The 115,343-nt window shown below is 43.6% G+C and carries 89 protein-coding genes (1 of these 89 running past the window's edge); 48 read left to right on the top strand and 41 right to left on the bottom strand.

Features of this window, described 5'->3' with window-relative positions; genetic code table 11:
* Positions 1-9: 9 nt before the first annotated feature.
* Positions 10-11,232, top strand: a complete 11,223-nt coding sequence (locus tag AB4161_RS00945; protein ID WP_372082574.1) for a tandem-95 repeat protein — start codon at positions 10-12, stop codon at positions 11,230-11,232.
* Positions 11,233-11,316: 84 nt separating this feature from the next.
* On the opposite strand, the gene AB4161_RS00950 is transcribed toward AB4161_RS00945, so the two are convergent.
* Together AB4161_RS00950 and AB4161_RS00955 are read right to left on the bottom strand one after the other, a co-directional pair.
* Positions 11,317-12,510: a class I SAM-dependent methyltransferase gene (locus AB4161_RS00950; protein ID WP_017066319.1), complete on the bottom strand. Its 1,194-nt coding sequence runs from the start codon at positions 12,508-12,510 to the stop codon at positions 11,317-11,319.
* A gap of 129 nt (positions 12,511-12,639) precedes the next feature.
* Positions 12,640-14,043, bottom strand: a complete 1,404-nt coding sequence (locus AB4161_RS00955; RefSeq protein ID WP_372082576.1) for a methyl-accepting chemotaxis protein — start codon at positions 14,041-14,043, stop codon at positions 12,640-12,642.
* A gap of 88 nt (positions 14,044-14,131) precedes the next feature.
* Between AB4161_RS00955 and yccX the strand changes: the two genes are divergently transcribed.
* Positions 14,132-14,419 carry an acylphosphatase gene (gene yccX / locus AB4161_RS00960; protein WP_017059706.1) on the top strand — a complete coding sequence of 96 codons (288 nt, stop codon included), beginning with the start codon at positions 14,132-14,134 and terminating at the stop codon, positions 14,417-14,419.
* A 59-nt stretch (positions 14,420-14,478) separates the two neighbouring features.
* On the opposite strand, the gene AB4161_RS00965 is transcribed toward yccX, so the two are convergent.
* From AB4161_RS00965 to AB4161_RS00990, 6 genes are all read right to left on the bottom strand, one after another.
* Positions 14,479-14,808, bottom strand: a complete 330-nt coding sequence (locus AB4161_RS00965; RefSeq protein ID WP_017057205.1) for a TusE/DsrC/DsvC family sulfur relay protein — start codon at positions 14,806-14,808, stop codon at positions 14,479-14,481.
* Positions 14,809-14,968: 160 nt separating this feature from the next.
* Positions 14,969-15,634 (bottom strand): Bax inhibitor-1/YccA family protein, encoded by a 666-nt coding sequence (locus tag AB4161_RS00970; protein WP_017057206.1) that lies wholly within the window; start codon positions 15,632-15,634, stop codon positions 14,969-14,971.
* Positions 15,635-15,916: 282 nt separating this feature from the next.
* Complete coding sequence (locus AB4161_RS00975; RefSeq protein WP_017059704.1) at positions 15,917-16,681, bottom strand: amino acid ABC transporter ATP-binding protein; 765 nt, start codon at positions 16,679-16,681, stop codon at positions 15,917-15,919.
* A 22-nt stretch (positions 16,682-16,703) separates the two neighbouring features.
* Positions 16,704-17,801: an amino acid ABC transporter permease gene (locus tag AB4161_RS00980; RefSeq protein WP_017066317.1), complete on the bottom strand. Its 1,098-nt coding sequence runs from the start codon at positions 17,799-17,801 to the stop codon at positions 16,704-16,706.
* 1 nt (position 17,802) lies between these two features.
* Positions 17,803-19,008: an amino acid ABC transporter permease gene (locus tag AB4161_RS00985; protein WP_017063829.1), complete on the bottom strand. Its 1,206-nt coding sequence runs from the start codon at positions 19,006-19,008 to the stop codon at positions 17,803-17,805.
* A gap of 71 nt (positions 19,009-19,079) precedes the next feature.
* Positions 19,080-20,108, bottom strand: coding sequence for an amino acid ABC transporter substrate-binding protein (locus tag AB4161_RS00990; protein WP_017059701.1), 1,029 nt, complete (start codon positions 20,106-20,108; stop codon positions 19,080-19,082).
* A gap of 480 nt (positions 20,109-20,588) precedes the next feature.
* On the opposite strand from AB4161_RS00990, the gene AB4161_RS00995 reads away from it, so the two are divergent.
* The gene (locus AB4161_RS00995) at positions 20,589-21,530 is read left to right on the top strand and encodes an NAD(P)-dependent oxidoreductase (RefSeq protein ID WP_372082577.1); all 942 of its coding nucleotides are present in this window, start codon (positions 20,589-20,591) and stop codon (positions 21,528-21,530) included.
* 187 nt (positions 21,531-21,717) lie between these two features.
* Here the strand turns inward: AB4161_RS00995 and AB4161_RS01000 are convergent, their stop codons facing one another.
* Positions 21,718-22,200, bottom strand: a complete 483-nt coding sequence (locus tag AB4161_RS01000; protein ID WP_017063832.1) for a YajQ family cyclic di-GMP-binding protein — start codon at positions 22,198-22,200, stop codon at positions 21,718-21,720.
* A gap of 12 nt (positions 22,201-22,212) precedes the next feature.
* The gene (locus AB4161_RS01005) at positions 22,213-23,271 is read right to left on the bottom strand and encodes a 3-deoxy-7-phosphoheptulonate synthase (RefSeq protein ID WP_102394015.1); all 1,059 of its coding nucleotides are present in this window, start codon (positions 23,269-23,271) and stop codon (positions 22,213-22,215) included.
* Between the two features lie 207 nt (positions 23,272-23,478).
* Between AB4161_RS01005 and AB4161_RS01010 the strand changes: the two genes are divergently transcribed.
* Both AB4161_RS01010 and AB4161_RS01015 read left to right on the top strand, forming a co-directional pair.
* Positions 23,479-24,366, top strand: coding sequence for a putative PEP-binding protein (locus tag AB4161_RS01010; RefSeq protein ID WP_017066315.1), 888 nt, complete (start codon positions 23,479-23,481; stop codon positions 24,364-24,366).
* Between the two features lie 159 nt (positions 24,367-24,525).
* Positions 24,526-25,011 carry a PaaI family thioesterase gene (locus tag AB4161_RS01015; protein ID WP_017059696.1) on the top strand — a complete coding sequence of 162 codons (486 nt, stop codon included), beginning with the start codon at positions 24,526-24,528 and terminating at the stop codon, positions 25,009-25,011.
* Between the two features lie 108 nt (positions 25,012-25,119).
* Here the strand turns inward: AB4161_RS01015 and AB4161_RS01020 are convergent, their stop codons facing one another.
* Positions 25,120-26,475 carry a hypothetical protein gene (locus tag AB4161_RS01020; protein WP_017063834.1) on the bottom strand — a complete coding sequence of 452 codons (1,356 nt, stop codon included), beginning with the start codon at positions 26,473-26,475 and terminating at the stop codon, positions 25,120-25,122.
* A gap of 28 nt (positions 26,476-26,503) precedes the next feature.
* On the opposite strand from AB4161_RS01020, the gene AB4161_RS01025 reads away from it, so the two are divergent.
* Entirely contained in the window at positions 26,504-27,412 is a 909-nt protein-coding gene (locus AB4161_RS01025) for a S1 RNA-binding domain-containing protein (RefSeq protein WP_372082579.1), read from the top strand.
* Positions 27,413-27,707: 295 nt separating this feature from the next.
* Here the strand turns inward: AB4161_RS01025 and rsmF are convergent, their stop codons facing one another.
* The 4 genes from rsmF to AB4161_RS01045 all read right to left on the bottom strand — a co-directional run bounded on the left by rsmF (position 27,708) and on the right by AB4161_RS01045 (position 35,057).
* A complete protein-coding gene (gene rsmF, locus AB4161_RS01030; RefSeq protein WP_372082581.1) occupies positions 27,708-29,129 on the bottom strand; it encodes a 16S rRNA (cytosine(1407)-C(5))-methyltransferase RsmF in 1,422 nt (473 codons plus the stop codon).
* A gap of 149 nt (positions 29,130-29,278) precedes the next feature.
* Positions 29,279-31,936, bottom strand: coding sequence for an MlaD family protein (locus tag AB4161_RS01035; RefSeq protein ID WP_372082582.1), 2,658 nt, complete (start codon positions 31,934-31,936; stop codon positions 29,279-29,281).
* Complete coding sequence (locus AB4161_RS01040) at positions 31,923-33,206, bottom strand: paraquat-inducible protein A (protein WP_065585048.1); 1,284 nt, start codon at positions 33,204-33,206, stop codon at positions 31,923-31,925. Before AB4161_RS01040 ends, AB4161_RS01035 begins: the two co-directional genes overlap by 14 nt.
* A 54-nt stretch (positions 33,207-33,260) precedes the next feature.
* A complete protein-coding gene (locus AB4161_RS01045; protein WP_017059690.1) occupies positions 33,261-35,057 on the bottom strand; it encodes an ABC transporter ATP-binding protein in 1,797 nt (598 codons plus the stop codon).
* A gap of 89 nt (positions 35,058-35,146) precedes the next feature.
* On the opposite strand from AB4161_RS01045, the gene AB4161_RS01050 reads away from it, so the two are divergent.
* The 14 genes from AB4161_RS01050 to rmf all read left to right on the top strand — a co-directional run bounded on the left by AB4161_RS01050 (position 35,147) and on the right by rmf (position 56,665).
* Entirely contained in the window at positions 35,147-35,638 is a 492-nt protein-coding gene (locus tag AB4161_RS01050; RefSeq protein ID WP_017059689.1) for a GAF domain-containing protein, read from the top strand.
* A gap of 97 nt (positions 35,639-35,735) precedes the next feature.
* Positions 35,736-36,359 carry an RNA chaperone ProQ gene (gene proQ / locus AB4161_RS01055; protein ID WP_017057223.1) on the top strand — a complete coding sequence of 208 codons (624 nt, stop codon included), beginning with the start codon at positions 35,736-35,738 and terminating at the stop codon, positions 36,357-36,359.
* A 17-nt stretch (positions 36,360-36,376) separates the two neighbouring features.
* Positions 36,377-38,371: a carboxy terminal-processing peptidase gene (prc, locus tag AB4161_RS01060; RefSeq protein WP_372082584.1), complete on the top strand. Its 1,995-nt coding sequence runs from the start codon at positions 36,377-36,379 to the stop codon at positions 38,369-38,371.
* A gap of 321 nt (positions 38,372-38,692) precedes the next feature.
* On the top strand, positions 38,693-39,376 hold the full coding sequence (locus AB4161_RS01065; RefSeq protein WP_372082585.1) for a hypothetical protein: 684 nt from the start codon (positions 38,693-38,695) through the stop codon (positions 39,374-39,376).
* A gap of 218 nt (positions 39,377-39,594) precedes the next feature.
* The gene (gene pepN, locus AB4161_RS01070; RefSeq protein WP_372082586.1) at positions 39,595-42,201 is read left to right on the top strand and encodes an aminopeptidase N; all 2,607 of its coding nucleotides are present in this window, start codon (positions 39,595-39,597) and stop codon (positions 42,199-42,201) included.
* A gap of 189 nt (positions 42,202-42,390) precedes the next feature.
* Positions 42,391-42,609 (top strand): DUF2835 domain-containing protein, encoded by a 219-nt coding sequence (locus AB4161_RS01075; RefSeq protein ID WP_081325156.1) that lies wholly within the window; start codon positions 42,391-42,393, stop codon positions 42,607-42,609.
* A gap of 228 nt (positions 42,610-42,837) precedes the next feature.
* Entirely contained in the window at positions 42,838-47,679 is a 4,842-nt protein-coding gene (locus tag AB4161_RS01080; protein WP_372082588.1) for an NAD-glutamate dehydrogenase, read from the top strand.
* A 330-nt stretch (positions 47,680-48,009) separates the two neighbouring features.
* Entirely contained in the window at positions 48,010-49,020 is a 1,011-nt protein-coding gene (pyrD, locus tag AB4161_RS01085) for a quinone-dependent dihydroorotate dehydrogenase (RefSeq protein WP_136974293.1), read from the top strand.
* 206 nt (positions 49,021-49,226) lie between these two features.
* Positions 49,227-49,775, top strand: coding sequence for a cell division protein ZapC (locus AB4161_RS01090; RefSeq protein ID WP_372082590.1), 549 nt, complete (start codon positions 49,227-49,229; stop codon positions 49,773-49,775).
* Positions 49,776-50,283: 508 nt separating this feature from the next.
* Positions 50,284-52,404 carry a bifunctional 23S rRNA (guanine(2069)-N(7))-methyltransferase RlmK/23S rRNA (guanine(2445)-N(2))-methyltransferase RlmL gene (rlmKL, locus tag AB4161_RS01095; RefSeq protein ID WP_372082591.1) on the top strand — a complete coding sequence of 707 codons (2,121 nt, stop codon included), beginning with the start codon at positions 50,284-50,286 and terminating at the stop codon, positions 52,402-52,404.
* A gap of 25 nt (positions 52,405-52,429) precedes the next feature.
* The gene (locus tag AB4161_RS01100) at positions 52,430-52,690 is read left to right on the top strand and encodes a glutaredoxin family protein (RefSeq protein ID WP_019823251.1); all 261 of its coding nucleotides are present in this window, start codon (positions 52,430-52,432) and stop codon (positions 52,688-52,690) included.
* Positions 52,668-54,584: an ABC transporter ATP-binding protein gene (locus AB4161_RS01105; RefSeq protein WP_017068914.1), complete on the top strand. Its 1,917-nt coding sequence runs from the start codon at positions 52,668-52,670 to the stop codon at positions 54,582-54,584. The genes AB4161_RS01100 and AB4161_RS01105 overlap by 23 nt, the downstream gene beginning before the upstream one ends.
* 9 nt (positions 54,585-54,593) lie before the next feature.
* Positions 54,594-56,330, top strand: a complete 1,737-nt coding sequence (locus AB4161_RS01110; RefSeq protein ID WP_372082593.1) for a DUF3466 family protein — start codon at positions 54,594-54,596, stop codon at positions 56,328-56,330.
* 161 nt (positions 56,331-56,491) lie between these two features.
* Positions 56,492-56,665: a ribosome modulation factor gene (rmf, locus tag AB4161_RS01115; protein ID WP_017059676.1), complete on the top strand. Its 174-nt coding sequence runs from the start codon at positions 56,492-56,494 to the stop codon at positions 56,663-56,665.
* A gap of 252 nt (positions 56,666-56,917) precedes the next feature.
* On the opposite strand, the gene fabA is transcribed toward rmf, so the two are convergent.
* Complete coding sequence (gene fabA, locus AB4161_RS01120) at positions 56,918-57,433, bottom strand: bifunctional 3-hydroxydecanoyl-ACP dehydratase/trans-2-decenoyl-ACP isomerase (RefSeq protein WP_017059675.1); 516 nt, start codon at positions 57,431-57,433, stop codon at positions 56,918-56,920.
* 70 nt (positions 57,434-57,503) lie between these two features.
* A complete protein-coding gene (locus AB4161_RS01125) occupies positions 57,504-59,156 on the bottom strand; it encodes a Lon protease family protein (protein ID WP_017066880.1) in 1,653 nt (550 codons plus the stop codon).
* Positions 59,157-59,345: 189 nt separating this feature from the next.
* Here AB4161_RS01125 and matP point away from each other — a divergent pair, with 189 nt between their 5' ends.
* The 4 genes from matP (at position 59,346) to AB4161_RS01145 (ending at position 61,915) form a co-directional block, all read left to right on the top strand.
* Complete coding sequence (gene matP / locus AB4161_RS01130) at positions 59,346-59,801, top strand: macrodomain Ter protein MatP (protein WP_017068911.1); 456 nt, start codon at positions 59,346-59,348, stop codon at positions 59,799-59,801.
* A 23-nt stretch (positions 59,802-59,824) separates the two neighbouring features.
* The gene (locus AB4161_RS01135) at positions 59,825-60,133 is read left to right on the top strand and encodes a DUF3634 family protein (RefSeq protein ID WP_017059672.1); all 309 of its coding nucleotides are present in this window, start codon (positions 59,825-59,827) and stop codon (positions 60,131-60,133) included.
* Positions 60,134-60,238: 105 nt separating this feature from the next.
* On the top strand, positions 60,239-60,550 hold the full coding sequence (locus AB4161_RS01140; protein WP_136982179.1) for a hypothetical protein: 312 nt from the start codon (positions 60,239-60,241) through the stop codon (positions 60,548-60,550).
* A gap of 144 nt (positions 60,551-60,694) precedes the next feature.
* Positions 60,695-61,915: a hypothetical protein gene (locus AB4161_RS01145; protein ID WP_065585053.1), complete on the top strand. Its 1,221-nt coding sequence runs from the start codon at positions 60,695-60,697 to the stop codon at positions 61,913-61,915.
* Positions 61,916-62,015: 100 nt separating this feature from the next.
* On the opposite strand, the gene AB4161_RS01150 is transcribed toward AB4161_RS01145, so the two are convergent.
* From AB4161_RS01150 to AB4161_RS01170, 5 genes are all read right to left on the bottom strand, one after another.
* Positions 62,016-62,618, bottom strand: coding sequence for a DUF2971 domain-containing protein (locus AB4161_RS01150; protein ID WP_372082594.1), 603 nt, complete (start codon positions 62,616-62,618; stop codon positions 62,016-62,018).
* Positions 62,619-62,956: 338 nt separating this feature from the next.
* Entirely contained in the window at positions 62,957-63,559 is a 603-nt protein-coding gene (locus AB4161_RS01155) for a porin family protein (protein WP_017059668.1), read from the bottom strand.
* 938 nt (positions 63,560-64,497) lie between these two features.
* Positions 64,498-66,222, bottom strand: a complete 1,725-nt coding sequence (locus tag AB4161_RS01160) for an ATP-binding protein (RefSeq protein WP_372082596.1) — start codon at positions 66,220-66,222, stop codon at positions 64,498-64,500.
* Positions 66,222-67,406, bottom strand: a complete 1,185-nt coding sequence (locus AB4161_RS01165; RefSeq protein ID WP_372082597.1) for an FIST signal transduction protein — start codon at positions 67,404-67,406, stop codon at positions 66,222-66,224. Before AB4161_RS01165 ends, AB4161_RS01160 begins: the two co-directional genes overlap by 1 nt.
* Before the next feature lie 114 nt (positions 67,407-67,520).
* The gene (locus AB4161_RS01170; protein ID WP_372082599.1) at positions 67,521-67,886 is read right to left on the bottom strand and encodes a hypothetical protein; all 366 of its coding nucleotides are present in this window, start codon (positions 67,884-67,886) and stop codon (positions 67,521-67,523) included.
* A 252-nt stretch (positions 67,887-68,138) separates the two neighbouring features.
* Between AB4161_RS01170 and ccoN the strand changes: the two genes are divergently transcribed.
* From ccoN to uspE, 10 genes are all read left to right on the top strand, one after another.
* Positions 68,139-69,572 (top strand): cytochrome-c oxidase, cbb3-type subunit I, encoded by a 1,434-nt coding sequence (ccoN, locus tag AB4161_RS01175; RefSeq protein ID WP_009846707.1) that lies wholly within the window; start codon positions 68,139-68,141, stop codon positions 69,570-69,572.
* An 11-nt stretch (positions 69,573-69,583) separates the two neighbouring features.
* On the top strand, positions 69,584-70,204 hold the full coding sequence (gene ccoO / locus AB4161_RS01180; RefSeq protein ID WP_017059643.1) for a cytochrome-c oxidase, cbb3-type subunit II: 621 nt from the start codon (positions 69,584-69,586) through the stop codon (positions 70,202-70,204).
* 9 nt (positions 70,205-70,213) lie between these two features.
* On the top strand, positions 70,214-70,387 hold the full coding sequence (locus AB4161_RS01185; RefSeq protein ID WP_372082600.1) for a cbb3-type cytochrome oxidase subunit 3: 174 nt from the start codon (positions 70,214-70,216) through the stop codon (positions 70,385-70,387).
* Positions 70,387-71,361 (top strand): cytochrome-c oxidase, cbb3-type subunit III, encoded by a 975-nt coding sequence (gene ccoP, locus AB4161_RS01190; RefSeq protein ID WP_017063857.1) that lies wholly within the window; start codon positions 70,387-70,389, stop codon positions 71,359-71,361. The genes AB4161_RS01185 and ccoP overlap by 1 nt, the downstream gene beginning before the upstream one ends.
* Before the next feature lie 108 nt (positions 71,362-71,469).
* On the top strand, positions 71,470-71,949 hold the full coding sequence (locus tag AB4161_RS01195; protein ID WP_017059641.1) for a FixH family protein: 480 nt from the start codon (positions 71,470-71,472) through the stop codon (positions 71,947-71,949).
* A gap of 5 nt (positions 71,950-71,954) precedes the next feature.
* Complete coding sequence (locus AB4161_RS01200) at positions 71,955-74,327, top strand: heavy metal translocating P-type ATPase metal-binding domain-containing protein (RefSeq protein ID WP_029235846.1); 2,373 nt, start codon at positions 71,955-71,957, stop codon at positions 74,325-74,327.
* A complete protein-coding gene (gene ccoS, locus AB4161_RS01205; protein WP_017070549.1) occupies positions 74,327-74,563 on the top strand; it encodes a cbb3-type cytochrome oxidase assembly protein CcoS in 237 nt (78 codons plus the stop codon). The genes AB4161_RS01200 and ccoS overlap by 1 nt, the downstream gene beginning before the upstream one ends.
* Entirely contained in the window at positions 74,553-75,227 is a 675-nt protein-coding gene (locus AB4161_RS01210) for a sulfite exporter TauE/SafE family protein (protein WP_017059638.1), read from the top strand. Before ccoS ends, AB4161_RS01210 begins: the two co-directional genes overlap by 11 nt.
* An 86-nt stretch (positions 75,228-75,313) precedes the next feature.
* Positions 75,314-76,060: an FNR family transcription factor gene (locus tag AB4161_RS01215; RefSeq protein ID WP_017059637.1), complete on the top strand. Its 747-nt coding sequence runs from the start codon at positions 75,314-75,316 to the stop codon at positions 76,058-76,060.
* A gap of 132 nt (positions 76,061-76,192) precedes the next feature.
* Positions 76,193-77,143 (top strand): universal stress protein UspE, encoded by a 951-nt coding sequence (gene uspE, locus AB4161_RS01220; RefSeq protein ID WP_017070547.1) that lies wholly within the window; start codon positions 76,193-76,195, stop codon positions 77,141-77,143.
* Between the two features lie 103 nt (positions 77,144-77,246).
* Here uspE and ttcA read toward each other — a convergent pair whose 3' ends face one another.
* The 4 genes from ttcA to AB4161_RS01240 form a co-directional block, all read right to left on the bottom strand.
* Entirely contained in the window at positions 77,247-78,140 is an 894-nt protein-coding gene (gene ttcA / locus AB4161_RS01225) for a tRNA 2-thiocytidine(32) synthetase TtcA (protein ID WP_017059635.1), read from the bottom strand.
* Between the two features lie 319 nt (positions 78,141-78,459).
* On the bottom strand, positions 78,460-79,110 hold the full coding sequence (locus AB4161_RS01230; RefSeq protein WP_017063862.1) for a DUF2987 domain-containing protein: 651 nt from the start codon (positions 79,108-79,110) through the stop codon (positions 78,460-78,462).
* A gap of 122 nt (positions 79,111-79,232) precedes the next feature.
* Positions 79,233-80,084: a glucosaminidase domain-containing protein gene (locus AB4161_RS01235; RefSeq protein WP_102393736.1), complete on the bottom strand. Its 852-nt coding sequence runs from the start codon at positions 80,082-80,084 to the stop codon at positions 79,233-79,235.
* Complete coding sequence (locus AB4161_RS01240) at positions 80,077-80,892, bottom strand: hypothetical protein (protein WP_102393735.1); 816 nt, start codon at positions 80,890-80,892, stop codon at positions 80,077-80,079. Before AB4161_RS01240 ends, AB4161_RS01235 begins: the two co-directional genes overlap by 8 nt.
* Before the next feature lie 330 nt (positions 80,893-81,222).
* Between AB4161_RS01240 and potA the strand changes: the two genes are divergently transcribed.
* The 5 genes from potA (at position 81,223) to AB4161_RS01265 (ending at position 86,381) form a co-directional block, all read left to right on the top strand.
* Positions 81,223-82,338, top strand: a complete 1,116-nt coding sequence (gene potA, locus AB4161_RS01245; RefSeq protein ID WP_102393734.1) for a spermidine/putrescine ABC transporter ATP-binding protein PotA — start codon at positions 81,223-81,225, stop codon at positions 82,336-82,338.
* Entirely contained in the window at positions 82,322-83,179 is an 858-nt protein-coding gene (gene potB, locus AB4161_RS01250; protein ID WP_050649907.1) for a spermidine/putrescine ABC transporter permease PotB, read from the top strand. Before potA ends, potB begins: the two co-directional genes overlap by 17 nt.
* On the top strand, positions 83,179-83,949 hold the full coding sequence (gene potC / locus AB4161_RS01255; protein ID WP_004733706.1) for a spermidine/putrescine ABC transporter permease PotC: 771 nt from the start codon (positions 83,179-83,181) through the stop codon (positions 83,947-83,949). Before potB ends, potC begins: the two co-directional genes overlap by 1 nt.
* 149 nt (positions 83,950-84,098) lie before the next feature.
* Positions 84,099-85,133, top strand: coding sequence for an extracellular solute-binding protein (locus tag AB4161_RS01260; protein WP_017059628.1), 1,035 nt, complete (start codon positions 84,099-84,101; stop codon positions 85,131-85,133).
* 210 nt (positions 85,134-85,343) lie between these two features.
* A complete protein-coding gene (locus AB4161_RS01265) occupies positions 85,344-86,381 on the top strand; it encodes an extracellular solute-binding protein (RefSeq protein WP_017059627.1) in 1,038 nt (345 codons plus the stop codon).
* Positions 86,382-86,475: 94 nt separating this feature from the next.
* Here AB4161_RS01265 and cobB read toward each other — a convergent pair whose 3' ends face one another.
* The 11 genes from cobB to AB4161_RS01320 form a co-directional block, all read right to left on the bottom strand.
* Positions 86,476-87,210: a Sir2 family NAD+-dependent deacetylase gene (gene cobB, locus AB4161_RS01270; RefSeq protein ID WP_017063867.1), complete on the bottom strand. Its 735-nt coding sequence runs from the start codon at positions 87,208-87,210 to the stop codon at positions 86,476-86,478.
* A gap of 256 nt (positions 87,211-87,466) precedes the next feature.
* A complete protein-coding gene (locus tag AB4161_RS01275) occupies positions 87,467-88,687 on the bottom strand; it encodes an ammonium transporter (protein ID WP_017059625.1) in 1,221 nt (406 codons plus the stop codon).
* Between the two features lie 377 nt (positions 88,688-89,064).
* Positions 89,065-89,481: a hypothetical protein gene (locus tag AB4161_RS01280; RefSeq protein ID WP_102393733.1), complete on the bottom strand. Its 417-nt coding sequence runs from the start codon at positions 89,479-89,481 to the stop codon at positions 89,065-89,067.
* Complete coding sequence (locus AB4161_RS01285) at positions 89,465-90,538, bottom strand: formate dehydrogenase subunit gamma (protein WP_012603931.1); 1,074 nt, start codon at positions 90,536-90,538, stop codon at positions 89,465-89,467. Before AB4161_RS01285 ends, AB4161_RS01280 begins: the two co-directional genes overlap by 17 nt.
* Positions 90,539-90,551: 13 nt before the next feature.
* Positions 90,552-91,160: a formate dehydrogenase FDH3 subunit beta gene (gene fdh3B, locus AB4161_RS01290; RefSeq protein ID WP_004742271.1), complete on the bottom strand. Its 609-nt coding sequence runs from the start codon at positions 91,158-91,160 to the stop codon at positions 90,552-90,554.
* 11 nt (positions 91,161-91,171) lie between these two features.
* Positions 91,172-94,027 (bottom strand): formate dehydrogenase subunit alpha, encoded by a 2,856-nt coding sequence (locus AB4161_RS01295; protein WP_017063869.1) that lies wholly within the window; start codon positions 94,025-94,027, stop codon positions 91,172-91,174.
* A gap of 10 nt (positions 94,028-94,037) precedes the next feature.
* Positions 94,038-94,238, bottom strand: coding sequence for a twin-arginine translocation signal domain-containing protein (locus AB4161_RS01300; RefSeq protein WP_008217926.1), 201 nt, complete (start codon positions 94,236-94,238; stop codon positions 94,038-94,040).
* Positions 94,239-94,316: 78 nt separating this feature from the next.
* Positions 94,317-94,955: a molecular chaperone gene (locus AB4161_RS01305; RefSeq protein ID WP_017059621.1), complete on the bottom strand. Its 639-nt coding sequence runs from the start codon at positions 94,953-94,955 to the stop codon at positions 94,317-94,319.
* 9 nt (positions 94,956-94,964) lie between these two features.
* Complete coding sequence (locus AB4161_RS01310) at positions 94,965-96,626, bottom strand: 4Fe-4S dicluster domain-containing protein (RefSeq protein WP_017059620.1); 1,662 nt, start codon at positions 96,624-96,626, stop codon at positions 94,965-94,967.
* 299 nt (positions 96,627-96,925) lie between these two features.
* Positions 96,926-97,639 carry a DUF3306 domain-containing protein gene (locus AB4161_RS01315; RefSeq protein ID WP_372082603.1) on the bottom strand — a complete coding sequence of 238 codons (714 nt, stop codon included), beginning with the start codon at positions 97,637-97,639 and terminating at the stop codon, positions 96,926-96,928.
* The gene (locus AB4161_RS01320; RefSeq protein WP_017059618.1) at positions 97,629-98,090 is read right to left on the bottom strand and encodes a DUF3305 domain-containing protein; all 462 of its coding nucleotides are present in this window, start codon (positions 98,088-98,090) and stop codon (positions 97,629-97,631) included. The genes AB4161_RS01315 and AB4161_RS01320 overlap by 11 nt, the downstream gene beginning before the upstream one ends.
* A gap of 397 nt (positions 98,091-98,487) precedes the next feature.
* Here AB4161_RS01320 and AB4161_RS01325 point away from each other — a divergent pair, with 397 nt between their 5' ends.
* The gene (locus AB4161_RS01325) at positions 98,488-99,309 is read left to right on the top strand and encodes a formate dehydrogenase accessory sulfurtransferase FdhD (RefSeq protein WP_017068189.1); all 822 of its coding nucleotides are present in this window, start codon (positions 98,488-98,490) and stop codon (positions 99,307-99,309) included.
* Between the two features lie 222 nt (positions 99,310-99,531).
* Here AB4161_RS01325 and AB4161_RS01330 read toward each other — a convergent pair whose 3' ends face one another.
* Entirely contained in the window at positions 99,532-101,115 is a 1,584-nt protein-coding gene (locus tag AB4161_RS01330; protein WP_009846736.1) for an ABC-F family ATPase, read from the bottom strand.
* A 462-nt stretch (positions 101,116-101,577) separates the two neighbouring features.
* Between AB4161_RS01330 and AB4161_RS01335 the strand changes: the two genes are divergently transcribed.
* Positions 101,578-103,923, top strand: coding sequence for an ATP-binding protein (locus AB4161_RS01335; protein ID WP_372082605.1), 2,346 nt, complete (start codon positions 101,578-101,580; stop codon positions 103,921-103,923).
* Between the two features lies 1 nt (position 103,924).
* Positions 103,925-104,812, top strand: a complete 888-nt coding sequence (locus AB4161_RS01340; protein ID WP_048612067.1) for a mechanosensitive ion channel family protein — start codon at positions 103,925-103,927, stop codon at positions 104,810-104,812.
* Between the two features lie 369 nt (positions 104,813-105,181).
* Here the strand turns inward: AB4161_RS01340 and AB4161_RS01345 are convergent, their stop codons facing one another.
* Both AB4161_RS01345 and AB4161_RS01350 read right to left on the bottom strand, forming a co-directional pair.
* Complete coding sequence (locus AB4161_RS01345; protein WP_372082606.1) at positions 105,182-107,209, bottom strand: cache domain-containing protein; 2,028 nt, start codon at positions 107,207-107,209, stop codon at positions 105,182-105,184.
* Positions 107,199-108,662, bottom strand: coding sequence for a sigma-54 dependent transcriptional regulator (locus AB4161_RS01350; protein ID WP_029235435.1), 1,464 nt, complete (start codon positions 108,660-108,662; stop codon positions 107,199-107,201). Before AB4161_RS01350 ends, AB4161_RS01345 begins: the two co-directional genes overlap by 11 nt.
* Positions 108,663-108,964: 302 nt before the next feature.
* Here AB4161_RS01350 and AB4161_RS01355 point away from each other — a divergent pair, with 302 nt between their 5' ends.
* The 6 genes from AB4161_RS01355 to AB4161_RS01380 all read left to right on the top strand — a co-directional run bounded on the left by AB4161_RS01355 (position 108,965) and on the right by AB4161_RS01380 (position 114,336).
* Entirely contained in the window at positions 108,965-109,771 is an 807-nt protein-coding gene (locus AB4161_RS01355) for a substrate-binding domain-containing protein (RefSeq protein ID WP_017077255.1), read from the top strand.
* 209 nt (positions 109,772-109,980) lie between these two features.
* A complete protein-coding gene (locus AB4161_RS01360; protein ID WP_017067174.1) occupies positions 109,981-110,679 on the top strand; it encodes an ABC transporter permease in 699 nt (232 codons plus the stop codon).
* A 10-nt stretch (positions 110,680-110,689) separates the two neighbouring features.
* The gene (locus tag AB4161_RS01365) at positions 110,690-111,409 is read left to right on the top strand and encodes an energy-coupling factor ABC transporter ATP-binding protein (protein WP_372082607.1); all 720 of its coding nucleotides are present in this window, start codon (positions 110,690-110,692) and stop codon (positions 111,407-111,409) included.
* Positions 111,387-111,971 carry a molybdenum cofactor guanylyltransferase MobA gene (gene mobA / locus AB4161_RS01370; RefSeq protein WP_004733776.1) on the top strand — a complete coding sequence of 195 codons (585 nt, stop codon included), beginning with the start codon at positions 111,387-111,389 and terminating at the stop codon, positions 111,969-111,971. Before AB4161_RS01365 ends, mobA begins: the two co-directional genes overlap by 23 nt.
* On the top strand, positions 111,971-113,788 hold the full coding sequence (locus AB4161_RS01375) for a bifunctional molybdopterin-guanine dinucleotide biosynthesis adaptor protein MobB/molybdopterin molybdotransferase MoeA (protein WP_372082609.1): 1,818 nt from the start codon (positions 111,971-111,973) through the stop codon (positions 113,786-113,788). The genes mobA and AB4161_RS01375 overlap by 1 nt, the downstream gene beginning before the upstream one ends.
* A gap of 281 nt (positions 113,789-114,069) precedes the next feature.
* A complete protein-coding gene (locus AB4161_RS01380; protein WP_017063882.1) occupies positions 114,070-114,336 on the top strand; it encodes a DUF2960 family protein in 267 nt (88 codons plus the stop codon).
* A gap of 186 nt (positions 114,337-114,522) precedes the next feature.
* On the opposite strand, the gene nagK is transcribed toward AB4161_RS01380, so the two are convergent.
* Positions 114,523-115,343 carry the 3' portion of an N-acetylglucosamine kinase gene (nagK, locus tag AB4161_RS01385; protein WP_004733781.1) on the bottom strand. The gene runs 88 nt beyond the window's last position, so only the last 821 of its 909 coding nucleotides appear in the window; its start codon lies beyond the right edge, outside the window — the gene reads right to left on this strand; the stop codon is at positions 114,523-114,525.

The raw sequence follows: 115,343 nt of genomic DNA on the forward strand, positions 1-115,343 counted from the left end.
ACGGGTATTTTGAACGGTACTACGGGCACCGCAACCGCCGTGGCAGACAGTGGCGACACAGTGATAAGCAATGATTACGGCACATTGACCATTCGTGGCGATGGCAGCTACAGCTTTGTGGCGGACGGCAGCGATTCTCAAGCGTTGGCCACAGGAGCGACCGCGGACGTGGTGTTCACCTACACCGCAAGCGATGGCACGGTCAATCAAACCAATACCTTAACCATTACCGTGACAGGCACCAACGACGGTCCAGTAGCGATTGATGACACATATGAAACTCATAGTGAGACGCTGCTCTTCTCTGAGTCCTTTGAAAACATGACAAACACAGGTCGTTGGACTGTAGTAACTGGCGACGAACTAGATGATTGGGAAGCAACAAATGGTCTAGAGATTCAGCGTGACGGTCTCATAGCTGAAGCGACAGACGGTGACTACCTCGCTGAGCTTGATGCTCATCAAAACACCGCGATCACAACAAATATTAATACGTCAGACCAAGATAGCGTGCGTGTTGAATTTGATTACAACCCTCGACGAGACGGTAATTCATCTTCTGACATGACGTTTAAAGTCGGTGACACGTTAGTTACTGTTCACGCAGATGGATCTCTATCGGGTGCCGACGGACTTAATGTCCAAATAGGGCAACCTGACGCAAATGGTTGGTATAAGATCACGGCTGAGTTCGAAGTCCAAGGGGACGTTACGGACCTTACATTTGCAGGCGCTGGAGCTTCAGATAGCTACGGTGCGTTGTTAGATAACATTACAGTGACAGGTATTAATCAATCTAAACTTGTTACTGCTGAAGACACGTCTATCACGATTTCTTTTGATGAATTGTTAGCGAATGATACTGACATTGATGGTGATGAGCTCTCAATTGTTGTGGGTTCAATTACCTCCGCGACTAATGGTGAGCTGTTTGTCGACTACACAAACAATACAATTATATTCACACCGGATACCGACTATAACGGGGAGGCAACTTTTAAATATAAAGTGACCGATGGGAACGGTGGGGAAGATGAAGCAGAAGTTACGCTTAATATCACTCCTGTGAACGATGCACCAGTGCTGACAGGCGATCTGTTGGGTGAAGTGGATGAAGAAGGCAGCTATACCATTACGGCTGAGGATCTGGGCTACACGGACGTTGATGATACTGTCACAGGTGTGAACTTCACTGTCGGCAACGCGAGCAACGGCACAATTTTAGTCGGCGGTGTTCCGTCGAACCATTTCACTGTGGCGCAGTTGGCGGCGGGTGAAGTGACGTTCAAACATGACGGCAGCGAAACCAAGTCGGCGTCGTTCGATGTGAATGTTGAAGACGGCAACGAAGATGGTAGCACACCGGTAGACAGCACTTTCAACTTGACGGTGACGCCAGTGAATGATGCGCCGGAGCTGACAGGCGATCTGGCGGCGGAAGTGGACGAGGCAGGCAGCTACACGATCTCGGCAGCTGACTTGGGTTATACAGACGTTGACGATACAGACACAGGCGTGACCTTCACGGTCGGCAACGCGAGCAACGGCACAATCTTAGTGAACGGCGTCGCGTCAAGCAGCTTCACGGTGGCGCAGTTGGCGGCGGGTAAAGTGACGTTTAAACATGACGGCAGCGAAACCACGTCGGCGTCTTTCGATATTAACGTTGAAGACGGCAACGAAGATGGCAGCACACCGGTAGACAGCACGTTCAACTTGACGGTGACGCCAGTCAACGATGCGCCTGTAGCCATCAGTGATTCTTACAAAAACGTTCAAGAAACCATATTGCTCACTGAGTCATTCGAAAATATGGCAAACCCAGCGGGTTGGTCGGTTGTTTCTAAAGACCCATCAGAGGTATGGGACTTTACTAATGGTATAGAGATTGAGCGAGACGGCTTAATTGTTGATGCTACCGACGGTGATTTTTACGCAGAGCTAGACCCACATAAAAACACGGTGATGACGACATCAATTGATACGTCGGATCAAGACTCTTTGAGGGTAGAGTTCGATTATAACCCTCGCCAAGACGGCAACTCGTCGTCTGATATGACTTTTACTGTTGGGAATACAACTATTACGCTGCATGCGGATGGAACAGTGACTGCTCCAGAAGGCATTTCTGTAACACTAGATGGTCCGGATAACAAAGGTTGGTATCAAGCAAATGCTGAGTTTGATGTTAGTAGTGATGCTACTTTAATCGCTTTTGCTGGTGCGGGTAAATCTGATTCGCTTGGTGCGTTCATCGATAACATTACAGTTACCGGAATAGATGCACCCAAACTCATAACGGAAGAAGATCAGGCTCTTACTATTAGTGGTAGTGAGCTGCTAGCCAATGATTTCGATGTTGATGGGGATGACATAACCATTTTTTCTGTCAACGCAACCGATGCTACAAACGGTTCTGTTCAGCTGATAGATGGCAATGTCGTGTTTGAACCTAACCAAGACTTCAATGGTGAAGCGACTTTCGAATACACCATTGTTGATACTCATGGTGAAAAAAGCACTACGACAGTGACCGTTAATGTAACACCAGTAAATGATGACCCTATCGCGAACGATGATTCAAGAGAATTAGGTGATAACCTGATCGTCAATGGTAGCTTTGAAGACTATGAATCGGTATCAAATGCCGGTTGGGGTTCTCGAATCGACCAACTAGATGGTTGGTCCTACGATGCAAGAACTGGTGCTTTAGATTCAGTTCAAGAAGGCTATGCTGTTGATGAAACAGACGGCGATCGTATGATTGATATGGAAGGTAACGGTGACAATGTAACCCTTACCCAACAAATTCAAGGTGTGGAAAGCGGTACCCTATACCAACTGTCTTTTGATACGGCAATGTACGAAAGATTGCCGAGTGCTGAGCTTGAGGTCATTTGGAACGGCGAAGTCATTGCTACGATCACCCCTGAAAGCAACATAATGCAAACTCAGTTATTGGAATTATTAGGTGGTAGTGGAGATGGTTCAAATACCCTTTCATTTAGAGAAGTTGGTACTGAAGGCGACAAGAGTGGGACTTATCTAGACAATATCAAATTTCAAGAAGTGATTAAAAGCCTTCAGACACAAGAAGATATAACTCTCGATATCCCTAGTAGCGAGTTACTTTCGAATGATTCTGACGTTGATGGTGATACGTTAATTATTTTAGATAGTTTAGTGATTGATCCAACATACGGTCAGGTTGAGTTAATTGAGCTACAAGATGGTTCTCAAACCGTTCGTTACACTCCAGCGGATGACTTCAATGGTATCGCTACGTTTACTTACACAGTTTCTGACGGTAAAGGTGGTACTGATACCGCCGTGGTTACGATTAATGTCACTCCAGAAAATGATGCCCCAATATTTGTCAAAGATGGAGTGCCGATTGGCGATACTGATCAAATAAGTGTATCGACTAAAGAGGATAACTCTGTATCTGGTAAGGTTACTGCAACTGATATTGACGACACTGACCTGACTTACACGGTGAGCCAACCTACAAACGGTAGTGTTGAGATCGACCCTGAAACTGGCGAGTGGAAGTACACTCCGAACAACGAGTTTGATGGAGATGATTCATTTGTTGTTACCGTGTCGGACGGTAACGGTGGTACAGATACGGTTGTAGTGAATGTTGATGTATTACCTGTCGCCGAGCTAACTGTTAAGGCAGGCCAACCAGTGACAGAAGCAGAAGAAGCGTTCCTATCTTTTGAAATCAACCTAGATGAGCTTGTCTCTGAGAACGTTGGTCTTGCTCTTACACTAGGGGCGGTAGGGGATTCTGCAACTAAAGGTGTCGATTACGAAGACAATATTTACGTTAAAGATGGACAAGATTATAAAGCGCTTTCAGAGCAGGAGCTTGCCGATCTAATTATTGCTAGCGGCTCGGGTAGCTTAGAAGTCTTCATCAAGGTTCTTGATGATAAATTGCTTGAGGGTGAAGAGACTGTAACCCTAAAAGCTAGCTCAACTAGCGAGTTTGTTGAAAATGACAAACAGGACTCAGATACAGCTAAGATTGTCGATGAGACAGACACAAATGATAAAGATACCGTTACAGTTGGGCTGACTGGTCCCGATTCAGTTATTGAGGGTGATAAGACAAGCCCATTTACGATTACGCTAAGTGAGCAAGTGCCTGAAGATAGTGTGGTTACTCTTCAGTACTCTTACACAAACGCGAGCAATGAAGATATTGTTGAAGTTATAACTGTAAACGTAGACGCAAATACAAATACAGCGACCTTTGAGATTCAAACTGAACAAGACAACGAATACGAAGTCGGACAAGAGTTTAACGTTAGTGTTGTATCCGTAACTCAAGATGGTACCGATGTATTTGAGAAGCTAGATACGTCTAGCGCTGATAAAAATGTAGCTATTGACGACAGCCATGATAACCCGCCAAAAGCTGAAGATTTCTCTATTTCTCTCAATGCAGATGGCTCTTCGCAAGTTATTTTCGATACCGGAATGGGAGCTATCGAAGGAGATGGTACAGACCATATTTCTGATGACGAAGATGATAACGATAATGACGCAGATACAAATCTCGGTGTGATCATCACAGAGCTACCTGATTCAGGAACTCTTTACTATGTCGATGGTAATAACAAGGTTGAAGTGGTAGTTGGGCAGACGTATGCAGATCCTAACAACATCGTTTATGAAGATGACCAAGAATCAACAGGCTTCTTCTTAGGTGTTGATGATACATCCACATTAGATAAAGGCCCTCATAACACTGCAGAGTTTCATAACTGGGGTGATGAAGTAGATGCGTATACTCGCGAACTGAAGTTTGATAATGGTGATGTCGTCACCATTACCTCGGAAGGTCGAAATAACGTTGACGCCAAGCCTTTAGTACAGAACAACAGCCAGCAAGGCCATATGGGTTTCGGTATTGCATCGACTAATCGCGGTATTCACCAAGATGAGGTAATCGACATTGATTTCTCTTCACGTCCAGCGGACTCAGTAACGGTTGGTCTAAGCGGTTTGGGTGGCTGGTTTGCCCCAAATGCTGATGATAGTGTTCAATCAAGAGCCGAGATTACAGTCACCTTTGATTATGGTAATGGTGTCACAGAAGACAAAACCTTCCTTTATGATGACACCCACAATAATCAAAATGTCACGATTGTCGCTCCTGAAGGTGCTGAGATTGTTTCGGTGGAAGCAAGCACACAAGGACCAGGTAACTGGGAGCTGACTTCTCTTGAAGCTAAGGCGTCAGATTCATTCGAATATAAAGCGGTAGACAGTGATGGTAACGAAAGTGAAGTTAAGACAGTTACTATCGATAAGTCTGGTGACCTGAATGCGAATAACGATCCGCAAGGCTTCGAAGTTAAACTGGGTGAGTTCAGTGAAGACAACGACTCTCCATGGTCGGCTGAAGGTGCTGAGCTGAGTGCCAACTTCAATGGCCAAGATAAAGACTTTGCACACAGCGGTATTAAGATTGGTGTTGCCGGCAAAGTGGGTGGATTGGGTGCTCAGATTGAATATGATCGTGCAGAACAGCAATCTGAGAAGTTTGAAATCAATTTAGATAGCCCTGCGACTCAGTTTACATTTTCAGTATCTAACTTGTTTAAAAACGAAGGTAATGACGGTGATTTCACTGATAACCATGAACAAGGCAGTTGGGTAGCGTACCTCAATGGCGTAGCGGTTGCAGGTGATACGTTTATTGCTGAAGACGGTAACAATAAAGGTACTTACGAAATAACACCGCTTACTCCTGATGGTACGCCAATCGCATTTGATACTGTGGTATTTGAAGCAACTGAGTATTCCAACCAAGCAACGCATGATAATGATGCGTCAGATTACTTCCTAACTGGTTTTAAAGCCTCTAGTGAAGGCGCATATGCAGTGAATCAAGGCGGCATTCTTGAGATTCCAACATCGAAGCTTGCTGGCATTATCGGTTCTGAGCTTCTAAATAACGATATCGATTCAGATGGCGACAATCTACGTATTACCTATGTATACGGTGAAACGGAAGGTAATGCGTATATCAAAGACGGCATCGTATACTTTGATTTAACTGGCGATGACTTTGTCGGTGAAACAACGTTTAAATATCAGATTACTGATGATAATGGCCAAATCGCGAGTGCTGAAGTTAATGTTATCGTCAACCCTCTACCGACCCCTTCTAGTGTTGCGTCTGTAGACCTGCTAGCAGACTCAGTAGTTGAAGGTGATGATCTTGGCTTTAAAGTAATTCTGGATTCAAGTGCACTTGTTGAGTCTGTATTGGACGTTACTTTTGGTAAGAACACGGATGCTGCGAATGATTCGGGTGAAGAAAAAGATCTCGACTTGAGTCAGGTTCGTTTTACTAATGGCGTCACCTATGATCAGCAAAGTGGAAAACTGATTGTCCCAATTGGAGTGAAGGACTTTGCAATCTTGATTCCGACAATTGATGACAGTCTCCATGAGATCGCTGAAACCTACACCGTGACTGTTGATGGTGAATCTGCAGTGGGCAGCATTACTGATAACGATGAAGCTCCAACTATCGATACAGTGAGCAACGCGGTTAATCCAAATAATGAACAAGTAATTGAAGGCGATGTAGCTGTCTTCACCGTGAACCTAGTTAGCACAAGCAGTCAAGAGACTCGATTCGATTGGTCGTTAAACTCCGGTTCAGCTGAGCTCGGTGATAACAAAGATTTCACCAACAACGTAGAGTTCACTGAGGGCGTGACGCTTGTTAATGGTCAGCTTGTTGTGCCTGCGGGAGTAACGTCGTTTGACATCAAGATACCAACTAACGATGACGGCATTGATGAGTTAAATGAGAGTTTCACGCTCGAAGTGGGTGGCAAGCAAGGTATTGCAACGATCATCGATAATGATGAAGCACCGCAAGCACAGGACTCACATGTCATTGGCGATGAGGCACAAGCCCAAGGTTCATCGATTACGTTTGAGTGGGCCGATTTCAACGTTTCTGATGCAGATTCTAGTGAATTGTCGATTGTTATCACTAGTGCTCCAGGCGCGGGTGATATGTATCTGTACAACGAATCTACTGATGAATGGGTTCTGTTAAATACTGAAACGATTGGCACAGGAGTATCAGTAAGCCAAGAGCAGGTTGAACAAGGTTTCTTGATATTCAACCCAGTAAGCTATGAATCTAGTACGTCAATGTCTGATGAAGAGAATGTAGTAACTGGTAATAATCAACAAGATTATGCTGAGTTTAACTACCACAGTTCGGACGGCATCAACACCAGCTCTAGCACGACGATGTCGATTGATATTCGCCCTGATACGACGCTTGCCAAGTTAGTAGTAGATACACCAAATGTAGATTTAGATGAAGGTTTTAAGTTAGAGCAATGGGAGAACCTAGACTTTGATTACAACAATGGTAGCGGTGTCGCTCCGGACGTTGTTGAACAAGCTATCGAGTCTGCAGGTGCTGCCAACACTTCAGAAGTCACACAGACGCCAGACTTTGGCACTCAGAACTCTCCAGCTATCGAAAACATTTCGAGCAAACTTACTGGTTTGGTATTCCTAGTTGCTGGTGAGTCATACGTGTTTAGTGGTCATGCAGATGATTCATTTAGACTTGAAGTCGGTGGTGAAACCATGGCCTCTCAAACTTGGGGTGGAGGTGGTACCTATGAGTCTTCAGCCTTTGTACCATCGGCATCAGGTTGGTACACAATTACTGCATTCCACGACAACGAGGCTGGTCCAGGTAATGCCACTATCAGTGTCGCAGTTGGTGGCAATGAACCCGTAGACTTTAACACGGACAACTTTGATATTGTTCCTGATGTAAGTTCGCTTGAGGATAAAGTTAATATCGGGACACAGGTTGAACATGAATCCTTAGAGGGTGGTTATTACCCAGCGTTCGATATTAATGAAGGGCTGGAAGATACCTTTATCAATGTCTCTAAGATCACTACGCAGCTTGTTGATACCGATGGTTCAGAGACATTGAGACTCGTCGTGTCCGGTTTGCCTGAAGGTTCAATTGTTAAACTTGGAGATCAGGAGCTTGTTGTTAATGCTGATGGTGAAGTTGATATATCTGCTTGGTTAACATCAAATGGTACTGCCGAAACAGTGCTCACTGATCTGATGATTCAGGTTGATGAGCCAGGCACTTATAGCGTTAAGATTGAAGCTATTTCAGACGAGATTGTCGGCGATACCAGTGAGATTTCGAGCGGGGCCTTCGAGCTAATTGTCCATCCAGTACCTGTTGGACCAGATGCTGAAAGTAAGGAAGCCTTTGGACAAGAAGATGCTATTTTAGTGCTATCGATTGATGATTTTGGGATTGAGTCTGGCAACGATGTAGTGATAACTCATCAACCACTCGATGGAGCGTTGGTGATTAACCTTGGCACTGTTCAAGAGCCAAATTGGCAGCCACTAAACTCGACTCAGATTACTTCGGCTCAATTAACTTCAGGCGTGATAGGCTTTAATCCAGATGCTAACGAATCTGGTTATGACGGCTTCAATGTTGAAGGTGTAGGCAATAAATCGAATGACTACGCTGAAATTAAGTTCAAGGCTGTAAACGAGAATGGTACGTCAGAAGAACATACGCTTACGGTAGATATTACGCCTGTGGCTGATGCTCCTGTTGTTACTATTACTATTGGTGATTTGAAAACAATTCGAGTGGAACCTAGCTTCGATACATCTGACGAACAGGCCATTAAAGATCAATTTAATAATGGCACTCTACTAGAAATGGGTAACACGGGTAATATTGTTGAGGGACTCACCTCTAGTGGAGACGTGATTAATAACGCTGATACTACTGATGATCGTACTGACAAAGATGATTTGTTTATAGCGAAAGATCAGCGCAATCCAGATGATGTAGCATTGTCTCCCGTCCACTTTGTCGGTGATGTATCGGCGGGTACACAGGGAAGTGATACATTTATAGGAAGCGCTTATAACGACCACTTTGACGGAGGTATAGGCTCGAACGATGATCCTAACCAAGTGGACAGTGTTATTTATACAGGGGACATATCAGACTACGTTTTACGTTGGTTCCCTGCTGATGATCATAGTGAAGTTCCATATTGGATTGTTGAAGACAAACGTTTCATTGATACGGCCGACCAAGTAGGTGCTAGTGATAAAGAAGCTGGTGATCACCTTTATGAGATAGAGCAGATTGTATTCAAAGATACTATCGTGAGTTTGGACAATGAATCTGGCACTTATCAAATTCTAGAAGAGCAAGTTCTACTGATTGATGTGTCAGTTGCGCTTGTTGATGTCGATGGAAGCGAGATCTTAAGCGACAAAGTTGAACTAACCGGGATTCCTTCAGGGTTGAAGCTAGAAATAGATGGAGAGGTTGTAGAGCCAGTATCATCTGAGAATGGTGTTGCAACTTATGAGTTAGATATTGATGCTGCAGGTAACGTTCTTGGAGATGTACAGATTCGAGTACCTTTTGAGTACCAAGGCGACCTAGACTTTGAACTCAAGGCTACAGCAACTTCGGTTGAAGTGGATGGTACTTCGCAGGACAGTTATGCCACATCTTCTGCATCAGTCCGCAATCACAGTATATTAATGGGTGAAAGTGGATCTGATAACATCATTACTGATGAAAACAGTAACATTGTCATCGGCGATACATCAGGCTTGCAAATTATCCCAGGGCAGGATTACAACATCGCGTTTATTTTCGACACTTCCGGTAGTATGCAGGGTACGATTGCCGAAGCTAAGCCTGAATTGCAGGCGGCATTTGATAAGTTAGTTGAAAGTGCAGGCGGTGAAAACTCAGGTACTGTGAACGTGTTGCTAACACAATTTGAAACTAATGCGTCTCATGTCATTAGTATCGATTTGAGTTCAGCTAACCCTAAAACTCAGTTTGAGAACGCCCTCAACACGATAATTGATGACAACTCAGGACGAACCAACTATGAGGCTGGCTTCGATTCTGCGATAGACTGGTTTAATTCACTACCAGATAATGACGCGACTAATCATTCGTTCTTTATCACTGATGGTGAAATTAACCAAGCAACAGAGGATGATTTGGACGATGATGAACTTGATCAGTTCTGGATGTATGCGGATAAATCTAAGGGTGACGCTCTAAGCTTACAAGATATCCTTGGTTCCGATTTTGACCTAGCATCTTTGCAGCCATCAGGAAGCATAGAAGTAAATGGTGTTAAGGTTGTTGAATATGATAATGGTCATGGCCATAACCATGCGCACGTATATTCACCTTATCTAGATAACAATGGTAGTCGCGTTAGGCTTGGTACGTTGAAAATTGATGGTAATGAGCTTGTATTTAGGGATAAATACAGCGCTTCCGATACAGGCAGCAATAAGGTGACCCCACAAGCCGTTCACATGTTTAATATTTTAGCTGGTTTGTCTGCGGTACAGGCTATTGGCCTTGGTGGTAATGTCGACAAAGACACCTTAGAAATGTTTGATACAGACAAAGTGGTTGACCACAACATCAAAGTTGAAGACCTTGCTGAAGCAATCGCTGGAGATACGGTTCAGGCTGTTCCGGGAGAAGATACGATCACCGCACAAAGTGGTGATGACATATTGTTTGGTGATCAGCCAGTGCTGTTTGCTGATGACGGTTCGACAGAGCTAACGCTCCAAGAATATGTAGCTCAAAAACTCAGTTCGGGTTTAGCTGACGTTGATGCTAAGACGATTCATGATTACGTCACTAGTCACAAAGAAGAGTTCGGCACTGCGTCAGAAAATGATGCTGATGATGAATTGTCAGGTGGTGACGGTAACGATATCTTGTATGGTCAAGGTGGAGATGACACTTTAGATGGTGGCTTGGGTGACGACTTCTTATTTGGCGGAGAAGGCAGCGATACGTTGACCGGTGGGGAAGGAGCCGATTTATTCGCCTGGTTAGACAGAGACTTAGATGGAAGCGCTGATGTCATCAAAGACTTTGATGTGAATGAAGGCGATAAAATTGACCTTTCTGAACTATTTGAAGAGTTAGACTCAAGTGAAATCGATTCTCTTTTAGGTGATATTAAGGACTCAGTCTCATCTAATGGTAATGGTGGTTCTGTTGTTACCGTTACTAAAGGTGGTGATTCAGTATCGATTGAGTTTGAGGGAGTAGCGACGGATGACCTAGCCAACTACTTGTTTGACCAAAGTGGTCTAAAGTATACCGATGGGTAAATAAAAAGACCGAAGCATAAGCTTCGGTCTCTAGCCCAAACAGAAACCACCTTTGTGTAAGGTGGTTTTTATTTTTAGTCGCTATTATAAAACCTTACAAGCAAAACCTTTTAGGTAGAAGCCTTCTGGGTAAGCAGTGTCAGTTAGATGGTCAGCTGCTTGCTCGAAGCGTTCTACGAACTTAACAGTGCGGCCTGCGTCTAATGCTGCATCAGCGATGATTTTTTGGAACAAATCAGTACCCATTAAGCCAGAGCAAGAGTAGGTGAGTAGAGTGCCACCTGGTTTCAGGATTTGCATCGCAAGCATGTTAACGTCTTTATAGCCGTTCGCGCCAGATGTCAGGTTGTTCTTACTTGAAACGAATTTTGGTGGATCCATGATCACTACGTCGAACTTCGTGCCTTGGTCTCGGTATTCGCGAAGTAGTTTGAATACGTCTGCGTTTAGGAATACTGCACGCTTTTTCGAGATGTCGAACTCATTCAGCTCAGCGTTGAACTTAGCTGTATCAAGAGCAAGTTGAGATACATCAGCGTTGATTACACGCTTAGCATCACCTTTAAGGGCATACAGACCAAAACCACCTGTGTACGAGAAACAGTTAAGGACATCTTTGCCTTTAACGTATTTCATCGATTCTTTACGGCTATCACGTTGGTCCATATAGAAGCCCGTTTTATGGCCTTCGATAATGTTTACGCTGATTTTCACACCGTTTTCTTCAATGACCACTGATTTAGGTGGTTCTTCACCGTGAAGTACGCCAACAACTTGTTCTAAGCCTTCTTTTTTACGGACTGCTACGTCAGAACGCTCATAAATATTGCAGTCAGGGAAACATTCAATTAAAGCTTCAACAAGTATGTTCTTATTAAACTCAGCTCCGGCGCTAAGTAATTGGCATACGAGGAAATCTTGATATTTGTCGATTGTGATACCGGGAAGGCCATCAGACTCTGCTGCAGTAAGGCGGTAGCCAGTTAGACCATCACGTTCAATGATATCTTCACGCAAAGATTGCGCGTCTTGAATTCGTTTTACGAAGAATGCTTTATTGATTTCTTCTTTTTCAAATGTCCAAACACGAGCTCGAATTTGAGATTCCGGTGAGTAAGCCGCTTTTGCAAGCCACTGACCATTTTGAGTGTATACGTCTACAGTTTCACCTGATTTTGGCTCGCCTTCGACTTTATCGATACCGCGTGAAAATACCCATGGGTGTTTACGGCGTAGTGATTTGTCACGGCCTTTAGCTAGATGAATTGAAGGAGTCATAATTTACTCTGTTTGTTGAATTTGAAGGAGGGGTATTGTCGAGGAAGTACAGTTGAAAAGCAAATAAGAAAGGGCTGCACAAGCAGCCCTAGTAATGATTAATCAGCACATACTGGCTAGATATAAGTATTAAGCTTTGAGACCTGTCAGCAAACCTTCCATCGTATCACTTTGTTTACGAAGTTGGTCAACATTGGAATTGCTCTTACTGATCATTTCACAGATGCTATCTGACTGATGACGAATCTCCTCAACACTTTGAGCTATGTTATCTGCAACAACACCTTGCTCTTCCGCGGCTGTAGCAATCTGAGTACTACTGTCTGAGATAGATTGATTCTTTTCTGCTAAAGAGCCGATCTCGACATTCACTTCTGACATCAGTGTCTGGCCTTCATTAGCGTTGTTTACCGTTATTTCCATCAGTTTGGTTAGTGATTGGCTGTTACGTTGTAATGATTCAATCATGCTTTGGATTTCAACAGTTGCTTGTTGAGTACGACCTGCAAGGGCACGAACTTCATCGGCAACAACAGCGAATCCACGACCCTGCTCGCCGGCACGAGCGGCTTCGATAGCCGCGTTCAATGCGAGTAGATTGGTCTGCTCTGAAATGCCATTGATGGTTGTGACTACTTCATCGATCTGCGCCGCGTTGGCATCCAGTTCTTCTACTGCTTGTGAAGCGGACTGGATCTCTTGAGATAGGCTAGAGATAGACTCCAGTGTATTTGAAACCTTGACTTGACCGCTCTGAGCAACGCCGCGAGCGTCCATCGTTTGTGAGCTAGACGCATGAGCAAGGGTAGCGACTTCGCGAATGGTAGCCGCCATTTGTTCCGTTGCACTTGCTAAGCTATTCAGGTGTTCTTGTTGGTTACCTGAGATGTCTGAACTTTGTTGTGTTGACTGGTTCAAGTCCGAGCTGATCTGCTGCATGAGAGCGACAGACTCTTGGATTGATAGAACCATGTTTTGTTCACGCTCCGCAACTTTATCGATTGTAATCGCGATTTCACTGAACTCGTCACGAACTAAGAAGTAGTTCATGCGGCAAGTTAAGTCGCCATTCGCAAGCGTGTTCAGAGCTTTGTTCATAGAGAACATCGCGCCGCCAATAAAGGTCATGATGTAGTAAACACCTAGTGCGATAAGCGTTAGGGTTACAGCGATGATAGAAACCTGAGTCGTCGATAGAGCAGACCAAAGGTTTTGGTCATGGTTAGCAACTAGGCTGAACGCTCCATTCATCACTGAAACAGAACCAGCACCGTAGCCTAAAGAGATGGTTTCAGAGCTGCTGACAAGCTGAGCTACTTGATCTTTAGTGAGTTGACCCGCTTCGATAAGCCCTTTCATCAAGAGCATTTCTTCTTGATAAAGGTGAGCAAGTAAAGAGTCCGCGGCACTATCTAAAACGAGAGTTAATATAACCAGGGCGAGAAGAGGCAATAAGAAGAGTAGATAGAACTTTTCTTGGATTTTTAGGTGAATGAGATATTTGTCAATCCAACGAAATGGGATTTCTTTCATAATCGTTATACTCGAAGTAAGTCCACCAATAAGCGGTGAATGAATAGAAACTCGACTATATCATTCATATAATTTATGAGGCAACGTTATGGAAAGTTCACAATATATTTTTGTCGTGTCAGGCGTAGTTCAATGTGTTGGGTTCCGTTACCACACCAGTAGGCAGGCGCAAGCTATGGGTCTCTCAGGTTATGCAAAGAACTTAAATGATGGTCGAGTTGAAGTGTTAGTTGTCGGAGAGAGTCAGCAAATTGAGAAGTTACATGCTTGGCTCTATATTGGCCCTTCGAGCGCAACAGTAGACAACGTTGTGATGCATCAAGTTAAAGATAGTGAGCGCCAAGACGTACGCATAGGGGCGTTTAAAATACTGTAGTTGTAGCACTACAGTATTTTATATTGAACGTAACTTAATGACCTAAAGCGGGTTAGGTTTTACAAGCACTTTGCTGGTTTAGGTAAACCGGCGAGCTTGGTCGCTTGTTTTGCAGGGCCTTTTTTGAATAACTTGAAAAGGTACTTACTATTGCCTTTTTCTGGGCCGTGAGCTTTTTCCATTGCTTTAACGAGCATGCGAACCGCTGGTGAGGTGTTGAACTCTTCGTAAAAGCTCCTTACAAAATGTACGACTTCTAAGTGTGCATCTGTAAGTTCAATCGCCTCGTCTTGAGCAAGAATTTCAATCATGCCTTCTTCCCATTGCGTGTAATCCAATAGGTAGCCTTGAGCGTCGGTTTCGATTTGCTTGCCGTTATATTCAAACATGTTTAATCCAGAATCCAATTAACTATGCGGATAGGGTACATGACCAAGTTTGTCTTTCTCAACAGAAATTGTAGCTATCCAATGAAATATCGTACTTATAGATACAAAAAAGCCCAAGAGGTAGGCTCTTGGGCTAGATATTATTCAATGATGGGAACGATTAGTCGTCGCTGCCCATGATGCCTAGGATGCTTAGTAGGCTGATGAAGATGTTGTAGATCGATACGTACAAGCTGATCGTTGCAGAGATGTAGTTTGTTTCACCGCCACGAATGATGTTTTGCGTTGTAAGCAAGATAACACCAGTCGAGAACAGGATGAACATACCGCTCATTGCCAATGATAGTAGAGGCATTTGTAGGAAGATGTTTGCAACCATACCTACAAGTAGTACTACGAAACCCGCTAATAGCATGCCATTAAGGAACGACAGGTCACGCTTAGTTGTTAGTGCGTAAGCTGATGCGCCCATAAACGCCAGTGCTGTACCGCCAAGTGCAGTTAGGATGACATCACCCATGCCTGCGCCAACGTACATGTTTAAGATTGGACCGATGGTGTAGCCTAAGAAACCTGTAAATAGGAATGTGAAGACTAGACCCATGCTGTTGTCACGGTTCTTTTCTGTTAGGAAAAGTAGGCCGTAGAAGCCAACTAGCATGATAATAAGACCCGGGCGAGGAAGGTTCATCGCCATGGATACGCCTGCTACAACAGCAGACCAAAGTAGTGTCATAGACAGTAATGCGTAGGTGTTACGCAACACTTTATTGGTTTGCAGAGCACTTTCTTGAGATGCTGTGCGTGAAAACATAGGGCTGTTCATAATCTTCCTCGTAAGGTGACTTCAATAGTTATTAGTACATTTATGGGGGTGAAAGTTCGAAAAATCAAGTCTCTCATTCCTCTTGTATACGTAAAATAATAATCAAAATAGTCGGTTAAGTGTTTCTGAAGGTGTAACAAAGTATTTCTTAAAGTGCAGTTAAGGTTCGTTGTTCAATTTTAATCGCACTGAATCGCTGTTTATAATCTTGAAAAACTAATTATAACACTGAAAACAAAGAGGCGACCTAAGCCGCCTCTGTAGTTTATGCATCATAACACATTAGTGGTGTAAGATTTGGCTTAAGAAGTTCTGCGTTCTGTCTGATTGTGGGTTTTCAAAGAAATCGACAGGGTTGTTCTCTTCTATGATTTCACCGGCATCCATGAAGATAACGCGATCCGCGACCTCTTTAGCAAAGCCCATCTCGTGCGTTACACAAAGCATCGTCATGCCTTCTTCTGCAAGCTCAACCATTACGTCTAACACCTCACGAACCATTTCTGGATCGAGCGCCGACGTTGGCTCATCAAACAGCATCACTTGAGGGTTCATACACAAAGAGCGAGCGATAGCTACACGCTGCTGTTGACCACCTGAAAGCTGACCTGGGAACTTGTCCGCTTGCTCAGGGATTTTTACGCGCTCTAGGTACTTCATTGCAATCGCTTCGGCTTCTTCTTTTGGCATCTTTTTGACCCAGATTGGAGCCAGAGTACAGTTCTCTAATACCGTCAGATGTGGAAACAGATTGAAGTGTTGGAAACACATGCCGACATCTCTACGCACGGCTTCGATGTTCTTTAGGTCTTCCGTTAATTCATTACCTGAAACGAAGATATGACCTTTTTGGTGCTCTTCTAATCGGTTGATGCAGCGGATCATCGTTGATTTACCAGAGCCTGAAGGGCCACAGATAACGATTTTCTCGCCTTTTTTAACTTCTAAATTGATGTTCTTAAGTACGTGGAATTCACCGTACCACTTGTTCATGTCTTTCAACTCGATCATAAGACCTTGAGAGTTGTTTTCTGTCTGCTGCGTCATAATACGTCCTTGATCTTGTTAATTATCGTTTGTGACCGGTGTGAAGTCTGTTTTCTAGCCATATCGAATATCTCGACATGCCAAAACAAAACACCCAGAACACTAACGCGACAAATACATAACTTTCTGTTGAATACCCAAGCCATTCAGGGTCGGTATTCGCGGCTTGGCCAATTCCTAGTACATCAAACATACCAATAATCAAAACAAGACTGGTATCTTTAAACAAACCAATGAAGGTGTTCACAATTGAAGGAATCGTGATTTTAAGAGCTTGAGGTAGAATGATAAGCCCAGTCTTTTTCCAGTAGCTTAACCCCAGAGCATCAGCTGCTTCGTATTGGCCTTTTGGTATTGCTTGTAGACCACCTCGAATTACTTCGGCCATGTAGGCTGCACTGAATAGAACTACCCCTACAAGTGCTCGAATGAGCTTATCGGTTTCTGTCCCTTCTGATAAAAAGAGTGGCAGCATTACTGAAGCCATGAATAGAACTGTAATGAGCGGTACGCCACGCCAAATTTCGATGTATACGGTACACATACTGCGAATGATCGGCATCTCTGAGCGGCGCCCAAGAGCAAGTGCAACACCAATAGGGAGTGACACTACAATACCAACAAGTGCGATGACCAGTGTAACCAGTAGGCCGCCCCATTTATGGGTATCAACAACTTCTAACCCAAAGACGCCACCGTATAGCAAGCCAGCAATGATAAATGGGTAGATGTTGACGAAGAACAACCAAATCCACGTACGTTTAGGTGTTTTTTCATAAGCCAGTAAGGCTACAAAAATGGCCAACGTTGCATAGAAGAGGCGAGGTCGCCACAGTTCAGCTTCTGGGTAGAAGCCATACATGAATTGGTCCCAACGAACGCTGATAAAAACCCAACAAGCGCCTTCGCTAGTACAGGCATCACGTGTGGTTCCTATCCAGTCGGCACTGATGAATGCCCAATCCGCTATTGCCCATAATAGGGTGAAAGCAAAGTAAGCAAGAATCACAGTGACGACGCTGTTAACAGGTCCATTAAATAGATTTTTTCTTAACCAACCGACTGGCCCAACGGTATTCGCTGGAGGCGGAAGATCAGGTTGAAATTGATGTGTACTCATCTTATCTCTCCACCAATGCTACTTTGCGGTTGTATATGTTCATTAGAGCGGACGTTAATAGGCTCAAGGTTAGGTAGACGCCCATTGTCATCGCGATTACTTCGATAGCTTGTCCAGTTTGGTTAAGTGTTGTTCCTGCAAATACAGAGACAAGATCAGGATAACCAATGGCCATCGCAAGTGATGAGTTTTTGGTCAGGTTTAGATACTGACTGGTTAGTGGTGGGATAATGATTCTTAATGCTTGTGGAATAATGACAAGCTTTAGAGTTCTAGAACGTGGGATGCCTAGAGACATCGCAGCCTCAGTTTGCCCATGGTTTACCGCGTTAATACCTGAACGAACAATCTCAGCAATGAACGCTGCTGTATAGATACTTAAAGCGAGCATCAATGCAGCAAGCTCAGGGATTATCGTAACACCACCCTTGAAGTTAAACCCTTTCAACACAGGGTAATCTGCAGAGATAGGCATGCCCATAACAAAGTAAGTTATCAACGGTAAGCCTAAAATCAACGCAGCGGCAATTCGCAACATCGGTGTTTGTTGGCCGGTCAGTTTCTGTCTGTTCTTAGCCCAGATGTTGATAATAAACGTAGCGATAATACCGACAATCAATGATGCGATGACAATGCTACTGCCTTGCTCAAAGACTGGAGCAGGGAAGTACAACCCGCGTACGTTCAAGAAAATTGCTTCACCTAGACTCATACTTTGACGAGCAGAAGGCAAGGCTTGTAGAACGGCGAAATACCAGAAAAAGATTTGTAATAGCAGAGGGATATTTCGGAATATCTCAATGTAGACAGCTGCAAATCGGCTAACTAGCCAGTTTGAAGAGAGTCTAGCGATACCCATACTAAAGCCCAGCACTGTCGCTAGCATGATGCCGAGTACTGAAACCAAAGCGGTATTGAGAAGACCGATAAAGAATGTACGACCGTATGAGTAGGTCTCGTCGTATTCAATCAGTGTTAAGCCGATACCAAAACCAGCTTCTTGTGAGAGAAAATCAAAACCAGTGGTGATACCACGGGAATCTAAGTTTGTGAGTGCATTATTTACAATCGTGTAAAAGAAAGCACAAAGCGCCCCGACGGCGATAATTTGGAAAATGATGGAGCGAAAAGTGGGGTTGTAAAATAAGTTGGCACTTTTGGGCTGTGGCTTTGCCTGAGCTGGAGAAATAGTTTCATTAGGTTTCATACTACTATAACCTCAAATCCATTTAATAAATAGGGCGGAAAACTCCGCCCTAATTGATGCTTGAAAATTTATTAACGGATTGGTGGAGCGTACATAAAGCCGCCCGCATTCCATAATGCATTTACACCACGAGAGATTTGAAGTGGAGAACCTGTACCAACAGTACGCTCAAAACTCTCACCGTAGTTACCAACTTGCTTAATTACTTGGTAACCCCAGTCGTCGCGAATGCCAAGGCCTTTACCTTTAGGACCGTCTACACCAAGAATACGTTTGATGTTTGGATCTTTTGACTTAAGCATTTCGTCTGCATTTTTAGAAGAGATGCCGTATTCTTCCGCGTTAATCATTGCTGAAAGTGTCCACTTAGCAACGTTAAACCATTGGTCATCATCCTGACGAACAACAGGGCCTAGAGGCTCTTTAGAGATGATTTCAGGAAGTACTTCTGCAGATTTAGGATCAGCTAGGTTTAGGCGAAGTGCGTATAGACCAGATTGGTCAGTCGTTAGCACGTCACAACGACCTGCGTCGAAACCTTTCGATGTTTGTGCTGCCGTATCGAATACCACTGGCTTGTAAGACATGCCACTGTTACGGAAGTAATCGGCTAGGTTAAGTTCAGTTGTTGTACCTGATTGAACACATACAGAAGCGCCATCAAGCTCTTGAGCACTTGTTAGGCCAAGTTCTTTTTTAACCATGAAGCCTTGACCATCGTAGTAGTTAACGCCTACGAAGTTCAGACCTAGAGCAGTGTCACGATGTAATGTCCATGTTGTGTTACGAGATAGTACGTCGATTTCGCCAGATTGAAGCGCAGTAAAACGCTCTTTTGCTGTTAGAGGTACATACTTAACTTTAGTCTTGTCACCGAGTACAGCCGCTGCAAGAGCTTGACAATACTCAACATCAATTCCTTCCCATTCACCTTTTGAGTTAGGGTTAGAGAACCCTGGAAGACCGGTACTTACACCACAAGTTAGAAAACCTTGAGATGTGACTTTGTCCAGAGTGCTTTCTGCCGCTGATGCCGATGTTGCCATCATCGCAGTTGATGCAGCTACTACTGAAGCAAGAAGTGTTAGTTTATTTGTCATTTGTATCCTTCCTTGTTAACCAGGTGACACCTGATACTCGTGCTCGTTTGAGTTTCTCTTATGTGTTGCGTTTTCTATGACCTTGTTGTTCAAATTAAACGAGTTGCATTTTGCAAATGAAACTGTGTGCGATTTAAACAACTGTTTATAAGGTTAGGAAAGGATCCGTAGTTTCACAAATGTATAATTTAAAAAGAATTTTGAATGAAATCACAAATCCGAACACAATTAGAATGACCAAATGTTAAGTGAATGTAAATAGTGCAACGGTTCACACTGTTGGTGCAACGAGATTTAGATTTTTATATTGATAATCGACTAGATAAATATTCTGAATCCACATCACAATGATGAAATATTAAACTTAAGAAATGTTGAAATTTGGTCAATAAATATTTTTATTACACTTCGATAGTTATGAATATGCTCCAAATTTGGTAGCATGGCTGAATAGTTATTGAAGTAGTCTCAAGGAAGAACATGCGTTATTTCCCAATGTTTTTGGATGTAGAAAATAAGCCAATCTTAGTGGTTGGTGGGGGTGAGGTTGCTTGCCGTAAAGTCGATAGCTTACTACGAGCGGGAGCGGATGTGACTTTGGTGTCTCCCAAGGTAGCGCCTTACTTAAAGCAGCTTGTGGACGAGAACAAGCTTCACTGGGTTCAAAACTTTTACTCGTCACAGATCATATCGAAAAATTACTTGCAGGTTTGGGCCACAACAGACAACCCAAGCTTGAATCACCAAGTGTATAATGATGCGAAAAAACTGGGCATTTTAGTCAATGTGGTTGACGATCTTCCTTACTGCGACTTCATCACACCTTCGATGATAAATCGCGGCAGAATCCAAATTGCCATCTCTAGTGGCGGGGCATCACCTGTTTTAGTAAGAAATATCAGAGAAAAACTCGAAACGGTATTGCCACAAAACATAGGTTTGATAGCAGACTTCGGTGCATCAAAACGCAATTCAATCAAAGAGTCATTCCCAACCGTCGACGAGCGTCGTAAATTTTGGGAGCGTTTCTTGTCATCCAGCTTTATCGAGCAGGTGAATGACAGAGAGCAGTTAGAGTCTTACTACCAGCAAGCGCTAACCGAAGGCATTGATAGCGAAGGGCAGGTCACTTGGATTGAATTCGAGCAAGATGTCGAGCTGTTGTCTATGAAGGCTTTACGTTTGATGCAGGAGGCAGAGCTCGTACTTTCACCGAGCGATTGTCCATTTGAATTTATCGACCTGTGCCGCCGAGATGCAGAAAGAGAGAGCTACGCCAACAGCGGAGAGCTATCAACCAAGCTTGAGCAAGCAAGAGCAGAGAAATTACGAGTGTGTGTGTTTATTCCACCAGCAAGCGTAGAGTTTAATCTGTTGGTCGGCAAAGACCTAAAATTGTCACCAGCCCAAGTACTCAGTTGAGGTAATTGCTTCTAGTTGAAATGAGAGCTTTCTGGTTGTTTGAAATCGGCTAGAGGCTCGGAATAAAACTAAAGCTGGACCAGATAAATAAAAAGCCACTTCAAAAGAAGTGGCTTTTTGCTATTTCAAACACGACATTGTGCTGATGAATGAGCAACCCAAATAGGCGGTCACTCAAACTCAAAAATTAGTCGCGGAAGTTGTCAAACTGGAAAGGTTGACCAAGTTCACCGCCGCGAACTAGAGCCATAACAGCTTGTAGGTCATCACGCTTCTTACCAGTAACACGAACTTTGTCGCCTTGGATAGAAGCTTGAACTTTAACTTTGTTGTCTTTGATTAGCTTAACGATCTTCTTAGCGACATCAGTTTCAATGCCTTGCTTAAAGATAACCGTTTGGTGCCAAGTGCGACCTGTTTGGTCTGCCGCTTTCGCTTCCATCGCGTTAGGATCAACATTACGCTTCGTTAGGTTGCTGCGAAGGATATCGCGCATTTGCTTCAGTTGAAAATCGTCTTGAGCAGTCAATTTTACTGATTCATCTTTGTAATCAAAGCTTGCGTCAACGCCGCGGAAATCGAAACGAGTCGATAGTTCACGGTTTGCGTTGTCTACTGCGTTACGCAGTTCTACTGCTTCTACTTCAGAGATAATGTCAAATGATGGCATTGTGTTGTTTCCTTAAGCTAAGTTTCTATCTTTAATTGCTGTTGCAAGCATGTCTAGCATTGTTGCAGTATCTTCCCAGCTTAGGCATGGGTCAGTAATCGACTTGCCATATTCTAGGTTGTTAATGTCTGTCATTGGCTGGTTGCCTTCAATAATGAAGCTCTCTGCCATAATGCCTGCAATTTGGTTCTTGTTAGATTTAATTTGCTCACAAATGTCTTGTGCAACTTCTAACTGCTTACGGTGTTGCTTCTGACAGTTAGCGTGGCTAAAGTCTACAACCAAACGTTGAGGTAGATCGAATTCAGCCAGTTGCTTACATGCAGTATCTACAGATTCAGCGTCGAAGTTAGGGCCTTTATCACCACCACGTAGAATAACGTGACCGTATGGGTTGCCAGAAGTACGGTAAACCGTCATGCGGCCGTTCTTATCTGGAGAGTAGAAGTAGTGTGAAGCATGTGCTGCACGAATTGCATCGATAGCAATCTTGATGTTGCCGTTGGTCGCGTTCTTGAAGCCAACAGGGCAAGACAGTGCAGAAGCCATTTCACGGTGAATCTGAGATTCAGTTGTACGAGCGCCAATCGCACCCCAAGTGATAAGGTCTGCAATGTACTGACCTGTGATCATATCAAGGAATTCAGTCGCGGTAGCGAGGCCAAGCTTGTTGATATCTAGCAGAAGCTTACGAGCTTTGCTCAAGCCTGTTTCAAGTGCGTATGAACCATCAAGGTTAGGATCTGTAATCAAACCCTTCCAACCTACAACAGTACGAGGCTTCTCGAAGTAGGTTCTCATTACAACGAACAGTTCATCTTTGTACTGGTCTTGAATTTTGCTTAGGCGCTCAGCGTAATCAAGTGCCGCATCTGTATCGTGAACAGAGCAAGGGCCTACGATAACTAATAGGCGGTTATCACGACCAGTTAGGATATCTTCGATTTGGCGGCGAGAATTTTTAATGCGCTCAGCAACGTCGTCAGTAATAGGGTGTGCATTGCCTAGTTCGGCAGGAGTTGGCATAGGACCCAGAGCTTGGGTTCTCAACTCATCAGTTTTTAATGGCATGTGATAGCTTTTTTATTCTATTGCGGAGTGGTTAAGATAACGGAATTGAACAGAGGAATAAACTCTATTGAGTCAAAGTTATCTCAGTTATTGCTAATATTCTTATTTTTATCAGCAGGCCAGCGTCAAATAAGGGATTTTCACTTGTATTAACAGGCAGCTATCGGTATTTTCGTTTGAACACAACATAAAAATGCTGGAGCAGCAATGACTCAAGAAAATCAAAGCACTTTGCACCCAGAACTCGTCTTAGGTGATGTGCTGCCTTCTTACAACGATAATAATAATTCTAACCACTTATACGTTTCATTATCAGAATTAGTGATGGATCGTGTCTTCTACCACCCAAGTATCGAGAGTCACTTAGATACTTTGACTGATATTGAAAAAACGTCTTTAGAAGCGATCCTTGGCGATAAAACAGTCGATGAGCATTTTGTTTCGACCTTAGTGATTGCCATTCAAGCTGCCGTTCAGCCAAATCACACTTCTGTTCGTATCGCATTAAGCAGTGCAGACAGCTATGGATTCCGTTCGCTGCTTGGCGGGAACTGTGAAGCAGAAGAGATTAACCCTGCACTAGGTGTTCGTGGCGTTGCTCGTTACGCGACACCAGAATACAGCAAGGCTTTCGCTTTAGAATGTCAGGTTATTAAGGCATTACGTGAGCAGGGCATCAACGTTGAAGTAGTTGTGCCTTACGTTCGTGCGTTAAGCGATGCCGCTAAGATTATTGACCTGCTTGCCGAGCAAGGGCTACCACGCGGCCTTAACGGTTTGAAAGTACTGTTCTCGTGCGATGTGCCGTCTGCAGTGCTACTGAGCGAACGTTTACTGCATTACTTCGATGGTGTAGTGGTAAACGTTGATAGCTTAGCGTCTTTCACTTTAGGCGTAGACAAACACAATGAAGCTCAGCAGCACGCTTTTGATCCACAAAACGAAGCGGTTATTACCTTGTTGGATATGATTGTTAAAGCAACCCTGAACGCGAAGAAGCCAGTGCTGCTAGTAACTCAAGGCTTAGTGGATTACCCACGTCTACAAGGTTACATAGCTGATCTTGAATGCGTAGAAACGGTCGTGACTGCGTAAATCGATTAGCTTGCCTGATAAGCCGACTTAAGGCGCTAATGCTTTGAGAATGAAAGAGATATCATTGTGCGATGATATCTCTTTTTTGTAACATTTTTTTGACATCTCTATCGCTAATCGATTAACTGGTCTGATGACTGATTTGACTAGGTAATCCGAATGTTGACCCCTCTACAAAAAGCAAATTTCTACTTAAGCATGTTTGGCTTTTTCAAAGTCCCACTTATCTGGTTGTGCCGACCAAAACTACTCGCGTTGGACAACCAACATGTTGAAGTGAAAATCCCGCTTAGAAGGCGTACTAAGAATCACCTTAACAGTATGTACTTTGGCGTTTTGGCTGTAGGTGCGGATGTTGCGGGTGGGTTTCTTGCGATGAGCAAATCTCAGCAGCAAGGTGAAAAGATCTCGTTGGCTTTTAAAGAGGTGACGGGTAACTTTTTGAAGCGCCCTGAAGGTGATGTGCATTTCACTTGTAACGACGGTGAGCTGATCAACACTATGCTGGCAGAAACCATGTCGACCGGAGAACGGGTCAATCAACCCGTAACCATTATCGCGACTTGCCCATCTTTACATGGTGACGAGCCGATGGCGGAGTTCACGCTTACGCTTTCAATTAAGAAAGTCCCTTCAAGAAAATAGCGATTAAATAATAGATTTTGGTTTAGAAGTCATGGGTAACGTTGAAGAGATAAAACAACGGTATGTGAATGGTTTCCACATACCGTTATAGAGAACTTTATAACGGCTCTATGACTCTTGAGTGATCTGCTCAATATCAACTATTTTTGAACGGTTCATAACGATCTTCCAACGGTAGTAGGTTGGTTCGTTATCATGGTTGTTCTCTTTAATGATCAGGTTGAGAAGATGACGCTTTTCTACTGATTCGCGGCTCACTTGTCCTTCATTCAAGCGGTAGATCTTGTTTGAGCCTTTATCCATCAACCGTGTCAGCGCTCTTAGGCTGATCGATAACGTTTCACGAGTCTCCTCATAACCACTCATAAAGGTCGATGTCGACATCTCAGTATGAGAGCGGTAATGCAAGATTTGCTCTTCACGTTGTACCACACGCTTTTTACGGATCGACTGAATGCGATCTGCAAGCTTAGAAAAATTTGCGTAGTCCAACCATTCCAGTTTATGGCCTACTGACTTGTTGGTCGTTGGATCATAGTAACGACGCTTCCATTTTGGCTTGCCTTTACGCAGCCAGCGCCAAAGGATGTCTCTCAAGTCATCTTTAAAGATCTCACGCAGTGCGTAAATGAAAGACATTGCCACGATGAAAGAGGCGGTAATCTCACCAAGAAAGTCACGAGCCAAGATCACAGTAGTGGTCACGACAACCATCACCAAACCGGTCGCGATGCCTTTCACGGCACGCTTAACGTTCTTACCCATCGACGTTGTCTTTTCTTTAAGCACGATAGGGTGTTCAATCAAACGACGCAGCAAACGCATCTTGTTACTCAAGCGGGTAACGTCCTCTCGAACTCTTGCTGAGTTGTAGCGGTTCAGTTTACGGTGCGCGGTCTCTTTATCACAAAGCGTTAAGAGTCGTTCTTTAATCGTTGAATACTCACTACCTCGTGGCATGTGTGAAACTAGCGATAGGAACTTTTGCTCGGTATACCAAGATAGGTAGTTATCGATATTAGCGTAGTAGCGCTTGAGATTTTCTTCGTAAGGGATGCTTCGGCGTAGCTTCTTCAAGATATCTAAAGCCAATTCAATGACTTCATCTACTTCATCAGCCGTTACGTCGTCACTATCAGTTTTATTTAAGCTGCTGACTGCTTTATCTAACGCGATAACATATTGGTAGGCAAACAGACTCAAACTGACACGATACTGTGTTGTAGATAAGCGTCCACGTTTTGCCAAGCGACTGTGTACCAAAGGTAAAAGTGTTTTGTCACTATAGTAGGCACGTTTTTGAGTGATTGAGCTGTAGAAAAAGGCACTTTCAGAAAGCACTTCAGGAGTCAGTCCAAGTTCACCGGGAATGAATAGATAAACGTCCATGTCGAGCTTTTTGGTCTTAGCCATGGCATGGTTAATTTTAAGTGTTATCGCATCTTGTTTATCAACGGTGATCAACGATGTCTCCTAGAATGTAAAAATATGAATGAAACTAGCGAAAGCATATCAGAGATCACGTATAATCTCCGCCAAATTTAAAGTAGAGACAACCTTGATGATTAATATTGGTCAAATAAACAACTTAGAAGTAGTAAAACAAGCAGACTTCGGTGTATTCCTTGACGCGAGCGACTATGGAACCGTGTTGCTGCCGAAACGATTTACTCCTGAAGGTGTTGAAATTGGTCAAAAGCTAGATGTTTTCTTATACATAGATTCTGACAACCAGATCGCTGCAACGACTGAAAAACCAATAGCTCAAGTAGGCCAGTTTGGTTTGATGACGGTTGAAGGTGTTAACAGCACTGGTGCATTCATGAACTGGGGCGTGAAAGGTAAAGACCTTCTTGTTCCTTTCAGCGAGCAGCGTGGCCGTTTAAACGAAGGTCAGTCAATCTTAGTATATGTGTATATCGATAAAGCATCGAGCCGTATCGTTGGTACAACGAAGTTCAACAAATGGTTAGACAACACGCCTGCGACTTATAAGCAAAATGAGCAAGTCGATCTCATTATCGCTGAGCGCAGCCAGTTAGGTTACAAAGCGATCGTGAACGGTGAACACTGGGGTATGATTTTCCCATCTGACATCATCGGTAAGCTGTTCATTGGTAAAACACTAAAAGGCTACATTAAAAACGTTCGTGAAGAAGACGGTAAGATTGATTTGTCTCTTCAGAAGGTTGGTGTGGCTAAGATGGATGACTTAAGCACTAAGGTTCTTGACCTGCTTGAGAAGAAAGGCGGTTACCTGCCTTTGAATGATAAGTCTTCTCCTGAAGTTATTTTCTCTGCATTCAGAACCAGCAAAGGTACGTTCAAGAAGACAATTGGTGGTCTATACAAATCTGGCAAGATCACTATCGACAAAGAAGGTATTAGCTTAGTTAAATAAGCGATCCTCTCGGTCAAAAAAAAGCCCAAACCTTCCTGTTTGGGCTTAGGGGAAAGGGCTCCGAAGAGCCTACGCTAATCGTTTTAATCTTTTGACTATTAGATTGAAGTCTAGTTTAGATTCCCTAAAGTGCGATTTTTCTTTTTGGAAATAGTGGCTTGAATTGATATTTATGTAATTAGTTGTTGATTTACAAGCGCTCGCACACTGAGTTACATGGCCGATAGAATAGAAAAAGCCCAAACAATTAACGTTGTTTGGGCTTTTGTTTATCTAGCTATACAGGGAGAAAGCTTTAGAATAGGTTCTTATCGCGCACTAACTCGCGTGGTAAACCGTTCTTCACTCGGTTGCCAACCCATTTACCAAGGCCGATGATTGCACCGTTGTACTTCACTAGTACTTCACCTTTGCCAGACAAGCCTTCAGGGCGAACATCGCGTCCCATGAACCATTCACGAGCATCTTCAATGCTTAGCTCGACAACATTAGCTTCATTACCTGTTGCAAGCGTTGTCGCCACTTGGTGCTGCCAGCGGTAACCTTTTTTATGGGTTTCGGCGATCTTGATTCCCATGCGAGAAAAACGGAACTCACCGATCATAGGCTCTAGCGCTTCTGGGAATAGCCAAACGTCTTTGTCGCGAATCCAAACCTGAGTATCGCTTGGCAATTCGATATCGAGAGTACTCATTAGTTGTTCAGCGACTTCTTGCTGAGTTTTCTTTGATGCTTTTTCAAATGGGAATTTACCCATACGTTTTTTAACTTCTGGTGGAGTAACAGACGCTAATTTACGGATACGTGCAACAAAGAAACCTTCTGAGTCATAAACTTGAGGGAAGATGTGTAGAAAGCCTTCCTCTGTCGTGGTTGCTTTTGCGTTGTCGAATAGTGATTCAAGAGATTCAAATTCAACCGCATCACCAAAGGTTTCTTTTAAGTGATGACACACTTGTTGGTTCTCTTCGGTGCTAAGCGTACACGTTGAGTAAACCAAAACACCATTAGGTTTAAGAGCATGGAATGCACTTTCAATCAGATCTTTTTGCGTGTCGGCAATATCGACCACAGATTGATACGTCCAGTTCTTCATCGCATCGGCGTCTTTACGAATGGTACCTTCGCCAGAGCAGGGTGCGTCTAGCAACACAGCATCAAACTGTTCTGGTAACCAACCACCAAAAACTCGACCGTCAAAGTTACTTAGAGCGGCATTACGAACGCCACAACGTTCGATGTTAGCGTGAAGGACTTTCACGCGGCTTGCTGCATACTCATTGGCAACCAATACACCGCGATTATTCATTAGCGCAGCGATTTGCGTTGTTTTAGAGCCGGGTGCAGCCGCAGTGTCTAGCACCGCTTGGTAATCAGCTTCGCCTTGGAAAAGTGCCGAGGGTGGCATCATCGAGCTGGCTTCTTGGATGTAGAAAAGACCAGACATGTGTTCTGCCGTATTACCTAGTGGCGCTTCACTTTCATCAACTGTAATCCAAAAGCCCGTTTCACACCAAGGTACAGGTTCCAGTTCCCAGCCTTTCTCTTTTGCTCGTACTAGGAAGTCTTCAACACTGATTTTCAATGTGTTGATTCGAATACTTTTACGAAGTGGTTTTTGGCATGACGCGACAAAAGAAGCCATATCTAGATGACTAGGCATGATTGCTTCGATGTGCGTTAGGAATTCTTCAGGAATATATACGTTAGCGTGCAAAAGAGTATCTCGATTTATTGCATTAATGCGGGGAGTTTAAAGCAAAATGAGGCCGCCCTAAACCATATTTATAGCAAACAACAAAAATGCAGCCAAATGGCTGCATTTTGATGAAGAATTAATCTTCCAGAAACGTCAGGGAATTCACTCTATGGATGAGGAATTGCGGTTCTCCATGATTTCCACTCATCTTCGGCTTGAGGATAGAGGTAGAAAGACTGATCTTCGCTTGCTACTGGTTGAAGTTCATTTGTCGGTGGCGTTGAGAATGTAATACCACCTCTTAACAAGCTGTCTACCGTTCCGGCTTTGATGTTTGCGCCTGACAGGCCGATAGAGACATCGACGCCCGACACGTTCCAGAATACGGTGTTTGCGCGGATTAGATACGCGTAATCAGGTTCTATTTGAATCGTAGAGATGATGCGGTCAGCAAACTCGCCCAGCTGAACATCGATAACACTGCCGATTTCTAGCTCACGGAATAGTATAGGCGTGCCTTCAGATACCGAACCTCGCGTTTCGCTTTGTAGCTGGAATATCTTGCCTTCAGGCTGCACAGGTCCCTTACTAAGCTCAAATTTCGTGTTTCTTTCACCTTTACCCGGGTCTACGTTGATGTGCTTAGAGAGCAGCGCAGAGACGTTTTTGATGCCGTTAAGGCCAATCTCAGGCTCTGCCAACCAGAAGTGACTGTTCGCCACGGCAATCTTGTCGACGTACTCAGGTAAAATACGCGCAGTAATTTCAATACCGCCCTTGTTGAAGTTCGGAATCACTAAAGTAACCTCACCAACAGTGACACCTTGATATTTGATCGCCATGCCCTTGCTGACTTCTTGATCGCCAGAAGAGGTGATAGTAATGGCGCGGCCAAACTTTCGGGCAGATTTTGAATCTTTGTAAAGCTTCCACACATCACCAAGTTTGTTGTCGATTCCTGGCAGAGAGTCAAAAGCAATACCGCCTTGGATAAGGGTTTTAACTGGTGCCGCTTTAATGCTGATACCCGATAGCGACGCATCAACCTCAACGCCTGATCGGTTCCAGAAAACAGTGTGCTTGTTGAGTAAGTGCGTGTAACGATTTTCGATTGTGACTTTGATTCTTACGCCACCGTCGGCAAGCTGAAAATCAGAAATACTACCCACTTGTAGGTTGCGGTAGAGGAGTGGGCTGCCTTTAGATATTGAAGGTAACTCACTGGCAAACAAAGAAAGTGTCTTTGAACCAGACTGATTAAACTTAGCAATTTCTGCTAACGACTTACTTTGGAAAAGTTGGTAGTCCGTTCTAGCTTCAGATCTACCTTCACTCACAAAGCTAATCGAGCCAGTAAGGAGCTGTTTCGCTGGTGGGACCGTAACACTCAAGCCTGATTCGGTTAGCTCTGCGGTCGCACTGCCTGTCACAAAGAAACGGTTGTGGCTTTTGATAAGGTGCGCGTATTCATTATCGATAAGTGCATCCATGAAGACTTCGTGTTTATCAGAGCCCGTACCAACACCATCAACTAATCCCACATGGATGATAGAGCCAACGGCAATGCCTTTGTAGAGAAGTTGTGTACCGACATCTAACCCGAACGAATTGTTCGACGTTAAGCGAATCGCAACGGATTTCTCTTGTTCCTGACTGAATTCATTTTTGCGGATTGCAGTAAATCGACGCGCCTTTTCACCTTCACCTGGTACCAAGGTTAAAAAGTTACCTGTCACTAAATTGGCAATGTTTTTCATACCAGTGAGTGACAGTTCAGCTTCTTCTAGAACGAACTTACTGCCGCTGTTTAAAAAGTCACTGAATGCCGGTTGAATAGCTGCAGATGCGACGACGTTTTCACGCCCTTCACTTAGTGATAAGTCAGTGATTTGACCGATTTCGATGCCGCGATACATGATCGGAGCACCCGTTGCACTTATTTTATTATCATCGGGAACGGCGATCTTGATAGAGATACCTCGACCCGCTGTTTTCAGATCTGGATAGAGTTTGAACTTGGTGTTCATCTCGACGGGTTGGCCTTCTCCCGGAGAGTCGACCGCAATTGAACCGCCAAGCAATGCACTTAGGCTCTCTAAGCGAACATCAACACCAGAAAAACCAATACTGGCACCTAAGCCACTTACATTCCAAAAACGGCTTTGATCGGTAATGATATGGCTGTATTCATCTTTAATTGACGCTTGAATGGTTACGGATTTAGCGTTGTCGTTTAGCTGGTAGTTGTAAACCTCACCAATGGGGATTTTACGATAAACGATTTGAGAGCCAACAGACACACCACCCAGATCTTTGGTCGTCAGTGAAATATTCAAACCTTCAGAAGCCAGCAAATCAGAAGGGGACGACTCTAAAGCCTGAAAAACGGTTTCTGGCTCTTCTTTAGTTTCGCTAGGGTGTATAGCGATATAGTTACCTGAAACAAGTGCATCTAACCCAGAGATACCAGACAAACTGGCCGTTGGCTTTACGAGCCAAAAACGTGTGCCTTTTGATAGTAGTTTCTTCGCTTCTGGGTAGATGTCAGCATCGACATAGATGCTCGATAGATCTTTGGATAAGGTGATGTCGCGCACCATACCCACCTCTAAGCCTTGGTAACGAATCGTTGTTCGACCTGCGACTAAACCTGCGGCATCTGAAAAGTATATCTGAACACGTTGGCCTGCATCGTGGATCGATTTCATGACCAACCAACCGGCTAATGCGACGGTTAATATCGGCAGAATCCACAAAGGTGAGATACCTTTGTTTTTCCTTACTTCTGGTGAATATGACGTTTGTGATTGGTTATCGTTGTTCATTCACTGACTCATCTTTAGAGGTGTAGTTATCCCAAATTAGCCTAGGATCTAAGCTTTCCGCTGCTAGCATCGTGAGAACAACTACGACGCCAAAAGCGACTGCACCATAACCTGGTGTAAAGTTTAAAATTTGCCCGCGGTCGACCAAGGTCATCATGATCGAAATAACGAACAGATCCATTACCGACCATTTTCCCACCCATTTCACGATGAAATAGATGGTCATACGTTGTCTGTGGTAAATCGTACGCTTCATCTTGATACAGATTAAGATGTACGCGAGGCCCAGTATTTTCGCGACGGGAACGACGATACTGGCAATGAAAATGATCGCTGCAATGCCATACATATCGCTATTTATTAGCGACGCGACACCGGAAATTATTGTGTCTTCTAGCCTTTGTCCGTTGGTGATAAGGATAGAAATCGGAATGACGTTTGCTGGCACAATAGCCACTGATGCGGCAAACAACAGTGCCCATGTCTTCTGTATAGAGTAGGGCTTGCGGTGGTATAAGTCATGGTGACAACGCACGCAAGTATGCCCATCCGGTTGAGATAGGTGGCAGTTGTGACAGTGTACGTTCTTACTTTCAGTAAATGAGTAGTCAGATTCTTTTGTCCAAGCTTCCCAGTAGCGACGCACGCTGATGCGGCTTACCAACAATACACTGAAAAGCTGCAGAAGAATGAGGCCAACCAATCCAGGGCCGACAAAAATATCTGAGTAATCTTGCAGTTTGAAACATGAGACCGCCAAACTTACCAGAAACACATCCAACATCATCCAATGTTTTAATGTCTGGATGATGGCTAACGCATACCTAAATGGTGTAAAAAATTTGAATCGCAATGATAAATGGGTAATGAGTACCGATGTACACACGAGCAACGGAGCGATCGAACTGCAGAACAGGATCAGTAAGCCAAGCAGAGGGAAGCCTTCGCCCATTAAGGTAAAAACACCCGATGGTAACGTCGCGGGTATCATGACGCCAATCAGGCGAATACTGATGAATTCAAAAAAGTGCGATGGGATAAACAGCAATAAGCAGGTAATTGCGATTGCTAGGTTTCCAGAGAGGCTAGGGGTACCGCCTCTATAAAGTTGAGTTCCGCATCTTGGGCAGTAAGCTGATTTCCCTAAAGGGATGTCCATTTTATCTACGGGAAGTTCGCAGCCCTGGCAAAGACGCACTGAGCTGCTGTCGCATTGGTGTTTTGTTGATAAAGGGTTGGTTACGGATGGGGAGGTCACGCGACCTCCCAAGTTGAAACGTAAGTTAGGTTAGCAACCCGACTTAAAGACTCAGAGCCACAAACATCAGGCGTGCGATTGCACACTGCCGTAGAGTGTTTGATAGAGTCCTTGTTGTTCAACCAATTCACCATGTGTTCCCGTCTGTGTGACTTGTCCATCTTCTAAAACATAGATTAGATCGGCTTGTTTCACCGCTGATAATCGATGAGCCACTATCAAAGTTGTGCGATCTTTCAAAAACTCGCTCAACGCTTTATGCAGTGCTGACTCTGTTGCTGTATCGAGTGCAGATGTCGCTTCATCAAGAATAACAAACTTAGGATTGCTCAGCACCATACGAGCTATTGCTAAGCGTTGTCGTTGACCACCAGACAGTCGAACGCCATTCCTACCAATTTGTGTATCTAAGCCATTGCTCAGTTGCTTGATGACATCTTGCATTTGAGCGACTTCAAGCGCACGCCACAACGACATTTCGTCGTATTCAGCACCAAGGGTCAGATTATGCCTTAATGTATCGTTAAAGAGTATAGGTTGTTGTAAAACAACGGCAATTTGATTGCGTATTACATCAAAGCTGATGTCATCGGTTGTTTCACCGTTATAGCGAATGCAACCTGAGTCTGCTTGGTAAACCCCAATCAGCAACTGGATTAACGTAGATTTACCCCCTCCACTCGCACCGACCAAAGCGACTTTTTTACCTGCAGGGATGTGCAGCGATAGCCTATTTAAAACAGTGTTTTCTAATGTGTAAGAGAATGTAACGTCTTCGATGTCAACTGTCACTTCTTGATCTTCAGTAAATGGGTTCACTTTACTGATAGGGCGCTTCTCTTCTTCTAACTGAAGAAGATCGTTGATGCGTTGTAGTGCCGCTTTCGCGCTATACCAAGAGAATTGAATCCCTAGTAGCTCTTGGACCGGGCCTAACATGAACCACAAGTAGCCAAATACCGCGAAAATCTGACCAATGGTTAAGTCACTGAATAACACCATTAGCATAGCGACGGCACGGAAAAGCTCGAAACCTAGTAAGAACAGCAGAAACGAAACACGGCCAGCAGCTTCAGATTGCCAAGCGTATTTGTCTGCATCGATTCTTACTTGGTTTGCTTGAACCTTAAGTTCATCGAGAAAGATACGTTCTTTATTCGCCGCACGCAGTTGGTAAATGCCGTCTAAGGTTTCCACCAAACGGTTTTGAAAGCGCTCGAAAGATTGGTTTTCGTATTTCTTAAGGTGTTTGACCCTGCTGCCTAGTTTACGGGAGAAATAAATTACAACAGGATTGACCAATAAAATGAACAATCCTAAACGCCACTCTAACCACAACAGCACGATCGCTGTCCCGAACACGGTCAGGAAGCTGATGATAAATTTAGAAAGAGTCGAGCCAATGAACTTATCTATTGTCTCTATGTCTGTTATTAGGTGGGCGTTAATACCGCCACTGCCTTTGGTTTCGTATTGTCGAATACTGATGCGGCCAAGCTTATCTATCATCTTGCTGCGCATTTGATAGGTAATTGTTTTGGACACAAGCGTAAACTGGCGCCCTTGCAGAATGTTCAGCGCTTGGCTAACGGAGCGCATGATAATCACTAACAACAAAGTTAGTGCTATATAGCCAGTCGGTGTTTGTAATGAAGATGGAAGTAGGTGGTTCATCATCTCTAAGCCTGAAGCGGGCTTATCAAGTAATACTTCATCAACCATTAATGGCATGAGCAACGGGATAGGGACACTAATGAGAGTTGCAAATATGGCAATAATGTTAGCAAACAGTAATTTGGACTTGTGTTTTTTTACTTGAGTTATTAACCAAGAACGGCTAATAGTGTCTTCTGAATTGTTCATTGTAATGAGAATAAGTCCTATTTAGTTTGATGGCCGCATTCTACTGCGTTCTCTTGATAATGGAAGTCTCAATTTAATTGGAAGTTAATATGAAAATAGAACATTACCAACGCTTAACCAAACAAGCCGTTGCATTAATTGAATCAGAAACCGATCTAACTGCTAATCTTGCTAATATCAGTTCATTATTGTTCATGGAATTGGATGACTTGAATTGGGCGGGTTTCTATTTAATGAAGCAGGATTTAGCTAAGGAAAAAGACGAACTTGTACTGGGCCCTTTCCAAGGTCAACCTGCTTGTGTGCGAATTCCGGTCGGGCGTGGTGTGTGTGGAACTGCGGTTGCGACGAATACAGTTCAGCGCATTCATGATGTTCATGAGTTCGAAGGTCACATCGCTTGTGACGCTGCAAGTAACTCAGAAATCGTTATTCCGTTCTCGATTGGCGGAAAAATAGCGGGCGTTCTTGATATTGATAGCCCAAATGTTGGTCGTTTTTCTCAAATTGACGAGGACGGATTAACATTTTTCATGGCAGAAGTGGAAAAGCTGCTTAATTCGCACGCGAACAAGGCATAAATTATTCTCTTACTGTGGTTTTTCCCAAGCATCTCTCTATAATACGTAAAAATATTTTCTTAATGCTCGCGGAAAACCGCAAAAACCAGGAACCCACATGGAAAACACTGAAAAGTTAAAAAACAGCAAAGAAGTTATCGCATATATTGCTGAATGTTTCCCTAAATGCTTTACTCTAGAAGGTGAAGCGAAGCCACTTAAAATTGGTATTTTTCAAGATCTTGCTGAACGTCTAAATGAAGACGAAAAAGTAAGTAAGACTCAGCTTCGTGCAGCGTTAAGACAGTACACATCATCATGGCGTTACCTGCACGGCGTAAAAGCTGGCGCAGAACGTGTTGACCTAGACGGCAACGCGTGTGGCACACTAGAAGAAGAGCACGTTGAACACGCTAAAGCTACACTTGCTGAAAGCAAAGCGAAAGTTCAGGCTCGTCGTAAAGAACAAGCACAAAAAGCTCGTGAAGAAGGCAAAGCGAAACCTAAGGCGAAGAAAGCTCAACAGCCTCGTCGTCAAGCGCCTAAAGCACCAAAAGTAGAAAAGCCTGTAGAAACACGCGCTTTGAACGCTGACGAATTCATCGCTGGCAAAGAAGTAAATGTGAACATGGGTAAAGGAAACATGGCTGCGACCATTGTTGAAATCAATAAGGAAGATGTGCGTGTTCAGTTAGCAAACGGCCTACAAATGGTTGTTAAAGCGGAGCACTTGCGCGCTTAAAGGAGATACTCCTACGCATGAAATGCCGTTCAAAATTGACACTGATTGCTGCTAGCTTTTGGCTAGCAGCTTCAGCTCAGGCTCTCGAAGCCAAATTAGATCAGGACGATTTACCTCTACTCGCTCCTGAGGTCCAACACGAAACTGCTAGTAAACGTGTTACTTCTCGATTTACTCGTTCTCACTATAAACACTTCAATCTCAACGATGATTTCTCTCAAGCTATCTTTAATCGTTACTTAGAGATGCTGGATTATAATCGTAATATCTTCACTCAAGCTGATATTGACTCTTTCTCTGCGTCATCTAAACAAATTGATGATCAGCTGAAATCGGGCAATAACCAGATTGCATTCGATGTTTATAATCTGTCTATGCAGAAGCGTTTTGAACGTTTTCAATATGCATTGTCTTTGCTAGATACTGAGATTAAGTTTGATACCGATGAAAGTATTGAGCTCAATCGCAGTGAAGCAGAGTGGCCAAAAGATATCGCTGAAGTGAATGAGCTTTGGAGAAAACGCGTTAAATACGATGCGTTGAATCTAAAACTTACTGGTAAAGAGTGGCCAGAGATTCAAGAAGTTTTGGAAAAGCGTTACAACAATGCGATGAAGCGTATTACGCAATCGCATAATGAAGATGCTTTCCAGATCTACATGAACGCATTTGCGCGTGAAGTTGATCCGCACACCAGTTACCTTTCTCCAAGAAATGCAGAACAATTCCAATCTGAGATGAATCTATCTCTAGAGGGTATTGGTGCTGTACTTCAAATGACCGACGACTACACTGTTATTCGTTCTTTAGTTGCTGGTGGCCCTGCGTCAAACAGCAAACAATTGAGTGATGGCGACCGTATTGTCGGCGTTGGTCAAGATGGCGAAGAGATTGTTGATGTTATCGGCTGGCGTTTAGACGATGTAGTACAACTTATTAAAGGCCCGAAAGGGACTAAAGTTAAGCTACAGATCTTGCCAGATGGTAAAGATGCAAAAAGTCACGTTGTCACAATTGTTCGCGATAAGATTCGTTTAGAAGACCGCGCTGTTAAATCAGAAGTGATCGAGAAAGACGGCAAGAAGATTGGTGTACTAGAAGTACCAAGTTTCTACGTTGGCCTTTCTAAAGATACCGATAAACTGATCACCGAGCTTAAAGAGCAAGGTGTTGAAGGTATTATTGTTGACCTTCGAAACAACGGTGGTGGTGCACTGACTGAAGCAACTGAACTCTCTGGTTTGTTTATCAAAGAGGGACCTGTTGTTCAGGTTCGTGATAGCTACGGTCGTGTCAAAGTGAACAGCGATACTGATGGTCAAATTAGTTACCAAGGCCCGTTAACGGTATTGGTGAATCGCTATAGTGCTTCAGCATCTGAAATCTTTGCAGCAGCGATGCAAGATTACGGTCGTGCAATTATCTTGGGTGAAAACTCTTTCGGTAAAGGTACGGTGCAACAGCATCGCTCTTTGAATCATATTTATGATTTGTTCGATAAAGAGTTGGGCTACGTTCAATACACAATCCAGAAATTCTACCGAATCAATGGTGGTAGTACGCAGAACAAGGGCGTAGTGCCTGATATTGCTTACCCAACACCAATTGATCCTGCAGATACCGGTGAAAGTGTTGAGGATAATGCTCTTCCTTGGGACAGCATCGACAAAGCGAAGTACTCAGTGTTACAGCGTAACGATGAGCAAATCGCAGCGTTGACGGCTAAGCACCAAGCTCGTATCGCAACAGACATGGAGTTTGGCTTTATCGCGCAAGATATTGAAAAGTATAAGGCAGATAAAGACGACAACGACCTTTCCCTCAATGAAAAGGTTCGTAAACAAGAGAGTGATGACGCGGATGCGCTTCGTCTAGAGCGTATTAACCAACGTCAAAAAGCCGCTAAGTTAGAGGCATTTAAAACGTTGGATGATATTCCCAAAGACTACGAAGCCCCGGATGCTTATCTTGATGAATCAGTTGCTATCATGCTGGATATGATCAAGAAATAAACAAAACACCTGTTAAAGGTGATTGTTTAAAGACTTACTATTTGAAAAGCGGGCTTAGGCTCGCTTTTTTTGTACCTGCGTTCTTGCCTAGAATGATGTCACGCTAACGGCATGCTTCCTCGCTTTTTAACTTGTTCCAGAACCACTGTTATTTGATTTTCGACTGTGAAGTGCACCGTAAAAATAACTAAACTTAAGTACTATTTTTCGAGTGATAATGACATTTAAGTTACTTCGCACTTAAAATTTAGTGACTTAGATCATATTTTTTCGCTTTCTATTCATTACGTGCCTAAGCTTAAAGAAAACGAGGGGACGCTTATGAAATGGATTCTACTATTTTTATCTTGTTTAAGTTTTGTGGCTTTTGGGAGTGAGGTCGCTTCGAGTAGCCAACAATCAAAAAGTGATAGTAATCTATCCCATTTTGACCTTCCTTTGCTGCTTGGCGATTGGTATTTGATGAACCCTGATCCTGAGCAAGGCACTGAAAACTTTAGAGCGATCAAGCTCACTCTTGATTCAAACTACTCATTCACTATCGATATCCAAAAGAAAGACTACAGTGTCGATCATTGGGAAGGTTTGTATAACGCCAATGAAGACACGATTATTTTGGGTTTGAATACCTCAGAACCTCAGGTTTACGCGTACAGCAGTAATCACAACATGCTGAATCTTAACGGTGTTATGTTCACCAAGGCCTTGCCAAATGCATTGGCGGGAATCTGGTCAAGTGCTGAACTGTCTGGAAGCGATTTACGTGCAAGTAACATTCAAAAAATGGATTTAGTGCTTCAACCAGATTTTATCTTCGTGTTCCGAGTGTCCGATGAAGAAGGCGGAGAAGTCATTCGTCGCGGTGTGTATTACACAGAAGGCGATCAACTAGTGTTACTTTATGAGAACGGTGAACACGGTACTCGATATACATTGAACAGCGATGTGTTAACGCTGCAAGGTGAAGATGGAGACATGTTTGCGGTGCTCAATCGCATCCGGTAATCGTGAGTTTTAGCAGTTAAGTCGTACTCGTTGATAATATTGTGCACAGTTCATTTCTTAGGCGTTCCTGTCTGATTTGATTGATAAAATAGCAAAACATAGAGGCATTTTCTTACAATGCCTCCTTTTTTTAATATTCCCCTTGTTTTATTGGCGCTCAACCTTTAGATATATACAGTTAAAAAATTATTACGTATAACGATCAAAAGGAACCCGTCATGGCACATAAACCTCAAGCCAAGTATCGTAAAGATTATCAATCACCATCTCACACGATTTCTGAAATCGATCTTACTTTCGATTTGTACGACTCAGCATCCATTGTTACGGCTGTTTCTAGTGTTAAGCAGGAGAAAGACAGCGCGACATTAGTACTTGATGGTGAAGGCTTGAAGTTGGTTTCTGTTTTGGTTGAAGGCAACGAATGGACTCAGTACGAGCAGTCTGAAACTCAACTTACGCTGAATGACCTTCCAAAAAAATTTACTCTAACCATCGTTACCGAAGTTAACCCTGAAGGGAACAGTGCACTTGAAGGCTTGTACAAGTCGGGTGGCGCATTCTGTACTCAGTGTGAAGCCGAAGGTTTCCGTCGTATTACTTACTACATGGATCGCCCAGATGTATTGGCAAAATTCACTACAACGGTAATCGCAGACAAAGCAGAGAACCCATTCTTATTAAGCAATGGTAACCGTGTAGATGAAGGTGAAGCTGAAAATGGTCGTCATTGGGTGAAGTGGCAAGACCCACATCCAAAACCAGCGTACTTGTTTGCTTTAGTAGCGGGTGACTTTGATGTACTTCGTGACGCATACACTACACAATCGGGTCGTAAAGTTGACCTAGAAATCTTTGTTGATAAAGGCAATCTAGACCGTGCGAGTCACGCGATGGTTTCTTTGATTAACTCAATGAAGTGGGACGAAGAACGTTTCAATCTTGAATACGACTTAGACATCTACATGATCGTAGCCGTTGATTTCTTCAACATGGGTGCGATGGAAAACAAAGGCTTGAACGTATTCAATTCGAAGTTCGTTCTAGCAAACGACCAAACTGCAACGGATACAGATTACCTAGGTATTGAAGCAGTAATCGGCCATGAATATTTCCACAACTGGACAGGTAACCGAGTGACGTGTCGCGATTGGTTCCAGTTAAGTCTGAAAGAAGGCTTAACGGTATTCCGTGACCAAGAATTCTCATCTGATCTTGGTTCTCGCGCAGTAAACCGTATTAACAATGTACGTATCATTCGCGGTCCACAATTTGCAGAAGATGCTAGCCCAATGTCTCATCCAATTCGTCCAGAAAAAGTGATAGAAATGAATAACTTCTATACTTTGACCGTGTACGAAAAGGGCAGTGAAGTGATCCGTATGATCCACACATTGTTGGGCGAAGATGGTTTCCAAAAAGGCATGAAGCTGTACTTCGAACGTCACGATGGTACGGCTGCAACATGTGAAGACTTCGTCGCGGCAATGGAAGATGCGTCGGGCGTTGACTTATCTCAGTTCCGCTTATGGTACAGCCAGTCTGGTACGCCGACGCTGTCTGTTGAAAGTAAGTACGACGCAGAGAAGAAACAGTACACGTTAACAACTCGCCAAGTAACAGCGCCAACTCATGAGCAAACGGAAAAGCAGGCTCTGCATATTCCTCTTGATATCGAGCTGTACACAGCTGCGGGTGAAGTTGTTGAGTTACAATGTAACGGTAAGCCAGTTCATAATGTATTAGATGTGAAAGAAGCAGAGCAAACGTTCGTGTTTGAAAACGTTTCTGAGCAACCGATCCCATCATTACTTCGTGAATTTTCTGCGCCAGTGAAATTGGAATATGACTACTCAGATGAAGAACTGATCTTCTTGATGGTGAATGCTCGCAATGAATTCTCTCGTTGGGATGCGGGTCAAATGCTATTAGCGAAGTACATCCGCAGTAACGTGGAGAAAGTTCAGCAGGGTCAAGCGTTTGAGCTTTCTGATTCTGTTGTTGATGCATTCCGTGGCGTACTGCTGAGTGATTCACTAGAGCCTGCGTTTATTGCAGAAATGCTTTCTCTACCAAGCCACAATGAAGTATCGGGTTGGTACGAGCGCGTTGATATTGATGCGGTCGCATCGGTTCTTAACTCAATGAAAGTCACACTAGCTGCAGAACTTGAAGACGAGTTAGCGGCGGTTTATCACAGCCACGCACTAACAGAATACACGGTCGATCACGATTCGATTGGTAAGCGTACTCTACGTAAAGTTTGCCTAAGTTACTTAGCACATACAGAGCAGGGTAATGACTTGGTTGTTGCGATGTACCAGCAAGCAAACAACATGACAGATACGATGGCAGCAATGGGCGCGGCAAACAGTGCACAACTACCATGTCGTGAAACCTTGATGGTGGATTACAGTGACAAGTGGAAACACGATGGTCTTGTTATGGATAAGTGGTTTGCATTGCAAGGTACAAACCCAAGTTCAAACGCACTTGAAGTGATCAAAGCGTCGATGTCGCACCAGGCGTTCAGTTTGAAGAACCCGAACCGTACCCGTAACTTGGTCGGTTCATTCTTAAACATGAACCCGGTTCAATTCCACGACAAGTCTGGTCAAGGCTATGCATTTGCAGGCGAGATCTTACGTGAACTGAACAGCAGCAACCCGCAAGTGGCTTCACGTCTGATTGATCCACTTCTTAAATTCCGTAAGTACGACGATGAACGCCAAGCTCTGATCAAAAAAGAACTAGAGACGTTAAAGAACATGGACAACCTAGCAAAAGACTTGTTTGAGAAAGTGACGAAAGCACTAGAGGCTTAAGTCAGCGCGCATTCAGGTAACTGTTTGCTACAACGAAAGGTCATCAGTGGTAGAGAATATCTGCCACTGATTTTTTGTTTCTGGTTCATCGAATTTTCGATAAGCTAGAGCAGCTTCAAGTTCAGTTTCACCGTCAGACATCTAAAAGTGCCAAAAAACACTGGCACTGTATATTTATACAGGTATCGTATGAATCGCTATATTTTCCAACTTAACATCTCATATCAGCAGTTTTTGGCCAGCTATTCTGGTACGGCAAGTAAAGTTCAAGTGATAACAACAACAGGTTTACGCTTACAGTTACCCGCAACTCGATTCAGACCATTTCTTACACAAATAGGGGTTAGAGGGCAGTTTAGGCTGACAACTGACCAAAAAAATAAGTTTATTAAGTTAGAAGCTCTGTAAACCTTGGCATGCCTAGTGAGTTAAAAGGAATCTTAATCACATAATCAAACATTTCACCTCTTACCACCTCCAAAACAATTAACTATTTTTCAATAATGCTTTTACAATAAATGAATGCATTACCTTTGCTTAACTCGTTAGTAGAAAAGAGCTCAACGGCACGTTTCAAACACCAGATTAAGTGATCCCCCTAATAATAAAATATAATTCTAATTGTGGAGTGTGACTATGACCGCACGTGAAACTGTGGTTCCAGTTTTACTTGAAAAAGTTTACAAGCTGATTCAAGACAAACTTGACCTTGCTCATCGACCTCTCGTAACTCAACTTGCTCAACACTTGTTTAGTAACGTTTCTCACGACGATCTAACTCAGAGAAACGAATCCGATTTATACGGTGCTGTAGTTAGCTTATGGCATCACATCAATGAAAAGAAAGCCGACGAAATCTCTGTACGCGTTTTCAACCCGACGGTAAGTCGTCAAGGTTGGCAGTCTACTCATACTATCGTTGAGATAGTCGTTCCAGACAGCCCATTCCTTGTTGATTCCGTAAAAATGGCATTGACTCGCCTAGACCTTTCTTCTCACCTTATGCTTCATAACCCAACACAAATCTCTCGCTCAGATAAGGGCAGTGTTATCGGTGTAAGCAATAACGAAGGTGCATTCCAATCGCTTTTCCATATTGAGGTTGACCGTCTTAGCAGTAAAGCTGAAATGACAGCTCTTAAAACGGAGCTACTGGATATCTTTACCGATACTAGCTTAGTTGTGAACGATTGGTTGAAGATGGTAGAACGACTTGAAGAAGTAACCAATCAAGTAGAAAAGCAGAAAGAGAGCATTCCTGTAGATGGCCAACGTTTTGATGAAACGTTGGCGTTTCTTCGTTGGTTAGGTGAACACAACTTTACATTCATGGGTTATAAGGAATATGACCTAGTTTCAGTTAACGGCGACACTGAACTGCAACCGACCAAGGAGCAAGGTCTTGGTTTGTTTGCGAACTCAGATCGTGTACGTAACGTTAAGCTATCTGAGTTTTCTGATTCGGCACGTCTTGAAGCGAAAAAGCCTTATGTGCTTATCGTAACCAAGGGCAACACGGCTTCACGCATTCACCGCCCAGCTTACAACGATTACATTGGTATTAAGAAGTTCGATAAGAACGGTAAGGTCATTGGTGAGCACCGCTTTACTGGTCTTTACACATCTGCCGTTTATAACCAAACCGTTGAAACGATTCCTCTTGTTCGCGAGAAAGTAGAACGTATTTTGGATGCGAGTGGTTACCGTGAAGGTTCATACTCTTACAAAGCGCTGCACAACATTCTTGAAAACTACCCACGTGATGAACTGCTGCAAGCTCGAGAAGAAGAGCTACTAGAAGTCGGTACGGGTGTAGTACAAATGCAAGATCGCGATCTCCTGCGTTTGTTTGTTCGCAAAGACCCGTTTGGTCGTTTCTTTAGCTGCATGGTTTACGTAACAAAAGATCGTTACAACACTGAGCTTCGTCGCCAAACACAGCGCATCTTGAAACAGTACTTTGGTTGTGAAGAAGAGGTTGAATTTACAACGTACTTCTCTGAAAGCCCGCTAGCAAGAACGCACTATATTGTTCGTGTTGATAACAACAACATGGATGTGGACGTGAAAACAATTGAGCAAAATTTAATGGAAGTATCGTCTACGTGGGATGACCGTCTGTCTGAATCTATCATTGCAAACTTCGGTGAAAGCAAAGGTCTTCCATTGTCGAAAGAGTACATGCGTGCATTCCCACGTTCGTACAAAGAAGACATGATGCCAGGTTCTGCTGTTGCCGACATTGAACGTTTAGAAGCGCTAAGTGAAGACAACAAACTGGGTATGCTTTTCTACCGTCCTCAAGAAGAAGCGGCAGATTCAAAAGCCGTTCGTTTGAAGTTGTTCTATCACAGCGATGAGCCAATTCACCTTTCTGATGTTATGCCAATGCTTGAAAACTTTGGCCTACGCGTTATCGGTGAATCTCCATATGAAGTGCGTAAAACCAACGGTGTGACCTATTGGATCCTTGATTTCTCTATGCTGCACAAGAGCGATAAGACCATTGATCTTCGTGAAGCTCGCGATCTTTTCCAACAAGCCTTTGCGGCAATCTGGGCGGGTGAGTTAGACAGCGATGGTTTCAACCGCTTAGTACTTGGCGCTGGTCTTTCTGGCCGTGAAATCTCAATCTTACGTGCTTATGCTCGTTACATGCGTCAAGTTGGTTTCCCATTCAGCCAACAATACATTGAAGACACATTGTCTCATTACCCAGAATTAGCGAAAGGGCTAGTGAGCCTATTCGGCAAGCGTTTTGACCCGAAACTGAAGGGCAGCGTAAAAGGCCAACAAGATCTTATTAAGAAGATCACTGAACAGTTGGATCATGTAGAAAGCTTGGATGATGATCGTATCATTCGTCGCTACATGGAAATGATCACTGCAACGCTTCGTACTAACTACTACCAAGTAGACGAGAATAAGCAGTCTAAACCTTGGTTGGCTCTGAAAATGAGACCAAGCGAGATTCCAGATATCCCTGCGCCGGTTCCTGCGTTTGAGATCTTCGTTTACGCACCAGACATTGAAGGTGTGCATTTACGTGGCGGTAAAGTAGCACGCGGTGGTTTACGTTGGTCAGACCGTCAAGAGGACTTCCGTACTGAGATTCTAGGCCTAGTTAAAGCGCAACAAGTTAAGAACACGGTTATCGTACCGGTTGGTGCTAAAGGTGGTTTCGTTTGTAAGCGTCAACACATGATGTCTGGCCGAGACGAGATCTTTGCTGAAGGTCAACGTTGTTACAAGCGCTTCATCCGTGCATTGCTAGACGTTTCAGACAACATCATTGAAGGTGAGGTTATCCCACCTAAGAGCGTTGTTCGTCACGATGAAGATGACCCATACTTGGTTGTTGCAGCCGATAAAGGCACCGCGACATTCTCAGATCTAGCGAACTCAGTAGCTGAAGAGTACAACTTCTGGCTAGGTGATGCGTTTGCATCGGGTGGCTCTAACGGTTACGACCACAAAGCCATGGGTATCACGGCGAAAGGTGGCTGGGAATCGGTTAAACGTCACTTCCGCGAAATGGGTATTAACTGTCAAAGCACAGACTTCACTGCCATTGGTGTGGGTGATATGGCGGGTGACGTATTTGGTAACGGTATGCTGCTATCTAAGCACATTCGCTTGCAAGCTGCGTTTAACCACATGCACATCTTCATTGACCCGAATCCAGAATCAGCATCAAGCTGGGTAGAGCGTGACCGTCTGTTTAATCTGCCTCGTTCAAGTTGGGAAGATTACAATAAAGACCTGATTTCTCAAGGTGGTGGCATCTTCTCTCGCCGAGCGAAGTCTATCTCTTTGACACCTGAAATTCAGAAAATGCTGGGTACCAAGAAAGCATCAATGGCACCAAACGACTTGATCAAAGCGATCTTGTCTATGAAAGTTGATCTACTTTGGAACGGCGGTATTGGTACTTACGTTAAGTCTTCTAGTGAGACTCATACCGATGTGGGTGACCGTGCAAATGACGTGCTACGTATCGATGGCCGTGACCTGAAAGCTAAGGTTGTTGGTGAAGGCGGTAACTTGGGTATGACTCAATTGGGTCGTATTGAATACGCTCTAACGGGCGGTCGAGTTAATACTGACTTTGTCGATAACGTTGGTGGTGTAGATTGCTCGGATAACGAAGTTAACATTAAGATCTTCTTGAATGGCTTGGTGTCTAATGGTGATCTTACCGTTAAGCAACGTAACCAAGTTCTTGAATCTATGGAAGATGAAGTAGGTGAAATCGTACTAGACGACGCTTACTGCCAAGCTGAGTCTATCTCTGTTACTGAGCATCAAGGTGTAGGCTTAGTGAAAGAGCAAATCCGCTTTATCCACACAATGGAAAAAGCCGGGTACTTAGACCGTGGTTTGGAATACATCCCAGATGACGAAACGCTGCTAGAACGTGAGAAGCAGGGCCAAGCACTAACAAGACCAGAGCTATCAGTATTGATCGCTTACGGTAAAATGGTTCTAAAAGAAGATCTTGTGAGTGATGACATTGCGAATGATGAGTTCCATACTCAACAACTGATGCAATACTTCCCAACAGAGTTACGCCGTAACTACTCTCAGCACATGGATAACCATCCACTTCGTGCAGAGATCATTGCGACTGCGCTTGCTAACCAAATGGTTAACGAGATGGGCTGTAACTTCGTGACTCGCTTGCAAGAAGAGACGGGCGCGAACATTGTTGATATTGCGAATGCTTACGCGGCATCACGTGAAATCTACGGCCTGGGTAAGGTATTGAAGAGCATCCGTGAACTGGACAACATCTCAAGTTCTGAAGCTCAATACGAATTGCTTTACCATGTACGTCGTACGCTTCGTCGTCTAGCACGCTGGTTGCTAAGAAACCGTACCGGTAAACAGTCAGTGAATGCATTGATTGAGCTTTACCAAGGTGATGTCGTCGCAATTACTGAGAAGCTGGATGAAAACCTAGTGGCTTCAGAAGTAGAAGAGCATCAAGCAATGGCTCAAGTATGGATTGACCAAGGTGTAAACGCTGAGCTGGCTAATTCAGTGGCTCGTTTGTCTAGCCTGTACTCAGCACTGGATATATCTACAGTGGCTCGTGAAACGGGTAAAACAGTACAGCAAGCGTCTAAGCTTTACTTCAACCTAGGCGACCGTTTGTCACTGCACTGGTTCTTGAAGCAAATCAATGGCCAAGCTATAGACAACAACTGGCAAGCACTGGCGCGTGCAGCATTCAGAGAAGATCTGGATTGGCAGCAACGCCAGTTAACTGGTCAAGTACTTAACTGTGGTTGTGCTTCAGATATCGATGTGATTAAAGCGCTTGATGACTGGATGGAAAGTAACTCTGTTTCTCTACATCGTTGGGAAAGCATCCTAAACGAATTCAAAGTAGGTTCTGTTCATGAGTTTGCTAAGTTCTCAGTAGCATTGCGTGAATTGATGCTGTTGAATCTAAACTGCATGTCAAAAGACTAGTTACTAGATAAGACGAAAAAGTATAAGGGCAGGCCACAAGGTCTGCCTTTTTCGTTTCGGTAAAGTGGAAACAATAGGCCTAACGACTTTTGAAGAACAAACTTCGACGCAAACGTTGTTTGTTGTTAAGTGACCTGATGGCTGTACTAAGGTTGAGATTAGAAATGGCTTAATAACTTGAAGAAACGATAACGTTTGCTTAATAATGAACCTCATTCGTTAGCAAACTCGATTATCTTACCCTTACAGTCAGTAATAGATTGAATAGTTGAGTAAATAAGTAAATAATATCGCCCCGTTTACACGGGGCTTTTTTCTATCGGAGGCACAATGCTTTACCGTCTAGCCAGAACTGGCTTTTTCCAACTTGATGCCGAAAAGGCACATGATCTTGCAATTCAAAATTTCAAACGCTTCACTGGCACACCTATTGATCTTTTGTATCGCCAACAATTACCTCATCGACCTGTAGAGTGCATGGGTCTTACTTTTAAAAACCCAGTTGGCCTTGCTGCCGGTCTAGATAAAAACGGCGAATGTATTGATGCATTTGGCGCGATGGGTTTTGGTTTTGTAGAAGTAGGGACTGTTACTCCGCGTCCGCAAGCGGGTAACGACAAACCTCGTTTGTTCCGTCTTGTTGAAGCTGAAGGCATCATCAACCGCATGGGTTTTAATAACCTAGGCGTTGATAACCTTGTTGAGAATGTTAAGAAGTCGAACTATGACGGCATCTTAGGCATCAACATCGGTAAGAACAAAGACACACCAATTGAAAAGGGCGCTGAAGATTACTTGATCTGTATGGAGAAGGTATATCAATACGCTGGTTACATTGCTGTGAACATCTCTTCACCAAACACTCCAGGACTTCGTTCTCTGCAATATGGCGAAGCACTAGACGATCTATTGTCTGAACTGAAAACGAAACAAACTGAACTGGAAGAGAAGCATGGTAAATATGTTCCTCTTGCTCTTAAGATTGCTCCGGATCTAAGTGACGATGAAATCAGCCAAATTTGTGAATCATTGATCAAAAATAAGATCGATGGTGTGATCGCAACAAACACGACATTGGATCGTTCAATCGTTGAAGGCATGAAGCATTGCGACGAAGCGGGTGGTCTAAGTGGACGTCCAGTTCAATCTCGCAGTACTGAAGTTGTTCGTAAACTTTATCAAGAGCTTGGTGACCAACTGCCGATCATCGGGGTAGGTGGTGTTGATTCGTATGTTGCTGCAAAAGAGAAAATGATGGCAGGCGCTAAGCTTGTACAAGTTTACTCTGGTTTCATTTACAAAGGTCCAGGCCTTGTAGGTGACATCGTTAAAAATCTTTAAACGGCAAGACGCTTTTATTTCTGAAAAGCGACAATCTGGCATCGTCTTAATAAAAGAGACACTGTAACTCACTGAGTTGTAGAGAAAAGCGACAAGAAAGAGGAATTCATTTCCTCTTTTTTTTTGCCTATTGCTCAGTAAAATTACTGTAATTGAAGGTAATTTTGCGTTTTACCTAATGGAATGGTTCAACAGTGTGAGACGAAATGATGCTTAAACCTAGCGATACATGGAGTTGGTATTACGATGAGCAGCAATGTTCATTAATGCTAAACCTCGGAGAGGATATGATTTTCAAAACGAATCTGGTCCGCAATAAGCTGGTGGACTGCGCGTTTCGAGATAATGAATTCACCGTTGATGACGCATCTTCATACCAAACCTTCAAAGAACAAATTTCTGGCTTAGAACTGTCTGAGCCTCGTCAAGCTGAATTAGCACTCTATTGTGTGGCAGCAAAGCGTTTCCATAAGCCTGTACAGCCTAAGAGTTGGTTCTTCGACTCACAAGGTACTGGCCATGAATATCCTCAAGAAGGGGATATTGTACAAATGAATAACGAGCATAGCTTAGGGTATTTCATTGTATTAGAAGTGGGAGAGTGTGCGAGCCTATGTGCATTTGTTGACCTAGAAGAGTTCCTGTTAATGCCTTCAAAAGGGTTACGCTTTGGCGACTCGATTAAGGTCATGCACGATAGAATGATAGACGCGAACGCTATTCTTCATCAAACGCACATTGCGATGGTTGGTTAGCCTTCAGTCTAGTCCATCATTTCTCACACACATCGCAACGCACCAACCTGTCAAATCTTCCCCCAAATCGGCTCATTAGCCGATTTTTTTGTGCCTAAAAAACCTCACCCTGATAAATACATCACTGCTTAACCATTTAAATAGTGAACTTACGACTATTTTTTCACCTTAATTTCTGCCTGTTTTTATCTCCAGAAGTGTAATTTACCCATCTTTATTCCCTGTTTATGTCCTTTTGTAGCTAACTTTCACGCTAAATTCACGCTTGGTATATACCAATTTTAGGGTGAATATAAATTCACATTGTCGCTTTGGTCGGTATTTGGTCCTGAATCGTGTTGGTTTGATAAGTCTTATGTTCTAAGGGGATGTGGGTAAGCGATCGCTTCAACACTGCGCGTTTGCTAGCCAGTTAGAAGAAAGATTCAATGAAAAGACGAGTTTAGTGTGATGCTCTAGTAACAAATTCAGGTATAATCGAGCTCATTTTTATCAATAAAAGAACACTATGAATCAATATCTAGCGGTTACCTCAAATGGCCTTGAGAATTTATTAGTTGAAGAACTAACCCAACTAGGGATTACAAACGCAAAACCTGTTCAAGCAGGTGTTAAATTCAAAGCCACCAATGAGCAAATTTATCGTTGTTGTTTGTGGAGCCGTTTGGCTTCTCGATTTGTACGTGTCCTTTCTGAATTCACTTGTATGGACGACATGGATTTGTACCTATCAACCACTGCGGTTAACTGGGTAAATCAATTCCATAGCTCTAAGCGTTTTGTTGTTGACTTCAATGGTACGAACAACGAAATCCGCAATAGCCAATACGGTGCGATGAAAGTAAAAGATGCCGTTGTTGATTGCTTCGAGAAGAAGTCTCTGCCTCGTCCTTCTATCAGCAAAGAGAACCCAGACATTCGAATTCACGTTCGTCTACACCGTGATAAAGCGATTCTTGGTGTTGATATGGTGGGCAGCGGTCTTCACCAACGTGGTTACCGTCCAGAATCAGGTCGCGCACCTCTGCGTGAGACACTTGCTGCAGCGATTCTTCTTCGTAGTGGTTGGGATGCGACTAAGCCTTTCCTAGATCCTATGTGTGGTTCAGGTACGTTAGTGATTGAAGCGGCAATGATGGCTGCAAACCTAGCACCGGGTGTTAAACGTCAGAAGTGGTGTTTTGAATCACTAGAAGATTTCGAGCCTGAGCTTTGGGCTGAAGTTAAAGCAGAAGCGAACGTCCAAGGCCGTCGTGGCGTTAAGAAAGTAGAATGTAAGTTCTATGGTTACGACAACGATGAGCGCATGATCAAAACAGCGCGCGATAATGCTCGCCGTGCTGGTGTAGAAGATTTGATTGAATTCGAAGTAGGTGATGCAGCAAAACTTAAACGCCCTACGGAATTTACGGATGGTGTGATTGTGTCTAACCCACCTTATGGTGAGCGTTTAGGGACAGAGCCTGGTCTTATTGCACTTTACACCGCATTCGGTGCACAGCTTAAAGCTGAATTTGGTGGCTGTAACGCATCTATCTTCTCTAGCTCAGACGAGCTACTAAGCTGCTTACGCATGCGTGCAGATAAACAGTTCAAGTTGAACAACGGTGCGTTACCGTGTCACCAAAAGAACTACTCAATTTCAGATCGTCCGATGTCAGAGCGTCCATCAGGCGAGCAAGAACAATTGATTGCACCTGATTTCGCGAACCGTCTTAAAAAGAACATCGGTAAAATTGGCAAGTGGGCTAAGAAAGAGCAATTAGATTGCTACCGTATCTACGACGCTGACCTACCAGAATACAATGTAGCGATTGATGTATACCCAGGTCACCTTGTGATTCAAGAATACGCAGCGCCTAAAGATGTACCGGAAGAGAAGGCAAAACGTCGCTTAACCGATATCATCCGTGCTTCTATTCAAGTAACAGGCGTAGAAGCAAACAACGTTGTGCTTAAAGTTCGTCAGAAACAGAAAGGCCGTTCTCAATACCAGAAATTGGCTCAAGACTCATCGAACTTAGAAGTGAACGAGTATGGCGTTAAGCTGATTGTTAATCTTCATGATTACCTAGATACCGGGTTGTTCCTAGATCATAAGATCACTCGTCGTCGTATCGGTGAGATGGCCGCAGGTAAGGATTTCCTAAACTTGTTTGCTTATACAGGAAGTGCATCTGTTCATGCTGCTGTGGGTGGTGCTCGTTCTACAACTACTGTTGATATGTCTAATACCTACCTAGAGTGGGCGAAAGAGAACATGGAGCTTAACGGTCGTGTTGGTCGTCAACATCAGTTTGTTCAAGCTGACTGTCTACAATGGCTAGCTAAAGAGCAGGGTTCTTATGATCTGATCTTTATCGATCCACCTACGTTCTCTAACTCAAAGCGTATGGATCAATCTTTCGATGTTCAACGTGATCACATTCAGCTGATGGAAAACCTTAAACGTCTTCTTCGTGAAGAAGGCACGATTGTGTTCTCTAACAACAAGCGTCACTTCAAAATGGACTTGGAAGCTCTAGATGAGTTAGGTCTTAAGGCTCAGAATATCTCAGCGAAGACACTTCCATTGGACTTCTCTCGCAATAAGCACATTCATAACTGCTGGTTGATTACACATAAGTAGTTAAGAGATCGTATAAGGATATAGAGTGCTGACTCTCTACAGTACAGAAGGGTGCCATCTATGTGAGATGGCATTCCAACTCACGGAACAGTTAAACATTAGCCATCACGTCAACGTTGTTGACATTGCATTTGATGATGAGCTCTTTTCCCGTTACGGGGTCACTATTCCGGTGCTCAAATTTGAAAGCTCTGACCTTTCTCAAAGCTCAGAGCTTAACTGGCCATTTGGCTTGTTAGAACTTAATGATTGGTTAAAGAAGAATGGCATTACTTACAATTCATAATGGGCAATTAGCGTTTGGTGATCACCCATTATTAGATCGTGCGGACTTCGTGCTGCAAGAAAACGAACGTGTATGTTTAGTAGGGCGCAATGGCGCTGGTAAGTCGACATTGATGAAAATCCTATCTGGAAACATCATCATGGACGACGGTAAGATGCAAATCACGCAAGATGTGGTTGTGTCTCGTTTAGAACAAGATCCACCGCGTAATGAACAAGGTACAGTTTATGACTATGTTGCTGGTGGCCTTGCTGAAATCGGTGAACAGCTGAAGATCTATCATGATCTTCTGGATCTCATCGCGACAGACCCAAGTGAAAAGAATCTAAACCGCCTTACTCGCGTTCAAGAACAACTGGATCATGCTAATGCATGGCGTTTTGAAGATCGTGTAAGTAACGTATTGGCAGCACTTAAGCTGACTGCTGAAACCAAACTGACAGATTTGTCTGGTGGTTGGCAACGTAAAGCGGCACTTGCTCGTGCGCTTGTATGTGACCCTGACGTGCTTCTACTCGACGAACCGACTAACCACTTGGATGTTGCAACCATTGAATGGTTAGAGGGCTTCCTGAAAGACTTCCGCGGTTCAATCATCTTTATCTCGCATGACCGTGCGTTCATTAAATCGATGGCAACACGTATTGTCGATCTTGATCGCGGTAAATTGAGCTCTTTCCCGGGCGATTACGAAAATTACCTTGTTGAGAAAGAAGAGGCGCTTCGTGTTGAAGAAATGCAAAACGCTGAATTCGATAAGAAGCTTGCTCAAGAGGAAGTTTGGATTCGTCAGGGTATTAAAGCTCGTCGTACTCGTAACGAAGGCCGTGTTCGTGCGCTTAAGAAGCTACGTGAAGAACGTTTGAACCGTCGTGAAGTGCAGGGCAAAGCGATTATCCAAATCGACGATGGCCAGCGTTCAGGCAAGATTGTATTTGAAGCTGAGAATCTTAACTTTGGCTTTGAAGGCAAAGAAATTGTTAAGGACTTCAGCTTCAACATCATGCGTGGCGATCGTATCGCTCTGATTGGTCCTAACGGTTGTGGTAAGAGTACGGTACTTAAGCTGCTTCTTGACCAGCTTAAGCCTGATTCAGGTCGTTTGCATTGTGGTACTAAGCTTGAAGTCGCTTACTTTGACCAATACCGCGAAATTCTAGACCCTGAGAAGTCTGTAATTGATAACCTCGCGGATGGTAAGCAAGAAGTGACCGTAGGTGGCCGTGAGCGTCATGCTCTAAGCTACTTACAAGATTTCTTATTCTCTCCAAAACGTGCTCGCACTCCTGTTAAAGCACTATCTGGTGGTGAGAAAAACCGTCTGTTATTGGCGCGTATTTTCCTTAAGTCGAACAACTTGTTGATTCTCGATGAGCCAACCAACGATCTAGATATCGAAACTTTGGAACTTTTAGAAGATTTGCTTGCCAACTATCAGGGTACGCTGCTTTTAGTGAGTCACGATCGTCAGTTTGTTGATAACACAGTGATGACAAGTTGGATCTTTGAGGGTAATGGCGTTATTGAAGAATTTGTTGGTGGTTACCACGATGCTCAGCAGCAAAGAAAGCAAGCATTAGAGTACCGACAGGTTGAAAAGCCATCAAAGCCTGAGAAAGTAGTTGAGGAAACTCCCAAAACTGCGCCAGTTAAGGCTAAACCTAAGAAGTTATCGTATAAGCTACAACGAGAACTAGAAGCGCTACCAATGCGTTTAGAAGAATTGGAAACTCAAATTGAAACTCTTCAGGAAGAAGTCAACGATCCAAGCTTCTTTTCAAAATCTGTAGAGCAGACACAACCAGTATTAGATAAGCTATCTGCAGCAGAGCAGGAGCTTGAAGTTGCTTTTGAGCGCTGGGAAGAGCTCGAGGCACTACAACAGGAAAGTTAAGAAGTAATAATGACTTGTACTAAATTTAAATTAACAACAGTTGCAGCATTAGTTTTTGCTGCAACTAATGCCAATGCTGCGCTTTACAAGGTCGTTGAAGTCACTCCTTCAATTACAGGTGCCTCTGAAATCTATGGTGTGGCGATTCAACCTGGTGTTGCGACAGACGGAACGAATGAGCTTGCGTTAGGTTGCTTCGATTCAGCTGCAACCAACTGTACCGATAGTGCATTTAAACTTGCTGGTGAGACTCGCGATACGCTTGAAGCGGTAAGTTATCGTGAAGAAGTACCATTCGCAATGGATGCACCATTTCAGTACATTCAAGAGCGTGATGATTTCGAAAACTATTGTTATCGAGAGCTGAGATATTCTACATGTGAAAGTTGGGCTGAAAACCGTTGGAATGACACTTGGAGTAAGGAAAGAAATGACCTTACTCATGTCAATGCGAAAGCCTTTGTTGAAGGTGGCGAAACCTTTGATAGCCGCAATACGGTAATTAACTCGCTTTATATAAACGATGCCGATGAAGTTGAGCCTTTGGGGGTTAAATCTGAAGGTGGTATTCGTAATAACGCGATGTTCACAACTACACCAAATGGGCCAACAGGCACTTCGGAAACTCGTGCATGGCACGCTATCAAAGCAAGTAACGACAAAGTTTACAATGTAGGTAGTGTATCTACGGAAGGAGCTAAAACGGATACGTCAGATACAACGTTTAGTTCAAAGGCGGCTATTTGGGATGGCACAATAACGAAAGAGATCGACTGGATTAGATCTGGTAACGCTCAACAGGGCGATTATTTTGCCCAAGGCAGCATGCGTTCAATTGTTGAATCGGACTCTCTTTTTTATGGTGTAGGCTATAATACTGCTGATGGAAACGGCGATCTACAAGATATGAATGCAAGTGTCTTTGTGAGTACTTCACTCGATCTCGCTACGGCAACGTGGACAACTACACAAATTAGCGGTGCAGAGGTTAAGTCTGGTTCATCTAACGATGATGCTAGATACAGTAACTCAGTAGCAACCGATATTAACGACAACTTGTTTGCAGTTGGATATTCAAAACGTAACGGTTATGTTCCTGAAAATGGTAGTGCCGGTAATAAGCCTTTTATTGTAACGGATGCTAAAAACCCAACAGCAACGTATTTGTCTGGCGGTATCTTCTTCAGTGGCTCAAGCGGTGAAGCTAAAGCGGTAAATAATTACAATGAACTTGTTGGCCAGATCGATGCGGAAACGACGCGTGAAGTCGATGGCAGCGAAAGAAGACATAGAGGCTTTATTTACCCTTACGATCTCCCGTCTTCAACTGATGAACGCCGTGTTGATATTTTTGGTGGTAAAGCATGGTGGTTAGATGACTTAACAAATGATGGTGATGCGTCTAGTCACAATAACCAATTTAGAATCATTGATGCGACGGATATCAATGATGCTGGCGTGATTTCAGCAACGGCTATCAAATGTACAGTCGACGGTAATGATAAGCCTTATGACACAACATCACACAACTCATACTGTGGTGGTGCCTCATCTAACGCAGTCGAAAAGGTTGTAGCTGTTAAGCTTATCCCAATCAAGGGAGCAAGGTATGACACTGGCTCTGACATTGATAGCGTAGTAACTCGTAGCACCGACACCGAGAAAGTTGAGCGCCAAGGTGGTAGCCTAGGTTGGTTAACTTTGACTGTGCTTGGTCTATTAGGGTTCCGCAGAAAATTTAAATAATTTTATCTCTTGAGCCCGAGTTCACAATTCTGAACTCGGGCTTTTTTTCGCCTTGAGAAAAGTGAAAATTTGACCGATTCTTAAAGTTGGAGTCACAAAAACTCCGTAAAGTTGTAATCATTGTATGTTAGTAAATGGAACACCCGTATGAGGACTGCACTATGAAGAGACAAAAGCGTGATCGACTAGAACGAGCACAATCTCAAGGCTACAAGGCTGGTTTAAATGGACGGTCGCAAGAAGCTTGCCCATATAGCCAAATGGATTCTCGGTCTTATTGGTTAGGTGGATGGCGTGACGCCAAAGATGACAAGCAATCAGGTCTCTATAAGTAGATAGGGCGTAAAGAATTCAAGGTCAGGGCTCCATTGTCTGTTGATTACAACGGCTGGAGCCTTGTTAGTTTCAGACGAGTGATAAGCTCCCCAGAGCTATAAAGTATTATAGTTTCGCTATCATAAGCGTATCGCTGGTGGATTTATCCTGTTTCAAGCTTAATACGGGATACTTTAATGCACTATAACTAAATTTATTGGAACGAAAATAAAGCAGCCATGGGCTGCTTTACTAAAAATCTAACTATTAGATTAGAATGCTGACGTATCTTGGAAAAGGCCAACTTTCAAATCTTTAGCAACGTAGATCTCTTTACCATCAACAAGTACGCGACCATCCGCAAGGCCCATAACTAGACGACGGTTAACAACACGCTTCATGTGGATCTCGTAAGTTACTTTTTTCGCTGTAGGCAGAATTTGACCAGTGAATTTCACTTCGCCAACCCCTAGAGCACGACCTTTACCTTCGCCGCCAACCCAACCAAGGTAGAAACCAACCAGCTGCCACATTGCGTCAAGGCCTAGACAACCAGGCATTACAGGGTCACCTGGGAAGTGACAATCGAAGAACCATAGGTCAGGAGTAATATCCAGCTCAGCAAGAACTAAACCTTTACCGTAATCACCTTCAGTTTCAGACATCTTAGTGATGCGATCCATCATTAGCATGTTCGGTGCTGGTAGTTGAGGGCCTTGTGGCCATAGTTCGCCTTGGCTTGATGCTAGAAGCTCTTCGCGAGTGTAAGAATCACGTTTGTTTTGCATTATCAATTACTCCGATTTTTGATAGGTGCATATTAGTGAACAGGTGTACGCTAAACAAGTCCGATCAGTACTAGACAAACCAGTTTTTAATGCGTCCAACGATTCCAATAGGGTGCTCATGTCTTTCAAAGTTTTCAATACGTTCCGCGATTTTACTCAGAACGCTTTCTTGTTCATCGTCTCTAAATGGTTTGTTCATAATGAGAGGAATTGCTTCGTCTACATTAGACACAGACCAAATATGGAATTCTTCATTCTTAATGCTTTCAATAAGGTCAGGCTTTAGTGCAAGATGCCTTAAGTTCGATCTTGGAAGGATCACACCTTGTTCGCCTGTTAAGCCGTTGTGCTTACACACATGGTAGAAGCCTTCGATTTTCTCGTTTAGCCCGCCAACAGCTTGCACACGTCCAAATTGGTCAACTGCACCTGTAACCGCAATTTGTTGATTGATAGGGTATTCAGACAAAGCACTAACCAGAGAACACAACTCCGCAAGAGAAGCACTATCGCCATCTACTTCGCAGTAAGACTGCTCAAATACTACGGAAGCTGCGTATGGTAATGGATCTTCAAGGTTTAGTGCGCTGCTCACAAATGCTTGCATGATCATCATGCCTTTAGCATGAAGATTACCACCCAGCTCGGCTTTGCGCTCAACATCGGCAATATCACCATCACCAAAGTGAATAACACAGGAAATTCGTGCAGGTTCACCATACGATATTGGGTGTCCCGGTACATCGATGACCGTCAATCCATTAACTTGACCAACTTGTTCACCTTCAGTTTCGATAATGACTTGGCCATCACGAATATCATCAAGGGCGCGTTCTGGTAGATAAGATTCACGGTTGTATTTGTGCTGTTGAGCTTGCTGGATATGGTGAATATCAATCTCACCATTGTCGGCTTCAATCAAAGCTTCGTTCAATAACGCGTTGTGCCAAATAGGGCACAGTGGGATATAGCTTTGATCTTCGGTTTCTCTTGCTCCGGCAGTAAGAATGCCAGTCAACGCTTGTTGCGTGATGTTTGGTAATTCATAGCGTTGTTGAAGCCACTTAAGGTAACCAAGATATTGAGTCAGAGTGTCTTCTGAGAGCTTAATGTCCTGTTCAATTTCGCTGAATAGGCAAAAACCGGTTTGAATATCGCTGTCTAGGTAATCAAGGTCACCTAGTTGAGCTCTGTCTCCAACTACAATTAACTTAATATTGTAAGTAAGAGGTAAGGTTGGCGACTGATTCAAGTGTTCAGGGTTACTGCTGATAGGCTCTACAGCTTCACCAAGCAGCGCAGATTTAAGCAGTAACCAGCTTCCTGGGTTTGCCAAGATCAGGTTTGCTGAAACGATCAGATAACCGTTGTTTGCTCTAGCCAGTAGGCCAGGTTTTGTCGCAATAACCTTACCGTCTTTCGATTGAACTTGGTCAAATAGAGAGGCAGCATTTAAAGACTCAGTTTTGATAACCGGCAGAGTGTGATCATCTAAAGCAGTGACTAGAGATTCAACAATCATTTGACGATAGATTGAATTGTCCGGAGCATTTACCAGTAAAACGCGCGAAAGGTTAGACAAGCGAACAAAGCGGGTTAGCGCATCTTTGAATCTATGTTGAATATCTGAAAACGGGAAAGGCGAGATGTCAGGGAATTGCTCTAATTGAGCGCTATATTCGTCGTACTGAGGCGTAACATGTCGCCAATCTACTTGAGTCATTTAAGTTTCTGATTATGATAATGAGGTAGGGAGTATATAGAAAAACCGATCTCGCTTGTAGCTCTATGTTGTAGTTACTAATCACTAAGCTAATATAAGTATGATCTTGGTCTATTCTTTCAAGACAATAATTGTTAAATAGCCTATTTTGGGTTACGCTGTCACTAGGATTAACTTTCGAGATTAGACATGAAATATCAGCAACTTGAAAACTTGGAATGTGGTTGGAAATGGAACTATCTGGTCAAAAAATGGAAAGAAGGCGAGTCGATCACCTGCCACATAGATTCAAGTGAATCTGACGTTGCTGTTAAAGCCTTATTGAAGCTTGAACACCAACCTACAGGTGTCCTTGAGTGGATATCTAACAACATGTCTCCTGAGCTCGATAACAAGCTTAAACAAGCGATCAGAGCTAAGCGAAAACGCCACTTCAATGCTGAACAAGTTCATACAAAGAAGAAATCAATCGACCTTGATTACCGTGTATGGGAAAAGCTATCTCAACGTGCGAACGAGCTAGGTTGTACGCTCTCAGATGCCATCGAGTATTTGGTTAGCGAAGCGTCTCGTAGTGAGCAGGCCAGCAAGACGGTGACTAGCCTCAAAGAAGACTTAAGCAAGCTCCTTTCTGACGATAAATAACCATCAACAGTAGTGGTGACATTATGATGTACGTAATCTTAATCGGTGCGGTATTAGTTTTTTGGTTAGTAGCAGTCGATCGACCGGTATTGAAAATTAAATTTAGCGACGGGGCGATCGAACAAGTTAAAGGGCATCTTCCACCGAGCTTTAAGCACAACCTTCAAGAGATTGGTCATAACAATACCTTTAAAGGCGAGCTAAAAGTGTATGCAAAACGTTCTGGTTACAATCTCAAGTTCACTAAAGATGTTCCTAAAAACGTACAGCAACGTATTCGTAACGTGTTCCCGCATAATGGTTTTAAGTCTAAAGGCTCAAAGAAAGCGTAATCGTTGAGAGTTACGCGTTAGCTGGTCAATCCTCATACTAAGTTAATCCTTCATTTCTCTTAAATCTCCGCATACTGTTCTCACCCTCAACAAAGAGAGAGCAGTATGAGATATCTAGTATTACTATTATGTTTTTTATCCCCAGTCGCTTTTCCCGACGATGCATTGGTTAATCCTGTAGCTAAAAAGATAAAAGTCACCGTCATGAAAGGGCTCAACAAGAGTAATGTTGATTTCGAGGGTTATTGCGATCTGATGATTGAGATGAAGCACTCTAAAGGTTATGCAAGAATCAAAAAGGTGAAAACGTCTGGAGATAGTAAAGTTTGCAAGCAGGCGAAAAAACACCTACCGACGAAGAAAAGGTTCAAATACAGCTTTCCAGAAAAGTATATCCGGCTACATATCACACACTAGCCACTCTCAACGCACTATAACTAAATATCCTTAATTTTATTGAAACAATTTCGTGAACCAATCTCTAATTTCTATTAATATTGGTTTTGTTATAAAGGCAGGATATGCCGATACAAGAGCATTTACGGCAAAGGAAAGTCACGGTTGTTGTTAGCAAATAAAAGTTATACCCCTGAAGTAGTTGAGATCTCAAGGAAGGTCTCAATCAATGTTGAAGCTCGCTTTAATCGATGGTTAATCTCACCTGAATATAAGCTCGCACAATCTACAGTAGACACGTTACTAAGTTTGGAAAATAGGTATTGTGATAGTGTCATATTTGATGAATCTGACCGCATATCTCACAATCAACGTATTTTATTGCGCTGCGAGCAGGATAGAGTCAATGCTCATCGTGAAAAAGTCGACGCGAAGCAACAAACCTTACGATACGTTATCGATGATGTCAGCAATGCCGCTTCTGCGCTAATGCTTGAGAAGCTTCAAGGTACCTTAATAAGTTCGTTGTTTTCAGACTTACCCGATTACAATCAGTTCGCTAGTGTTGCGTATTCGCCATCTTTAAACTTTTCCAAACTCCATGAAATATCCGCGAAAAGTAGGCCATTAAGCTCAAGTTTAATCGAGTTTGTTTCCAATCAAGAGTTTGCAGATAAATATGGAAAGAAATCTAAGGTAATTCTCGATCCAAAAGTTGCAGCACGACAAATAGGAATAGAAAATTGTCGTTTATTGTTCCCATTGTTAATGAGTCAACAGCTGATTAAGTGGAATGATGGCAACATTAAACACATCACACCTAAGGTTTGGCAACACTTGGTCGTGACGTCAAATGCGACTCGAATTCGACTTCAAGAAACGTCGGTTAAAGATCCTAATGTAGGCATTTTACTTGGTGTGTTGAGAGTTCTGCCTTTGTTTTTAATTTGTAACCACTTTTCTTCAACGTTTGAAGACGCATTGGTAAAAACGATGCTTGGTTATCGTGAAGCAAGTGACAAGCATGACGAATATTATGCTTGTACTGAGGTGATGCCAAACACACAGTTTCTTGAATCAATGGTCGAGCAGCTAGAGCTTAAGCTACTAAAAAACCTCGTTGAATTTATAGATTGGAGCCCTGGAAATCAGTTCATCAAGAGGGCACTTCTAGAGGAAGTGAATGACATTCCAGTACTTGAGCGAACGGTTTATGGTGCAGCTTTGGCTCAAGGTAGAAAATATTCTGTTTTCGAGGCGTTAGATAATAGTGAACTATTTAACGTTAAGCACCGACCTTATTGGTTTTCAACTGTTCAAATGTCTATCGCGACGATTGAGCAGATGCAAGATAAAGTACTGGGAAAGCTTACGGTGAACATGTAATAAAAAGAGAGAGTCTCATTAATGTCGCTCTCTTTTTTGTTGCGCTGTAACTTTATGTGAATGTCTTGTTTTGGCGCTAAACAGTAGGATTACACTCTACTTAACTGACCACTTCGAAGGTAAACGACTCTTGCTTTGCTATTGCGTGTTTAACAGGGATACCAAGGCGCTGGCAAGTCATCAGAACTTTCAATTTCCTGTCGGCAGGAGCGTGCTCTGACAGAATCACCGAGCTTAGGCACTCTCTATTAAGGTAGAGTTTATTTCCGATTATCTCGTCATCAGGTAATACCCAGCGGTATTCCTTTTCATAACGCCAATTAGAATGCTTAATTTTGAATATCTCAGCTCCCAGTCTTGATGTTTGTAAACCTCTTAGCGATGCCGGGCGGAACATATTCGGTTCGTCTTCATACTGGACTTCAAAACAGTTGAGATTGGCCTCGCCGTTATAGCAGTTGAGATCATACTCGATACACATGCCTTTAAAGTTGTCACCATACTGCGACCATAGTATTGGGTGGTCGTTCGACTGAGAGAAACACATGATCTTAAAGTTTTGTTGAAGCTCTTTGTTGAATGCGTGGTTAGATTCAAAAGGGTTATTAAAAGTTTTAGCGTAATCAAACCACAACGAACACTCGGAAATAGATTGTATGTTTCTGTCGTGGAGCGATCTGAACTTATAAAGTTTAGGCAACATATCAAACACCTAGTTTACAAAATTGCCTGATGTTAACACTTTAATTTATTTTTAAGGATTGAATGCATAGCATTTGATTGCTTAATCACCAAATTTATTCGTATAATTGTTTGATAGATCAAAATTTAAACACGAAATAGTAGCCTGTTAAAGTGGTTTATTTTGCGTTAGGGCAAAGCTTTCAAGTTGTAACTTTTTACAGAAGATACAACGTAACTTTATTTATGGTTGAATTGTCTTGTCAAAGTAGAGGTCGAGTAGGGAAATAGGTGATCAAAATTAAAGCCGAGCTTTAAAAGGACGGCTTTAGTAGTATTGAGCCTACGAGTGAATCAAGTTTAGAAGTGGTACCTTGCACCTAGGTAAGCGGTTTGAGGTGACACATCGATGGATTCAATTTCAACGTTTGCATAGCGGTAACCAATATGGATATCGATGTTGTCTGTTACCATCGCACCAAGCTCAGCACCAACTTGGTAGGCTGCTTCAGACTTAGAGTCTGATACTCCAAAAGCTTTCGCTTCCATATCCATAGAGCCAACACCGGCTAATAAAGATACATACAGATCTAATACGTCACCTTCAACAATAAACTTTGGTTTAATGTTTACGAAGAAAGCATGGCCTTCAATATCCATTAAGTCGTTATAGCTAACTTTTCCGATTTTTCGGTACTCGGCTTCTAGCCCCAGTTTGACGACATCATGTGTATTGAATTCGTAGCCTCCAACCAAGTTATAGCTAAAGTCTGATAGATCAGATGAATCTTCAATGGCGCTGCCACGATATTCTAATTCAGTTTCATTATAAAAGCCGATATCAACACCAGCATAAAAATGACCATGCTCTCTAGGTGAGTTTTCGTTTTCACTAGCAAGCGCCTGCGAGCTGATGCCAAAAAAAGCGGTGAATAGCGATAGGGCGATTGTACTGATTTTCATGTAAAGCCTTCTAAGATAATAAGTTATTCTGTTCCAGAATATGTTAACAAACAAAAGATACTCTAACTAATTGAGAACTAGCCTAAAGATCTGATTTTAAAGACTTGTTGGTAATAGAAGTGTCATTATCGCAGTTATGAGACAAGTTAATATAGTCCAGACAGAGGTTAATAGAATTTATGTTGCACTGTAACTTACGATTAGCCAAGTCGTTTATAGAAGTTCGTTTTGGATGGCAACGCAGTTTGGTAACAATGACCGTTGGGCATCAGAAAATTGAAAGTTAGTGGTTTGAAAAACGAGTACGGATGTTACTGATGACGTTGATAGTTGATTCAATTTGGTGAAGAACAAGCCAACATAGGTAAACAAGACTAGATGATTCGGGAGTTCGCTTGGTCTTTTGGGACCGTTAAATCTAGCGAACAAGAGTAACCAAGTCTTTTCAGTTTATTGGTAGTACGGACAATAGACCGAGAGTTAGTGGAAGCGTTAATCATCTAGGTTCTTTTGGTAAGCAAAATCAGGGTAATAGCTTTTAACACTCAACCAGCAGAGACTCTGGACTAACTTTGGAGAGGCATCCGTAATTAGAAGTCTTAATTAAGTTTGAGCAGACATGTGATAAAGCCATCACGATTTAATCCAATTAACGCGGAGTCAAAGCCAGCCAGTAATTAAATAGATAGATTCATGCGGCGCTGTACGTAAAATTACGCGAGTAACAGGCCCTGAAACCTCTCAGATTTCAATCTCATTTTTGGTGCGTATTATGTATATTATGTTAAATAGGTTTTAGCGTTTATAAGACAGGTATCTTTGTGTGATGCCCTGCCTTTTGTTTATCTACCAAATTGGCGTTCTATTTAACAGTAAGGCTATTTACCATAAAATACCTAATAAACATATATCCTAATCTTCGATTCAGAATATGTTTATTAGACTTCAAGCATTAGCCTGTCAATTGCTTCTGTAATTTCTTTGGTTCTTACTGGTTTGGTAACGAAATCATTCATACCTACATCTAAGCACGAATATTTATCTTCTAGTGATGTGTGTGCTGTTAGCGCGACGATTGGCGTTTTGATGTTCGCGTCTCTCATGTATTTAGTTGTCGTCAAGCCATCCATTACTGGCATCGACACATCCATCAAGATAATGTCTATCGAGTCGTTTCCTCTTTCAACAAAGCCAATTGCTTCTTCACCGTTACTTGCGATAAAAACTTCGTGGCCTTGTCGCGTTAGAATCAATTTAATCACCATTTGATTTGTAGGATTGTCTTCGACAACTAAAACTGAATAGCGGCTTCTGAGTTCTCTTGAAGATTTGTCTTCTTCACAGTGAGCTAGATTGTTCGTGACTCTGGTCAGCACTGGTAACTGTACTTCGAATTTAGAACCTTTACCTGGCTCACTTTCTACAGATATGCGTCCTCGCATCAACTCTACCAGTCGTTTGGTTATCGCCAGGCCTAAACCGGTACCACCAAATCTGCGTGTGATAGTGCTATCAGCTTGCACGAATGGGCTGAATAGCGACGAAAGTTGTTGTGAGCTAATGCCAATCCCGGTGTCTTCTACTGTTATATAGAATGAGCTCTGCAGGTATTTGATAGAAACATGAACATGCCCGCGTTCAGTGAACTTAATCGCGTTACCGATCAAATTAAATAGTATTTGTGCCAAGCGGCTTGGGTCGATGTAATGAAGTTCACCCTCAGGGATATCGCTGGATATTGTTAGCGCCAAACCTTTATTGTCTGCTGTCTTCTTTTGTTCAGACAATACAAAAGTTACAGTGTCTCTTACATTGCTCCATTGAGGCGCAAGCGAAAAACATCCTGACTCGATCTTAGAAAAGTCCAATACATCACTGATAATTGCCAGTAGAAGCTCAGATGATGTGCTCATATTAAGCAGTATAGACTGTTGTTCGTCGTTCAGAGGTGTGGATTTTAGGGCGTCTATCAAGCCAATGATGGCATTTAACGGGGTTCTTAACTCATGACTCATCATTGCTAAGAATTCAGACTTGGCCTTGTTGGCTCTCTCTGCATCTTTCCTTGCTGTGACGAGTTCTGCTGTTCGTTCTCGAACCGTTGCTTCGAGCTTTTCTTTGTTTTCAATATCGAAAACAGCACGCTCAATCAGTGGTCTAAAGCGGTTTAGGGTTGCTTTGGTTTCAACACTAAAGTGCTTGGTATTGGAGTGGATAAAGATGATGACGGATTGTGTTAGCCCGCTATCGATACCAGTAATTAGAACAGAGTTGATTTGATCGAGGATAATAGGATGTAAGGAATTGAATTCACCCAGAGACTTGGGTTCAAAAAGGATGGCGCATTCTCCATTGATCACTCGAGATAGCTTGCCACAATCACTCCAATTCATTTGTTCGAAGACTTTGTTATTGGTTAGTAGGGTTTTGAAATTGCCCTCGTTCCCTACCCTAGATATTACGATAAAGTCATCAAACTTAATGTATTTTTTGAGCACAAATTCAAGACTATAAAATATCTCAGATATGTTACTTGCCTTACTGATCGCAGAGATGGTTGATAAGATCACCCTGTTCTCTTCAGCCAGTTTTCGCTCACGGGCTTTTAGTTTTTGCAGTTCAATACGTGCTTCTTGCAGCGCTTCTTGACCTTCAGAGCCCATTATTTTTTCAACCTATAGAACGTTGCAGACGATACCATTAAATTTCCGTGCGCACTCTCACCGCCAGATAACCTTCCTTGTTCACCAAAGGTGAATGGGCATATGTATGGGAGTCCGTTAAGTGCTTGATTGATTTGATCGCATACTTCGTCCATATCTTGCTTAAGGTTCAACATTGGACCTGCACAGAAGATGTTGATCGCCCCTAGTTTCTCTTCTAAATCCATGTCGTTGTAGTAAGAAGAGTGAATAATATTAGCGGCACGGCTTATCAATTGCTGTTTAGAGCCCTGCATCAAATAAATGGTGTCGCCTTCACTGATATCTGTGAATAGCTCGATTCCATTGCACTCTGTTTCTCTGATTGAGTGGGACAATTTGAAATATGGGTAGTCGTATGAAGAGCCAACTTTTCGCCCTAGCGGATACACGGACGACTTTTCGAATATATAGCCATCATCACTACCACCTAGATGGAAATTGGTCCATTCGTTATAAACGGTGACGGCTGGTCTATGGTCAATCTCCAACAATATTCGGTTTCTTACTTTAGTCACGGTCCCAGAATAGCGAGTGGGCGTATGGCCTGCACTAAAAGAGGAATAGATGGACTGAGACGCAAACACTACCGTTAAAGACACACCATTTATAGACAGCGACTCTTCGGTGAAGATACTCCAATTTCCGGAAACCTGGTTGTCTGCAGCACTGCCACCAATAATTGGCACTTCAGTACCAAATTTCTTATCGATAGCCGCCATCACCTTTTCTTCGTTACCCGGTGTGGAATGCAGCAAGATAAGATCAGGAATTTCACCTTCTCGGTTGGCGTTCTTGAGTGCTTTGTCTATCGCGCTGAAGGTACTGCGGTCTATGGAGTCGCTGAAATGTTCGATTCCCGTACCATAGGCGTTGATCCCCGAGTCATAAATAATGAGGACGCCAATGACTGGACCAGAATGAAAACCAGTTTCGGTCATAATGCCGTGACAAGTAGTACAGCCATGTATGGGAGTGTTCGGGAGAGCATCTACGAAATATCTCTGCACAGCGAGTGTCGAATACTCTTCTGTGCAGTAGCAAATAAGACAAGCAATATCGTCAGGGTTTTCCACCCCGCTGAGCAACTCATCTACTGCGATTTTATCGTCTAGGGAGTAAGAGACTTTTGATAGAAATTTCATAGATTCTGGGTAACTTTATTAATGCTCTCTTTATAACACTTTAATGCATTGTGTTTCACTGATTTGGTACATGTTTCTATCAAAAGAACCGAGGTGTGCCCCAGTTTCTCTCTGTTACTCCTTAGAAAGGTTTACAGAAAACGTGCTCACCTGTTGTGGAAATGTAACCGTTATTGAGGAGGTCTTATCACTAGTTTGTAACAGCCAATTTGATGGTCCTTTTTCTTCCAGAATTCCGCTTTCATTATAGCTAATGATAAATTTGCCAGTTTTAGATGTTTCGATCGAATACCCTAGGTTATTGCTTGAAACTGAAACATTATGATTATCAATACCAAATTTACAAGGTTTTGAAACTATACAGTTTACTGTTTCGTTATTATCGTATGTTACTGTTCTCCAAGTAAATACAGCTATTAAAATAACCAACATGACGATAATTTGAACAAGCCTGCCTTTTGTTAGCTTTTGTGCCGCCATTATAATCTTTACTCCTTGTTACAAAGTTCAAAGTTTTTAAATAAAAATCCAATTCCAGACCAAGCTTAAGGTTACTACTCTGTCATTGATTTGTTAATTCAAGTATAGTGTCGCGTTGAAAATGCCACTTTTTTTTAAAATCAGCAAGTGGAAATAAAGCCCTGAATAGGCTGAATTTCCTTTTCTAATTTGGGTGGCATTACGACGTGAGTCGTGTTGGAAGTAAAGTGTAGTAAATAAGAAATTGGAAGCATGCAAATGAGCCAAGAAAAGCAGCTTGAACAAAACTACAACTATACGGTCGTCCGTCAATTTACCCTAGTTACAATTTTGTGGGGTATTGTCGGTATGGGCGTTGGTGTTTTGATTGCCGCTCAATTAGTTTGGCCACAGCTAAACTTTGATACGCCGTGGTTGACGTACAGTCGTTTACGTCCCCTGCATACTAATGCGGTTATTTTTGCGTTCGGTACAAGTGCGCTGTTTGCAACATCATATTATGTTGTACAACGTACCTGTCAGACGCGTCTCTTTGGTGGCCCTCTCGTAGCCTTTACCTTTTGGGGTTGGCAAGCGATTATCCTGTCCGCTGCAATTACTTTACCGTTAGGTTTAACCTCTGGTAAAGAATACGCAGAACTTGAATGGCCAATCGATATTGCTATTACTCTTGTGTGGGTAGCTTATGCGGTCGTGTTCTTCGGAACCATGATTAAACGTAAGACATCGCACATTTACGTAGCAAACTGGTTCTTCGGAGCCTTCATTATCACGGTTGCCGTGTTGCACATTGTTAACAGCCTAGCTGTTCCTGTCTCTGCGTTTAAATCGTACTCGATTTATTCCGGAGCGATCGATGCAATGGTGCAATGGTGGTACGGACACAATGCGGTAGGCTTCCTATTGACAGCTGGTTTCCTAGGCATGATGTACTACTTCGTTCCTAAACAAGCTGGTCGCCCTGTTTACTCTTACCGTTTGTCGATTGTTCACTTCTGGGCTCTCGTGTCTCTGTATATCTGGGCTGGTCCTCACCACCTACACTACACTGCACTTCCTGACTGGACTCAATCTCTAGGTATGGTTATGTCTTTGGTTCTGTTTGCTCCATCTTGGGGTGGCATGATCAACGGTATTATGACTCTATCTGGTGCGTGGCATAAGCTTCGCTACGACCCAATCCTACGTTTCCTAATCGTTTCTCTATCATTCTACGGCATGTCGACTTTCGAAGGCCCAATGATGGCAATCAAAACGGTTAACGCACTATCTCACTACACGGACTGGACTATCGGTCACGTTCACTCTGGTGCGTTAGGTTGGGTTGCAATGGTTTCTATCGGTTCGGTTTACCACTTAGTTCCTAAACTATTTGGTCAAGAGCGTATGTACTCTGTATCCCTAATCAATGTTCACTTCTGGTTAGCAACGATTGGTACGGTTTTCTACATTGTAGCAATGTGGATCTCTGGCGTGATGCAAGGTCTGATGTGGCGTGCAGTTAACTCTGACGGTACATTAACTTACAGCTTCGTTGAATCTGTAGAAGCGTCTTACCCGTTCTACTTTGTACGTTTCTTAGGTGGTTTCATCTTCCTATCTGGTATGTTCTTAATGGCATACAACACGTACAAAACTGTTTCTGCACCTAAAGATAGCCTTAAAGCTATCCCTCAACCGGCTTAAGGAGATTTAGAATGAGCTCAAATTCAAATAATCGCCATGAGTTGGTAGAGAAGAATGTTGGCCTACTAGCGATTCTTATCGTTATTGCTATCAGTTTTGGTGCTTTAGTAGAAATTACCCCACTTATTTTCCAAAAGCAGACTACTGAACCTGTAGAAAATCTACGTGTTTACTCTGCTCTGGAAATGGAAGGTCGTGATATCTACATTCGCGAAGGTTGTAACGTATGTCACAGCCAAATGATTCGTCCTTTCCGCTCTGAAACTGAACGTTACGGTCACTACTCTGTAGCTGGCGAAAGCGTTTGGGAACACCCATTCCTATGGGGTTCTAAGCGTACTGGTCCTGATTTAGCGCGTGTTGGTGATCGTTACTCTGATGAGTGGCACCGCGTTCACCTTATCGACCCTCGCGAACTTGTTCCTGAATCAAACATGCCTGGTTTCCCATGGCTTGCTGAGAATGTACTTGATGGCAAATTGACTAAACAGAAGCTTGAAATCTTCCGTAATCAATTTGGTGTTCCTTACACAGACGAACAAATTGCTAACGCTAAACAAGATGTTGAAGGAAAAACAGAGATGGATGCAATCATCGCTTACCTTCAATCGCTTGGCCACGCAATGAAATAAGGAATAATTATGGACATTATTACATTTCAAAGTGTTTGGACTGTTACTGTTTTTGCTTGTTTCATCGGCATCGTTTGGTGGGCTTTCGGTAAAAATCGTAAGTCGCGCTTCAACGAAGATGCAAACCTAGTGTTCGCTGATGAAGCACCTGCGAAAGATAAAAATCAAGGAGTGACGAAGTAATGAGTACATTCTGGAGTATTTGGGTAACAGTAATCACAATCGGTACATTGATTGGCTGTGCAGCCTTACTTCGTTGGTGTTCCAACGATAAAACAGGTGTAGAAGAAGGTCAGGATATGGGCCATGAATACGATGGTATTCGTGAGCTTAATAACCCGCTACCTAAATGGTGGACATACCTTTTCGTTAGCACAATTGTGTTTGCAGCTGTTTATCTAGCTCTATACCCAGGCCTTGGCAACTTTAAAGGTCTACTAGGTTGGACGAGTTCAAACCAAACAGTTCGTAGCGTAGAAGAGTCTCGCTCTGCAATCGCTGCTGCGCAAGCAAACAAACAGTTAGACGCATACGCGAAAGAGCTTGATGATGCAGACACCTACTTTGGTGAAGCATTCAGAAAGCTAGCTCACGACGAAAATGGTCTACGTTCCGTCCCTGACATTGCATCAGATGCTGATGCAATCAAAGTGGGCCAACGTTTGTTCCTACAAAACTGTTCTCAGTGTCACGGCTCTGATGCACGTGGTCAGAAAGGTTTCCCGAACCTAACTGATGACGCATGGTTATATGGTGGTGAACCACAAGCTATCGTTACTACCATCATGCATGGTCGTGTCGGTCAAATGCCAGGTTGGAAAGACGCTCTTGGCGAAGAAGGCGTAAAAGAAGTAGTTAGCTACACGCTTAGCCTTTCTGGTCGTAGCGTAAACGCACGTGAAGCAGAGGCTGGTAAAGCTCGCTTTGTAGTGTGTGCAGCGTGTCACGGTACTGATGGTAAGGGTAACCCTGCTGTTGGCGCCCCTGACCTGACTGACCGCGACTGGCTATTCGGCGATTCTCGCGCTGATGTGACGGAAACAGTCATGTACGGACGTTCTGGTGTAATGCCGGCTTGGAAGGACATCCTCGGTGAGGATAAGGTTCAGCTCGTCTCTGCCTACGTCTGGAGCCTCAGCAACTCAGATAAAGAGTAACATAATAATAACAGCCCCTTCTTAAGGGGCTGTCTTTCTTTTACAGTTATAACCTTAAGTGTTTGTAAAAATTAGTTTTATTTCATTGTATATATTGAGAATAATAATATGGAACAACCTTGGTATAAGCAGTTTTGGCCGTGGTTTTTGATCTTCCTAACCGTTGGCGTTTCTATGCTAACATTGGTTCGAGTCGCGATACTTACCAACCATTCAGTTAACGTTGTCACTGAAGATTACTATAAAAAAGGTAAAGGTATTAATGTCGACATTTCGAAAGTAAATGTTGCTAAAGAGCTTGGCTTATCAGCTTCAGTTAGCGAGAAAGGTAACTCAGTTATCATTACTCTCGACAAAGGCAAACTAGACCACTTCCCTGCTATTAGCGCAATGTTCGTGCACCGAACGTTGCCTGACCGTGATTTTACTCAGCTACTGACCGCTGATGCGAGAGGCAACTACACGTTGACTCTGGATCATGAAATGCAAGGTCCATGGTTTATCGAGCTTTCTCCGCATGATTCTGAATGGTTAGTGCAAGGTCGCATGAACTTCCCTATTGATACTCCTACTCAACTAACGAACTAAATCTTATGTGTGAATCCTGTTATCACTGCGGTGAAGATGTACCAGCGGAAACGGATTTTAAAGTAGAAATCTTAGGATCGGTGCGACCTATGTGTTGTCCGGGTTGCGAAACCGTAGCCCAGACAATCGTTGATAGCGGTCTGGTCTCTTACTACCAATATCGTACCGCTCCAGCTGAAAAAGCGGATCTCGTGCCAGAGCAGCTTCTGGCACTCAGTCATTACGACAACGAAGATGTTCAATTGGAGTTCGTCCGTAACTCTGAAAATACCTCTGAAGTGACATTGTCACTAGAAGGTGTCTCTTGTGCTGCTTGTGCTTGGCTTATTGAAAAGCAAGTCTCTTCAAAGTTAGGGGTTGTTAGTATTCGTGTTAATACCACGACTAACCGCGCCCTGCTCAGTTGGGACAACACTCAGACGAAACTGAGCGAGCTGTTGTCTGCAATCCATACCTTAGGCTACAAAGCCGCACCTTTTGAGGCTGATCAACAAGAAGCCGCCTATCATCGATCGATGAAGAATTATCTCTATCGTCTTGGTATTGCTGGTTTAGCAACCATGCAGGTCATGATGCTGGCTGTGGCGTTGTATCTTGAAGTCTTCGGTAACCTTGAGCCCGAATTCAAAAGCTACTTCCGTTGGGTGAGCTTAATCTTTGCAACACCGGTTCTGCTCTACTCTGCATTGCCTTTCTATATCAACGCGTGGCGTAGCCTCAAAGGTCGAACATTGGGTATGGATGTACCTGTGTCGATCGCTCTTTTGTTTGCCTACGTTGCAAGTTTGGTCGCAACGGTGACAGAGAAAGGTGAAGTATTCTTCGAATCTATCTCGATGTTTACCTTCTTCCTACTGCTTGGTCGTTTCCTTGAAATGCGCGCTCGTCGTAAAGCCGCCGCTGCTAGTGGTAACCTGCTTAAGCTCGTTCCTGCTATGGCAACAACGTTAGATGGCGAACAAGTTCCAGTCAAAACCTTAAAAGTTGGCGACCAAATTCGCGTTCTACCGGGTGAGCACATTCCTGCCGATGGCAAAGTATTGTCTGGCAGAGTTCATATCGATGAATCGATGCTGACTGGCGAATCTATCCATGTGGTCAAAAACGAAGGCGATACCGTCTTTGCTGGTACATTGAATGGTGATGAATCATTTGAATTGGAAGTAATGACGTCAAAAGCGGATTCGGTTATTTCCAATATCGTTCGCCTGCAAGACGAAGCGCAATTGTCTAAACCCCGCATTGCAGAAATTGCTGATGTTGTGGCTCGATACTTTGTTGCGGTGATCTTAATCATCTCATTCGGTACTTGGTTTTACTGGCACCAAACACGACCAGAAGACGCTTTCTGGATCATGCTTTCGGTATTGGTAGCAACGTGTCCTTGTGCTCTGTCACTGGCAACACCGACGGCGATTACTTGTTCAACGTCTCGCATGGGTAACTTCGGTATTTTGCTGCGCAAAGGCCACGTATTCGAAACCTTGTGCAAAGTGAATCACTTGATCATCGATAAAACAGGTACATTGACTGAGGGTGATATTCGTATCAGCCAAGTTGAAACCTTCGCTGAACTTGATAAAGACACTTGTCTCAAAGTAGCGGCGAGCCTGGAACAACACGCTAACCACCCTATCGCTAAAGCGTTCAAGACTCATCTTTCTGATGAGATCGAAGTAGAGTCAGTTAATAACGTGATTGGTTCAGGTATCACTGGTGAGTGGAATGGCCAAGAAGTTGCGATTGGTAGTAGTGAATTCATTCTAGGTGAAGCTCAACCATCGGAAAGCAACGGCATTTACTTGTCGATGGCGGGTCGTCATATCGCTACATTTACTTATGAAGATCCAATCCGTAAAGAAAGCATCGAGTTTATTAAGCAATTTAAAGAAGCGGGCATCAAAACAACTCTGCTTACTGGCGATTCTTTGATTAACGCGAAGCCTGTTGCTGAAGAGATTGGTATTACTGATATTGTTGCTAACGCGAAACCTGAAGATAAACTTGCTTACCTGAACTCTCGAGATGCAAGTGACATTACCATGATGGTTGGCGATGGCATTAACGATGCCCCTATTCTTGCAGGTGCCCACCTTTCTGTCGCTATGGGCGGCGGTACAGACGTGGCGAAAGCTTCTGCGGATATGGTGTTGTTGGGTGATAAGCTTGATAGATTACTTAAGTCGCGTACTTTGGCGTTAAAAACGCGTAAGATAATTCGTGAAAACCTAGCATGGTCATTGGGATACAACCTACTCATCCTTCCATTGGCCGTTGCGGGTTTGGTTGCTCCATACATTGCCGTTGTGGGCATGTCTGCCAGCTCTATTATTGTTGTGTCTAACTCGTTAAGGCTTTTAAAAGAGCAAGGTAAATAATGGAAAGTTTATACATTCTGATCCCCATTGCGATTGTTCTGGTGTGCATCGCTGTTGGTATTTTTCTATGGGCGGTGAAGAGCGAACAGTTTGAAGACCTAGAACGTCAAGGTCACAACATTCTGTTTGATGAAGACGAAAAGGCTCACAACCATTCTGATAGCAAACCTGTCAAGAATGAGAAAGCTAACGGCGAGAGCCAAACTAACGTAGACAAAAAGAACGATGACGCCTGATTGGATCGGAGCCTTTGTTGTTGGATTGATCGGCGCAGGTCACTGCATGGGAATGTGTGGTGGTATTGCGTCGCTTCTTTCGATTGGCAACAGTAAACCTTCCCCTGTTATTCCCCTACTTTATAACCTAGGGCGCTTGCTAAGTTATGCCGTGATTGGTGGTGTGATTGGCGGTGCAATCTCTTCGATAGGTCAGCTAAGCGATTTTAACGCTCTGCTAGGTTGGCTGCGATTATTTGCAGCTGGCTTTATGATCGTCTTAGGTTTGTATATCGGTAAATGGTGGTTCGGCTTGTTGTTCTTTGAAAAAGTCGGGCAGAAACTATGGCGCTATATCTCTCCTTTAGGTAAATCATTTCTACCCTTGAAGCACCCTAGCCATGCTTTGCCGTTTGGCTTTATTTGGGGTTGGCTACCATGTGGCTTAGTTTACTCAATGCTTACGTGGGCGGCCGTATCAGGAAGTTGGTACAACGGTGCCGGTATCATGCTTGCTTTCGGTTTAGGTACGCTTCCAGCAATGCTCACAGTAGGCATGGGCGCTAATTTCCTCAAAAAACTGCAACAAGCTGACTTATTTCGCCAATTAGGCGCAATTTTAATCCTCCTTTACGGTTTCTATACCGGATATATGGCATTGCAGCTCATTATTTATACCGTATAGGTAATCTTTAAATCCGGTTTTTTTACTACCCAACTGGATAAAGGAATGCTAAAATATTGACGTATATCAAATAGTGAAAGATTGTTATGATTTCTGAAAAGCCTGTGACGAAACGTGTTCAGTCTGGTGGCTGTGCGATCCATTGCCAGGATTGTAGTATTAGCCAGCTCTGTATTCCGTTTACTTTGAATGAATCTGAACTCGATCAACTTGATCAGATCATTGAGAGAAAAAAGCCTATTCAAAAAGGCCAAGAGTTATTTAAAGCCGGTGACGAGCTTAAATCTCTATATGCTATTCGCTCTGGAACGATCAAGAGCTACACGATTACCGAGCAAGGTGATGAGCAGATTACTGCATTCCACCTAGCGGGCGATCTTGTTGGCTTCGATGCGATTACTGGTGACCAACACCCTAGTTTTGCACAAGCGCTAGAAACTTCTATGGTATGTGAAATCCCATATGAGATTCTTGATGACCTATCAGGAAAAATGCCTAAATTGCGTCAGCAAATTATGCGCCTGATGAGTAACGAGATTAAAGGTGACCAAGAAATGATTCTGCTTCTTTCTAAGAAGAACGCGGAAGAGCGTCTTGCTGCATTCCTTTACAACCTTTCGACTCGCTTCTCTCAACGTGGCTTCAGCCCGCGTGAGTTCCGCCTAACGATGACTCGTGGCGATATTGGTAACTACCTTGGTTTGACTGTTGAAACAATCAGCCGTCTTCTAGGTCGCTTCCAAAAAGCAGACATCTTGAGCGTTAAAGGCAAATATATCACTATCGAAGATCACGATGCGTTGATGGAACTTGCTGGCGTTTCAAAAGAATAGTCTAGATATCAATGATGTAGTTCAATAATGAGCTACATCATGTTTCTCTCTTAAAACCTCTTATATTTCTCTTAATCTCTCCATAACTACGCTACATTATTTATATGTTCGGTCTGAAAAGTAGGCTTAGTTATGAGTATCTATAACAAAATTTTAGTTGTCGCAGACATTAATCACGATGAGCAACCTGCTCTAGTTCGTGCTATCCAACTTGCTAAGAAAAGCACCTCAACAAGCCACATCACTTTCTTTTTGTCGATATACGACTTCTCGTATGAAATGACATCTATGCTCTCTATCGATGAAAGAGACGCAATGCGCAAAGGCGTAATTCACCAACGCGAAATTTGGATGAATAAAGTCGCAGAACCTTACCTAGATGATTCTATTGAATTTAATGTACAAGTGGTTTGGCATAACCGCCCGTACGAAGCGATCATTGCTGAGGTTTACAGCGGCGAGCACGACATCTTAATCAAAGGCACGCGTAAGCACGATACCTTGGAATCTGTCATCTTCACTCCAACCGATTGGCACTTATTGAGAAAGTGCCCTAGCCCAGTGCTATTGGTTAAAAACGATTTCTGGCCAGATCACGCGAAGATTTTTGCTTCAGTTCATGTTGGTTCTGAAACAGAAGCTCATTTAGAGCTTAACGATACGATGGTCGACAGATTACTAGAGATCACCGGTCGTTTGGATGCTGAACCTTTCTTGGTGAATGCCTACCCAGTGACACCTGCGAATATCACCATTGAACTGCCAGAGTTTGACCCAACGTCTTATACCGATGCGGTTCGTGGCCATCACTTAACGGCAATGAAAGCATTGCGCCAGAAGCACGGTATGTGTGAAGAACAAACTGTGGTTGAACAAGGCTTGCCAGAAGATGTTATTCCTCGCGTCGCTTCTGAAAATAACGCTGCGATGGTGATTCTGGGTACAACGGGTCGTACTGGCTTGTCTGCCGTGTTTATTGGTAATACCGCGGAACATGTTATCGATAAGATTAACTGTGATGTGTTGGCTCTTAAACCGTCTGGTTACGTCAGCCCACTAGACCCTAACCTTTCGAAAGGTTAGGTCAGGGATAGTTTAACTTATAAAAAAACGCCTCAAGCATTGCTTGAGGCGTTTTTGTTTGTCTGTTGTAGGCGCATCTATTGCTCTACAACGATTATTCTTATTATACGTTCGTTACGTCGATGAACATTGACTCATCGATGTTAGAAGATGAAATTTCAGCTTCTTCGAATTCGTACGCTTTGCGGTCTTCACTACGGTCTAGTGGAAGGTTCACGAAGTCAAACAGCTCGCGGTCAGCCAGTTGGCTTGGACTTACGTTCTGGATTGACTTGAAGATCTTCTCAACACGACCTGGCGTTTTCTTATCCCAATCAATTAGCATCGCTTTAATGTTCTGACGCTGTAGATTCTCTTGAGAGCCACATAGGTTACAAGGAATGATTGGGAACTCTTTATGTTCTGCGTATTTGATTAGGTCCGTTTCACGACAGTAAGTCAGTGGACGAATAACAACGTTACGACCATCATCTGAACGAAGCTTTGGTGGCATAGCCTTTAAGCGCGCACCGTGGAACATGTTTAGGAACATGGTCTCAACGATGTCGTCTAGGTGGTGACCCAGAGCGATCTTAGTTGCACCAATCTTCTCTGCGAATGAGTACAAAGTACCACGACGAAGACGAGAACATAGGCCACACGTTGTTTTACCTTCTGGCACTTTCTCTTTAACCACTGAATACGTGTCTTTATCTACGATGTAGTAAGGAATGTTCAGCGTTTCAAAGTACTCAGGAAGAATGTGTTCAGGAAACCCAGGTTGTTTTTGATCTAGGTTTACTGCCACAACATCAAATTTGATCGGTGCTGCTTCACGTAAACGTAGCAAAATATCTAACATCGCAAATGAATCTTTACCGCCACTAATACATGCCATTACTACGTCATTCTCTTCGATCATGTTGTAGTCGATGATGGCATTTCCAACATTTCTTCTCAGACGTTTCTGAAGTTTGTTGAATTCAAGTGTTTCTTTTCTATTATCGTTTTGGTTCATTGCGACTCTCACACCGTCGTATTACCGACTGTAGATTGCTAGTGGGACTGTTTTAGGGCGTGGATTATACGGATTTTTATTTGATGTTGAAATAGTAACGGCCGGATAAACAAGCTGAGTAATAGAAAGATTCTGCTTTTATTGTTCGATAAGCGCCTAAACGGCAGAGAAACGCGGCTTCACAAGCTCTCGGTTGGTATCATAGATAAAGAAAAGCAGCCTGATCTTATTCGATGAGGCTGCTTTAAGATATGTCGCAAAAACTTAGGGGGATGATTTCGCTAAGCTTTTACTTCACTAACAATGATTCTGTTAAAAATTATTGCGCGGGAATGTACGGCAATACGCGAACTGTTGGTTCTGGCAACGTGATGCTGTCACTTCCATTCAGTTCTTCTAAGGTGAATTTCGCACGTCCTTCTTTGATTGGTAGTTGCTTGCCATTTGAAAGCTCGATGTTGCCTTCCAGCTTATTAGCGAACTCTAGCGTTAACCCTTGGATATCTGGCGTGAACCAACCAGAGAACATACCGCTGACGTCTTCAAGCATCGCCTGCATCTGTGGCAATAGGTTTTCTATCTGTGCAACTTCTACTGTGCCAGCTAAAGGCTCTTGAGTCATCACCACAAAAGAATACGCACATTCCTGTTCTTGAGTTTGTACAAAGATAAGAGGGTTTGCTGAGCGTAGGTTTTGATCTACCGGTAGAAGCAGTTCATTGGCCGGAGAGACTTTTAGCTCTTCGTAGTGCTCTTCTTTTTCCATCCAAGCTTTGCTGATGTGACAGGTTTGCTGAGCTTGTTGATCAACAAAGAAGACCGCAACTTTGACATCATCATGCCCTTCTTTGGTGTTGTTTTTCAGCTGAGTATAAAGCTTAGAATACGTGAACATGTATTCTTGCGCTGAAGCAGGAAGAGAAACCCCAAGGCTTAATGAGGCTAATAAAGCGAGTGCTGTCTTTTTCATTATTATAATCTTGTCGAAGTTGAGCGTTTATAAATAGAAAGAGCAGCCAATGAGCTGCTCTTTTTGTGATATTACTGGTATAAGCCGACTATCGAAGGCAACCAAGTTGGTATCAAAATGAGTTACTTTTTCCAGTATACCTCGTTGTGACGGATCATAGCTTGTAAATCAGTCACATAGTCGGAACCTCGCTCAGAATATTTTAACAAGCCATTGGTGAGCTCTGTCGCCGTTGCGGTTGTTAAAAGATCATCACCTTGCGCATCAAGTTTTGCACGAATCACTCTTAGATCGGCGTAAGCACGATTACGATTAAGGTTCATGAAATACCGATGTACGGATTCTTGGCTTGAAGAGAATGTTGCGACTTCATGCGAGCTACCTTCGTTACGTTGTAGCGGAACAAGGCCACAACCTTTGGTGTAACACCAGTGTCCAAAATAGTTATTTGCTTTAGTGGCGAAACGAGATGTACCCCAAGCTGATTCATTGGCCGCCTGAGTTAACACAAGCGCTTCAGGTAGCACGTTTACACGATTCAACATTTCTTTCAGCCAAGCGTCATCTAAGCCCGATGAAGGTACAGGCAGGCTATACAGCTTCCCTAGTCTCTTTGCGTATGACGCGTCTTCAGAGTCAACATTGTTCAACCCCGTCTCTGAAAGCTTGGTTAGAAACGCACGTTCTTTGGTGATTCGCTTGTTTTCGATGTTGATACTTGGGCGAAGATAAGAAAAGAAGGTGTCTTTCTTTTTATTTACATCTTCAATCGCTGCGAAATCTGGCTTATCAGAAGAGACGGTCAAGTCACCAAAGTTTTGCTCTGAGTCTGAAGCCTTTTGCCCCGCTCGCCTGCGCTCTTCTTCTTGTTGGTAAAGCATTGGGCCAACTAACGAGATCGAGCCAACTAAGGCTAATGCTGTCACTTTTAGCGCAAGTGATTTACTTGCGCTTAATTTAGAGTTGTTATGCATCGAATACCTGTGGGTCTTTATTGTTGCTACCGTTGTGGTCGTCGTCGCTCTTTGGTCTGTCTGACGCGATCAGTTTGAGTTTAATGCCAAACATCTCGCGGTAAAGAATCCCTTTCACGTGGAAGAAGAAAGGTAAAACGAAGATAAGGCCAATGCCGTACATCATTGCCGCGACGATGAACATCAGCATTACTAATAGGTAGATAGAAGCAACGGTGAAGATTTTTTTGTTGACAGCACGCAGAGAAAGCAGCAGCGATTGCATTGGCGGCACTTTCTTATCACAAATCAGCAGAATCGAATGGCTGAACGCCAGTGAGAAGTAGATAGACAAGAACGGCAGAATCATACCTGCGATGCCTTGCAGCATTAGGCTAAACAAAGTCACTAGAATAACCGGAACCGTAAACTGCAAACCTTTACCGATGTGGCGTACTTTGGTTTGTAGGCCAGCGGCGTGACTCATTGCCATTAAACAGATACCCGCATAGATAGGCGCACTGATCACTTCATAGCTAAAGTTCGCGATAAAAATCGATTCAACGATTTGTGGCGTAAACGACTCTGGGTCGATAACTGCATCTAAGATAACCGCGGGATCACCAAGCTGTAGTTTTAGTGCGATATAAAAGATAGCGAGCTGCACAAACATCAGAGCAACAATCGCAGGGGAAAACGAAAGAAAGTGACTTACCGTATGTTTCCATGCCTCTTGGAATACAGCCGTTGCTTTGAGCTCATAATCGCCAGAAAGTGCACGGTCGATACTACCGCCCAAATTAAAATCTTTTTCGATGTCGTTGTTCATAGTGATACCTAGGTGCGCCAATTAAACTGAGCCACCTAACTTATTGATAAAAAATTACCTTCATTATACTCATATGTCGGATACAAACTAAAATATGAATCTGTAACAAGGCTTGCTTTTGCGTCTTAATGGTTAATAATTAGACACTTGTTGGGGCGTAAACCCAGTAAATAACAGTATGGTAAAGGATGTTTACTTTTACCTGCGAAATTTTTTATCTTCGAATGGTAAAAAATGCTTTGATTTCACGTTTTTGGTGATTATGATGCGCGCCTCAAAGGTGTATAGCAACAGGTTCTCAAACAGAACCAAGGTGGAGAAAAACAGACGTTGAACGCTAAAAAATCAGTAGGAAAACCAGTAGTACAGCTAACTGGTATTAGTAAAAGCTTCGATGGTAAGGAAGTCATCGGCAATCTTGATCTAAACGTAAATCATGGTGAGTTTCTCACGATTTTAGGCCCGTCAGGTTGTGGTAAAACAACGGTACTAAGAATGATTGCGGGTTTTGAAACGGCAGATAGTGGTCAAATACTGCTAGCTGAACAGAACGTAACCCACGTCCCTGCTGAACAAAGGCATGTTAACACTGTATTCCAAAGCTATGCCCTATTCCCACATATGACCGTTTTCGAAAATGTGGCATTTGGCTTACGCATGCAGAAAGTTCCAAACAGCGAGATTGAACCTCGTGTATTGGAAGCTTTAAAAATGGTGCGCCTAGAACAGATGGCACAAAGAAAACCACACCAGCTTTCTGGTGGTCAACAGCAACGTATCGCAATCGCTCGTGCCGTCGTTAATAAGCCTAAAGTTCTTTTGTTGGATGAATCTCTATCTGCTCTGGATTACAAACTACGTAAACAGATGCAAATCGAGCTGAAACAATTACAACGCCAACTTGGTATCACGTTCATTTTTGTAACGCATGACCAAGAAGAAGCGCTGTCTATGTCTGACCGTATTATTGTTATGCGTGATGGCGTGATTGAACAAGACGGAACACCAAGAGAGATCTACGAAGAGCCTAAGAACCTATTTGTAGCGCGTTTCATTGGTGAAATTAACGTATTCGAAGCGACAGCGAAATCTCGTCAAGATGAAAAACGCATTGTTGCGACAATCGAAGGTGAAGAGTCCATTATCTATCACGATAAAGACGTAACACCGGGTCAAAAACTGCAAGTATTGCTTCGCCCTGAAGATCTTCGTATCGAAGAAATTAAAGAGTCTGAGCAACGCGGTATTGTTGGCCACATTGTCGAGCGAACCTATAAAGGCATGACATTAGATTCAGTCGTAGAACTTGAATCTGGTATGCGCGTCATGGTTAGCGAATTCTTCAACGAAGATGACCCTGATGTTGATCACTCACTGGGCCAAAAAGTTGCAGTAACTTGGGTTGAGAGCTGGGAAGTGGTATTAGAAGATGAGCAAGAAGTTTAATTTACAAAACGCAATTGTTGCTTTAATCACAGGTTGGTTAGTGCTGTTCGTGATGATTCCAAACATCATGATCATTGGTACTAGCTTCCTTACTCGTGATGAAGCGAACTTGATCGAGATGACCTTCACTCTCGATAACTACGTGCGTTTGGCTGACCCGCTGTATTTTAAAGTGTTGATGCACTCTTTCTATATGGCAATTGTCGCAACCCTACTTTGTTTGATTATTGGTTACCCGTTCGCTTACATCGTGGCAAAAATGCCTACGAAGTGGCGTCCAATCATGTTGTTCCTAGTGATAGTGCCATTCTGGACTAACTCTTTGATTCGTACCTACGGATTAAAAATTGTACTGGGTACGCAAGGTGTCTTGAACAAAAGCTTGTTAGCGCTAGATATCATTGATAAACCGCTACGTATCATGTACTCAGAAACCGCAGTAATGATCGGTTTAGTGTACATCCTACTTCCGTTTATGATTCTGCCGCTGTATTCAGCGATTGAAAAACTGGACGATACGTACTTAGAAGCGGCTAAAGATTTAGGTGCGAACAAACTGCAAACGCTATTGAAAGTGGTACTGCCACTAACAATGCCGGGCATTATCGGCGGCTGTTTGTTAGTACTGCTGCCAGCGTTAGGTATGTTCTACATCTCTGACCTATTAGGCGGAGCTAAGAACCTATTGATTGGTAACGTGATTAAGAGCCAGGTGCTCAACGCTCGAGACTGGCCGTTTGGTGCAGCGACGAGTATCGCACTGACCATGGCAATGGCTGTGATGCTGTATGCCTACTACCGAGCAGGTAAGCTATTGAACAAGAAAGTGGAGCTAGACTAATGGGTCGCACAGTTAAGTTCAGCTTTATGGCGCTGGTATACGCCTTTCTATACCTACCTATTATCGTATTGATTGCGAACTCATTTAATGCCAATAAGTTTGGTATGAAATGGGGTGGCTTCACCACTAAATGGTATGACGCGCTTATTAACAACGACAGCCTAATGCAGGCTGCGTGGCACTCGATCAACGTAGCGGTGTTCTCTGCAACAGCCGCAACGATTGTCGGGAGCCTTACAGCAGTAGCCCTATTCCGTTACCAATTCAAAGGTAAAGGCATCGTAAATGGCATGCTGTTCATCGTAATGATGTCTCCAGATATCGTAATGGCGATTTCGCTTCTTGCGCTATTCTTGGTAATGGGTGTTCAACTTGGGTTCTTTACCCTACTTGCTGCTCACATTACCTTCTGTCTACCGTTTGTTGTAGTAACGGTATACAGTCGCTTGAATGGCTTTGATGTGAAGATGCTAGAAGCAGCAAAAGACTTAGGTGCAAGTGAATGGACGATTCTAAAGCAGATCATTCTACCTCTTGCTAAGCCAGCGGTTGCTGCAGGTTGGTTATTGAGCTTCACTCTGTCTTTGGACGATGTGATCATCAGCTCTTTCGTAACCGGCCCAACGTATGAAATCTTACCACTAAAGATTTACTCAATGGTTAAAGTGGGTATCTCTCCTGAGGTAAACGCCCTAGCAACAGTGATGTTAGTGGTGTCGTTAATACTGGTGATCATTTCTCAGTTATTAGCGAGAGAAAAAATCAAGTAAGTCTCCTACTCTATATTAGAGACAGGCTTGATTAAGAAGTTAAGAGACTTCAAGTTCAAAAAAGTGTTAATCATAAACAGAATGGTAAATTGCCATTCTGTTTTTCTATCTACTGCCTTCGGGCAACGTTTAGTTTGGAGCTAACGTCAATGAAAAAATGGGCTACTCTATTAGCTGGTAGTGCATGTGCGCTTTCAATGTTATCTGCACCATCATTTGCAAAAGATAACAAAGAATTGGTATTCATGAACTGGGGACCTTACATCAACAGTGAGATTCTAGAACAGTTCACTGATGAAACTGGTATCAAGGTTATCTACTCGACTTACGAGTCGAACGAAACCCTGTACGCAAAGCTAAAAACACACAACAAAGGCTATGACCTAGTTGTGCCGTCGACTTACTTCGTATCTAAGATGCGTGACGAAGGTATGCTACAAAAGATCGACAAAACTAAGCTGAACAACTTCAAGAATCTAGATACTAACTACCTAGATAAGCCGTACGACCCAAGCAACGACTACTCTATTCCACATGTAGTTGCAATCACAGGTCTTGCTGTTAACACTGACATGTACGACCCAGAAGATTTCCAAAGCTGGGCTGATCTATGGAAGCCAGAGCTAGAAGGTCAACTTATGATGATGGACGACACTCGTGAAGTGTTCCACATCGCACTACGTAAGTTAGGTTACTCTGGTAACACGACTAACGAAAAAGAGATCGACGAGGCGTACGCTGAGCTACAAAAGCTTATGCCAAACGTTCTAGTATTTAACTCAGACAACCCAGGCGCGCCTTACATGTCTGGTGAAGTGGGTCTAGGAATGCTGTGGAACGGTTCTGCTGCTGCTGCGCAAAACGAAGGTCTACCAATCAAACTGGTTTTCCCTAAAGAAGGCGGTATCGGTTGGGTTGATAACTTTGCGATTAGCTCTGGTGCGGTAAACGTAGAAGCAGCTCATAAGATGATTGATTTCCTACTTCGCCCTGAAATTGCTGAGCAAATTTCTCGTGACACAGGCTACCTAACGGCCGTTAAAGCGTCTAACGAGAAGTTCAAAGATAGCCCTGCGCTATTCCCATCGCAAGAAGACCTTGATCGTGTTGAATGGCAAGCTGCGGTTGGCGATAAGACAGTGAAGTACGAAGATTACTTCATGAAACTTAAAGCAGGTCAGTAATTTAGCTTATTATCTAACTGTGGCTAAGTAACCAGTTTACTTAACAGGTCAACGTAGATAATCAATAAGTTAAAAATAAGAATATCAATGAATAGGCAGCTTAGGCTGCCTATTTTATTATATCGCTGCTATAATATAGCGCGATTTTTCGAAATCCTTTACCTTGGGTTCACTACCCAGCTCCAAATCAAACAAATGAACGGAACAGTAATGAAAAAAACACTGTATACCGGCGCATTGTGTGCTGCTACTTTACTTTCTACACCCTCTTTCGCAGCTGACCAAGAACTGTATTTTTACAACTGGTCTGAATATATTCCAAATGAAGTACTAGAAGACTTCACAGAAGAGACGGGCATTAAAGTCTACTACTCAACTTATGAGTCTAACGAAAGCATGTACGCTAAGTTAAAAACTCAAGGTACGGGTTACGACTTAGTGGTTCCTTCTACTTACTTCGTTTCTAAGATGCGTAAAGAAGGCATGCTTCAAGAGCTTGATAAAACCAAGCTAAGCCACTTTGCAGATTTGGATCCAAATTACTTAGATAAGCCATTTGACCCAAATAACAACTACTCAATCCCATACATCTGGGGTGCGACGGGTATTGGTATCAACTCAGACATGCTAGACAAGTCTTCAGTTAAAAACTGGGGCGATCTGTGGGATACGCAGTGGGAAGGTCAACTGATGATGATGGATGACTCTCGTGAGGTTTTCCATATCGCTCTATCTAAACTGGGCTACTCTCCAAACACGACTAACCCTGAAGAAATCAAAGAAGCCTACGAAGAACTTCGTAAGCTAATGCCAAACGTATTGGTATTTAACTCAGATTTCCCAGCGAACCCTTACCTAGCAGGTGAAGTGTCTCTTGGTATGCTTTGGAATGGTTCTGCTTACATGGCACGCCAAGAAGGCGCAACGATTGACATTATCTGGCCAGAAAAAGGCGCTATCTTCTGGATGGACAGCCTAGCAATTCCAGCAGGCGCTAAGAACACTGAAGCGGCTCATAAGATGATCGACTTCCTTCTTCGCCCAGAGAACGCTGCGAAAATTGCTCTAGAGATCGGTTACCCGACACCAGTTAAAACCGCTTACCCTCTTCTTCCTAAAGAATTTGCTGAAGACAAGAACGTTTTCCCACCACAATCAGTGATGGATAACGGTGTGTGGCAAGATGAAGTTGGTGAAGCGAGCGTTATTTATGACGAGTACTTCCAAAAACTTAAAGTAAACAACTAAGTTATTGTTAGTTAAGAAGTTAAGTAAATAAAGCGGCGTAAGCCGCTTTATTTTTTCAGATTCAGAAACTGATGTGTGTTATTAAAGACAAGGCTTAGGCCGTTAAAGAACCTTTCTCTGTACATAATAACTCGCCAACCAGTTTAGGCACCTCGATACTCGCCTTTCCGTAGCGCTTCTCTTCAAATTCACTTTCAACCGCACTTGGTTCGAGGTTTATCTCGATAGTATGTGCACCATGCATTTTCGCATCGTGAACAAAGCCTGCCGCTGGATAAACAACACCTGAAGTTCCGATAGAGATAAACAGATCCGCTTCTTCCAGTGCGGAATAAATGTCGCCCATTCTTAGTGGCATTTCGCCAAACCAAACAATATGTGGACGCATTTGTGCAGGGATTTGGCAGCAATGACAAAGTTCACCCGTTTCAATATCGCCTTTGTGCTCTACAACTTGATTGGATTCACTGCAACGCGCTTTTAAAAGTTCACCATGCATGTGAATAATGTTGTTGCTACCGCCTCTCTCGTGCAAATTGTCGATGTTTTGAGTAATGATGGTAACTTTACCATCAAGCTTGTCTTCGAGCTCTCCCAGCGCCTTGTGGGCTGAATTGGGCTGAATGCTCTCACTTTGCAGGCCGTGACGACGCTTGTTATAGAAGGCTTGTACCAAGTCAGGATCTTTTGCGAACCCTTCAGGCGTCGCTACATCTTCGATTTTGTGGTTTTCCCATAGCCCGTCTTGTGCTCGGAATGTTTGTATCCCCGACTCTGCAGAGATGCCAGCGCCAGTAAGAATTACGATATTTCGATATGGGAAATGCATATAACGTCCTTTTAGATATGTCACTTTGTAACAGCTTAGCACTGTTCAAATTCCAACAATAGTTTTGGGGATTAGACCATAGTCTTAGGCAACTGAATTCATTGGCTATTTGTGACATAACTCGCTTGATAGTTGTGGTTGTTGTTACTCAAATTCTCTGTTTTGCTATCCATAGAAACAAAAAAGCGACCGAAGCCGCTTAGTTCTGTTCAACAGTTGTCTACTTGATGTGCTTTACCCCACCAAGTGAACAACGTTAGTCTTCGTTGATAGAAGAGATCTTATGGATAGAAAGATCCGCACCGTTGAATTCATCTTCTTCACTTAAGCGTAGGCCTGTTAGTTTGCTCAACACACCGTATACGATTAACGCGCCGACGAAAGCAACAGCAACACCTGCGACTGTACCAATCAACTGAGAAGCAAAGCTCACGCCGCCTAGACCCCAGAAAGCTTGTTGGCCGAAGATACCAGCAGCAACGCCACCCCAGGCACCACATACGCCGTGTAGAGGCCATACACCCAGTACATCATCGATCTGTGTTTTGTTTTGCATATAAGTAAATAGGTAAACAAACAGCGCACCTGCCACACCGCCCGTCACCAAAGCGCCAAGTGGGTGCATCAAATCTGAGCCCGCACAGATAGCGACGAGACCAGCCAAAGGACCATTGTGGATGAAGCCCGGGTCATTTTTACCTGCAATTAGAGCCGCAAGAATACCGCCAACCATGGCCATGAGAGAGTTCATTGCCACGAGACCGCTGATGCCATTGATCGCTTGAGCTGACATCACGTTAAAGCCAAACCAACCCACACATAAGATCCAAGAGCCTAGTGCTAAGAATGGGATATTCGATGGTGCGAAGTTGGTGTGTTTGCCTGCACGGATTCGACCTTTACGCATCCCTAAGAAGTAAACTGCGACCAAAGCAATCCAACCACCTACGCCGTGAACCACTACCGAGCCTGCGAAGTCATGGAACACGTAACCAAACTGACCTTCTAGCCAATCTTGGAATCCAAAGTTGCCGTTCCAAATGATGCCTTCAAAAAATGGATAGATGAAACCAACCGTAAACAGTGTCGCAATCAAAATTGGATAGAAACGAGCACGCTCTGCGATACCACCAGAAACAATCGCAGGAATTGCCGCTGCGAATGTCATTAGGAAGAAGAACTTAACCAGTTCATATCCGTTGCCTTGCGAAAGTGTTTCTGCGTCTGCAAAAAAGTGTGCACCGTAAGCAACCCAGTAACCGATAAAGAAGTAAGCAATGGCGGAGACACCAAAGTCGGAAAGGATCTTAACCAGCGCGTTGACTTGGTTCTTCTTTCGAACGGTACCGACTTCTAGAAATGCAAAGCCAGCGTGCATCAAGAAAACCATGATGGCGCCGAGTAATAGGAATAAAGTATCTGAACTTTGGGTAAGGGTTTGTACTGCACTATGAACTTGAGTCACCGTTTCACTCATTAAAGCATTCTCCTTCGCTTTATCTGATTTGCACTGATATCGTGCGATTCAATGTTGTAATTAATTAAAGACTCAACAGTGAACGCAAGATGCGTTCCAAGTGTGAGGGGTAATTTTCGTGCAACAGGTTTTGTTTTTAACTTATTGATTATTAAAGTCTAAATATTTAGGTGCACTTTTATGGTCCTTTACACCAAAAAAAATCGCAACGACAATTGCACCAAATAAGGGAGTTGCACCATATTGAAGCGGTCAATAAGTAGGTTCTGATGCAGATAGCGGCTGACAACTATTTACGGTTCCGGGGACTTAAAAACAAAAAGCCCAGTTCAATGAATCACTGGGCTTTCTTTAGATATGTCATTAACGTCTCAGCGTTACAGGTTTGGTCCTGTCGACGGGTTTTGCGGTAGGTTTTGACTTAAACGCTGCATACCTTGATACATGCGGATAAACCAGACCACAATCGCAACACCACCAAACAGCATGCCTACATACGGAATGTAGTAAGCGATGTCATCGATAATATGGTTTTGATACCAGTAATCGTTCACACCGATTAACACGCCATTAGAGGTCGCTACTGTCACGATAAGTACAACAAAGAACGTCAAGTTCAAGAAGAACGAGCGAATCAAGCCGTAGTAATGGGTATCCACTACTTCGCCGTCTTCACCTTTATCTAAACGATAGCCCGCGTAGATGATGGCAACCATACCAGAGAGAAGACAAGTAAATGGCGTAAAGCAGCTTAGTATGTAAGCGACCCAAATACCTTTATGAGGTTTGTTCATTCTTATTCACCCCTTCCGTTTTCTCTGTTGCTGCGTTAGCGCTTTGTTCAACGCCGTTTTTCTCTTGTTCCATCACTTCTTTGTACCAAAGATCATGGTGCTCTTTAGCCCAAGTCTCATCAACTTCGCCTGTTACCATGCCTTCTAGTGCCCCTTCCATACCGAACAAGCCGATGTAGATGTGGAACACGAAACCACAGATAAGGATCAAAGCAGCCAACATGTGGACTAGGTTTGAGAGCTCCATATCTCGACGGGTTTGACCGAAGATTGGGAAGTCTAAAACCAAGCCACTGATCGCAGCCACACTACCCATAACAATCAATAGCCAGAACAGTGCTTTTTCACCCGCGTTCGAAAACTCTGCAGATGGATGAGAACCTTTATGTTTCCCGACCATACCACCTAGTTTCATGAACCACTGGATATCGACCATCTTGAAGATAGACTTGCGCCACCACTTGATAAGAACAGCCATCAACAGCACATAGAAAATTGGGCCGATGTAGTTGTGGTATTGCTTAGCTAGTAGAACGATGAAGCCCCACAGATCCGTTGGAATGTACGGCTTCAAGAAGTGTTTACCGTAAACCAACATCAAACCACTGAACGCCAGTGTTAAGAAGGTAAACGCCATGCTCCAGTGCAATGCACGGTCTAGTCGAGACCAACGTTTGATTTTACGACCCGTTCTTGGCGCGCTTAACATTAGCGGGCCAATCACAACGTACATCAAAGTCACAAAAGCAATACTGCCAAAGATAGCGACCGCACCGGCTGGTGACATCCACTTCTCTTTCAATATGTACCAAGTTTGACCTGGAGTACTGATTAACACACCGTGCTCAGCTGATTGAGATGTGGTGTAACCTTCCTCACCATTTCTTACTTGTCGCCAAAAATCGGCACCAGCAAGCTGTGTGATTTCTCGTTGAGCAGAGCTCGATTGAGTTTGTGATGAGTTCGTCTCAGATGCATGACTCATAGGAGAAAGCATTGTTAGTGCTGCCAACATCGGCAGCACAACAAGGAAGAGACGCTTAAACATTGTAAGCATATGTCTCTCCTACTTAGCTCTTAGTCGCATCGTAAGAAAGGTCGTTGCCGTCTGTCCAACCTGCACCTTTCGCACCACGTTCAACAACACGCTGACGGAATACATCAGAGACTTTCTCTGCATCACCCGCTAGCAGTGCTTTGGTTGAACATAAAGAAGCACACATTGGTAGTTTGCCTTCAGCGATACGGTTCGCACCGTACTTCTGACGCTCTTCCACAGAACCTGGCTCTGTTTCAGGGCCGCCAGCACAGAAGGTACACTTGTCCATCTTACCGCGCTCACCAAATGCTTCCTGTTTAGGGAATTGAGGTGCGCCAAACGGACAAGCAAACAAGCAGTAACCACAACCGATACACAGATCTTTATTGTGAAGCACGATGCCGTCTTCTGTATGTTCAAAACAGTCTGCCGGGCAAACTGCCATACAAGGGGCATCAGTACAGTGCATACACGCTACTGAGATAGAGTTTTCACCTGGTTCGCCATCGTTCAGTGTCACAACGCGACGACGTTGAATACCCCATTCCAGAGCATCATCATTTTCATTCTTACATGCAGTGACACAACCGTTACATTCGATACAACGCTTGGTGTCACAAAGAAATTTCATTCTAGCCATTTTAAGACTCCTTACGCTTTACGAATATTACAAAGGGTTACTTTCGTTTCCTGCATCAACGTGACAGGGTCGTAACCGTATGTGGTTGCTGTGTTAGCAGCTTCACCAATAACGTAAGGATCAGTGCCTTCTGGGTATTTAGAACGCAAATCTTCGCCTTGGAACTTACCACCGAAGTGGAATGGGATGAATGCCAGACCCGGTTTCACACGACGTGTAACCATCGCTTTCACCTTAATACGGCCCTTCTCTGCACCCTCAACCCAAACATCGTCACCGTCTTTAAAGCCGATGTCGTTTGCATCTTTCGGGTTCACTTCAACAAACATCTCTTGCTGTAGTTCTGCTAGCCAAGGGTTAGAACGGGTTTCTTCACCACCACCTTCGTACTCAACCAAACGACCAGAGGTCAGGATAATCGGGTATTCGCCAGATTTGTCTTGCTCTTGAATCGACTTGTAAAGCGTAGGAACACGGAAGATAGCTTCTTTGTCGTCCCACGTTGGGTAATCAGCAACTAGGTCGCGACGTGGCGTGTAAAGTGGCTCACGGTGCAGTGGTACACGGTCTGGGAATGTCCAAACAATCGCACGTGCTTTCGCATTACCAAATGGGATACAGCCGTGTTTAATTGCCACACGTTGGATACCACCTGAAACGTCAGTCTTCCAGTTTTTGCCTTCAGCAGCCGCTTTCTCTTCTGCAGTTAGATCATCCCACCAACCCAGTTGTTTCAGTAGTTTGTCACTGAACTCTGGGTAGCCGTCTTTGATCTCACAGCCTTTCGAGTAGCTGTCTTCTGCCAGTAGGCTTTGACCTTCAAACTCAACACCAAAACGAGTACGGAAGTTACCACCACCTTCAGCAACCGTCTTAGACGTATCGTAAAGGATGTGTGTACCCGGATGTTTCATCTCTGGTGTGCCCCAACATGGCCAAGGTAGACCGTAAGTCTCGCCATTTGCTGGACCGCCTTCTGCTTCTAGAGACGTTTTGTGGAATGTGTGCCAATTCTGTTGGTGTTCTTTCAAACGCTCAGGGCTTTGGCCTGTGTAGCCGATTGTCCACATACCTTTGTTGAATTCACGTGTAATATCTTCAATCAGTGGTTGGTTGTTCTCAACACGGATGTTTTTGAACAGCTGATCAGAGAAACCAAGCTTCTTAGAAAGCAGGTACATGATTTCGTGGTCAGGTTTAGATTCGAATAGAGGATCAACAACCTTGTCACGCCACTGTAGAGAACGGTTTGACGCCGTTACACTGCCGTAGGTTTCAAACTGAGTCGTTGCTGGTAGCAGGTAAACGCCGTCGGTACGATCATTCATTACCGCTGCAACCGTTGGGTATGGGTCAACAATAACCATCATATCCAGCTTCTGCATCGCTTTTTTCATCTCTGGACCACGAGTCTGAGAGTTCACCGCGTGACCCCAGTAGAACATGGCACGGATGTTTTCGCGTTGGCGAATCTTGTCTTTGTCTTCAAGTACGCCATCAACCCAACGAGATACAGGAATACCTGCACTGTTCATTGGTTTTTGACCGCCGTATGCGTTGTCGTCGAAACGGCCTTTCACCCAGTCAAAGTCGATATCCCAAACTTTTGACCAGTGACGCCAAGAACCTTCAGACAAGCCGTAGTAGCCTGGAAGTGTGTCTGACAGTACGCCAAGGTCAGTTGCGCCCTGTACGTTATCGTGACCACGGAAGATGTTTGCACCGCCGCCTGATTTACCGATGTTACCTAGCGCAAGCTCAAGTACACAGTAAGCGCGTGTGTTGTTGTTACCAGTCGTGTGCTGAGTACCACCCATACACCAAACGATACAACCCGGACGGTTTTCAGAAAGTAGTTTCGCGGTGTGGTATACGTCTTTTTCACTAACACCAGTTACGCGTTCAACTTCTGCTGGGTTCCACTTCGCGACTTCTTCACGGATCTCGTCCATGCCGAATACACGTTGTTTAATGAACTCTTTGTCTTCCCATTGGTTTGCAAAGACGTGCCATAACACACCCCAGATAAACGCAACGTCAGAACCTGGACGAAGAGAAACGTAGTGATCTGATTTCGCAGCAGTACGCGTACGACGAGGATCCGCAACAACGATCTTACAGTTGTTCTTCTCTTTCGCGATCAAGATGTGTTGCATCGCTACTGGGTGAGCTTCTGCTGGGTTTGAACCAATGAACAGCATCGATTTACAGTTGTGCATGTCATTGAACGAGTTTGTCATTGCACCGTAACCCCAAGTGTTCGCAACACCGGCTACTGTGGTTGAGTGACAAATACGTGCTTGGTGGTCAACGTTGTTGGTGCCCCAAAGCGAAGCCATCTTACGGAATGCATAAGCTTGCTCGTTACTGTGTTTCGCACTACCTAGGAAGTAAACTGAATCAGGGCCAGACTCTTTACGAAGTTCTAGCGCTTTGTTACCGATCTCTTCAATCGCTTGTTCCCAAGAAAGCTTCTTCCACTTACCGCCTTCCAATTTCATTGGGTACTTAAGACGACGTTCACCGTGGCCGTGCTCACGAAGTGCTGCACCTTTCGCACAGTGTCCACCAGCGTTGAATGGGTGATCGAATGCAGGCTCTTGACCTGTCCATACGCCATTTTGAACTTCAGCGTAGATACCACAACCCACAGAACAGTGAGAACAGATAGTACGTTTCACTTCTGTTTTCGCTTCTGGATCGACTGATTTAGCCTGTGCTTTCTTCATCATACCTGGTGCAAATAGACTTGCGCCTACCACTGCGCCACCAGCAGCTAATGAAGTGTTTTTCATGAAGGCACGTCGAGACACACCTAGCTGATTGGTTTCTTTGCTCACACTATCGGAGCGTTTGACAAGTTTCATCCGTTATCTCCTAAAGTGTGTCGTAGTAATCGCGAATGTGTTGCGTCTCACGATACCCTGTCTTCTTCACGTCTTCTTTCGAAATTTCAACAGTTTCTGAAGCGGTTGCCACTTTAGTTGTACCAGCGACAACGGCACCAGCAACGGCTGCAGTCGTCAAGCCTTTGAGTAGATCCCTACGGCTTGTATTTATATCTTTATTATCTTTCATCATTGCTTCCTTACCTTACGGTAGATCTTTTTTTGGAGGCTTAATGCCCCTCTATCGATATAATCGCGTACTGCTCGATTACTCGTAATCAGTGACGTTTTTCACATCAATCTTTAATTTGTGCTTACTGCTTTTTGTATTCACGCTAAAACGCACTTGTTCTAACGTTAAGAATGCTTCACACAGTTGAGCGGCCGATTTGTAGAAGTTCGCGCTTTCTGCCCCTTCAAGCTGACGCGTGAAAGAGTTAAACCAAGGGCCAAGGTGCTTATTGAATACCGCCTGTTGCAGTGCTTCTTCTTCAGCCGTTAGCATCGCCATCACTTCACACAGTGCTGCGATATGATCTTCCGGCTCTTTCACTTGATCGTCACGCTCAATGCCTAAAAGCTCTAAGTCATGACGAATCTCTGCCAATGGTTTTTCCATCATGGCGCCAGTGCGATGCCAAGAACCAAATGGAACGACTTCTCCACGCCCAATACCTATGAACAAATCTTGATATTCGTCTTCAAGAGCTTCACGGTTTGATTCTGTTGCCGCTTGTTGAATGGCAATCCAAGCCTTTTGCATTGCGCTTTCAGACGCTTCAATATCGAGTGTTTTTAGAAAGTCGATCACCTCTTCAGAAGGTGCGCTGCGAAACAGTGCGGATAGAACCAAATAGATCTCAGTTCTTAGTGTCTGTTCTTGTGCCTGATCCAAATTCGTTTCCAAGGCTAACTCCTAGTATTTCAATTGTTTCAATGGGTCTTGAGCCATTGAATCGAACATATCCACCACACGGCAGTCTTCACACATAGCAATACGATTAATCGCTGCTTCATCTGAAAAGTGAGAGTGACCGCGTAACTTGTTCTGTAACATGTCAATCATAGACTGAGGTGCGAATGGTTTATGGCAACGTACACATTCCGCAGCTTTCTCTTCATGAATCACAACTGCTTTTTGACGTTCTTCTTTTACCCAGTTCATACGAGGCGTAAGAGTCAGAACATTTTCAGGACATGCCTTTTCACACAAGCCACATTGAATACAGTCTTGTTCTACAAATTTAAGTGATGGAGAAGCCCCGTCGGTATGAAGTGCACGTGTCGGACACACAGCCACACAGCTCATACATAACGTACAATCTTTGCTATCACACGAAACGTTGCCGTAAGGTGCGTTTGACGGAAGCTCAACAATATTTTCAACAGGAATACGAGCTGAAGACATCGCATCAAGTGCTGTAAATAGACGTTGGCGCTTGTTGCCTTGAAGATCGCCAAGTGCAAGGTCGAATGAATCCACACAAAGTGTTGGAGGACATTCACGTAGAGATTCTAAGTACAGAATATCGATGGTTTCTTTTGGAATACCGATTTGATCTAGCAGTTCTTGAGCAATCCCTACTTCGTTATTTAGAACGCGAATGATCGTTTCTGGCATAAAGCGAGATGCGGCAAACAGAACCTGAGTTGCGCCATTAACTAAAGCTGCAAACCAAGTATCGATACCAATAGATGGCAGTTCTTCTACGACAATTGGAATCACGTTATCTGGCAGTGCTTTTAGCGCCATTACATTGTAAGTCTCATGACGAGAGCTACAGATAAGTACGATTGGATCCAGACCGCCCGCTTGCTCATAATTAGCTAGCGTACGTTCAATAAACTTTTGAGTGTCATCAGGGTTTGGCAGCGCATAGGTAATCGCTTCTGTAGGACAACTAGTTGCACAAGTACCAACGCCTTGACATAGGTAAGGGTTAATCTCAATCTTGTGACCCGTCTTATCAGAGCCTTCACTTGATAGTGCGCCAGCAGGACAAGCATCTACACAACGCTCACAGCCTTTTACGCCACGAGAACTGTGCGCGCAAAGGTCAGTGTCGAGACGGAAGAACTTAGGCTTATCAAATGTGCCCATAAGCGTTGGAATCTCTTCCAGTGCTTCAGCAAGTTTTGGATAGCCACGACCTACTGGGTAATAACCCGGTACAGGTACTTCTTCTGTCATGCAGCTATTCAGACATAGGTCTAAAACAACATCGAAACAATCGTGATTAATCGCTACTTTCGCTAGATTGCTTGATGTGCCTTTGTTTTCGATCACAACTTCAAACGTGCCAAGGAAACCGGATACTTGAACCGAATTCGCGAAGTACAGTTCTGGGTTTGTGCCCTTTTCGCCATCTGTTGACAATAAGGTTAGGCTCGTCAATTGAGGTAATTGAGCCGCAGCACTTTCAATGATCGCAGTTGGACCAATAACAAGTGTATTACCGCCGCTTTCGTAGCTAACAGTAGGTGGAATCAGATTTGTTAACTCAACTGTATTTTCAAATGCATACAGTCTTGCTTTAGCGTTATTTGAATTTGCTTGTTCTAATAATTGTTTAAGCATTGCTCAGTTCCATCTTTGGACATGGATAATCTGTTCAACCTTTATTGTAGTAAGCGAGAGAGAACTTGCTGAGTAATCCGTTAACAACTAACCCTTTAGCCAGTGTGTCGTTCGTCAGACCGTGAACTCGTCTATCTACAAAAAAGTTGATAATGAACGTTATTTTGCAAATGCCATGCCAATTTAATATGCCTTATATTTCAGTGATTTAATCATATATAACGTTTATTGTGCGTATAAAAAAACCGCTTGGGACATTTTGTCGCAAGCGGTTCATTGAGTGTTTAGTCAAAATGTACCTATTCTTTGTGTGGTATATTTTGTCCCACCTCTTTCAGGTCTGCTTCGTCTGACATTGTAGCGTTATTATCCGATACTGTGTTTTTATACAGTTCTTTTTCTTGTTCGGTTATTTCGGCACTTTCTGACGTTTCAAGTTTATTATCAGATACCTCAAGATCGCTTTCAGAATTTTCTAAAACTTCACCTTCGTCTTTATTATCAATGATTTGCTCTTCTTCTGGCGCAGTTTCTTCTTCCGTTTTGTCTTTAACCCAATCACGCAAGGTTTCCGCAACCCCTTCAGAAAGAGACTTCAAATTACTGTAATCGTCGTCGTAATCATCTAAACCATCACGAACGTTGAATTCTTCTGAGAGGAATAATTTACGCAATGCCGCTTTTTTTACGCTTTCTGAAGCTTCTGACACCAATAATTGAGCAACAGACAAGTCTTCAGTCGTTTCTGATGCTATCTCCTGAGAGTCAATAGCTTGAGAATCGACAGCGAGAGCGTCTTCATTGTGTTCTGGAGACTCATTTTCTAAAGCACCATTTTCTAAAGTATCACGCTCTAATGACTCCGATGTTTCTGCGTCTATAGATGAAGCAGCAAACGAAGTCTTTGCGGAAGTAAGCTCAGTTTCCTCAAGCGTTTGTTGCGCTTCTAAAGGTTGGTCGGTTGATTCATCAAGCTTTCGTTGAGACCAACGGCTAAAAAAGTTAGTTGCCATTTGATCGACCCGCGCCTTTACGTTTCTTACGTCTTGCTTCTAATAACTCGCCATGACGACCGATGAATGCTTCCATCCAAGCTTGTACAGGCAATGGCATGTCGTAAGACAATACTTGGTTATCTCCGTCCATGTATTGGCCTGCGACTGTTTGTGATGCTGTCAGTAATTGAATAATAGGTTTACCGGAGTCAACATTATCCATAACTAAGAATAGCTTAGGTTGCTGAGAGCTTAGATTGAAGCGGTAGTCGGTACGTTCGTCTTTGTGCAACTGAAGCAAACATACGTCTGGGGTTTCATGTTCAGGTGATAATTCAAAACCGATGAGTTCCCATTGAGTTGTTACCCAAATGCCAGTTTTGATCTCTTTCTCTATTCTTTGGACACCGATTGGCCAAGCTGCTTCTGTTTTTTCATATTGTTCTTTGAATTCTTTTATCTCAGACATACTTCACCCAATTGATTTTCTTTGGTCTGAATGCACTTAGGACATTTTGTACTGTGTGCATTCATATACACCCCATAAAGCAATAAACACGCCAATACGGATTAACTGCGAGAGCGTATCTATAGCGTTCGTTATCAAGTTGTCACTATAACGTTAGTCGATACTGGTTATTTCAGACAACTCCACCCGGTGAACTCTCATATTTTGCGCTATTTTAATCGAATGCTTCATGTTTTCTCGAATAGCCGCTATTTTGGAATGAGAATTGCTAAATGCTTGAGTTAAAGCTAAGACTGACTAAGTGACAGAGAACGCATGTATTCTAAAGAGTCGTATGATGACTCTTGCCTAACTTCTTATCCCTTATAATCGCTATCTCATTAAGTAGGACGTGACTGTGGTAAAACCAAACATAATAAAAACCAGTGAAAACCCACTTCAGACCATCGAAGTTGAAGTGTTTGATGAATATGGCGAAAAGCTAACGAAACAAATTGCGTGCGAGCGCCCTCTTACCGTTATGTTGAACTGGAAAGAGATCGTAACTCTAATGACATTGGGTTCACGCCCGGAAGCATTAGTCTTGGGTTATTTGAAAAACCAAAGCTTCCTTTCTGATCCAGAAGCCGTTGAATCAATCATCATCGACTGGGAAACCAGCTCAGCAGCGGTTATCACCAAAGAAGATACGAGCCAACTTGAGCAAGCGCTTAAGAAGAAGACAGTCACCTCTGGCTGTGGCCAAGGTACCATGTATGGCAACGTGATGAAGCAATTGGAAGATTACCAAGTGCCTCAAACCAAGATTAAGCAATCTGAAATCTATACGGCTCTAGAAGCGCTGACTCATTATAACGACACCTACAAGAAAGCGGGTGCGGTTCATGGCTGTGCTGTTTGCAAAGACGACAAGGTTCTATCGTTTGTTGAAGATGTTGGCCGACACAATGCCGTTGATACATTGGCTGGTGAGATGTGGCTTAACAAAGAGACAGGTGAAGATAAGATCTTCTACACCACAGGCCGTTTAACGTCTGAGATGGTGATTAAGGTTGCGCAGATGGGAATCCCTGTTCTACTGTCACGCTCTGGCGTTACACAAATGGGCTTAGATTTAGCGCAGAAGTTCGGCATCACTACGATTGCTCGCGCTAAAGGTTTACGCTTCCAAGTGTTCACGGGTGCAGACAAGATTGACTTTGATGTGAAAGGTGAATAATCAGCAGTCGGAAAAAAGCGTAGGTTTGATTGGTGATTCACTAACCGCTTCTAATTGTAAAGTTCTGATGTAAATAGTTAGTGACCCATCAAGGATAAATACATAGAAACTTAGCTAGATACAAAAACGCCGTCATGCTTTTTAGTATGACGGCGTTTTTAATTTTCAATTTATAGCTTAATTTCCAACGCATAGAGTTGAAAACTAAGGCTAACTTAAAGCTTAGCCGCGTGCTTTCAAGAACTCAGCGTAAGTACCGCGGAAATCGTTGATCTTGCCATCTTTGATTTCAAGGATACGAGTTGCAAGCGAGTCTACGAATACACGGTCGTGAGATACGAAGAACAATGTGCCTTTGTAGTTCTCAAGAGCCAAGTTAAGCGCTTCGATAGATTCCATATCCATGTGGTTTGTTGGCTCATCCATTAGCAGGATGTTTGGTTTATGCATCATGATCTTACCAAGAAGCATACGACCTTGCTCACCACCAGAGATAACCTTTACAGATTTCTTAATGTCGTCTTGACCAAATAGCATACGACCTAGGAAGCCACGAACAACTTGCTCGTCTTCGCCTTCTTGGCGCCATTGGCTCATCCAATCAAACAAGTTCATGTCTGTCTCGAAATCGTGTGCGTGATCTTGAGCGTAGTAACCGATGTTTGAGTTTTCAGACCACTTGTACTCACCTGTGCGAGGCTCAAGAGCGCCAGCTAGTGTGTTAAGTAGTGTTGTTTTACCCACACCGTTCTCACCGATGATAGCAACACGCTCACCTACTTCGAAAATACCGTCGAACTTGTTGTATAGGTCTTCTTCAAAACCTTGAGATAGGTTTTCAACCACAAGTGCGTTACGGAATAGCTCTTTAGACTGTTCGAAACGGATGAATGGGTTTTGACGGCTAGACGCTTTAACTTCGTCTAGTTGGATCTTATCGATCTGCTTAGCACGTGACGTTGCTTGCTTCGCTTTAGATGCGTTAGCAGAGAAACGAGATACGAACGTTTGAAGCTCAGCAATTTGTGCTTTCTTCTTAGCGTTGTCAGACAGTAGACGCTCACGAGCTTGAGTCGCAGCCGTCATGTACTCATCGTAGTTACCTGGGAATAGACGAAGTTCGCCGTAATCAAGGTCAGCCATGTGTGTACAAACAGAGTTTAGGAAGTGACGGTCGTGCGAAATGATGATCATTGTGCAGTTACGTTGGTTTAGCGTGTCTTCCAACCACTTGATGGTGTCCATGTCCAGGTTGTTCGTTGGTTCGTCAAGAAGCATGATATGCGGGTCTGCAAACAGTACTTGAGACAATAGAACACGAAGTTTCCAACCCGGTGCTACTTCGCTCATCAGACCGAAGTGCATTGATTCTTCAATACCTACCGCTAGAAGAAGCTCACCAGCTTTAGCTTCTGCCATGTAACCGTCCATTTCAGCGAACTGAACTTCAAGGTCAGCCACTTTCATGCCGTCTTCTTCGCTCATTTCTGGCAAAGAGTAAATGCGGTCACGCTCTTGCTTAATAGCCCAAAGCTCTTTGTGACCCATGATAACCGTGTCGATTACCGTGAATTCTTCGTAAGCAAACTGGTCTTGGTTTAGCTTAGCAACGCGCTCGTTTGGATCGTAGCTTACGTTACCAGCACTTGGCTCAAGTTCACCAGATAGGATCTTCATGAACGTCGATTTACCACAGCCATTCGCGCCGATTAAACCGTAGCGGTTGCCTTCGCCGAACTTAACTGAAATATTTTCGAAAAGTGGCTTAGCGCCGAATTGTTGGGTGATATTTGCTGTGGAGATCAATGCCATTACCTTTTTAATGTGAAAAACGCCGCAACGTTACTTGTTCAGGGCTTTAACTGCAAGTATTGATTGCAATTACTGGCCATTAAGTGAGTGATAACCTAGCCAAATCATAGTTTGAACTGACTCACATTTTTGGTTTTCTATTTATCGCCGTAAAACCGTCGATTTTAAGGAAAAACAAAATATCGAACAGCGCACCATAATGGGCGGTATATAACGTCCCAAATCATGCCAACCATTGAATATATCGTATGCTGATTGGTCACAGTAAAAGCCAACCCGATCAACGCAACAGAAGACATAATAAAGATGCTCAAATACTAGCCTAATCCGTGACAATTTCATGACAAAATCGCTCGAAACAGGAATAAAGTACTCGCCCCCGACACGGGGTTGGATTTCACAAAGTCAGATTATCTAACTATAGTAATCCTAACCTCATAATTCTAAGAGACTTTTATGCGTTCACTATCGCGCTTCTTAATCCTCACTTTGGCCATTCTCTCTTGGCCTAGTAATGCCAACTTGGAATATGACTTACAATCTCAGCCGCAGGTATCCGATTCTGCTGTTGATCTCGATGATCGAATTGATTCGTTACCCGACCCCCTCTTTATGGAGCCGTCGGACAGACGCCAAGTCAATATATTGCTCGCTGAAGTGCTACAAGTTCAAAAGCAGGAAATCAAAACCTTCGAGCAACAGATAAAAGCCTATAGAGCGAACAACGACGCCGAACAATGGTTTGCCGTTCAAACCAGCTACGTCACTTTGAATAGCTTGAATGTAAGCAAGCAACACCTATTAGAGCAGACGAACTCCGCTAATAAAGAGCGCCTAACGGGGTTTGGCCCTTATGGCGTAACTCAATTTAAGCAAGAGTGGGAATTAACCAAGCTCAACATTGAGTATCTTGTCTACTTCCAGATTCGTAGCTTTAAAGCGCTGGTTAAAGACATCTTTATTTCGCCAGTGCCTGTGATTGGTGCATCGTTAAAAGTGTTGTTCATCTATTTTGGTTTAGCGTGGTGGCTTACCAACAGCACTCGTTTGATTGAGTTGTTCAGAGTTAATTTTCTTGAAGCGAAAACGAACCCTCCTTTCTTAGTACGTGTGATCTGGTATATCAGCCGCGCTGATCGTGCGATTGCTTGGTTAATCGCGATTACGCTTTCACTAAGAGTGCTTTCCAGCATCCCTAGCCTACAACACCTGATTTTCCTTGAGATCTTCACTTGGTGGATTCTAGGTGGTTCGATTGCCATCAGCTTTATTTTGGAATTTGCGTATCGTTTAGGTCGTACATCCAATCAAGAAGTGATTGCGCTGCGCCTATCGACTATTCGCCGTTATGTATGGAGCTTCATTGTTGCGGGTGTAACCCTTCAGATATCGAGCATCACGCTAGGCAAAGGCACTATCTATAGCTGGATCTACAGCACCCTATTTTTCTGGTTTGTACTGGTTACCATTTCAGTGCTTAGATTATGGCGTGCGAAAGTCTTTGATACGCTGCAACACATCTCCGATCGTCCGGTATGGGTGAACTGGGCGGTAAACCGCAAGGAAACCTTCCTACTTAATATAGTAGCAACGGCAATTGGCATCGTATGGTTGAGCGTGTACAGCTTCCAACACCGCATCATGGCCTTGCTATCTAATTACACGCTGTTTAGCCAAGCTTTGGCTTATCTGTTTAGAATCGAAGTGGCTAAGCAGTCTGATCTTGATAAAAACCAACAAAACTTGGTTCGAATCAAAGGCGATCAAACCTATGAATACATCTTGCCGGGTAATATCGACAGCACGCTAATTGATTACGCCGGTGATGAGGTTAAGCAACTGTCTCGCTACTTGATGTCAGACAGCCCTGCTATCTGTATTGTTTCAGGTGAACGTGGTGTGGGCGCAACAACGCTGCTTTATACTCTGCTGCACAAAGTCTCTAACGCTGAGCCTGTCTACGTAAGTTGCCCTTACGCAGGTTACCAAGAGCTGTTAGCGCATTTAGCCGTGAGCATCGGCTTGGAAGAAAAAGCGACTGAGATTCAGATTTTGGCTCACCTTCGTAAAAGCAAGACCACGTACCTGATTGCGATCGACAATGCACAACGTCTAGTTAAGCCAATGGTTGGCGGCCTGTCTGATTTGATCCGTTTAACCAACCTACTGCGCCGTTCTAAAAAGAATCACCGTATCGTAATTTCGATTGCTAAGTCGAGCTGGCGATTTGTCGATCGTGCGCGTGGTGAACGTCTGCTGTTTGATTTGGTGTGTTTCCTACCACGTTGGACAGAGAAACAAGTCGGTGAGCTTCTAAATAGCCGTATCAATACGGAGCTTGAGAAGCCGTTATCGTTTGATGGTTTAGTGGTGCCTAAACAGTGGGACCAAGATGACATGAGTGAGGAAGATCGAGCACGACAAGGCTTCTACCGCATCTTGTGGCATTACTCTGATGGTAACCCTACCGTTGCGCTGCGCTTCTTCCGACTCTCTTTGAATCGAAACAAAGATACCGATCAAGCCGTGGTGCGCTTGTTTCATGTTCCTGAAGCACAGGAGCTGGAAAACATGCCAAAACCTATGTTGGCTGTACTTCGCTCTATCGTGCAGTTGGAAATCGCGTCTCCAGAAGTCTTGTCTGATTGTACGCAGCTAAGTACGGCTGAGATAACCGGTATTCTGCGTTACTTTGAAAGCCGTGGTTATATTGGTTGGCATGAAGAAAAGGCTCGAATTTCCGAGCACTGGTTCCGCCACATTACTAACGTTCTCGACCGTCAACATCTACTGGTGAAGTAAAATGAAGAAGTTATTTATCCTACTATTTGTTGGCTTGGCAAGTGCTGTCAGTTTCCCGACCTTTGCGACGGAAGAGTTAGCCAATGTAGAAAACATCTCAAAGATAGCGAGCCTAGTGCGATGGAGCGGCGTGTTCTTCTCCATGATCGTTATCGCTGCAATGTGGTTGCTGCTTAAGTTTATCAACTCAATGGTGACCAGTTTTGGTAGCCAATTCGTGCAATACCGAATGTTGCTACAGAAACTGCAGTCGTTTACTCAGTTCTTTATCTACGTGAGCACCGGTCTTATCGTGTTCATGATGAGCTTTAGAATCAACGACCAAATACTGGCTTTGATTGGTGGTACCCTCGCTGTGTCGGTCGGCTTTGCGCTTAAAGACTTGGCAGCTTCATTTATCGCGGGCATCACGGTAATGATTGATAGACCCTTTCAAGTTGGTGACCGCGTCACGTTCGAAGGCAACTACGGCGATATTATTACCATTGGTTTGCGTTCAGTGCGAATGAGAACCCTGAATGACGACATCATTACCATTCCGAACAACAAGTTCTTAAATGAAGTGACCACCAGTGGTAACTACGGTGCGTTGGACATGCAGGTGGTGATTCCGTTTTACGTCGGTATGGATGAAGACATCACCCTAGCCCGCGACCTGATTCAAGAAGCGGCGTCTTCTAGTCGTTATATCCACTTGCCGAAACCTGTAACGGTTTTGGTTAAACAGACGATTACCGATAACTACCTAGCAATACAGCTAACTTGTAAGGCTTACGTTGTGGATACTGCGTATGAGAAGCTGTTTGAAACCGACATTACTTTGCGTGTGATGAAAGAGTTTAAGAAGCACAACATCAACCCACCGAAAATTTCAGTAGCGGCGCATTAGGCTTGATGCTTTAGACGTTTGTTGCTTATAGCAAATGACTAGCCATAAATAAAAACACCTCCGAACTTATCGCAAGTGCAGAGGTGTTTTTTTATGAGCTTTTTATCTTCAAGCTAATAGTCCTATTGATGCTAAACCTTAAAGTATTTCAATTGCTCAGTAAGGTGTTCTGTAGTGTTCGCCATTTTCTGACTGTCTTCTGCGAGCGATTGTGAGGCTTGGAGTACCTCATTTGCAGCGAGTTGAGATTTGGTTTGCGATAGATTAGTAGTGCGGAATTTTCGTGCTTGGGCTAAAACGTTCGTGTAATAGCCCAAGCGCGTTAGAAATATTATCAGATGATAATATCAGTGAATGAGTTCTTAGAACTTATAGGTTTGATACAAGCAATTGAGGTGTCGCTTTCTGTTGAAGATAGATACTAAAGCAACTTCCCTTACCTACCTCAGATTCAACTCGGATCTCGCCGCCAGTTTGGCTCAATATACTCTGAGATACTGACAACCCTAAGCCCGTGCCATCTCGTTTGGTGGTATAGAAAGGCGAGAAGATACGTTTCAGTTGTTCTTCCTTAATACCACAGCCTTCATCTTGAACATGAACGATAGCGCCATGAGACACACCATTTTCAACCCAGTCTTCACTCGAAATGGTTAACGTGCCCTGACCGTCCATTGCATGAATCGCGTTCATTTGTAGGTTAACCAGAATCTGCAGTAATTGGTTTCGGTTCACTTCGACTGAAGTTTTAGCGTTCAGCTGTGATACGTACACAATGCCTTTCTTCTTCGCGCCTGTTTTTACGAGCGTAATACTTTCATCGACAATTGGATTGATATGTTGCCACGTAATTTCGTCTTGTACGCCGCCGTGACGGCTGTATTGAAGCAGGCTTCGTGTGATATTTCGAATTCGGTCAATTTGCTCCATGATCGCGTGGACTTCTTCGTCTACACGACTCACTTCATCGCCCAGTTCAAACTTCATCAATTCAACGTTGCCAAGAATCACGGCGGTTGGGTTATTGATCTCATGAGCAATACCCGCCGTTAATTCACCTAACGCGGCCAGCTTTTCATTGACCACCAGCTTATCTCTGGCTTGATTGAGCAGTTTGATGTGCAGTTCAAGTTCTTCGGTTTTCTCTTTCAAACTCGCGGTACGAGAATGCACTTTGCACTCAAGTTCAGACGCCGCTTGTTGAATCTCTTGATTACGCTCGTGCAGTAAATCCAACATCTTATCGAACTGTTTAGCGAGCAGTGTCAGTTCGTGTTGATCATCCAAACCTAGCGTGCCAATGCGTTTGTCTTGACCCATCTGTACTAGCTTGACGACCTTATGAATGCGTTCAATTGGGTTAAAAAGATCACGCGCGCCACGGTGAACGATCAAACCGGATGCCAACAACAGCAACACAATGGTAATGCTGATTTCGCCAAGGTTGGTCAAGTAGGTTTCTATCAACGGCCAAATCAAATAACCGGTGTAGAGCATACCAATTACATTATTAAACTGGTCATGGATTGGTTGGTAAGCCGTGATATACCAAGCGTCGTATACATACGCTCGATCTAGCCATTCTTTGCCTTCATTTAAGACTTTTGAGTGAACCTCATGAGAAACACGCGTACCAATGGCGCGCCCTACACTGTCTTCACTGCTCAAAGGCACGTTGGTGCTAACACGAAGATCATCAAGGAAAACCGTGACCGTACCAATATGACGATTAAACCCTTCTCGTTGTGGATAGATAAGGTTACTGATCTGATCGACAAGTTGAGTGCTGTTATTCAGTAAGATCCCACCATCCAGAAAACCAATCACATGATCGTGTTCATCTTTGATGGATACAACGGTTCGGCTTACCAATCCGCGAGTCTCAACTTCTTGCCCATTGAGCATCGGAACTTCCGCTTTTTTAGCGAGGTCACGATCGAGATAATTGAGTTCGTTACGGCTTAAGAGACTGAAAAATGAAGATTTATGAGTTAAGTTCAGATACTCGAGTTTCTTTTCCATGCTCTCGACACTGCGCCAACGCAGAAAATCGAGCTCATAGCGAGATTTGTTCTCAGACACCCAGCGAGTTAGCTCTTCGTGTGAAAGATCACTCGCGAGTTTGGTTCGAAAGTTATAAGACTCGGCAAACGCACGAACGTTGTATGCCTGCTGATTTTGGATCAGGTGAATACTGTTATCGGCAACATCCAAACGCTCATCGACATCAATCAGAGCGCCCTGCCACGTGTAATGTATTGACCAATACAGTGTGATAGCCACAAGCGCGCACAAGGTTAGAATGATCGGAGCTGATGTTAGAAATAATAAGCGGTAGCGAACCATTGTTTTGAATCGGAACGCCCACTTTGACCACCAACGACGTCTAATCGGCATATTCAGAGCCTTCTGTGTTCCAATCTTTGTATTTACGTTCTAGCGTTTTACGTGCGACGCCAAGATCTCTCGCAGCAGCCGATTTATTGCCATCATGGAAACTAACAAGCTGTTCTATGTGAGATTTTTCCACTTCTTTGAGTGTCCAAGTGTTTGGATAACCCTCGGCAGCGTCTGCATTATTCAAGTTTGGCATCTCCGCACCATGTGACACCGTCACTGAAATGCTAGCGGGAACAGGATCACCATTAATCTCGCGCCAATAGTGTGCTGGTGGCTTGTCTAAAAGAATGCATCGTTCGACTAAGTTTTTAAGTTCACGAATATTTCCCGGCCATTCGTATTCGTTCAACGCCAAGATATCTTCATGTGCCCAATTTGGAACTGGCATGCCAAGCTCGCTCGATAAAAGACGAGTAAAGTATGGAACAAGTTCAATCAGGTCTGACGGGCGCTCTCTCAATGGCACCACATCAATCTTAAGTACATTGAGTCGGTAGAACAGATCGCGGCGGAAGTGCCCTTTATCGACCTCTTCTTGAAGATTTCGGTTGGTCGCCGCCACCACTCGTACGTCAACGGAAATTTCCTTCTCGCTACCGACTGGACGAATGGTTCTTTGCTCTAACACGCGTAACAATGCAGCTTGCATTGGCAGTGGCATTTCACCAATTTCATCAAGGAACAAGGTGCCACCACTTGCGACTCGGAAAAGACCTTCACGGTTTTTCTTCGCACCAGTAAATGCGCCTGATGTATGTCCAAACAGTTCACTTTCTAGAAGCTCTGGAGCAATCGCACCACAGTTGATTGGCACAAATGGACCTGTGCGTTTACTGGCTTCATGTACACCACGAGCAACCAGCTCTTTGCCGGTACCCGACTCACCTTCTATCAAGACGGACGCTCGAGACGGTGCAAATTGACTGATCAGTAATTTAAGTTGTTTGGTCTTGTCTGAATTGCCAATCAGTTCAGTCTTGATATGACGACTCACATCACGCTTCAACGCGTACTGCATTCTTTGGTCGAGTCGCTTATCCATACAACGCAGAACCGCTTGTATCATCTGTTCGAGGTTGAACGGCTTAAGAATAAAATCTGAAGCACCAAGCTTAAGCGCGGATATGGTCATCTCTAGATCGGCATAACCCGTCATGAAAATCACATCGGCGCGTTTGTCGTTGTCGTTAAACGCCTCTTCCCACTCAATGCCAGAGCGGCCTGGTAGGTTGATATCAAGGACAATCAGATCAAAATGTTCGCTCGAACGCAGCGTTTCAGCCTCTTCAACCGATCCTGCGCTCGACACCTTGCCAAAGAACTTACCCAGTGCTTTCTTTAAGATAGCCTGCATACCCAATTCATCATCGACCACCAAGACGGAAAACGCCTGATACTGAGTCAATGTGTTCGGGTTGAGATTGGATGCAGATGAACTAGGTAAAGACATAATGATTAGCCGGTGAGAAAAGTTGGGACAGAGTGTACCAATTAACCTTTTCTCCAACAGGGACAATGTGCGACATTTTGTCCTAGCTCATGTTTTGATTCATTTTAACGGGGTAAAAGACTCAGTTTTGTCCGAAATAACAGCAATTTAACGAAATCTGATGCATTATTTGTTGGCATTAAGATTGCTTATAAGGTGTAGATTTCTAATTACAACAATTAGCGTCTTATGCACATGCCCTCTTTGAGCCCTTTAAAATTGAAGGCATGTCATTCATTTATAACAGAATGGACATAATAATAATGAAAGCAATTCCCCTAACTATTGCAGCTCTATCTATCGTCAGTTACACGGCTAGCAGCGCGGAAGACACCACCCATATCAAATTGGCGACAACCACAAGTACCTACCACTCAGGTCTACTTGACTACTTATTACCTGAGTTCGAAAAAGATTCTGGTATCAAAGTTGATGTTCTAGCGGCGGGTACAGGTAAATCACTTCGCATGGGTGAGAATGGCGATGTAGATCTAGTGATGACTCACGCCCCAAAGGCTGAAGCGAATTTTGTTGAGCAAGGTTATGGGGTTCTACCTCGCAAGCTGATGTACAACGACTTTGTCATTGTTGGTCCTCAAAGCGATCCAGCGAAGATTGAATCTCAAAAAGCAGTGACTGATGTGTTCAAAGCAATCGCGAACAATAACGTGACCTTTGTTTCTCGTGGTGACGACTCTGGTACTCATAAGAAAGAGATGGGTATTTGGGCACAAACTAAAATGGAACCAAACTTTGGTGGCTACCGCAGTGTTGGTCAAGGCATGGGCCCTACTCTGAACATGGCGTCTGAAATGCAAGGCTACACCATGACAGACCGTGGCACATGGTTGGCTTACCAAAACAAACTGGATCTTAAAATCCTTTTCCAAGGTGACAAGAACCTATTCAACCCTTACCAAGTAATCCTTGTTAACCCAGAGCGCTACCCAAGCATTAACTACCAAGCAGCGAAAGTATTCAGTGATTGGTTGGTGAACCCTAAAGGTCAGAAACTGATTAACGACTTTAAACTGCATGGCAAACAGCTGTTTGTAGCGAGCGCAGAGTAGTTTTTCGTCAGCGTAGATTCGTTTATAACAAGCTGAGAATGGTTTGTTGTAAGTACTAATTCCAATTAGCACTACGCTTAACTAACCAGTTAACTGAAGCATTTAAAGAAACAATAGCTGACCAATACACACTCAAATAGTTTGGGTCAGCTATGATTAACATCAGTCATTACCGATAAAACCTATTATCGATTTACACGAGATACTTCATGACCCTATGGCAAACAACGATTGATGCAATGAATCTACTTGTGAGCTTTGACCACGAATTGTGGAAAATCGTCGCGGTATCCTTCAGCGTGTCTTTGTCCGCCATCTCATTGGTGATTGTTCCTGCAATCCTTATGGCTTTCTTATTGGCTTATACCGAGTTCCCCGGGAAATGGGCTCTGCTTTCAGTGATCAACACCCTGCAAGCGATCCCTACTGTGGTTATCGGTTTGTTGATGTACATGATGCTTTCTCGCTCTGGCCCGTTAGGTGATTGGCAATTGCTGTTCACCCAAAAGGCGATGATTCTAGGTCAAATGGTGATCTGTTTCCCTATCCTAGTTGCGATGATGCATGGCGCTCTCCAAGCCAGTGACCGCCGAGCGGTTGAAACGGCGCGCACGCTTGGCGTATCAACGACTCGTGTGGCGTGTACGTTAATTTGGGAAACGCGCTTCCCTCTTTTAGCGGCAACTATCGCTGCCTTCTCTCGTATTGTCACTGAGGTTGGTTGTTCAATGATGGTCGGTGGCAACATTATGGGGATGACAAGAAACATCCCAACAGCTATCGCTATGGAAAGCCACAAAGGCGCATTCGCTCAAGGCGTCGCCCTCGGTATGGTGTTATTAGCATTGGCATTAGCCCTTAACTTTTTCCTTTCCAGTGTGAGAGGAAAAGGCTATTTAAGAACTTAGGAACGCTGTCATGAGTATAAAAATAACAACGCAGCAAATTTCAATGCGCTACAAAGAGCGTGTTTTGTTCCATATTCCCGAATTGTCGATCGGCCCCAACGATGCCATTTATCTCAAAGGAGATAATGGTGTGGGTAAAACGACCCTACTTAAAATATTGTCTGGATTGATTCAGCCAAGCTCCGGCCGCATTCAGTCTCCGACACAAAGCTGGCAGCAGATCTTATTCCCTAGGCTCAAGTTCAAAGACATTATCTACCTGCATCAAACCCCCTATCTTTTTGATGGTTCGGTGTACCAAAATGTCGCTTATGGCATTCGCTTTAACAAAGAGAGCCAAAAAGATAAGCGAGCTCAAATAATTAATGCGCTGAGAATGGTAGGTTTAGAAACCTTGGCAGATGAACACATTTCTGTGTTGTCTGGTGGTGAGCGTCAACGCGTTGCAATGGCACGAGCTTGGATTCTTAAGCCGTCAATCTTGCTTATGGATGAACCAAGTGCTTCTTTAGACAAAGAATCTATTGAAAGATTGGTGGTAATGGCCGAAGATCTTCTTCAAAGAGGCGCGAGTTTAGTCATCACTAGTCACCAAACTAACGCGTTAACCGACTTATGTAAGAAGCAATGGTGGATCAAAGACAATACTTTGACCGAATCGCCGCTTCTGCAAGTTATTCAGAAAGATAAAGCACAAGAGAATATTTATGCTGCTTCCAACGCAAACTAGTTGGGTTATTTTGGCTGGCGGACAGGCCAGCCGCATGGGCGGAAAAGATAAAGGACTTGTTGAGCTCAACGGTTCTCCGCTTATTCAATACGTTATAAACAAGCTGTCACAACAAGATGTCAGCATCACCATCAATGCCAACCGTAACTTAGACAGTTACCAAGCATTTGCTCCGGTTGTTTCCGATTCCTTCCCTGACTATCCAGGTCCATTGGGCGGTATTCATGCTGGCCTTAAAAACGCGAGCACAGACTGGGTCGGCTTTGTCCCTTGCGACAGCCCACAAATCAGTGACGACCTTGTTGAGCGTTTTTGTTCTGCAGTTAAAGAAGACAGTGACATTCTTGTCGCGCATGATGGCGAGTTTAAGCAACCTGTATTCACCCTATTCCACAAACGTGTTCTGCCAAAGCTAGAAGCGTTTTTGGAACGTGGTGATCGTAAAATCATCTTGCTATACAAAGAGTGTGTCACCGAATACGTTGATTTTAGCGATTCTCCTAACTGCTTTGTCAATCTCAACACGCCAGAAGAACTCACCCAATTCGGAACGCTTCAATAATGAAAGATTCTAAACAACGCCCTAACCTTCCTTTATTGGGCTTTGCTGCTTATAGCGGTACAGGCAAAACGACCGTACTTGAAGCCCTGCTTCCTCTGTTGACTGATGCGGGTTTAAAAGTTGGCGTGTTAAAACATGCTCACCACGATTTTGATGTCGATAAGCCGGGTAAAGACAGTTACCGCTTGCGTAAAGCGGGCGCAAACCAAATGTTGATCGCTTCTCGTAATCGTCACGTGATGATGACAGAAACACCAGAAGCCGAAGCCGATTTTGATTACCTGCTGACTCGATTTGATACCAACACGCTTGATCTGATTTTGGTTGAAGGCTGTAAGAACATCGCCTTCCCTAAAATTGAACTGCACCGAGATGAAGTGGGCAAACCTTGGTTATATCCAAACGATAACAACATTATTGCTATCGCGGCAGACAGCCAAGTTGAATCAGAACTGCCACAAATGGCGATCAGCGATTTAGAAGCGATTCGTGATTTCATCATCAATTACGCGCAGTCCTTTGACCTTGCCTCTACAACAGGCAAAGCAGTGTCATGCTCATCTTCAAAAGACGCTGCGCCAGCTGTTTGTTGTGATTCGTTCTCTCCTGCAGGTTTAACCGTTACTCAAGGTCAGCAAAAGATTGTTGATAGCATTGACGCACTCGATCTCACAGAGAGTGTTGAATTACTGCAAGGCTACGGCCGTGTGCTGGCTGAAGATGTGATTTCGCCAATCAACGTTCCTCAGAATACCAACTCTGCAATGGACGGTTATGCAATTCGTAGTGAAGATCTAGAATTGGACAGCTACAACATCGTTGCTGAAGTCATGGCGGGTCACAGCTACGAGCAAATCGTTCAACAAGGTGAAGCGGTTAAGATCATGACGGGCGCACCAATGCCAGAAGGCGTTGATGTTGTCGTGATGCGTGAACAAGCCGTCCAAGATGGCGATAAAGTTAGCTTCCCTGATGCTAAAATCTCGGTTGGACAAAATGTCCGTATGGCAGGTGAAGATTTAGAAATCGGCCAACCTGTCTTTACACGTGGCACACGCATTGAAGCGCCAGAAATGGGCATGATGGCGTCGTTAGGTTTTGGTACCTGCCCTGTTCTGCGTAAAGTGAAAGTGGGTGTGTTCTCTACGGGTGATGAAGTTCAAGCGCCGGGTCACGAGCAAAAACCAAACTCTATCTATGACTCAAATCGTTTTACTATTATCGGCATGCTTCAAAAGCTCGGCTGTGACATCGTCGATTACGGCATCATTGAAGATGATGAGCAGAAGATGATGGATGTGCTGCATTCTGCGTCGCTTGAAACCGATATGGTTTTGACTTCTGGTGGTGTGTCTGTTGGTGATGCGGATTACATCAAGCTTGCGTTAGATAAACTGGGTGAAATCAACTTCTGGCGTATCAACATGCGTCCAGGTCGCCCATTGGCTTACGGTAAGATTGAGAACAAGCCGTTCTTTGGTTTACCGGGTAACCCTGTTGCTGTGATGGTGTCGTTCATTAACTTTGTTGAGCCTGCGATCCGCAAGCTTCAAGGTCAAACGAACTGGACACCAGTAAAAGCAAATGCTGTAGCAACTGAACAACTGCGCTCACGCCAAGGCCGTACTGAATTTAGCCGTGGTGTGTTCTCGATGAATGAATCTGGCGTGCTTGAAGTGAAAACAACGGGCAAGCAAGGTTCAGGTATTCTGCGTTCAATGAGTGAAGCGAACTGCTTAATCGAAATCTCTCCAGCAGTTGATACTGTGAAAGTTGGCGAGACAGTGACGATCATTCCTCTGCAAGGTCGTGTTTGATTCAAAGCTCAAACACCTAAATTGACTTAGCTGCTTTTTAATTGACTTAGAAGCTCATTGCTAAGACATAGACGAAGCCCCTTCTATCGAGCTTTCGATGTTAAGGGGCTTTTTGTTCTTTTCGTTTCGTGAAAGACAACCTGTTCGTTGCCTAAAAGACAAATAGCTTAAATTACGCTAAACGTTAGAACGATAATCTTAAGATTTCTTATCATAACCTTGAGCCACGTACTGTTTTTATGTAGAGTGCGCGCAAAGTAATAATTCTATTGGAGAGCATCATGGCTCGTACCATTCTGTACACTTACAAAGACGAAGACAAAGAGTTACTGTTTTCGAAACAAGAACACCGCACGATCCAAGAAGCTGTTGCTGCAGCTGAAGGCATCGATATCTCTGAGTATCTAAAAACTGAGCAACAGCTTGAGTTGATTTCTGATACTAAAGCGGTTCGCAACTACCAAGACAACTACTTCCGCAAGCTTGGCTTTACTAAGCTTACGTTGAAGCAAAAAGACAATCTTGGTGTTGGTAAAAAGAAGAAGTAAGCCCTCTTGGCTCTTTTCTTGATATGTCGTTTCTAGCTTTTCGTTTGTAATTAAGATCTAAGCTCTTAGAGCTAAAGAAACGAAAACACTGAACTATAAAAAATGCCGCAACCTCGAAAGAGATTGCGGCATTTTTATTTGTGCTTTTAACTATCTAACCTTAATTAGCTTAACGGTAAGTAATGATTACTTAATGTTAAGGAATGCTGCGCCACGAACGCCACCTGAATCACCGTGCTTCGCTTTGATGATCTTTGGACATTTCGCTACAGACAATAGGTATTTAGGAACACGCTTTGGCATCTCTTCGTAGATAAGTTCGAAGTTTGAAAGTCCACCACCTAGTGCTACAACATGCGGGTCAAGTGCAGTAAATAGGTTTGCGAAACAGATAGCCAATAGTTCCATGAAACGGTCAACGTGCTCAGCTGCTTTTGCTTCGCCTTCGTTGTACGCTTGGATGATTTCAATCGCTTTCTTTTTCTCACCGAAGTAGTGCTCATAAATCAGTTCAAAGCCGCGACCAGATAGGTAGCTGTCTAAACAACCTTTCTTGCCACAACCACAGCCTAGTAACGGTGCGTTGTCGCCAAGGTGGAACCATGCATCAATAGGAAGACGCATATGGCCGAGCTCGCCAGCAACGTGGTTACGTCCTGAAAATACTTTGCCATCAAAAACCAAACCACCACCAAAACCAGTACCTAGAATTAGGCCAGCTACTGATGGTTCATCTTTCAATTCATCATCCCACGCTTCAGACAGCGCAAAACAGTTCGCATCGTTCTCGATTTTAACACTACGACCAATCAGCGCTTCTAAGTCTTTGCGTAATGGCTTACCTGTTGAAGCCGGTACGTTAACAACAAGCATAGTGCCGTCGTCCGCATCTTCCATGCCTGGAAGACCAAGGCCAATTTTGCCTTCGCAAGAGAATTCGCTATCGTATTTTTTTACCAAACCGGCAATCGTATCAAGTAGCAGTTGATAATCTTCAGTAGGCGTTG

Origin of the sequence: Vibrio sp. 10N.286.51.E5, assembly GCF_041469125.1 — a bacterium.
In the GTDB taxonomy this organism is placed as follows: domain Bacteria; phylum Pseudomonadota; class Gammaproteobacteria; order Enterobacterales; family Vibrionaceae; genus Vibrio; species Vibrio crassostreae_C.

What these genes read in the sequence shown, in the direction of transcription:
- AB4161_RS00950 (WP_017066319.1), bottom strand. Translation starts at nt 12,510, where the DNA reads ATGACTCCTTCAATTCATCTAGCTAAAGGCCGTGACAAATCACTACGC.
- AB4161_RS00955 (WP_372082576.1), bottom strand. Translation starts at nt 14,043, where the DNA reads ATGAAAGAAATCCCATTTCGTTGGATTGACAAATATCTCATTCACCTA.
- yccX (WP_017059706.1), top strand. Translation starts at nt 14,132, where the DNA reads ATGGAAAGTTCACAATATATTTTTGTCGTGTCAGGCGTAGTTCAATGT.
- AB4161_RS00965 (WP_017057205.1), bottom strand. Translation starts at nt 14,808, where the DNA reads ATGTTTGAATATAACGGCAAGCAAATCGAAACCGACGCTCAAGGCTAC.
- AB4161_RS00970 (WP_017057206.1), bottom strand. Translation starts at nt 15,634, where the DNA reads ATGAACAGCCCTATGTTTTCACGCACAGCATCTCAAGAAAGTGCTCTG.
- AB4161_RS00975 (WP_017059704.1), bottom strand. Translation starts at nt 16,681, where the DNA reads ATGACGCAGCAGACAGAAAACAACTCTCAAGGTCTTATGATCGAGTTG.
- AB4161_RS00980 (WP_017066317.1), bottom strand. Translation starts at nt 17,801, where the DNA reads ATGAGTACACATCAATTTCAACCTGATCTTCCGCCTCCAGCGAATACC.
- AB4161_RS00985 (WP_017063829.1), bottom strand. Translation starts at nt 19,008, where the DNA reads ATGAAACCTAATGAAACTATTTCTCCAGCTCAGGCAAAGCCACAGCCC.
- AB4161_RS00990 (WP_017059701.1), bottom strand. Translation starts at nt 20,108, where the DNA reads ATGACAAATAAACTAACACTTCTTGCTTCAGTAGTAGCTGCATCAACT.
- AB4161_RS00995 (WP_372082577.1), top strand. Translation starts at nt 20,589, where the DNA reads ATGCGTTATTTCCCAATGTTTTTGGATGTAGAAAATAAGCCAATCTTA.
- AB4161_RS01000 (WP_017063832.1), bottom strand. Translation starts at nt 22,200, where the DNA reads ATGCCATCATTTGACATTATCTCTGAAGTAGAAGCAGTAGAACTGCGT.
- AB4161_RS01005 (WP_102394015.1), bottom strand. Translation starts at nt 23,271, where the DNA reads ATGCCATTAAAAACTGATGAGTTGAGAACCCAAGCTCTGGGTCCTATG.
- AB4161_RS01010 (WP_017066315.1), top strand. Translation starts at nt 23,479, where the DNA reads ATGACTCAAGAAAATCAAAGCACTTTGCACCCAGAACTCGTCTTAGGT.
- AB4161_RS01015 (WP_017059696.1), top strand. Translation starts at nt 24,526, where the DNA reads ATGTTGACCCCTCTACAAAAAGCAAATTTCTACTTAAGCATGTTTGGC.
- AB4161_RS01025 (WP_372082579.1), top strand. Translation starts at nt 26,504, where the DNA reads ATGAAACTAGCGAAAGCATATCAGAGATCACGTATAATCTCCGCCAAA.
- AB4161_RS01035 (WP_372082582.1), bottom strand. Translation starts at nt 31,936, where the DNA reads ATGAACAACGATAACCAATCACAAACGTCATATTCACCAGAAGTAAGG.
- AB4161_RS01045 (WP_017059690.1), bottom strand. Translation starts at nt 35,057, where the DNA reads ATGAACAATTCAGAAGACACTATTAGCCGTTCTTGGTTAATAACTCAA.
- AB4161_RS01050 (WP_017059689.1), top strand. Translation starts at nt 35,147, where the DNA reads ATGAAAATAGAACATTACCAACGCTTAACCAAACAAGCCGTTGCATTA.
- proQ (WP_017057223.1), top strand. Translation starts at nt 35,736, where the DNA reads ATGGAAAACACTGAAAAGTTAAAAAACAGCAAAGAAGTTATCGCATAT.
- prc (WP_372082584.1), top strand. Translation starts at nt 36,377, where the DNA reads ATGAAATGCCGTTCAAAATTGACACTGATTGCTGCTAGCTTTTGGCTA.
- AB4161_RS01065 (WP_372082585.1), top strand. Translation starts at nt 38,693, where the DNA reads ATGAAATGGATTCTACTATTTTTATCTTGTTTAAGTTTTGTGGCTTTT.
- pepN (WP_372082586.1), top strand. Translation starts at nt 39,595, where the DNA reads ATGGCACATAAACCTCAAGCCAAGTATCGTAAAGATTATCAATCACCA.
- AB4161_RS01075 (WP_081325156.1), top strand. Translation starts at nt 42,391, where the DNA reads ATGAATCGCTATATTTTCCAACTTAACATCTCATATCAGCAGTTTTTG.
- AB4161_RS01080 (WP_372082588.1), top strand. Translation starts at nt 42,838, where the DNA reads ATGACCGCACGTGAAACTGTGGTTCCAGTTTTACTTGAAAAAGTTTAC.
- pyrD (WP_136974293.1), top strand. Translation starts at nt 48,010, where the DNA reads ATGCTTTACCGTCTAGCCAGAACTGGCTTTTTCCAACTTGATGCCGAA.
- AB4161_RS01090 (WP_372082590.1), top strand. Translation starts at nt 49,227, where the DNA reads ATGATGCTTAAACCTAGCGATACATGGAGTTGGTATTACGATGAGCAG.
- rlmKL (WP_372082591.1), top strand. Translation starts at nt 50,284, where the DNA reads ATGAATCAATATCTAGCGGTTACCTCAAATGGCCTTGAGAATTTATTA.
- AB4161_RS01105 (WP_017068914.1), top strand. Translation starts at nt 52,668, where the DNA reads ATGGCATTACTTACAATTCATAATGGGCAATTAGCGTTTGGTGATCAC.
- AB4161_RS01110 (WP_372082593.1), top strand. Translation starts at nt 54,594, where the DNA reads ATGACTTGTACTAAATTTAAATTAACAACAGTTGCAGCATTAGTTTTT.
- rmf (WP_017059676.1), top strand. Translation starts at nt 56,492, where the DNA reads ATGAAGAGACAAAAGCGTGATCGACTAGAACGAGCACAATCTCAAGGC.
- fabA (WP_017059675.1), bottom strand. Translation starts at nt 57,433, where the DNA reads ATGCAAAACAAACGTGATTCTTACACTCGCGAAGAGCTTCTAGCATCA.
- AB4161_RS01125 (WP_017066880.1), bottom strand. Translation starts at nt 59,156, where the DNA reads ATGACTCAAGTAGATTGGCGACATGTTACGCCTCAGTACGACGAATAT.
- matP (WP_017068911.1), top strand. Translation starts at nt 59,346, where the DNA reads ATGAAATATCAGCAACTTGAAAACTTGGAATGTGGTTGGAAATGGAAC.
- AB4161_RS01135 (WP_017059672.1), top strand. Translation starts at nt 59,825, where the DNA reads ATGATGTACGTAATCTTAATCGGTGCGGTATTAGTTTTTTGGTTAGTA.
- AB4161_RS01140 (WP_136982179.1), top strand. Translation starts at nt 60,239, where the DNA reads ATGAGATATCTAGTATTACTATTATGTTTTTTATCCCCAGTCGCTTTT.
- AB4161_RS01150 (WP_372082594.1), bottom strand. Translation starts at nt 62,618, where the DNA reads ATGTTGCCTAAACTTTATAAGTTCAGATCGCTCCACGACAGAAACATA.
- AB4161_RS01155 (WP_017059668.1), bottom strand. Translation starts at nt 63,559, where the DNA reads ATGAAAATCAGTACAATCGCCCTATCGCTATTCACCGCTTTTTTTGGC.
- AB4161_RS01160 (WP_372082596.1), bottom strand. Translation starts at nt 66,222, where the DNA reads ATGGGCTCTGAAGGTCAAGAAGCGCTGCAAGAAGCACGTATTGAACTG.
- AB4161_RS01165 (WP_372082597.1), bottom strand. Translation starts at nt 67,406, where the DNA reads ATGAAATTTCTATCAAAAGTCTCTTACTCCCTAGACGATAAAATCGCA.
- AB4161_RS01170 (WP_372082599.1), bottom strand. Translation starts at nt 67,886, where the DNA reads ATGGCGGCACAAAAGCTAACAAAAGGCAGGCTTGTTCAAATTATCGTC.
- ccoN (WP_009846707.1), top strand. Translation starts at nt 68,139, where the DNA reads ATGCAAATGAGCCAAGAAAAGCAGCTTGAACAAAACTACAACTATACG.
- ccoO (WP_017059643.1), top strand. Translation starts at nt 69,584, where the DNA reads ATGAGCTCAAATTCAAATAATCGCCATGAGTTGGTAGAGAAGAATGTT.
- AB4161_RS01185 (WP_372082600.1), top strand. Translation starts at nt 70,214, where the DNA reads ATGGACATTATTACATTTCAAAGTGTTTGGACTGTTACTGTTTTTGCT.
- ccoP (WP_017063857.1), top strand. Translation starts at nt 70,387, where the DNA reads ATGAGTACATTCTGGAGTATTTGGGTAACAGTAATCACAATCGGTACA.
- AB4161_RS01195 (WP_017059641.1), top strand. Translation starts at nt 71,470, where the DNA reads ATGGAACAACCTTGGTATAAGCAGTTTTGGCCGTGGTTTTTGATCTTC.
- AB4161_RS01200 (WP_029235846.1), top strand. Translation starts at nt 71,955, where the DNA reads ATGTGTGAATCCTGTTATCACTGCGGTGAAGATGTACCAGCGGAAACG.
- ccoS (WP_017070549.1), top strand. Translation starts at nt 74,327, where the DNA reads ATGGAAAGTTTATACATTCTGATCCCCATTGCGATTGTTCTGGTGTGC.
- AB4161_RS01210 (WP_017059638.1), top strand. Translation starts at nt 74,553, where the DNA reads ATGACGCCTGATTGGATCGGAGCCTTTGTTGTTGGATTGATCGGCGCA.
- AB4161_RS01215 (WP_017059637.1), top strand. Translation starts at nt 75,314, where the DNA reads ATGATTTCTGAAAAGCCTGTGACGAAACGTGTTCAGTCTGGTGGCTGT.
- uspE (WP_017070547.1), top strand. Translation starts at nt 76,193, where the DNA reads ATGAGTATCTATAACAAAATTTTAGTTGTCGCAGACATTAATCACGAT.
- ttcA (WP_017059635.1), bottom strand. Translation starts at nt 78,140, where the DNA reads ATGAACCAAAACGATAATAGAAAAGAAACACTTGAATTCAACAAACTT.
- AB4161_RS01230 (WP_017063862.1), bottom strand. Translation starts at nt 79,110, where the DNA reads ATGAAAAAGACAGCACTCGCTTTATTAGCCTCATTAAGCCTTGGGGTT.
- AB4161_RS01235 (WP_102393736.1), bottom strand. Translation starts at nt 80,084, where the DNA reads ATGCATAACAACTCTAAATTAAGCGCAAGTAAATCACTTGCGCTAAAA.
- AB4161_RS01240 (WP_102393735.1), bottom strand. Translation starts at nt 80,892, where the DNA reads ATGAACAACGACATCGAAAAAGATTTTAATTTGGGCGGTAGTATCGAC.
- potB (WP_050649907.1), top strand. Translation starts at nt 82,322, where the DNA reads ATGAGCAAGAAGTTTAATTTACAAAACGCAATTGTTGCTTTAATCACA.
- potC (WP_004733706.1), top strand. Translation starts at nt 83,179, where the DNA reads ATGGGTCGCACAGTTAAGTTCAGCTTTATGGCGCTGGTATACGCCTTT.
- AB4161_RS01260 (WP_017059628.1), top strand. Translation starts at nt 84,099, where the DNA reads ATGAAAAAATGGGCTACTCTATTAGCTGGTAGTGCATGTGCGCTTTCA.
- AB4161_RS01265 (WP_017059627.1), top strand. Translation starts at nt 85,344, where the DNA reads ATGAAAAAAACACTGTATACCGGCGCATTGTGTGCTGCTACTTTACTT.
- cobB (WP_017063867.1), bottom strand. Translation starts at nt 87,210, where the DNA reads ATGCATTTCCCATATCGAAATATCGTAATTCTTACTGGCGCTGGCATC.
- AB4161_RS01275 (WP_017059625.1), bottom strand. Translation starts at nt 88,687, where the DNA reads ATGAGTGAAACGGTGACTCAAGTTCATAGTGCAGTACAAACCCTTACC.
- AB4161_RS01280 (WP_102393733.1), bottom strand. Translation starts at nt 89,481, where the DNA reads ATGAACAAACCTCATAAAGGTATTTGGGTCGCTTACATACTAAGCTGC.
- AB4161_RS01285 (WP_012603931.1), bottom strand. Translation starts at nt 90,538, where the DNA reads ATGCTTACAATGTTTAAGCGTCTCTTCCTTGTTGTGCTGCCGATGTTG.
- fdh3B (WP_004742271.1), bottom strand. Translation starts at nt 91,160, where the DNA reads ATGGCTAGAATGAAATTTCTTTGTGACACCAAGCGTTGTATCGAATGT.
- AB4161_RS01295 (WP_017063869.1), bottom strand. Translation starts at nt 94,027, where the DNA reads ATGAAACTTGTCAAACGCTCCGATAGTGTGAGCAAAGAAACCAATCAG.
- AB4161_RS01300 (WP_008217926.1), bottom strand. Translation starts at nt 94,238, where the DNA reads ATGAAAGATAATAAAGATATAAATACAAGCCGTAGGGATCTACTCAAA.
- AB4161_RS01310 (WP_017059620.1), bottom strand. Translation starts at nt 96,626, where the DNA reads ATGCTTAAACAATTATTAGAACAAGCAAATTCAAATAACGCTAAAGCA.
- AB4161_RS01315 (WP_372082603.1), bottom strand. Translation starts at nt 97,639, where the DNA reads ATGGCAACTAACTTTTTTAGCCGTTGGTCTCAACGAAAGCTTGATGAA.
- AB4161_RS01320 (WP_017059618.1), bottom strand. Translation starts at nt 98,090, where the DNA reads ATGTCTGAGATAAAAGAATTCAAAGAACAATATGAAAAAACAGAAGCA.
- AB4161_RS01335 (WP_372082605.1), top strand. Translation starts at nt 101,578, where the DNA reads ATGCGTTCACTATCGCGCTTCTTAATCCTCACTTTGGCCATTCTCTCT.
- AB4161_RS01340 (WP_048612067.1), top strand. Translation starts at nt 103,925, where the DNA reads ATGAAGAAGTTATTTATCCTACTATTTGTTGGCTTGGCAAGTGCTGTC.
- AB4161_RS01345 (WP_372082606.1), bottom strand. Translation starts at nt 107,209, where the DNA reads ATGCCGATTAGACGTCGTTGGTGGTCAAAGTGGGCGTTCCGATTCAAA.
- AB4161_RS01350 (WP_029235435.1), bottom strand. Translation starts at nt 108,662, where the DNA reads ATGTCTTTACCTAGTTCATCTGCATCCAATCTCAACCCGAACACATTG.
- AB4161_RS01355 (WP_017077255.1), top strand. Translation starts at nt 108,965, where the DNA reads ATGAAAGCAATTCCCCTAACTATTGCAGCTCTATCTATCGTCAGTTAC.
- AB4161_RS01360 (WP_017067174.1), top strand. Translation starts at nt 109,981, where the DNA reads ATGACCCTATGGCAAACAACGATTGATGCAATGAATCTACTTGTGAGC.
- AB4161_RS01365 (WP_372082607.1), top strand. Translation starts at nt 110,690, where the DNA reads ATGAGTATAAAAATAACAACGCAGCAAATTTCAATGCGCTACAAAGAG.
- mobA (WP_004733776.1), top strand. Translation starts at nt 111,387, where the DNA reads ATGCTGCTTCCAACGCAAACTAGTTGGGTTATTTTGGCTGGCGGACAG.
- AB4161_RS01375 (WP_372082609.1), top strand. Translation starts at nt 111,971, where the DNA reads ATGAAAGATTCTAAACAACGCCCTAACCTTCCTTTATTGGGCTTTGCT.
- AB4161_RS01380 (WP_017063882.1), top strand. Translation starts at nt 114,070, where the DNA reads ATGGCTCGTACCATTCTGTACACTTACAAAGACGAAGACAAAGAGTTA.